We start from the raw sequence: 115,343 nt of genomic DNA on the forward strand, positions 1-115,343 counted from the left end.
TCTTTATCACGCTAATCACTCAAAGGCTTTTTATACCACGCTTTTAGGGTTTATGCCTGATTATAAAGAAAGAATTAATTTATTAAAAGATAAATAATTTATATTTATCCCCCATATTTTATACAGCTAATGCCAAATTTATCTCTTATAGCACTTAGGGTTTCGTTTAATTTTTGATTTTTTGTGGTGTTTTGAAAAATATTTTCGCAATATGTTTTATCAAGATTATTAGCAGCAATTCCTATGTAATAAACACTTACATTTTTCGTATTTTTCATAAGAATTTCAAATCCTTTTACGGCATTATCAATTAGATTTTTTTCATCAAATGGTTGCATAATTTCAACTCCAATATGCTCTAATTTATTGCCGTATTTAATACTTATTTCTATTTTTTTAGGATGATATTTGTGCTTTGAAATCCAAACACATAAATATCTAGCAAGTATTTTAACCCTTCGCCTTAACTCATCATAATCACTAATTGGCTTAAAGCTTTTTGATATTGCGTGGCTTTTAATATCTTTTGTTTCTTCTACTTTTTCATTATCAACGCCTTTAATTCTTGCTATGATTTTTTTGCCATTTTTACCATATTTATCTAGCAAATATTCTTTTTGCAATAATTCATCTAAAGTATTTACCCCATAAGCTCTTAAATATTTTTGTATTTCTCTTCCTATGCCTGCGAAATTTTTTATATCTATTCCTTTAATGGCATTGCTTAAATCATATTCCATTCTAATGCCAAAAGGTTTTGCTAAATCGGTTAAAAATTTAGCTCCCCATTTGCTATTATTAATGCCTATACTAGCTGGTAAGCCAAATTTATCTAATAGTTCTTTTTGAAGATATTTTGCATAATCTAGCACTTCTGTGTCTTTTTTAAACCCTTCTAAATCTCCAAAAAACTCATCTATGCTAAATTGTTCAATCACGGGTATTTTGCTTTCTAAAAATTGCCTTACTTTAAAGCTTAGTTCTTTATAAAATCTAATATTACTTCTAGCTATTTTTAAATTCGGACATTTTTGATAAGCTATATTTAATTTATCTCCTACTTTTACGCCATATTTTTTAGCTTCATAAGATACGGCAATTGCAGTAAAATGCCTATAATCAATTACTTTATTTTCACTTCTTGCAACTTCAATTGAGCTCATAAAGGCGATTTTATTATCTATATATTTTGCATCTTGATTGAAAAAATCTTCATCGCTTCCAGCATAAATCACGCAAGGTGTATTGCAGAGTTCTTTATTTAATAGTCGTTGTGCATTTACAAAATAGCTATCAAAATCTATATGAAGTTTCATTAGAATTTGTTTTTATAAATATTTATAAATTCATTAATAGGTGTAGCACCTTTATGATAATAAAATCCTTGTAATTCATCACAACCTAATTGTTTTAAAATATTTACTTGCTCTAGTGTTTCAACACCTTCTGCTACTACTCTTTTATTCATAGTTTTTGCTATTTTTATAATACCAATTATAATTGCTTTTGAGTTTTCATTAATTAAATCACAATCTTTACTATTTAATCCATCTATAAAGCTTTTATCAATTTTAATTGTATCAATAGGTAAATGATTTATATAAGAAAGAGAACTATAATCTTTCCCAAAATCATCAATACTTATTAAAAATCCAATAGCTTTTAATTTTTCTAATATAGTTTCACTACTGCTATTAAGTCTATATCTTTCTGTTATTTCTATATCTATTAAATTTGGATTTATATCGTATTTTTTAACATTTGCTAGCAAATAATTTATCATATCTTTATTGTGCAAGTGTTTTGCTGATATATTAATACTTATTGGAATATTTATTCCCTTATTTTTTAAAACTTGTATTTCTTGAAATACTTTTGCAATTACAAATTTTTCAAGTTTTATTATTAAATCAGTTTTTTCTGCAATTCTTATAAATTTTTCTGTATTTTCAAATTTATCATTTCGTTTCCAGCGAATTAATGCTTCTGCGCCTTTTACTAAATTATCATTTGCTCCGATTTTTGCTTGATAATATACATCAAGTTCACCTTTTTCTAAAGCCCTTTTTAAATCATTTTCCAATTTTGCTTCATTATCTATTTGTGTTTTAACTTCATCAGAATAATCGCAATACAATGTATCTTTTTGAACGCTTGAAAGTAAGGCTGCTTTGTAAGTATCGTTTATTATTTGATTGTAATTTTCATTTGTTAATACACTAAAGCCAACCCCTATACTTTGTTCATAAATTCCATCACTTCCAAAATTAATACTTTCACTAAAGCATTCGTGCAACTTAATAGCCATATTATTAAAAGTTGTTTGTATTTCATCAATACAAGGAAATGCTAATAAAAAATCTCCATTGCCACTTATTTTGGCTATTTTAGAGTTTAAAATAGTTGTAGAAAAACTTGAAAATCTACTTGCTAATTCTAATATTATTTTATCAGCTAAATCAAAACTTCTACTTTTTAATAGATTTTGATAGTCTTTAAGATATATATAGCTAACTATTATAGGACAATCGCTTTTTTCATAGAGTTCTTGTATGTCTAATAAGAATTTTTGTTTTTTAGGTAATTTAGTTAAAGAATTATAATTTTCTTGATAGTATATATCATTTAAGACTTCATTTAAAGAATTTGCTATTTTTTGAAATTCGCTGTAATTTAGCGTATCGTTTAGCATTAAAGGCTTATGTTTTTTGACTGAATTTGCGAGAAGTTCTGCAAAATCATTAAAATTTGATTTTACTCTTTTTAATCTTTTTATATAAATTGCATTACTAATAACTGCGGCTACTAATACAGCGAAAGAAAATACTAAAAATTGAAAAATAGTATGGTCTTTATTTTGTTGTAGCCTAATTACTAAGCTATCATTTCCTATATTGTGAATTCTATGATGCTCTTCAATTCTTTTTGCCTCGCTAATATATCTATAAGTTCCAAAAATTCCACCAGCAATTTCAATTAGTAAAAAAGTTGTAATAATAAAATTCTTAAACGAGTTAGATAGAATTGATTTTGTTTTCATAGTACTCACCTAAACATTTTAATTGATGCCTTTGCTTCTTCTTTTTCCATATAATTACGAACTGATTCTTGAGCATTTTTATTCATTAAATAGCTTTTAATTTGTTCTTTTGCTACTTCATAACTTGCCCCATTCATCTTATCTTTATTTAAATTATAAAATCTAATTACTTCATCATCGCTTACATCTTTCATATAATTTTGAGCGATTAAATCAAATAATTTCTTTTTTAGAATTTCATCTTTTATATTTTCTGTTAGCATTTTGATTTTATCTTGGTTATGTTCTATGAAAGTAGATAAGCTAATATTATTAGCAGCAGCTATTTTTGATAATTCTTGATTGATTTCTAGTTCATTTGCAGTTAATTTGAATTTTTTAGCTAAAGATGTGCATATTTTATTTTGAATTAGCAATCTTAATGCGTCGTTTTGGCTTATATTCATATATTGTGAAATTTCTATAATATCAATATTTGTAATAGGCTCGTTATTAACACTAGCTATGATTGAAGTTATAGGACTTGCGTTCATAAATGCACCAAATACAAGTGCAAGCAAAATTTTTCTCATTATTTACCTTTAAGTGATTTTAAATGATTATAACTATAAAAAATTCACAAAAGGCTAATAATAATGATAGTTACAAGATTTGCACCCTCTCCGACAGGGTTTTTACATATTGGTGGATTAAGAACAGCACTTTTTTCTTATCTTTACGCTAAAAGAAATAATGGTAAATTTATTCTTCGTATTGAAGATACAGATATGGCAAGAAATAGCGAAGAAGCAACCAAAGCTATTTTAGAAGCTTTTAAATGGGTTGATTTAGAAGTAGATGGGGAAATTACTTACCAAAGTAAAAGATTAGATATTTATAAAGAATATATTCAAAAATTACTTGATAGTGGCAATGCTTATTATTGTTATATGAGCGAAGATGAGTTAAACTCATTAAGAGCAGAGCAAGAAGCTAGAAAAGAACGCCCTAAATATGATGGAAGATACAGAGATTTTAAAGGCACTCCACCAGAAGGAATTAAGCCTGTTGTAAGGATTAAAGCACCGCTTGATGGAGAAATAATAGTAAATGATGGAGTAAAGGGCGAAATTAGATTTAACGCTGCTGATATTTTAGATGATTTTGTAATAGCTCGTGCTGATGGCACTCCTACTTATAATTTCGTAGTGGTTGTTGATGATGCTTTAATGGGCGTAACTGATGTTGTTCGTGGAGATGACCATCTTTCAAATACTCCAAAACAAATAATAATTTATGAAGCTTTAGGCTTTAAGGTTCCTAATTTTTATCATTTAGCTATGATAAATGGAGAAGATGGCAAAAAACTTAGCAAAAGACACGGAGCAACCGATGTTATGGAATATAAGGCTTTAGGATATTTGCCTGAAGCTTTACTTAATTTCTTATTAAGATTAGGATTTTCAAACAAAGACCAAGAAATATTTTCAATGCAAGAAATGAAAGAATGTTTTACATTTGATAATGTTAGCAAAGGTGCAAGTACATATAACGCACAAAAATTAGAATGGATTAATGCTCATTATATAAAAAGCGTTAGCGATGAAAGATTAGTAAATGCTTGTAAAGATTTAGGATTTGATTTTTCAAGTGTTAAGAATTATTCATTCTTATTAACAATGTTAAGAGAAAGAGCTAAGACTTTAATAGATTTGATAAATAGTGCAAAAATTATTATAAACGAGCCAAATTCTTATGAAGAAAGTGGAGTTGCTAAGTTTGTAAATGATAATAGTAAAGCTTTATTTTCTAAGTTTGTAAATGATTTTAAAGGTGCAAATACTGAAGCAGAATTTGAATTAGCCGTTAAACAATTTTTAGATAGCAATAATGCTAAGTTAAAAGACATAGCGCAATTAATTAGATTAAGCCTAACAGGAACAACAATTAGTCCTAGTATTTATGCTATTATGGAATTTTTAGGCAATGATGAGATTAAAAAAAGATTTAATAATTTTTTAAAGGAGATTTTATGAATAATTTAAAAGAAAGAGCATTAGAGTATCATTTAGGCGGTAAATTAGGCACTTTTATTAAAACGCCTATGAAAGAATATGAGAGTTTAAGTTTAGCATATTCTCCTGGAGTTGCATATCCTTGTGAAGAGATTGCTCGTGATAGTGATTTAGCTTATAAATACACAAGTAAAGGTAATTTAGTAGCAGTTATTAGCGATGGTTCAGCTGTTTTAGGTCTTGGCAATATCGGTGGAATTGCAGGAAAACCTGTTATGGAAGGTAAGGCTTGCTTATTTAAAAAATTTGCAAATGTTGATTCTTATGATATTGAATTAAGCACTCAAGATACCGAAGAAATAATAGCAGCAGTAAAAGCCATTGCTCCTAGTTTTGGCGGTATTAACCTTGAAGATATAGCAGCTCCAAAATGTTTTGAGATTGAAGCAAGACTTCAAGATTTAGGTATTCCTGTAATGCATGATGACCAACACGGAACGGCTATTATTAGTGCGGCGGGGTTAATTAATGCTTGCGAAATAATTGGCAAAAAATTAGAAGATTTAAAAGTAGTTGTTTGTGGAGCAGGAGCAGCAGGGATTGCGAGTGCTAAGATATATAAGACTTTAGGAGTTAAAAAGATTTATTTAGTAGATTCTAAAGGTGTTTGCAATACTAAAAGAACAGATTTAAATGAGCATAAATTAGAATTTGTAAGAGAATGTGATGAGGATACTTTAGCTGATGTTTTAAAAGGAGCTGATGTTTTCTTAGGGCTTAGCAAAGCTGGAGCTTTAAGCGAAGAAATGTTAAAAACTATGGCAGAAAATCCAATAGTATTTGCTTTAGCTAATCCTGACCCAGAGATTTTACCTGAACTTGCGAAAAAAGTTCGCCCTGATGTAATTATTGCAACAGGAAGAAGCGATTATGACAATCAAATCAACAATGTTTTAGGCTTTCCATATATTTTCCGTGGGGCTTTAGATGTTAGAGCTAGAAAGATTTCTATGGGTATGAAAATAGCAGCTGTTAAGGCTTTAAGTGAATTAGGACGCCTTGAAGTTAGCGAAAAAACTAAAAAATTATATGGTAAAGACTTAAAATATGGAAAAGATTTAATAATTCCAAAACCATTTGATGATAGGGTAAAAGCTTATGTTAGCACTGCAGTTGCTAAGGCTGCTGTTGATGAAGGCATAGCTTTAGTTAAAAATTTTGATGATAAAGCATATTTTGAAAGGTTATTGAATGAAAGTAATTAAAAATACACTAGTTTCAACTTATTTAGCGAAAATTAGAGATAAGAACACATCTTGTAGGGATTTTCGTGAGCATATAAAAAAGCTTAGTGGATTCGTGATTTATGAAGCTTGTGAATTTTTAAGCACAGAAAAAGTTAATATTCAAACTCCACTTATGCCTTGTGAGTGCGAAGTTATTAGCGATGATATTGTAATAGTACCTATTTTAAGAGCAGCTCTTGGTATGAGTGATATTGCACTTGATTTATTGGGTAAAGCTAGTGTGGGATTTTTAGGTATTCAACGCAATGAAGAAACGCTTGAGCCTGAATTTTTCTTTGAAAAATACCCACAAGATATGCAAAATAAAACTGCAATTATAATTGACCCTATGTTTGCAACTGGCGGAAGTGCTATTGCAGCTGTTGATAGATTAAAATCAATTGGTGTCAAAAAAATAATTTTTGCAAGTATCATTGCAACTCCTGAAGCAAGAGATAGAATGAAAAAAGCTCATCCTGATGTAGCATTAATTACTGCTTGTTTGGATAAAGGATTGAATGAAAAAGGTTATATTATCCCAGGTCTTGGAGATGCTGGAGATAGGATATTTAATACTTTAAAGGCTTAAAAATGAAAAAAATATTATTGGGTTTAAGTTTATTTGTTTGTTTAAATGCTGAGGTAATTACACAAAATATCAAGGAATTTGATTTTACTAATAGTGATTATGCTGTAATTGATGTTAGAATGCCTAGTGAATACGCTGCAACAGGCGTTGTAAATAAAGCAAAATTGATAACATTTCTAAACGAAAATGGAAGTATCAATCCTGATTTTTTGAATGAAATTAGTAAAAATTATTCAAAAGATAGCAAAATAGCAATTATGTGTAGAAGTGGCAAAAGAAGTGTAATGGTAACTAAAATGCTTGAGCAAAACGGCTTTACTAATATAATAAATCTTGATGGTGGAATGAACGAATTATTAAAGACAGATATTAAATTAGTTCCATATCAAAATTAATTTTTAATCCTATTTTAAATTCTTTTTAAAATAGGATTTATTTAAGTATTCCTTGATAGCCTGTATTAAAAAGTGCTTGATTTATTATGCTTTCGTTAAGTTCTTTATCGCTTTTAATTATCGCTGTTTTATTTTCTAAACTAACATTTACTTTATTTACTCCATCAATTTTTAGTAGTGCCTTTCTAACAATTGCCGTGCATAATGGGCAATGTATTTTAGGAATTTCTAAAGTGTATTGATAAGCATTTAAAACACTTAAAAATAAGCTTAACAATAATATTTTTTTCAAATCATTGCTCCTATAATTTCAGGATAAAATACGATAAATAATAATGCAAGTCCTATTAAAAATAATCTGATTTTATTTTTTTGATTTAGTTTTTTATAGACAAATATGCAATATAAAATGCAGGTTGCAATCCCCAAATATACTCTAAAAGGTGCTAAAAAATCAAAATTAACAAGGCTTACTCCAAATATCAAAAAGCTAATAGCTCCAACACAACAAAGGCTAGAGCTAATAGCTAAGATAAACATTGATATTAAATATTTTTTCATATTTGTTTTGAAGTGTATTCATATACAAATTCATTAGGTGAATAATAATCAATAGTATTTGAATCAACTTCAGCATATACATAGCCAAAATTATTAAGCGGTGCTTGAGCTGGTCGTGGAATTAGCACGAAATCTCTTTTGGTATTAAACTCGCACCAACACATTTCCCAATTGCCGAATTGAAATTCTCTTAATTTTTGTATACCACTATCATTATTATCTAGGTTTAAAGATAATTTAACTTTAGCTACATCAGCAGGATCGCAAGGAATCCACCCATAGCCTTTTAGATAAAACTCCGCCCTACAATGTTGAGCTTTTGTTATATTTTCTTTACTACCCATTGCAGCATAAAATCTACTCGCACCTAAACGAATTCCAAAGCACTCTCTAGCAGGAATATTAATACTTCTTAAAAGTGCTACAAAAACAGAGCTAATATCAGTGCATTTGCCATAAAGTTTTTTACTTTCTAAAATAGCCTTAGCATCACCAATTCCACACCCAATTACGCTCTCATCACGAGTAAAATTAAGTGCTACCCAATCATAAATAGCTTTTGCTTTTTCTAAATCGCCTTTTATACCTTTTGTAATTTTTAGTGCATATTCTTTTACTATTCCGCTAGTAAAAATATGTTCGCTTGGTTTTAGATATTGTGCGATACTTTCGTCTAATTTCTCGTTTTCATTAAAATTAACTTTAGAAAAATCAGTAATTCTATCGTGAGTTTTAATGCTAAATTGTGTTATTAATTCAGCTTTTACATTAGAAAAACTTGCATATAAACTATTAGTTTCAAAATCACTTAAATAAATTTCATTGTAATTTCCACTATTTACAATATCACTTGTAAGGTATTGATATGAGCGTGATTTTGGTAATGGAAGCCATATTTTGCTAACTTCGCCTAATTCGCTTAAATTATGTTTTAAGCTTACAATGTATTCTTTACTATCGTCTTTTGTTGCTTGAGTATTATTTACTAAAGGTGTTTCATTCGCACTTAGTAAAGTGTTTGCTGCAACTGCAGACGATAAAGTTAAAAATGTTCTTCTTTTCATAACTTTATCCTTGTGTGAAATAAACTTTTATTTTAAATTATTTTATTTAATAATAAATTTAGTTTTTTAATAGTTTTTATGTTATTATTGACCTTTACATTTTTACAAAGGAAAATTATGGCTAAAGATGATGTAATAGAAATTGACGGCGAAGTTATTGAAGCTTTACCAAATGCAACTTTTAAAGTTGAGCTTGATAACAAACACGTAATTTTATGCCACATTGCGGGTAAAATGAGAATGCACTATATTAAAATTATGCCAGGAGATAGAGTAAGAGTTGAGCTAACTCCTTATAGTCTTGATAAAGGACGCATTACTTATAGACACAAATAATTTAGCACTTTTTATGGTGCTAAACTTCTAAATTATTTTTTACCATTCATTTATCTTGGGGGGGGGTATAATCACTCTTTTGAAAGGAGATTAAATGAGTGATTTAACAACAAATGAAAATCAAAATGAAAACAAATATGATTTGTTTAATGGAGTTTTATTAGTAGATGTTGGTTCCGTAACGCAATATAGCTTAATTCATATGAGTGAATACGAAATAACTGCCGAGTCTAGTATTAATTATGAAGATGCAGAAAAGTCATTAAAAAATTTAGCTAGTTCTTTAGGCTTTAACTGTGTTTTAAATGTAGTAAGAAGCAATTATACTACAGGCAGTAGAACTACGGAGACTATGTATACAGAAGGTAGTTCAACAGGTAGTATTAATAAGGGTTTTTTTAACACTTATAATACTACATCTACAACTAATTCTACAACTACAGTCAATTCAAACACTAAGGTATATAATACTTTTATTATAAAGGGTATTCTTGCAATCATCGGTAAGCTAAGTCCTATTGGAGAAATAATTAGTATAAATGCTATTTTAGAAAGAGAAAAAATGGCTCATGAATATATCAATGTTGTTAAAAATATCTACAATGCTAATTATAAGATGAATGATATACCTCGTGATGAATCTAAGATGATGTTATTTAGTTTTATATTTGTAGTACTTCTTTTACAATTAACTCCATATGTCGGACACTTGTTTTTTGCAATGGCTATATATGGTTTGTTTTATTATCCTAGTGTGTATAATGATGGTAGCATTGATATGGTTAAAAAAAATATTAAAGAATCAAACGATATTTATAATATTTATGAATCAAAACTTAAAAATCTTGTATCAATATATGGTTATGATGGTGTTTTAAATATTTATAGATTAACAAGAACCGGTGCAATTTACAACACATCAATTAAACACATAGGGGCATAAAATGAATAATTTAGAAAAAATAAATAATTTAGACAATCTTAAATGTGGTGAATTTTCAAGAGCATTACATAAAATTGCTGTGGATAATACATCAGATATTAATGAAATATTAAAGTATGCACAAAATGACCCACTTGAAGTAGTAACAAAAAGAGCAAGAGATAATATACCTTTTTATCGTTTAATATTAATAATAGTTGTTATAGTTGATATATGGTATTATATTTTTTATTAATACCTAATAGTAATTATAGACATTGCTTTTGTGAGTTTTGAGTAAATCATCTTAATATTAAAAGGAATTTTAAAATTTCTTTTAATAAATTCTTAAATAATTTTTATAATATGCTCTATTTTATTTTTATCTAGTATTTTTGAAACTTCGCTTATATTGGGATATTTCACCCACATTAAAAGTTATCTAAAACTTTATGAATTAAAAAAGTAAAATTTATAAATTAATTCTTAAATAATAGTTTGAGATTAGATTGCTAAGAAATTTTTAGAATTATCAAAGACAAATAAATTTAATATTTAAACCTATATTAATTTTGTTTTGCTAATATTAGCACTTTTGCAATTTATCTGTGTGAAGAAGTAATATTTGAGTGAATTTTCCACCATTTAAATATTAGTTGGTAATTCGTGATACCTAAAAATGCAGATTGTAAAAAAGTGGAAAGCAAATTATTTTTTAGGAGACAAGATGAAAGTAAGACCATCTGTTAAGAAAATGTGCGACAAATGTAAAGTCGTTATGAGAAAAGGCGTTGTTCGTATTATTTGCGAAAATCCAAAACACAAACAAAGACAAGGATAAGGTATGGCTCGTATTGCAGGTGTTGATTTACCAAAGAAAAAAAGAATTGAATATGGCTTAACTTATATCTATGGTATAGGTTTATTTACTTCACGCAAAATTTTAGCAGCAGTTGGAATAGATCCAAACAAGCGTGTATATGAATTAAGCGAAGATGAAGCAGCAAATATTCGTAAAGAAATCCAAGAACATTATTTAGTTGAGGGTGATTTAAGAAAACAAGTTGCTATGGACATTAAAGCTTTAATGGATTTAGGTTCATATCGTGGTTTAAGACATAGAAAAGGTTTACCAGTGCGTGGTCAAAAAACTAAAACAAATGCTAGAACTCGCAAAGGTAAGAGAAAAACCGTTGGTGCAAAAGCGTAAGGATAGATAATGGCTAAGAGAAAAGTAGTTAAGAAAAAAGTAGTTAAAAAGAATATTGCTAAAGGTGTAGTATATATTAGTGCAACTTTTAACAATACAATGGTAACAGTTACAGATGAAATGGGAAATGCAATTGCATGGAGTAGTGCAGGTGGTTTAGGATTTAAAGGTTCTAAAAAATCAACTCCATTTGCTGCTCAACAAGCGGTTGAAGATGCTTTAAATAAAGCTAAAGAACACGGAATTAAAGAAGTTGGTATTCGTGTTCAAGGTCCTGGTAGCGGTAGAGAAACTGCTGTTAAGAGTGTTGGTGCAGTTGAAGGTATTAAAGTTACTTTCTTAAAAGATATTACACCATTAGCACATAATGGTTGCAGACCACCAAAACGCCGTCGTGTATAATATAAGTATAGGAATATAGGAGAAATAGTATGGCAAGATATACTGGACCAGTAGAGAAAATTGAAAGAAGATTAGGCGTTAGCCTTGCAATGAAGGGTGAAAGAAGACTAGCTGGTAAGAGTGCTTTAGATAAAAGACCTTATGCACCAGGTCAGCATGGTCAAAGAAGAGGTAAAATTAGCGAATACGGCTTACAATTAAGAGAAAAGCAAAAAGCTAAATTTATGTATGGTGTAAGCGAAAAGCAATTTAGAAAATTATTCCAAGAAGCTGCTAGAAAAGATGGAAATACAGGTTCTATTTTAATTCAATTCTTAGAACAAAGACTTGATAATGTTGTTTATAGAATGGGTTTTGCTACAACTCGCCGTTTTGCAAGACAACTTGTAACTCACGGACATATTTTAGTAAATGGTAAAAGAGTAGATGTTCCAAGTTATAGAGTATTACCAGGCGCTAAAATTGAAGTTGTAGAAAAAAGCAAAAACAATCCTCAAATAGTAAGAGCAGTTGAACTTACAAATCAAACAGGTATTGTTGAGTGGGTTGATGTTGAAAAAGATAAAAAATATGGAATTTTCACAAGAAAACCTGAGAGAGAAGAAGTTGTCATTCCTGTTGAGGAAAGATTCATAGTAGAGCTATACTCTAAGTAATAAGGAGTAGCAAATGAGAAAAGTAGTTACAACAGCTCATATGCCAAATGATTTTACTATTGAAAATATCGGCGAAAATAAAGCACGCATTAGTGCTTGGCCTTTTGAAATTGGTTTTGGCATTACATTAGCACATCCACTGCACAGGCTTTTACGCCTTAGTGCAATTGGCTATGCAGCAACTGCTATTAAAATTGATGGAGTAAGCCATGAATTTGATAGCAAAAGAGGTATGGTAGAAGATATTTCTTTATTTATTATTAATATCAAAAATATGCGTTTTAAAATTAAAAACGAAGATAGTAAAAGAGAAGAAGTAAGCTTTAGCTTTAAAGGGCCAAGAGAAATTAAAGGTAGTGATTTAGCTAATAATGTAATTGAAGTTGTAAATCCTGATAACTACATTGCTACTATAAATGAAGACACTGAATTAGACTTCACATTAATTATTGAAAAAGGTATTGGCTATGTAGCAAGCGAAGATTTAAGAGAAAAAACTGATAGTAGTTTTATAGCTCTTGATGCGTTTTTTACACCAGTTAGAAATGCAAATTATTCAATAGAAAAGGTATTACACGAAGATAATCCTGATTATGAAAAAATTGTATTTGAAATAACAACTGATGGTCAAATTACACCTGAAGATGCGTTTAAAAATGCTTTAGATGCTATGTATCAACAAATGATGGTATTTAATAAAATTGCAACTACAAGTCCTAGATTAATAGGGGAAGAAACAACTGAAGAAATTGATTTATCTCCTTTATTAAAAAGCGTTAAGGAACTTGGTTTAAGCGTAAGAAGTAATAATGGTTTAGAAAAAGCTGGCATTGAATTTATAGGCGAATTAGCTTTAATGAGTGAAAGCGATGTAAATAATTTAAAAAATGTTGGTAAAAAATCAGTGGATGAAATTACTACTGCTATGAAAGAAATAGGCTATCCGATAGGTTCAAATTCTGTAGATGCTTATAAAGATAAACTTATTGAAAAAATAAAAGAAATTAAAGGATAATAAATGAGACACGGACATGGATATAGAAAGCTAGGTCGTACTAGCACTCATCGTGCAGCTTTACTAAAGAATTTAAGCATTGCAATTATCAAAAATGGTAAGATTGAAACAACTTTAGAAAAAGCTAAAGAATTAAGATCATACATTGAAAAACTAATCACTCGTGCAAGAGTTGGAGATTTTAACGCTCATAGAGCAGTATTTGCAGCTTTACAAGACAAAGAATGCACAAATAAATTAGTAAATGAAATAGCTCCAAATTACAAAGAAAGAAATGGTGGCTATACAAGAATTATTAAAACAAGAACTCGCCGTGGTGATGCGGCTACTTTAGCTTATATTGAGCTAGTATAATAATTGAGTGCTTCGGCACTCAAAATATTATGAATAAAATAACACTCCCAAATAATCAAACTTTAGAAAACTATATATTAAACAAAGAACTTTTTACCCTAGCTGATATTTCTCAAAATGCTTATAAATTTTGGAAAAATATAAAATACGCACAATATCCAAATTCTAGAATTGTATTTTTAGATAAAAATACAATAGCTAAAAAATATGAGAATTTAATCCCTAAATGCTCTAATTTAAGTGGATTAGTATTAGCTAGTGCATTTTGTTCTATGAGTAATCTAGCGCCATCACATTTAAATCCAAATAATAATTCAAATCTTTTAAATGTAATAAAATTAGTAGAGATTGCAGGAATAAAATTTATTGATTTAAATGATTTTTTTACAAAGTTAAAAATACCTTTAAATTCTCATATTTATATAGAAAAATGTTGTTATTTTGCACCCGAGCCTTTTGAGAAAAAAATCAAACTCACAAATACTTTATGTTTAGGATATTACTAAGGAGATAAAATGCTTACGAAAATAAGAGATATTTTAAAAAACAATAATGCTGATTTTGCTTTAATACTAACGGCTGATTATCACTTGAGTGAGTATATTCCTGAATATTTTAAACTTAGAGAATTTATAAGTGGATTTAGCGGTTCTGCGGGCTCGCTTTTAATTAGCTTTGATGATGCAATTTTATTTACTGATGGCAGATATTTTTTACAAGCTGAAAATGAGTTAAAAGATAGCATTAGATTAATCAAAAGCCCTGATTATATAGATTATATTAAAAATAATCTAAGCACCAAAAAGGCTTTAATTGATTTAAAAACCATATCTCAAAATAATTATGAAAAGCTAAAAAACCTTGTTAATATAATAGATTATGATAATTTTTATAAAGATTTTTACGATAAAGAACTCCCACAAGAGCCAATCTATAAACAAAACGAAAAATTCATAAGTAATTTAAGTGCTAATAAAATAAAAAAAGTCCAAGATGAATTAAAAAATAAAAACATTGATTATTGCGTAATCTCAAGCCTTAGCGATATAGCTTATCTTACAAATTATCGTGGTAAAGATGTGGAATTTAACCCTGTATTTTTAAGCTATATGATAATTTCACAAACAAATGCGATTTGTTATATAGAGCCAACAAAGCTTAAAAATATTCAAAAAGATTTAAATATAATTTATAAAAATTACGATGAGTTTTATTCGGATTTATCTAGTTTAAGTGGTAATGTATTGTGTGATTTTGCCAATACGAATGCAAAAATTATTAGCTTAATAAATGCAAATTTAGTAAATGAAATCTTGCCTAGCACCATACATAAAGCTTGTAAAAATGATATAGAAATAAAGCACATAAAACAAGCTCATATAATTGATGCTATTGCATTAACTAAGTTTAATTATTACTTAGAAAATACTAATTTAGACTTAGTTGATGAGCTAAAAATTGATGAAGTTCTAACGCAATTTAGACAAGAAAATGAGTATTTTATCAGCAATTCTTTTGATACTATCGCAGCATTTAATGAAAACGCCGCAATAATTCATTATAAAGCAAACACAAAAACTTCAAAATTACTTAATAAATCAGGTTTATTATTACTTGATAGTGGGGCTCAATACGAGTGCGGCACTACTGATATTACGAGAGTTTTTAAGATAAAAAACGCAAGTTTAGAGCAAATTAGAGATTATACTTTGGTTTTAAAAGCACATATTGCAATATCAAAAACCATAGCACCCGAAAATATAAAAATGCCTTTATTAGACAGCATTGCAAGAAAAGAATTATGGCAATACGGATTTGATTATTTGCATGGCACAGGACATGGGGTAGGGTATTTTTTAAATGTTCATGAAGGGCCACAAGTTTTATCGCTAAATGCTAATATTAGCGAACATACTAAATTAAAAAGGGGTATGCTAACATCAATTGAGCCAGGTTTGTATCATAATAACAAATACGGAATTAGACTTGAGAATTTAGCAATTAGTAAGTATTGTTTTAGCAGTGAATACGGAGATTTTTTGAGCTTTGATATAGTTACGCTTTATCCTTTTGAGCTTGATTTGATTGATAAAAAATTATTAAATCAAGATGAGATTAATTGGCTAAATGATTATCATAAAAAGGTTTTTGATACCATAAGTGTATTTTTAGATGATGAGTTAAAGCAGTTTTTGAAATTTAAAACGAGAGCATTAAACTAAACTTTAGGAATATTATTTGCTATTAAACAAATAATTAAAGGAGTTTTAATGAAAGTAGAAAATATTGCAGTATTTAATGATACTAAAATCAAAAAAAGCAAACAAATATCATCTGAATTTTTTACAAATGAATTAGCTAAAGTTACGACAAAAACTATATCAAATAATACGCCAACTTCACTAAGCACTTTAAACAATAGTATAAAAAATGAGCTTGATTATAAAAACGAATTAAATAAAGCAAAATCTAGCATTCAGTTTGGCTATAGCGTAGATAATGATGGTTTTTTAGGAGCTGATTTTAATAAGGCTGCAGGATTGCCAGATGATTTTAAAATCCACTCAAGCACACTAAAAGAAATAGTTAGATTTAATGAAAAAATGAATGTATATTCGGTGATGAAAGATTCGGGCAAGACATTTAGCAATATTGATTTAGCTGATACTATTAAGCATTATTATGATTTATTTACGCAAATTACTCACAACAATCAAGATTATCCAAGTGGTATTAGCATAGATTTTGGTTATAGTAAGGTTAGTTTTGATTATATAAATGATGTTAGCAAATACAAAATCACAAATATTTATAAAAATAACGAAGAATTAGAATATGCAAAAAGCATAAAAGCAGATGGCTTTAGCGTAATAGAGCTTAGTTTCGAGCCAAAAAATATTAGCGTTGATAAAGAACTTGCTTTTAGCCCTGATTTTTCTATGTATAATGAAAAAGAAAAGAAATTCATAGGATTTTTACAAAGCATAAATCCATTTGCAAGTGATAGTGGGACAACAAGGCTAAGCAAAGATGCTTTAAAATATGCTTTAGCTATGCAAGATGATTACAATAATATAAATAAAGATATTAAAAAGCATAAAGATTTATTAAAAATGGCTGATGAGATTAAGCATTTAGGCATTGATGAATTGCTAAAAACTAATACCGAAGTGGCTAAGTTTTTAGACAAAACTAAGGCTTGATTAGACTAAAATCTGCATTAGTTTTGCTTTATTCTCTTGGCTAATTTGGTAACTATCTTTACATTTTTGTAAAGTCATTTTAAGTGTTTTAGCGTCTAATTTGTGCGAGCTTAAAAACGAAATGCCTAATTCAAATTCTTTAGCTAAAACTACTTGAAAATACCAAGCTCTAGCCATATTTATATAATATTCATCACTTTTTATATTAAATATAGCTTTTAACCCATCTTTATAAGCGATAAATTTCATATAACAAATTATCCCAAAACGAATTTTGTATATGTGGTTTTCGCAAATTAATTCATTTGCAAAATCTTTTATATCTTGATTTTTAAAGCTTTTAGGCACTAAAGTATCACAATTAGCCCAATTATCAACGAAATCTAAATAAAGCTTAGTGTATTTTAGTGCTTTTGAGAAGTCTTTTTCATAATTAATCCCATAGGCAATTATTTGTAGATATTCATAAAATTTCTCATCTTTTAAAAACTTATTAAAAAATTCATCAAAGGTATTTTCTTTTTGAAGTTTTTTTGCGTAGTCTTTTAATATATTTGAGCGAACTCCTAAAATTTCATATTTGCTAAAAACTAATTTTTTATGAAATTCTTTATAATTGTTATCAATAAATTTTGTTAAATACTCTTTCAACCTAGCTCCTTTTAAATGCTAATATAAATAATTGGAATTTAAAGATTATATTTTAAATTCTAAAACTAAACTTAAAAAGAAATTACTAATTAACAAATATTTACAAATTTTTATTATTTTCATAGATTTAAAGTTAAATTTTGATAATATTAAAAGATTTTAATTCAAGGAATAATTATGAGAAATAAACTAAGTTTATCTTTATTAACTTGTTTAGCAATCAGCGGGGGGGGGTATTTACACGCTGAATTTTTTGATGTAGCTTGTAAAGATACTAATGATTGCGTAATCAAAGATACTAATCTTGAAATAGGTTCTACTAAAACTATAAATTCATTAAAAGGAACAAATTCTTCGGTAAAAATTACAAGTGGTTTAACGGCTAATAAAATAGAATTAGTTGGAACAAAAGAACAAGAAAAATATAATAATACTTTAGACATTAGTGGAAAAACTAAAATAGATAATTTAATATTGGACAATATGAATATAGAAAATAATTCTAGTTTTCAATCTAGTGCAGTTATTAAAAATTCTATATATACTCATGGTAAATTAAGTCATATGATTACTAATTTTGATAAATTAGATATTACAGATTCAAAATACATACATATTGGAACTATGACTGATACTATAAAAGATTTATTTGTTAAAGATAGTAATTTTGAATCTCAAGGGGGACATTTATATTTTAATAATATTTCAAAAGCAGATGGATTAGTAATTGATATAACAAATGCTGGTGGCGGTGCTACTATTCAAAACAAAGCCAAAGATGATGCTAGTGTTGTAAAAAAAACGCAAGTAAATATATATGGTGGTAAGTTTAATTTAGAAAGTGGAACTAGCGTAAATGATTTAAAAATAGCAATTACTATGGAAAATGGTGATGTAAAGAAAAAAGGTTGGCTTAATATTGAAGGTAAATATAGTGGAGATAATGGCATTACTATTAGTGGTTTAGAAGTTGAAGATGAAGGCAAAATTACTATTGGTAACAATGTTAAAATCAACGATAGTGTAATCAATATAAAAGATACAGCAGACCTTGTATGGTTAGATGGTAAAGCTGATTTTAATAATGTAAATATTTCTAAAGCTACATCTACTCCAACTAGTCATAATATAGTTGTAAAAGATAATTCAAATATAACTTTTACTAATAGCAATTTAACTAATCTTTCTATTAATGCCAATAGTGTAAATGATAAAAATGCCACTTTAAATATAGTTGGTGGTAAGCTTGTAAATACTGGGATAGGAACAGAAGCAAAAAAATCTAACTTAGTAAATGTTAATTTAAATGGAGTTGCTATTGATAATTCTAATTTATCTACAGATAATATAATAGCTCAAAATGTTACTCTTAATAATATTACAACTTCAAATAACGCAAATATTAATGCAAAAACAAAATTAGATATAAAGAATTCTAAAATAGATAATACAAACAAACTTACAGCAACTAATGCAGAAATAGGAACTTCTACAATAGGTGCAGATATTAATGTAACTAATGAGTTAAAGGCAACAAATGGTGCGAATTTAAACGGCAGTATAACTTCAGGCACTATTATTGCTGAAAATGGTTCTATATTTAATGGCACAACAACTGCAACCGACAAAATTACTTCAAGTGGTGCTATATTTGATGGAGAAGTTACAGCAAAAGATTTAGAAAGTTCTAATAACTCTAAATTTAATAACAATATAACTATTTCAAATTCTATAACTTCAAGTGATACAACATTCGCAAAAAATGTAAGTGCAAATACAATCACTTCTACTAATTCAGTATTTAACGGCACAACCACTGCAAACGATAAAATTACTTCAAATGGTGCTACATTTAATGGATTGGTAAAAGCAAATGAATTAGAAGCGAATTTAAATTCTAATTTTGATATTAATTCTAAAGTAGAAGTTAATACTTTAAATACTACTAATTCAATTTTTAGCGGTAGTGTAAATGCAAGTAATTCTATAAACTCTACAGGCTCAACCTTTAAAGCTTTAGTAAATACTTCTAGTTTAACTACTGATGCTAATAGTGTTTTTAGTGCTACATCTAAAGTAAATGTAGAGAAATTAACGGCTAATAGTACTAATTTTCAAGGTTTAGTGGATATTAATTGTAAAAATACTGACTGCACTTCAAGTCTTAATAATAGTAAGTTTAATGAATTAAGCGTTACAAATGCAACCATAAGCGATACATTTACAGCACACAAACTAACAGCAAATGATAAAGCTACATTTGAAAAAGATATAAAATCAGATTTTATCACGGCAAATAGTGGCTCAAAATTTGTAGGAACTACTACAGCAACTAATAAAATTACTTCAAGCGGTGCTACATTTGATGGAGTAGTGGAAGCAAAAGATTTAGAAAGTTCTAAAAATTCTATATTCAATAACAATATAACAGCAAGTAATTCAATCACTTCAAGTGATACAACATTCGCAAAAAATGTAAGTGCAAATACAATCACTTCTACTAATTCAGTGTTTAACGGCACAACCACTGCAACTGATAGTATAACTGCTAATAGTGGCTCAAAATTTGTAGGAAATGTAAGTGCAACTAATAAAATTACTTCAAATGGTGCTACATTTGAAAAAGAAGTAAAAACTGCATTCTTAGACGCTCAAAAAGGCTCTATATTTAATACTACAAGCATAGTCAATGCAACAGATATTAATGCAGTAGGTTCTACATTTAATGGAAGCATAGTTAAGAATAATTCAATTACAGCTGATAGTTCAACATTTGCTAATGCAATTGATACAGCTACTCTAACAGCTAAAAATAATTCAAGCTTTGCAAATGTTACAGCAAATACTATCACTTCTACTAATTCAGTATTTAACGGCACAACCACTGCAACTGATAGCATAATTGCAAATGGCGGCTCAACTTTTAATGGTTTTGTATCGGCAAATAATATAACTTCAGAAAAATCAGTATTTAATAAAGAAGTTAATGTAAAAGATACTTTAAAGTCTAATAATTCTACATTTAATTCTATAGTTAATGCCAATACAATTGAAGCAGTTTTAGACACTACATTCTCTAAAGATTCAAAAGTTAATGCTAACACTATTAATACGAGTAAATCTATTTTTGATGGCGAAGTTGTAGTAAGCAATCTTAATGCACTTAATACAAAATTTAATGGAGCTACTACAATTGATTGCAAGGATAATACAAATTGTAAGTCAGATATTAAAGCTAGTTATTTTAATGATTTGACTTTAAAAAATAATGCAAAAATTACTCTTGATGAGGGAAGTTCGGCAAATAATTTAACATTACTTGATGATACTACTTACCTAGCACTTAATGGCAAATCTCAAATCACAGGCGATATTAAAAATGAAGGTATTATTGAGATAGTTGATGGGACGATTTCATCAAAAATCACAGGTAATGGGGACTTAATCAGTAATAAAGTTGTTTATACAAACGATGTTGAATTGAGTGATATTAAAGGTAGTGGGGGTAAATTTGGTGGAATAACAACTACTACAAATGATGTAAGCGTAGATAATACAACATTTGAAAAAGATTTAAATGTAGGTAAAACTTTATATGCTAATCAAGGAAATCAGTTCAGTGGTAAAGTTAGTGCTACTGATGCAATCTTTAGCCTTGATACAAGTAAATCTATGGAAAAAGGTAATGTAATTACGGCAAATCAAGTTGATATTACTAAGGATTTAAATATAAAAGATTTAAATGTTACAGCAGAAAATATCAAATCAAATTCCGCACGCATTACAAACTCTACTATCAACTCATCAAATATCAATTCTAATTTAGTAAATATTGCAAACTCTACTATTAATTCTAAGCTTTTAGGCAAAGATGATAGCTCAAGTAATGTATATGACGCTAATATACAAAAAGATAGTGGAACTTACACTACGAAACAATCAGAATTAAATGGCAGCGTAAGGGTTGATAAACTAGATACAACAAATACTCATATAAAAGGTCAAGTAGCAGTAAATACTTTAGTAGCTAATAATTCTAAGTTTTATATTTATGGTGGTGGAATTGATACTTCATTCCACGATATTTATAGTGGAGCTATAATAGTAAGAGAAGCTATAAGTGGTGCTAACAATACAATACAACTTGCGAATACAAACCTTACTATGCTAAAAGATAAAGAAGGTTTTATCCCTATAGCAATAGTTAATAACACTACTAATTCACAAAGAAGTGATGCAAATTCTCAATCAGGAATTAGCAAGGACTTTTTTAAAGTAACTTATCAAACAAAAGTGGCAAATTATGAATTAGCCGATAGATTTACACATTTTAATCCTAATGCTAAAGGAAATGCTATTTGGAGCATTGGTATTAAAGGCGATGATTTAATAGATGAGAGTAATGTTGATAGTGTTATTTCGGGTCAAGATTTAGGCAATATAGCAAATGGTGCTAATAGCAATAATGTTAATACTTCTAGTTTAGAAGTTGTTTTAGGTGATATGTTTGATTTAATAGATTTTGATAAAGACGCTGTTGGGACGGCTAATTTCATTCTAACAAGCCCTGATTACATAGCAAATACTAAAAACAATACATTAAACAATAGATTAAGATTGGTAAAAAATCAAAAAGTAGGTAATGGATTTTGGCTAGATAATCAAATGGGATATAACAAATATGAATATAGTTCAATTCGTTATAAGAATTTTAATGTTGGTGCTGATAAGACAAATGAACTTAGCAATTCTAATTTAACTTTAGGTGTAGCTGCTAGTTTTGGAACGGCTGAAACTAAAGGAAATGTAGATGCTAATAGCGATTCAAAAGGCATTGGTTTATATGCTATGAATGTATTTAATAATGGAGTGTTTATAGGTGCTAATGCTTTTTACCACAATATATCAAGCTCTTATGAGGCAGATAAATTAGGAATTAAAGCTGATAAAAATCACAATGTTTATACAGCTAGTTTTGAAAGTGGGGTTAGATTTGGGGATAAATATTATTTTGAGCCAAGTTTAAGATATGATTTGACTTCTTATAAGCCGACTGCAATTAGCACAAATGGTCTTAGTATAAGTGGGGATAGCCAATTAAAGCATACTTTATCAGCTAAATTAGAAGGCGGAGTTTCTATGCTAGATAGCCTTGATGGATTTTTATCTGTTGCACTTAGCAAAGAACTAACTAAAAAGCCTGATATGTTGTTAATAGATGAAGTTAAAGAAAATATCATTGAAGGTAAAAAGGGCGATACAAGTGTGAATTTAAATTTTGGTGTAGATTATAAAATCAACCCTAATGCTAGTTTTAATATCAATTTAGGAAGCAATCTTTACACAAATTCTGATAAAGAATTAAAAGGTAGCTTGGGCTTTAGCTATAAATTCTAATGAAGAATTCTAATTCGTAATAACAATTACGAATTAGAATTTATTTTTACTATCACAATTATTTTCTTTTTTATTTGATATAACTAATAAAGATTTTATTGCTTTAAAATATTTTCAATTAATATATTTTTGAGTTTGTTGGTTGGATATTTTTTATGTAAGCAATTTTTAAATTCTGCTAATTATGTCAAAATGTATATTTTAAACTAAGATATTTTGCCGATAATTTCTAGGAGTAGATAGAACTATAAAAGTTATTTTTAGCTTTATATTGGTATTTTAAAGGGTTGTTAAATAAAAATAAAAGTTGATTTTAGTATTAGATTAAGTATAAATTTTTTAAATATATAAGCTTATTAGGGCTAAAACCCTAATAAGATTAGTGAATTATTTTTTAATAAATTCGCCTAATAAATGTCTAAAAATCATAAATAATTCAAGACTTGATTTTTCTGCTTCTTTATAAAGCTCAACAATTTCTTTGCTATTAGACTGCTTGCTTGCAATATATCCAAGTGCTTGATTAATGCTTTCATGAACATTTTTATGCGGAGTATCAATTTTAGAATATAAAGGAAGATGTCCGAACATTTCTTTACCTTCATTTTGATACCACTTACCAAGACGGCAACTAAAATGGTCGCTTAATTTTGTTGGATTTTCACTTAGTGCATTTGCATATCCATTTGCTTTAAATAAGATATGGTCAAGTTTTACTAAAGATGTAAATACTTCGTATTTGATAGCACTCGCATTAAATTTAATATCTTTAGATATATGCGATAATCTATCAAATTGCTCCGAAAATGTTCCAATGTGTGCGTTTGAATCTTGTGATATTTGCTCTACCGATTCGCTTTGCGTAAACATTTCATTAGCGTTTTGTTTTAATAAATTGATATTCATTTCTACTTCAGCTGTTGCTTTTTGGGTTTTTTCTGCTAGTTTTCTAACTTCATCAGCAACCACAGCAAAACCACGACCATGCTCACCAGCACGAGCTGCTTCAATAGCTGCATTTAAAGCTAGCAAATTGGTTTGGTCTGATACATCTTTGATTAAATTAATTACATTTGTAATTTCATCAACGCTTCTATGGAGATTTTGTGCAGTATCACGAGATTTACTTGATGATTCAGTGATTTTTTCAAGTGATGTTATGATACTTTCAGATACTTTTTTAAGATTTACTATCATATCTACACAATCTGCTGAAAGAGTTTCTATTTCTTGAGCTCTTGATAAATCACCCTCAATATCTTTTTGAACAAAAGAAACGCTTTCTTTCATACCTTTTACCATAATGTCAAATAGTGAGAATTTGATTTTATCTTCTTCTTCGTTATTTGCCTTTGCAGTAATTTCATTTTTTAATTTCGCAATTTCAGCTTCTAACTTTTCTTTTTCTGCTATTGCTCTATTTAGTTTTTCCTGCAATTCATTTTGGAGGGTGTTATCTTTGTTAAAAAACATAAATACCCCCCCCCATCAAGCTTTATTTTTAATAGAATTTAAATAATTATTTAAATCATCTTTTAATTTTAATTTTTCCTTTTTCATTCTAGCTATTTCTAAATCATCTAAATGAATTCTACCTTCTTCAGCATCTTTTATCTTATGGTCTAAATCATTATGAGCTTCAAAAAGCTTATCAAAATGTGCGTCTTTACCTTTTAAATTCGTGATTAACTCTCTATGTTCGTGTAACATAACTTCTCCTTAATTTTTAGTAATGTGTATTAATATGGTAACTAAAATAAATTACAAACAGATAACATTTATATTTTATTTTAAACTTTCAGGAGTTTGCTTATTTTTAATAATTTTTTTAACTTCTTTAATACTTTCTGGAGTTCCTATTAACAATAATTTAGTCCCCGTTCCAATCATTGCATCACCTTTTGGCATAGGTAAAAAATTATTATTTGCATCTTTTATTCCGATTACGCTAACATTTGCTAATTGTCTAAAAGCTACATCTTTTAATCTTCTAAATCTAACCCAACTTTCATCAGGAACTTTAACTTCTTCAATATCAATACTTTGGTCTCTTGTGTATAAGTATTGCTCTAATAGATTTTCCATTTCAGGTCTTACACTTACAACGCTAAGTCTTTGAGCTGCTAATTTCGTAGCTAATACAACCGTGTTTGCTCCTAGCTTTTTAAGTCTTGCTGCGTCGTGTTCGGAATTTGAAATTGTTATTATAGAATAAGGACTAATTCTTTTTATATCTTTTTCATATAGTCTAGCACTAGCAATTATTGCTATATTATCAGCAGAATTTGGGCTAAGAGAAATAATTCCTTTCGCACTTGATAAATGTGTTTTTAAAAATGCCAAATCACTATGTGGTGGGCATTTAATATAGAATGGATATTTATTTGCTTCAGCAATTTTTTCAAAATCTGGTATATCATCTACTACTACAAAAGGTGTATATGTTTGTTTAAATTGTTTTGCTAATTCTTGGGTAAATTCGTTGTGATAACATATAACATAATGATTTTTTAATCTTGCTATTTTGTATAGCATTCGTTTTTCCTTAATAATTCTTGTTAATTCGCCTTTTTTTAGAACTTCAATCACAATACCTATTGAAAAAGTAAAAGTAACAAAGCCTAATAATACATAGCAAATCGTAAAAAATCTACCAGCAGGAGTGATTGTAGCTACTTCAGTATAACCTAAAGTTGTAAAAGTCATACCTGCTTGATAAATCCCATCAAGTAATGAAAAATTACTAGTAAGCATATAACCAATCGCCCCAAATAGCATCATTACAACAACTGCTATTAATGGGAGACGAAAAGGTTTTAATTGTTCGTAAAACTCGGTATTTATATCAACTTCAGGTTTTCCACTTTCAGCCCAACCGAGCAATTTGCCTAGCTTTTTAAAAAAGCTCATAAAAATTCTTTATAAAAATTAGTTAGCTCTTCTTTTTTTTAGTGTGCGTAATGTTGAAGCTGCAACTCTAATTTTTTTAGTTGTGCCATCGCCTAAATCAATGCGAATAGTGCGTAAATTAGGTAAAAATCTTCTTTTTGTTTTATTGTTAGCGTGGCTAACATTATTTCCTACCATAGGACCTTTACCTGTTAATTGACAAAATTTTGACATCGTAAATCCTTTTTTGTGTTCTTGTAAAAATAAAAGTATTAATCATAGCATCTTAAGCTTAATTTTTTTTTTAAGTTTTAATGATATTCTATAAAAAATAATTTTAAGGATTAAAAAATGTATGTTGCTCCTAGTTTATTGTCTGCTGATTTTTTAAATTTAGCTGAAGATATTAAAAAAGTTGAGGCTGCTGGTGCTGATTTATTGCATATTGATGTAATGGACGGACATTATGTTCCAAATCTAAGCATTGGAACTTGCACTACAAAAGCTATTGCTAAAGTTGCTACTATTCCTTTAGATGTGCATTTGATGGTAAGAGAAGTTGATAAATTTGTTGATTTGTTTTTAGATATAAAACCTAAATTCTTAAGCTTTCATATAGATGCTACTACTCATCCTTTAAGATTGATTGATTATATTAAAAAACACGGCGTAAATCCTTCAATAGTATTAAATCCACACCAGAATTTAAATGAGATTGAATATGTTTTAAGTGAAGTTTCTATGGTGCTTTTAATGAGTGTAAATCCTGGTTTTGGTGGTCAAAGCTTTATACCAAGCACTCTTAGAAAAATCAGTGCCTTAAGAGAAATGATTGATAAGAATAATTATAAATGCTTTATTGAAGTTGATGGCGGAGTAAATGGCTTAAATATTGCAGATATTGAAAGAGCAGGGGCTGATATAGTTGTGGCTGGAAATTATGTGTTTAGTAGTAATGATTATAAAGTCGCAATTAATTCTTTAAAAATGGAATTTTGATGGATTATAACGAGCTTTATAAAAAACAAATTGCTAATTGTGATAAGATTTTAGAAAGGCTACTTACAAGTAGTATTAATTATAAAGATTTAAAAAACCAATACGAAAATGCCTTAAATTTTGAGATAACCTATGAAACTCTTTTAATGCTAGGGCTTGATATTACGCTAAAACAAAATCAAGAAGTATTTTTAAACTCAAGAAATAAATTAATTCAAGATGAGATTTTTTGTGTTGTTGATATTGAAAGCACAGGCTCAATTAGTAATGGGCAAATCATAGAAATTGGTGCTGTTAAGATAAAAAATGGCGAGATTTTAGATGAATTTGAAAGCTTTATTTATGCAAACGAAGTGCCTGAAAATATAGTTGAGCTTACAGGAATTACAACGCAAATGCTAAAAAATGCTCCTAGAAGTGCTAGGGTTTTAGCTGATTTTAGATTGTTTTTAGGTAATGCTATTTTTGTAGCTCATAATGTATCTTTTGATTATGGTTTTATCGCAAAAGAAAGTCTTGAATACTTAAATGCTCCATTGATTAATAGAAAGCTTTGCACGATTATGTTAGCAAGGCGTTGTATTGAATGTGATAAATATGGTCTTGATAGTTTAAAAAATGAATTAGGTATCATTAGCACTCATCATAGGGCTTTAAGTGATGCGAAAGCTTGTGCTGATATTTTGAATTATTGTATTAATTCTTTAAAAGGTTCGCAAATTAAAACAAGTAATGATTTGATTTTATATTCACGCTCTAAGATGAAAAAAATAAGAATTTAAAAGTGGCTTTTAATAGCCACTTTATTATTTTTTAGTGCTTTTTGGGGTGCAAAGCATATTAATGTAGCGACCTTCAAATAAAGGTGCTTTATCCATATTTGCAATATCGCTAATTTCTTCATAAATTTTTAAAAGCAGTTCTTCGCCTGATTGTGGATTGCTTAATTTACGACCTTTTAAAAATATTTACACAATTGTAATATTTAAATATTTTATGCTTTTTTATTAAGATACAAGATAGCATATTTTTTATTATTAAATTAGAATATAAAGTCAATGTAATTTTTGATAAAAATATTTAAAGAAATCTTTAGCACTAAGGCTAAAGATTTTGTAATTAGAATGTATATCTTACAACAGCGTTAATTTGATTGTCAATATTAAAATCAGCTCCGAAAGTTCTTTCGTAACCTAAGTTTAATCTTAAATTATCGTTAAACTTATAATCACCTGTTAGATTTAAGTAAAATTTATTATCTCTTTTACCTTTTATTGTTTCACTTGCTTTGCTTGATTTTGCGATTATTATAGAATCACTTGGCTTATTAACATCTATAATATAACCAGCACCTAGTCTTATATTAGCATTATCATTTACTTTAAATCCTGAGAATACTGCAGGTTTTATATGTAAATTAGAATTAGCCTTACTTGTAATGCTTATAGCATTATTTTCTAAGTTAGTTTTAGGTGTATAATCAAATATAGCTTCTATGCTAGGCTCAACATAAAATCTATTTAAATCAAATCTTTTACCAAGTTCAAAACTTGCAATAAATCCTGTCTTGCTATCTTTTAAACCTTTTAAAAGTTCTGAATTGTATTTAACCTTATAATGATTTGCTTTAATTACTAAATCAGCATATAAATCATTGTTTGAAATATAGCTTGTATATAGACCAAACCCGTAATTATTTCCTTTTAAAACATCACTAGATTTAGAATTAGAAATATTAGCCATAATTCCTGTAATTACATTGCCATCTGCAAAATCATTAGCTTTATCAGCTCCAAATTGAACTTCAAATGAATTAAGTTTTACATCATCTATACTTGCGTTTGTATAATAAGCTCTAGCCCAAACGCCTAATTCCTTATCTAAACCTCTAATTTCGCCTAATCTTTTATTCATATTATTCCAAGCAAAAGTATTGATTAGATTTATTCCCTTTGAAATAACTTGAGCTTGAGCTTTAGCGTTTTTGTTGATTTTAATATCTTTTATAAAATCATCTGCTATTTGGTTTTTATCAATTGGATTTGTTACACCTGTATCAGGTTTGTTATCTGGTTTATTATCAGGATTTGTTACACCTGTGTTTGGAGTTGTTACACCTGTATCAGGTTTAGAATTGTCCGGTTTATTATCAGGATTTGTTACACCTGTATCCGGTTTAGAATTATCTGGAGCTTCAGGGCTTATACTAACTGTTTGTTTAGCTAGATTATCTAATGCAGCTTTTAAGCCTTCATTACCATTATAATCACCTGCACTTTGATTTACTAATTTACCTAGCTCACTTGTCTTATCACCGTTTGCAATGCTAGCAATATTATTTGCATTAAGTCCTGTATCACTTACTTTGCCATTTTTTGTAGTAGTGATTGCATAGGTTAGATAATCCCCTAGCATTGCACTAGCAATATAATCATTATTTATCACATAATCACTTATTCCATCGCTAATCTTATAATCTTTAAAGAAAGTGTTTAGCTCTGCTGTTCCTGTTCCTTTTTTAAGTATTGCTAAAGGTAGGTTTGCGTTGATTTTATTTATATCTAGTTTATTATCACTCATAACATTAAGCAATACTAATTCATTGTTTGCTCCACTTGTGTTTTCTCTTGAGATTATTGCACCTGTGTAGCTTTCTTTATTTGCTCCTAGATAATAAGCTGTGTTATTTGAAGTAAGGCTATTTGCTAGAACTCTTTTTGCTACTTTTGAATTTTTTATATCTAAAGTATGTGCTCTAACACTATTTGTAGCTATTACATTATCTAAGTTTATACTACTTGTGTTTGCTATAGTTAGGCTATTCTCATTTTTTTCATCAGCAAATTCATTGTAAAAATTATCTTGGTTAATTAATGCTGAAGTTGTATAGCCTTTAGAACCTGATAATTGCATATTTATAGTGCTATTTTTAATCGTTCCTTCACCTATAATGCTACCACCAATATAATATTTATCACCAGTATCAAGCCTATCTATATCATAAGCACCTGCTCTTATAGTCTTAATAGCCTTTACCTTGCTTTGCTTTCCGCTCTCACTAGTGTTTAGGGTTAGTTTTGTAACATAAATATCATCATTGAATGTAGAGCCTTTAGAATCAAGACTACCTTTATATTTGCCAGTACCAGTAGAATCTATACCACTTACTTTACCACCAACAATACTATCAGTCAATGTTACCTTATCATAAGAATTTATTGAAGTAGTTATATTTGAATTTGTAATTCCTAGAAGTCCAGTAGATTTTATCTCTTTTATTGTAGATTTGTCAATTGTTAAATTTTTACTAACACTTATTAATCCTATATTAGAGTTTTTAATTGTTAAATCCTTGCCAAACTCTATATTTGTTACATCAGCGTGATTGATTGATCCTGTTGTTTCATAAAAATTATCTACTTTTACCAAATTATCTTTTGTCCCATTTAGATTAACATTAGAATATGATATTCCATTAATGCGTCCTCCATTTGCATCAATTGTTCCGGTAGTTTTATAAATAGAATTAACGGCAGAATTTGTTAAATCAATTTTTATTCCTTGCCCATTTTCTATGTAGTCTAAATAAGAATTTGCAGCTTTTATATTTTTAAAATTTATGATATATGAATCAACAAAACTGTTTTCAGCTATAAAATTATTTCCATTATTAAATTTTGCAGTTTCGGGATAACTTTTAATTAAAGAATTTTTTATAGTAATATTATTACTATTACTAATAGTTTTACTTCTTGAGTCCCAAAAAGAATTATCAAAACTTATAGGAAAATTTTTATTACTTAATCCTTCTGAAAAATATACATTTACATTATCAGCACTTTCTTCTGTAATATCTGTGATATTTTTAAGATTTGTCTTGTAATAATCTGGTTTTTTATTATCAAAAGGACCAAAATTATCATTAAATGGTTTATGAATATCTGGAAAAGTTTTAAAATCAAAGCTTTCCACCTTAGCTTTATCTACAACATTTATTGTTGCACCAAATAAGTTTGAAGAGATACATAGACTTGCAATTAATGAGAGTTTAAATACCCCCCCCCCGTGTAAGTAAAATTTTGTTTCATAACATTCCTTTAAAAAAAATTGAAATGCTATTATCTTAAAATCTAACTTAAAGATTAATAAATATAAATGATTTTTTTTTAAAAAATATCAATAAATTTCAATAATTATTATAAAGATTAAGGCAAATTAATTGCCTTAATGATAAGTTTTTATTTTTTAGTGCTTTTTGGGGTGCAAAGCATATTAATGTAGCGACCTTCAAATAAAGGTGCTTTATCCATATTTGCAATATCGCTAATTTCTTCATAAATTTTTAAAAGCAGTTCTTCACCTGATTGTGGATTGCTTAATTCACGACCTTTTAAAAATACTCTAAATCTAACATGCTTTCCTGATTTTAAAAACTCAATAGCGTGTTTAACTTTATAGTTAATATCATTTTGAGCAATTTTTACAGAAAGTTTGATTTCTTTAACTTCTACTACCTTTTGCTTTTTCTTAGCATCTTTTAGCTTTTTTTCTTGCTGATAACAAAACTTGCCATAGTCCATAATCTTACAAACAGGTGGCTTAGCATCTTTTGCGATTAATACCAAATCAAGCCCTAAACGATTAGCAAGTGCATTAGCTTCATCGCTACTAATTATGCCATATTGTGCTCCATCATCACCTATACATCTAACCTCTGCTAAATCTATTTCTTCATTTAACAATACATCTTTTTCTTTACTCAAAATACTACCTCGTTTTGTTTTTCTTTAATTAGTTTCAAAAATTCCTCCATTGTAAGTGTTGATTGTTGTTTAGCTCTTCTATCTCTTAAAGCTACTTGATTATTATTTATTTCTTCATCTCCGATTACTGCTATATAAGGCACTTTTAGCATTTCTGCATTTCTTATTTTTTTACCTAAAGTATCGTTTTTCTCATTAATATCAGCATCAACTCCAAGCTCTAACAATTCTTTTTGTAATGCTTTTGAATACTCAATATGTTTTTCACCTACTGGTAAAATCATAACTTGAATTGGAGCTATAAAGAATGGTAATTCTCCTGCTGTATGCTCAAGCAATATGCCTAAAAATCTTTCAAAACTTCCAAGTAAAGCACGATGAAGCATTACAGGGCGTTTTTTCTCATTATTTTCATCTGTATATTCAAGCTCAAATCTTTCAGGTAGGTTAAAATCTACTTGAATAGTTCCACATTGCCATTTGCGTTTAAGTGCGTCTAGGATTTTAATATCAATTTTTGGACCATAGAAAGCTCCACCACCTTCATCAACTCCGTATTTAATACCTTCTTCATCTAAAGCTTCCATTAAAGCTTTTGTAGCAACTTCCCAAATCTCATCACTTCCTATTGATTTTTCAGGTTTTGTTGAGATTTCTAGTTCCCATTCAAATCCAAAAGTTACCATAATTTTTTTAGCAAAATCTAAAATCTCTTTTACTAAGGTTTTTATTTGACTTGGCATACAGAAAATATGGCTATCATCTTGAGTAAATTCACGAACTCTTAAAAGCCCGTGTAAAGCCCCACTCATTTCATGGCGATGAACCATTCCGTATTCAAAGAATTTAATAGGCAAATCTTTATAACTTCTACCTTCACTTTTATAGCAGAATACATGTCCTACGCAGTTCATTGGTTTTATTCCGTATTCTTGCTCATCAATTCTAGTAAAATACATATTTTCTTTATAGTTTGCATAATGTCCGCTTGTTTTCCAAACGCTAGAATTTAGTAATTCAGGGCCACGAACAGGCTCATAAAATCTAACCCTATGAGCTTTATATAAAATATGCTCTAATTTATTTCTAACTCTTGCACCATTTTTAAGCCATAATGGTAAGCCACCGCCAATTTGTTCGCTAAATGTGAATAATTTTAAATCATTTCCTAGTTTTCTATGGTCTCTTTTCTTAGCTTCTTCTATCATTGTTAGATAGTCTTTTAAAGCTTCTTTTGTTGCAAATGCGATACCATAAATTCTAACTAGCATTTCATTTTTTTCATCGCCGCCTAAATAAGCACCTGCTAATTTTGTTAATTTAAAATTCTTAAGCATTTTAGTGTGTGGTAAATGTGGCCCACGACATAAGTCGGTAAATTCACCTTGAGAATATGTGCTAATTTCTCCACTTAAACGACTTAAAACTGCTTGTTTTAATTCATCATTTTTAAACTTTTCACAAGCAGCTTCATAGCTCATTGTATTTTTTACCATAGGAGAGCCTTTTTTTGCAAGCTCTTTCATTTTATCTTCAATTACTTTTAAATCTTCTTCGCTGATTTTTTCATCTACTTTAAAATCATAATAAAAACCTTCATCAACGCAAGGTCCTACGAAAAATTTAGCATTTTTATATAATTGTGTAATAGCTTCAGCTAAAAGGTGAGCACAGCTATGGCGAATGATTTCAAGTGCCATAGGACTATCATCATAGAAAATTGGCTCAAGTCCTGCTCCATCAGTGCTTAAAGTATCATAAATATTTTTATCTTTATCGTAATATCCTATTATTTCCATTATTAATCCTTTAAATTTTTATAAATTTCATTAAGATTTTTATACAAACTATCATAGTTTATATCATTTTGCTCTAGTAGTTCATATAAGATTACATTGTCTTCTTTACCATTCCAAAGTTTTTTATAAGTTCCATTTTTATAGCCGTTATCTTGGCGGAATTTATTTAAGACATTTTTACCAATGTAGATTTTATAAAGTCTTGTAAATTCTAACTCACAACTACACATTAGCTTTAAAAATATTTCTGTAATTTGCGTTATGTTTAGCTCTTTTGCACTACTTGTGTGAATTAATTCTCTTGAAAGTTCTAAAATATCATTTAAATTTTTATTTGTTTTATTGAATTTAAATTCTGAAATCGTGTTTATAAGTTCTTTTTGTTGATTTTGCATAATTGCAAGGCTTAAAATAAAATGCCAAATATCAACTAATTCAATTTGAATATTTTCTAAATCCCAACTAGCATCTATGCTTTTCCAATGTTTCCAAGGCATAGAATCAACGAGTTCAGCACATTCCATATAAATACAACGAGCAAAATCAATTAAGCGATTTTCCTTTGTATAACCTTTTTCCCAACCAATTCCGCAAGTTGCGTTATTTAAAGCTTGTTGTAAGCTTAACATATCATTAGTATATTGTAATTTCATCATCCCTTCTACATCAAAAAATATCAAAATACTAGCAAAATTATTTAACAATCAAGCGTAGTGCTAAAAATTTTTTTAACTTGTGCTTTAAAATATAAATAATCATCTTTAAAACTCACTTCGCAAATATCATTGCTTTTTGGATAAATAGTAGCCTTTTCATCAACTAATTTAAGCATTCTAGCATAATAAAAACAAGCGTTCATTCCAGTTCCACAAGCTAAAGTTTCTCCAACTCCACGCTCATAAGTTCTAACATACAAAACCCCATCTTTAAAAGTTGCGTAATTTACATTTGCGTCATATTTTTCTCTTAAATATTTAGCATTTTCTTCGTTGTAGTTTTGCACTCCATCAAGAGTTACTAGGTGTGGCACACCTGTATCAATTAGGCAAAATACATTTTGAAATTCCACTAAATTTTCGTGTATAACCTTAGCTTTAGTTAATCTAATTTCTACAAAATCATCATCAAAAATTGTCGCCTTAATAATCCCTGCACCAGTTAAAAAACTCATATTTTTATTTGCTAAATTTTGAGTATAAGCAAAATGTGCCGTAGCTCTTGCACCATTGCCACACATATTAGCTTTTGAGCCATCTTGATTGTAAAATCCCCAAGTAAAATCATAATCTTTATCATTTTTTTTGATTGCAATAAGTCCATCAGCACCTATTCCACTATGTCTATTGCATAATTTTACGGCTAATTTACTTAAATAATTTTCATCTAAATTATCAGTTTGAAAAATAATAAAATCATTTCCATTTGCGTAGTATTTATGAAATTCCATGTTTTTCCTTTAGTTTTTGGATAAGTTTTAGCGAGTTATCTTTAAAATCTTCTAAATTACCATCATTTTTGATTAAATAATTTGCAAATTTTATTTTTTTGTCTATGTGTAATTGAGAATTTAATCTTAGTTTTGCTTCAAATTCTGTTAAATTATTTCTATTCATAAGCCTTGTTAAAGATAATTCATAAGAGCAATAAATCACAATTTTATTAAGCAAAAAATTATAATTGCTATTTTCAAAAAACAAGGGAATTTCTACAAAAATTATTTTATTTTTATTTTGTTTGATTTTTTTGAGAATTTCTTTTTTGATTTTTGAGTGCATTATTTTTTCTAATTTTTTCTTAGCTGTTTTATCATTAAAAATCACATTTGCTACTGCTTGTTTTTTTTCTTTTAAGAATTTGAAATAGGAATTTGAAATATTTAATTTTTTACGAATTTGTTTCCATTTGTAGCAAAAAACTTTTGAAGAAATTTCATCAGCACTAATGCAAAATATTTCATTTTCTTTAGCAATATTTAAAAATGTAGATTTACCACAAGCAATGCTAGATGTTATTACATAAATATTTTTAAAAAATAGGTGTTTTTTTATCTTAATTTTTCTTATCAAAACCGACTCTTTTTATCATTATCATAATATTATTTTTTAGATAATTTTGTTTATTTTCTTAAGCCTAATTTTAAGGCAATAATGTATTATTTAGGTTACTTTTTAAAATTTTAGTAAGGAGGCAGCCATGGAGAACAAAAGAAGAGCTTTTCTTAAAAAAGCATTAAGTGCTGGAGCTACCTGTGCTGTTGCTAGCGTAGGTTTAAATGCAGCAACAAGTAGCGAAAATAATAGCTCTGGTGTAGTATCTGGTCGTGCAAAGAAAAAAGAAGTGTTATATAAAAAGACCCTTCACTGGGAAAAATTTTATAAAATTGCATATTAATTTATAGAAAGGATTTAAATGCGTAATTTAGGTAGAAGAAGCTTTTTAAAACTTGCAGCAGTTGCAGGTGCAAGCACTACCGCATTTGGTGCGACAAACGCAACCTTAAAGGCAGATGAAAAAGTTAAAATGCCTTATGAAGGTAGTAAAAGTGTTCGCACAGTTTGCTCTATTTGTAGTGCTGGTTGTGGTATAGAAGCTGAAGTAGTAAATGGTGTTTGGGTTAGACAAAATAACGCAATAGACCATCCAATTTCACTTGGAAGTCATTGCTGTAAGGGAATTGACCAAATTGATTTAACCAAATCAAAATGTCGTGTTAAATACCCATTAAAAAGAGTTAATGGTAAATGGGAAAGAATTAGCTGGGAACAAGCTGTAAATGAAATCGGCGATAAAATGCTAGATATTAGAAAAGAAAGCGGTCCTGATAGCGTAATGTTTTTAGGTTCAGCTAAGTTTAACAATCAACAAGCATATTATTTTAGAAAATTTGCTGCATTTTGGGGAACAAACTCAATAGATCACGTAGCTAGAATTTGACACAGCGCAACAGTAGCCGGTGTGGCTAATACTTGGGGATATGGCGCTATGACAAATCACTTTGGTGATGTTGTAGGTAATACAAAATGTATGATTATGTTTGGTGCAAACTCAGCAGTTGCAAACCCTATTGGATTTAAGCATATTTTACAAGCTAAAGATAGAAATAATGCTCCTTTAATCGTAGTTGACCCTATTTTTACAAGAAGTGCAGCTCATGCTGATATTTATGTAAGAATTCGTCCAGGAACTGACATTGCATTTGTATATGGAATGTTAAATCTTATTTTTGAAAATGGTTGGGAAGACAAAGAAATAATCAAAAATAGGTCTTATGGAGTTGATTTAATTCGTGAAGAAGCTAAAAAATATACTCCTAGCGAAGTTGCTGATATTTGCGGATGTAGTGAAGAAATTCTAATTCAAGTTACAAAATTATTTGCGACTACAAAACCTGCTACACTATTTTGGTCATTAGGTATTACTCAACATTCAGTTGGTAGTTCAAATACTCGTATTTTAGCTATTTTACAATTAGTGTTAGGAAATATTGGAAAACCTGGTGGCGGAACTAATATTATTCGTGGTCACGATAATGTTCAAGGTGCAACAGATATGGGATGTTTAGCAGACACACTTCCTGCTTATTATGGCTTAGCTGAAGGTGCTTGGAAACATTTTTGCAATTTTTGGGGAGTTAGCTATGAAGATATGCAAAAACGCTTCGTAGATGATAGTGCAAATGGTGGCAAAAAATGGATGCACGAAAAAGGATTTAGTTTATCTCGCTGGTGGCAAGGTGTTAAAGGCGTAGTTCCTTATGGCACGGATACAACTCATTCAAATGCTCCTGTTAGAGTTCTTTGGGTTCAAGGAACTGGAATTACTTCTATGGCTCACACTGTTAAAATTCAAGAAGCACTTAAAAAACTTGATTTAATAGTAGTTGCTGAACCATTTGTAAATGAAGTTGCAGTTTTAGCAGATCGCCCTGATGGAATTTATATACTTCCTGCTTCAACTCAATTTGAAACAGAAGGGTATGTAACAGCTACAAATCGTTCTATGCAATGGAGAAGTCAAGTAGTAAAACCAATTTATGAAAGTAAAGAAGACCAAGAGATTATGTTTATGTTTGCTAAGAAATTTGGCTTTTATACAGAATATACTCGTGGTATGAAACTTGAACTTCAAAATCATAAATTAGTTCAGGTAATTCCTGATGATGTTGATGCTAAATGGCCTGATGATGCTACAAGAGAAATGAGTAATGGTTTATTATCAATTGGTCTTCGTGGTATTAGTGCAGAGCGTTTAAGAAAACATCAAGCAAATTGGGCTAATTTTGACCCTGATACTTTAATGGGTATTGGTGGAGATGTAAAAGGCGAATATTATGGCTTACCTTGGCCTGTATGGGATGCAAAACACCCTGGAACTGCTATTTTATGGAACCCAAATGTTCCTTATGAAAAAGGTGGAATGGGCTTTAGAAATAGATTTGGACTTGAGCATAATGGAGTTAGTCAGTTAGCTGATAATTCATTCACTCCTGTTGGTTCTAAGGTTAAAGGTGGTTATCCTGAAATTAAAAAAGATAATATTGAGCAAGTATTTGGTATTACATTAAGTGATGAAGAAAAAGAATTAATGGGTAATTCTTGGAGCACAGATATTTCAGGAATTATATTAGAAAAATGTCGTGAAAAAAGTGCTTGTTGCTTAGGAAATGCAAGAGCTAGAACTATAGTTTGGGAATTTAGCGACCAAATTCCAAAACATAGAGAGCCAGTGCATTCACCAAGATGGGATTTGGTGCAAAAATATCCAACATTTGACGACCAAACAACTCCAAATTTCCGTGTTACTACAATGTTTAAGAGCGAGCAACAAAAACAAGACTGGAGCAAGGATTTTCCTATTATCATTAGCTCAATGCGTTTAGTAAATCTAAGTGGTGCTGGTATGCTTGAGAGAACTAGTAAGTATTTAGCTGATATTACACCTGAAATGTTTGCTAATGTTCATCCAGAGCTTGCAATGCAACACAATATTGGTGATGGAGAAATGATGTGGATACATAGCCCGCAAGGAACTAAGATTAAAGTAAAATGTATTCACAATAGAAGTGTAACTCCAGATAGAATTTGCTTACCTTACAACTTCGCTGGTGTTTTACAAGGAGTTGATTTAAGTCATAACTATCCAGAAGGCACTAAACCTTATACAATAGGCGAAATGTCAAATACGGTTACAAACTATGGTTTTGATCCAAATACACAAATTAGCGAATTTAACGCTGGACTTTGCAAGATAGAAAGGGCATAAAAATGGCTAGAATGAAGTTTTTTGTTGATAAAAATCGTTGTATTGGTTGTTTTGCTTGTCAAGTTGCGTGTTCAAGCGGACATGAAGTTCCTGTTGGTATTAAAAGAAGAAAAGTAATTACTTTAAATGATGGTATTGAAGGCAAAGAAGTGTCAATGACAATAGCATGTCAGCATTGCACTGACGCACCTTGTGCTCAAGTTTGCCCTGTTAAATGCTTTTATATTCGTGAAGATGGTATCGTATTACACGATAAAAAAGAATGTATTGGTTGTGGTTATTGCTTATATGCTTGTCCATTTGGTGCTCCACAATTTCCAAGAGATGGAGCGTTTGGAATTAAAGGCGAAATGGATAAATGTACAATGTGTGCAGGAGGTCCTGAAGAGACAAATAGTGATGAAGAAAGAGAGCTTTACGGACAAAACCGCATAAGCGAAGGAAGAGTGCCTATTTGTGCTGCTGTATGTGCTACAAATGCACTTTTAGTTGGAGATGAGAGCGAAGTTTCTAATGTATATAGAAAGCGTGTTTTAACTAAAAATGCAAATGTTAATTTAAGTAATATGTTTATTTAATTTAAATTAGGAGAGATGATGGAATTTTTAATTTTTGTTGGAGTTTTACTAGCTTTAATCATAGTCATTTTACTAAAGTCTATAATTATAGTATCGCAAAGCGATATTGTAATAGTTGAGCGATTAGGTAAATTTCACAAAGAATTAAGCGGAGGATTTCATTTAATCTTTCCTTTTATTGATATGGTTAAATCAATAATTACTATTAAAGAGCAACTAATAGATATAGAAAAACAACAAGTTATTACAAAAGATAATGTAAATATTTTAGTTGATGGGATAGTTTTTCTAAAAGTAACAAATGGAAAAATGGCATTTTATAATGTTGAAAATTATAAAAAAGCTATATCAAATTTAGCTATGACAACTCTTAGGGGTGAGATTGGTGGTATGTATCTTGATGATACTTTAAGTAGTCGTGATAGTTTAAATAGTGCTTTACAAATTGCACTTGGAGATGCTGCTGATAACTGGGGTGTAAAAATTATGAGAGTGGAAATTTCTGAAATTTCAGTTCCTAGTGGCATAGAAGAAGCAATGAATTTGCAAATGAAAGCTGAAAGAGAAAAAAGAGCTATAGAATTAAATGCTGAAGCACAAAAAGTAGCACTTATAAAAAACGCTGAAGCATTAAAACAAGAGCAAGTTTTAAATGCTGAAGCAATAGAAAGAATGGCTGATGCTAAAAAATACGAACAAATTGCATTAGCTCAAGGTCAAAAAGAAGCTATGAATAACATAAATGAAGCAATGGCACAAAACATTAATGCAGCTGAATTTTTATTAGCTAAAGGCAGAGTAGAAGCATTTTTAGCTTTAGCAAAAAGTGAAAATAAAGATAAAATATTAGTTCCTTATGAAAGCACTGAATTAATAGGAGCTTTAAGTGTATTAAAAGAATTTGTAGGCAAAAAATGAGTAGCCTATATTTACTTTGTATAGGAATATTTTTAGGAATTTTAGAATTATTAGTCGGTAGTTTTTATATAATATTTTTTGCTATAGGATTTATTATTGTCGGTGCAATTAATTTAATAAAGCCATTAGATTTAGAATTACAAATAATATTAATTGCTGTTATATCTCTTGTTTTACTTATAATTTTTAAATTTTTTGTTAAAACTAAAAAAGTAGAGAATTATGATGATGATTTTTTAAATACTCAAGGCGAAGGCGTTGTTAAAAATGGTATGATTTATTATAAAGGCTCATTTTGGCAAACAACTGATAATTTAACCTTAAGAGAAGGTGAAATTGTAAAAATTGAAAAAATCCACAACAATAAAGTAAAAATCAAACAAGATTAATTTTTATAACTTTCAATAATATTTTTTAATTTATAAAATACAACCACAAACAATAATATTACATAACTTAAACCATAAATGCTACATAAATTACATAATAATGCAAATTGAAATTCTATGTTTGATTATTTTTTATAATCAAACATAATTTAAGTTATATTTAATTTATACAAATTATCTTCCAAGAGATAGAGCATTTGGAATTAAAGGTGAAATGGATAAATGTACAAAGTATGCTGTTGTATGTACTATAAATGCACTTATAGCTGGAGATGAGAGCGAATTTTAATTTATATAGAAAGCGTGTTTTAACTAAAAATGCAAATATAAATCTAAGCAATATGTTTATTTAAGCTTTAGCCCCTTTTTTAGCACTGATTCCTATTTTAAATTCTTTAAATTTTATTTAATTTATAACAAGTAAAAACCCTAAATTAAAAGTATTAAAACATATAATCAAAGTAATAGCTAATTTAAAAATCACAATTGCTAATTAACAAATTAGTTTCAATTTAAAAACAATTTAAGAAATAATTTTATATAATGATTATGAAAATTCTTTTCATTATAAATTAAAAAAAGGTATTTAATGTTAAACTTAATGCAAATTGGTGGTTTATTTATGTGGCCTATTTTTGTTCTTTTAGTGCTTAGTTTTGCTGTGATATTAGAAAAAATAACAAATATATATTTATGTCAATTTTCTTTTAATAATAATTTTAAAATCAAAATAAAAAAAGCAATATATGATAAAAATTTAATTGAATTAAAAAATATATGTTCAAATAAAAATTCTATATCAAATAGCATACAAAAAGCTATAAATATATACGAAAAAAATAATTTAAATGAATTTGAATTAGAAAATATTCACTTTAATGAAATAAAAAAACTTGAGAAGAATGGTTTTATCTTAGGCATAAGCATAAGTATATGTCCTCAACTTGGTCTTTTAGGAACCGTTACCGGTATGATTTCTTCATTTGCAGCTCTTAGTAAAGAAGCAAATGAAGAATTAGTAGCGGCTGGAATTAGTGAAGCTTTATATACAACTGCATTCGGATTAATTGTAGCTATTTTTGCTCTTGTATTTCATATCATTTTCAATAAAAGAATTGATTATTTAAATAACGAAATCTACCTTAATTTAAATTATTTTAATAAGGCTTTTAATGAGAAGAATAAATAGAAAAAAACCTGAATTTATAGAAATTTCTATGTTAAATTTGATAGATGTTATTTTTATATTACTTATATTTTTTATGCTAAGCACTACATTTTCTAAATATTGGCATTATGAAATAAGTCTACCAAAAACAAATAATAGCGAAAACATAACTAAAGAAAATAATATAAAAGAAGTGATTTTAAATAAAGATTTAAACTTATACATAAAAAACAATAAAGATTTAATTTTTATAGATGATATAAACAAATATATAAAATCTTCAGATATTGTCTTATTAAGTGCCGATAAAGAAATAAGCTACGACAACTTAATTAAAACAATATCTATTATTAAAAATTCAAACATTAATAAAATCAAATTAAATATAGAAAGGTAAAAAAATGAAAAAAACTATTTTAGCATTTTCATTAATTGGTGCATTATATGCTGATACTTTGCTTGATACTCAAGTAATTAGCGATAGTGGATTTAGCGATAGCTTAGCTGATGTTAGCTCAAACTTATTTGTCATAAATAAAGAAGAGTTAAATAAAAAGAATTATCACGATTTAGGAGAAATTTTATCTTATCTTCCTAGTGTTTCTTTAAATCCTGTAGGTATAGGCAGTGCAATTGATATTAGAGGTCAAGGAAGTAGAGCTAATGCAAGGGTAAAAATCTTGTTTGATGGAGTTAGTCAAAACGCATTAGATACATCACATCTTGGAATTCCTTTTAATACAATAAGCGTAAATGATATTGAGCAAATTGAGGTTATTTCTGGAGGAGGAAGTGTAGTTTATGGAAATGGCACTAGTGGTGGTGTTGTCAATGTAATTACAAAATCAAGCTTAAAAAAAGATTATGCAAATCTTACTCTTGGGTTTGGTTCTTTTTCTCATAAAAGTATAGGAGCAAGTGCTGGTGCAAATATAAATGATAAAATATATTCTCATTTTGGAATTAATTATATAGATGAAAAAGGATATCAAAGAGCAGTTTTAAATAAACTTTTAAATACTGATATTGGGTTTAAATTTAAACTAACAGACTATCAAAATTTAGATATCAATGCAAATTATATGCATAATGAATATAGAAATAGTCAAGCTTTAACCGAGCAAGAAATTGAACAAGATAGAAGATATGAAGGAATAATTTGTACTCAATATGAAATTTCAAGATTTGGCTTTATTTGCAAAAATCAAATTCTAGCAAGTCAAGATTCAACGAAAACTAGCAGTAGAAAGAACTATAATCTAAAATATAGCAATGAAATTAATGAAAATATTTTAACAGAATTTATGGCTTATTTGCAAGATAATAACTATGAAGATAAACAATTTTTTGATAGAAAAATAGGGGCTAATGCTAAAGCAAAACTAAACTATGATTTTTCAAATACAATATTAGGATATGAATATTTATATGCAAAAGGCAAAAGAGCTTCTACAACAACAAATATAGTTAAAAAAGATACTCATTCTATTTATGCAATAGAACAATTAGATTTTAATCCGTTTGGAATTGATATTGGTGCAAGACTTGAAAATTCTAAATACAATATAAATAGAAGTGATGGAATAGCTACAATAAACGATTCAAAAAACACAAACAACTATGGTGCAAATATTGTTTTATCTCATAAATTTATGGATACAAATAGTGTGTATTTTAAATTTGAACGCGGGTTTAATTCCCCATCTCCTTACGAATTAACCGACAAGGCTGATGGAAAAAACTATTCTATTAATAATTTAAAATCAGAAGATTATTTAAATTATGAATTAGGATTAAAAGGTTTAGTATTTGACCAATATGCAAGTATAAGTTTATTTTATACCCTAACAAACAATGAAATAAATGTAAATATGAGCCATTATCCTGTTGTTAAATGGACTTATGAAAATATTGCTAAAACAAAAAGATATGGAGTTGAAATAAGCTTAAATCAAAGCTTGCTTGATGATAGATTAAACCTGTTTGAAACCTTTTCATATATTGATGCTAAAGTAGTTAAAGACAATTTAAACAAATACAAAGAAGGACAAAAAATACCAAATGTATCACCTTACAAAATCAGCCTAGGAGCAAATTATAAAATAACTGACAAGTTAAGCGTAAATGCTGATTATAGGTTTTATTCTAAAACAAATTGGGATTATTTAAACAATAATACACAATTAGAAAAGAAAGCTTATTCTTTAGTTGATGTTGGATTAAATTATGACTTTACCAAAAATATAAGTTTAAGTTTAGAAGCAAAAAATATCTTTAATACAAAATACAATCTAAACTGCAGTGGCCAAACTTGCCAAGTTGCACCTACAAGCACTTATTATATGCAAGTAAAAGCGAGATTTTAAACAATGAAAAAATCATTATTTCTAGCTTTAATTAGTATTGTATGTATGTTATTATCGCTTGGAATTAGTTCACCTCAATCTAATTTCGGCTTTCAAGCATTATATAGACTAATAAGCTTAAATAATGATTTAAATGATTTAGATATTTTGTATCAAATATTTATAGAATTAAAAGCACCTAGAATATTATTAGCATTTATAGTTGGTGCTTTATTATCTAGTAGTGGAGCAGTTATTCAAGGATGTTTTTTAAATCCACTTGCTGATCCTTATATAATAGGAATAGCATCGGCTGCTACATTTGGTAGTTTAATTGCATTTATGTTTAATTTAAGTGAGATTTATTTTGGACTTTTTGCATTTTTATCTTGCATACTTTTTACATTTTTTATATTTTCTATTTATAAAAAAAATCAAAATATGGCAACTTTATTAATTTTAGGAATAGCCACTTCAACACTATTAGCATCTATAACATCTTTTTTTATATATTTAATAGGAGAAGATAGTTTTAAAATAAGTGCTTGGCTAATGGGATACTTAGGTAATGCAAATTGGAATATAGTAATAATTGTATATATTGCAAGCATAATATGTATTTTGTATTTTTATATTAAAAGATATGAACTTGATTTGTTATTATGTGGAGATGAAGAAGCTAATTCTTTAGGGCTTAATGCAAGTAAAAGCAAAAAACTATTTTTAATAATTTCATGTATTGCAGTTGCTTTTTCTGTAGCTTTTTGTGGGCTTATAGCATTTATTGGTTTAATTATCCCTCACACATTAAGAATGTATTTTAAAACTTCATCTAATAAAATAATAATTCCATATTCAATATTTATAGGGGGAATTTTTTTATTATTTTGTGATAACTTAGCATTTAATATATTATATCCCATAGAAATTCCTGTAGGCATTATTACTTCATTTTTTGGAGTTCCTTTATTTATATATTTAGCTTTAAGGAAAAACTATGCTTGAAATTAAAAATTTTTCATTCTCATATCAAGACAAAATAATTTTTAGTAATTTAAATATAAATTTTAATTCATCAAATTTTATAGGTTTAATGGGTAAAAATGGTTGTGGTAAAAGCACTTTAATTAAATGTATAATTAATTTGCTTTCGTATAAAGGCGAAATTAGTTTTAAAAATAAAAATCTAAAACTATTAAATCATAAAGATTTAAGTAATTTAATCTCTTATGTTCCACAAAAATCAAATCAATTTATGCCCATTAGCGTGAGTGATTTTATAATGATGGGCTTATTTAGTAAAAACAATTCATTTTATATACAAAATGATTACAAAAAACTTGATGAAATAATGGAATTTTTAAATATACAAAACTATAAAAATAATCTTACTAATAATTTAAGTGGTGGAGAATTTGCAAAAGTAATGTTAGCAAGAGCTTTAATAAAAAAACCAAAAATTTTATTATTAGATGAAATTTGTGCTCCACTTGATATTAATTACTCTATATTTTTAATGCAATTATTAAAAGACTTAGCAAAGGATGGTTTGCTTATATTAATGGTAATACATGATTTATTCACAAGTATTAGATTTTGTGATGAGATAGCTTTTGTTAAAGATAAAAATATTTTATTTTACGACAAAACAAGAATAGTTTTTAATAAAGAAAACATTAAAAATATTTTTGAATTTGATTGTGATATTTATGAAAATAAAAATAATTTAAATGTTATATTTTAGGAGAAAAAATGAAAAAAATTTTATTAAGTTTATTAATTTTAGTTAATTTAAATGCAAATAAATTAGTTGTCTTAGAACCTAGTGCTGTAGAAATATTATATGAGCTAGATAGTTTTAATAATATTTTAGCTATAGCTAACACCACCACTTCTACCATTTATCCAGAAGATAAAACAAAACAATTACTAAGTGTAGGAACATATACAAGACCAAATATTGAAAAAATAATAGAATTAAAACCTGATATTGTAATAACAAGTCAACATTCGTTAGGATTAGAAAAATTAAAAGAATTTAATATAAAAATTTTAGATTTTAAAGCTAATTCTTTCGAAGAGCTAAAAAACAATATTGCTAAATTAGGAGAAATTACAAACAAAAAAGATAAAGCACAAGAAATCATCAAAGAATTTGAATTAGGAATTAAAGAATTTCACAATCTTGCAAAAGATAAAACAGCTATATTTATTTTCTCATCAAACCCTATAATGTTATTTTGTGATAACAATTTAGCAAATGATGTTATTAAAGCTTTTGGTATGAAAAATATATGTGATTTAAAAGAACAAACGCCAATAGTAAATAAAGAATACATAATAAGCAAAAATCCTGATTATATTTTTTATTTTAATGACGGAGATTTAAAAATTATAAGCAATTTTTTAAAACATACTAAAGCATTCAAAAACAATAATCTAATAAAAACAAATTCTTCATCAATGCTTAGGGCAAGTCCGAGAATTATTATAAATATGAAAGAATTGTCAAAGGAATTATAATGAGATTTTTTATAATTTCTTTGATAATAAACATTGTCGCACTAACGATACCACTTAGCACTGAAGAAATTATAATTGATAATAAAAAAATTAATATTGAAATAATTGAAACAAAAAAAGAAGATTTTGTAAATAATCAAAAAATCCTTCAAGAAGAGATTTTCAACCAACACAATAATTTATCAGAGCAAGTTATACAAAAAGAAATAAATATAAAAAATACAAATTTAAAAGCAAATAAAAAAGTAAAAATTAAAAAAGAAGCAAAACAAGATACTAAAAGCACAAGCAATACAGCAAATGAAAACAAAGAAGAAACTAAAGAAAATCTTATTACTAACAATCAGATTAATATGGTTAAAGAATATCCTAAAAATACAAATTCACAATTTTGCAAAAGCAATATAATTTTTAATGAACTTGATAATTCTTATCCTAAAAAAGCAAAAATGTTAAAACTTGAAAGGATAAGTAAAGTTAGCGTTAGATTTAGCATTTCAAACAGCGGAATAAATATTTTAAGCATTACTGGAAATGACTTCTTTGCAAATCATACAAAAAAACTAATTTTAGATATGAAATACAAAATACTAGATAAGCAAGCTTTAGGCTGTGTATTTTTAAAAAATATAGAATATAGGATGAATTAATGGTTGTTTTATATCTTAGCAAAAATAATAGCAGTAAAAAAATAGCCTTAGAAATCGCTAAACTTTTAAATATTGATTGCTTTAATTTAGAGCATTATAAAGACATTGATAAGCATAAGTATATTTTCTTAGTATTTTGGTTAGAAAAAGGCAATATCACAAGCAATATGCCAAAAATACAAAATAAGATTTTAGGCATAATTTTTACTTGTGGAGCAGATAAAAACAGCGAGTATATAAAAAATAAAAAAGAAATGTTTTTTAATATTTTTAATGAAAATAATCAAGTGCTAGGCATACAAGCAGTAAATGGAGCTATTAGTGATGAATATATAAATAATGCAAAAAAATTAGCTAAAGAAAACCCTAATTATATTATTACAAAAGAAAAGGAGAAATTATGGAAAAATAGCAAAAAACATCCCGATGAAAACGATTTAAAAATAACAAAAAACTTTACAATTTATATTAAGGAAAAAATCATGAAATTACAACAAGCAAAAGAACATATGAATAAAGACCATAAAGATTCTTTATTTAGACTAGTAAAGCATCATACAAATAAAGATGCTCAAAATGTGGAGTTAATAGATATAACTTATAGCGGAATGGATATTTTGTATGATGGAGAAATTTTACATCTAGATTATAAAACTAAGGCTAGTGAAGATACACTTCATTATAGTGTAATAGAACTAGTTAGCGAAACAAAAACAAATTCTAATAATTTAGATGAAGAAATAAAAAATTTTAAACATTCTTTTAAAAGTGTAAATATTGCTAGTGTTAGCAAAGATAATCAAGTTATTTGCTCTTATGCTCCAATAATTTTTAAAAATGATGAAATGTTTATTTTCATAAGCGAAGTTGCTGAACATTTTTCAAGTATTAAAAACAACCCTAACAATATAGAAATAATGTTTTTAGAAGATGAGAGTAAAGCTAAAACAATATTTGCAAGAAAAAGGCTCAAATATCAAGTAAATGCAAAAATAGTTGATGATAGAAGAGAAGAATTATTTGAAGTTTTAAAAGAAAAATATGGAAATGAGGTAAATATTTTTAGCAAAATGCTAGATTTTCATTTTATACAATTAAGTATAAAATCAGGTAGATTTGTAAAAGGCTTTGGTGCTGCTTTTGATATAGATTCTAATAATAAAGCTGCTGAAGTTAGATTAAATATGCCGCATAAATTACATAATAATGCAAATTGAAATTCTATGTTTGATTATTTTTTATAATCAAACATAATTTAAGTTATATTTAATTTATATAAATTATCATCACGACTTGCTTAGGCAAAATTATTTTTTTAAGGAGATGTCATGGCTAGACACATTACGGGGGGGGGGTATTTAAGCTCTCATTAGTTGCGAGTGCATTAATTCTTAGCACTAGCTTAAATGCAAAAAGCGTTAATTCAAACGAAGTTGGAAAAGAAGAAAATCTTTATCTAATTAATTCAAGCAATGCTACTAAAGATATAACTACAGAAAAAGACAAATATCAACAGATTGGTTTTGATAACAAAGGAATTGATCCAACACCAGAGCAAAGAATTACTTTAAGTGGTAATATTACAAATGATGGAGTAAGCCTTATAAGAGATTTTAAAGGTGATGTACTTGAAAATACTTCGGGGATAATTAATGGAACCATTACCAATAATGTTTCTACTCAAAGTGTGCCAAAAGCTTTAAGAGATTATTATTACAATAATCCTGAAAGTATTCAAGGACAAAAAGAAGAAATCTTAGAATTTGCTAAAGACCTTGAGAGAGTTCAAGCAGTTACCGGTAAAAATATTAATATGGTTATAGATACAGCTAAGATTACTTCAGATATTGTAAATAATGGTGGTCTTTATGTAACAGATAGTGGATTAAAATCAGTTACTAATAATGGAGTGCTTTTTGTAGATTGGTCAGGTATTATTAATGAAGGTGGCGTAGCTATTAGTGGTAATGGAGATGTGATTTTAGAAGATGCAGAAATAAAAGGCACATTAAATGCTAAAGACCTTTATGTTATGGGAAAACCAAAAAAAGAAAGCGCTCCTTATGTAGCTAGAAAAACTAGCCAACCTCAAAACGATCATGTTACAAGTGTTAATGATGTAAATACCACAAACTTAGCTAAATTTGAAACTTCTATTGTAAAAGGTAAAGTTACAGCAAATACTAAAGCAAGTGCAAATAATTCATTCTATGGCTTTAACACAACTTTTCAAGGTGCTATTGATAATCAAAACGGCAAAGCTAGATTTATCCTTTCGGACATTAAAAAGGGAGTTAAGAGTAAAGGCGATATAGAAATTTATGGAACAAAAATAAATGGTAATGTAGAAACTGATGGAAAATTCATAAGTGGAGCTCATCAAAAAGAATTAGCAAACAAGTATTTCTCAACTCTTTTAAATAGCGAAAAAATAGCAAGTGCTGAAGATATGAAGAGACTTGATGAGATAATGAATAATGAAGAAAAGTTCTTACCACTTATTAAAGCAGCAACTTCAAATTCTCATGATATTGATAGCACTACATTTTATAAAGACGCTTTAAAATATGTAGATAGTGAAGAGATGGAAACTGGCGATTTGATAGCTAATGGTGGTATTGATGCAACTGGTTTTGAAACGAAAGGAACTGGAGTTGTTAGGGTTGCTAAGGGTGATATTAATAGCATTGTTGATACTTTTGCAAATACAGGTGGTGTTTATATTACAGAAGGTAATTTAAATGCTAATAACTCAAGTTTTACAAGTGATGTAAATATCGCTAAGGGCGATTTAAAAGCTTTAGGAAATTTATTAGAAGAAAAAAGAGATGAAAGTGGCGAAAGAGTAAAAGATAAAAACGGCAATCAAGAGTATAATCCTGCATTTTCTTATATTGACAATGATGATGCAATTAATACAATGTCAAGATTTGCAAATATCAATGTAAATGATGGAAATATAAGCTTAACAAATACTTATGCAGATAATATCATAGCAAACGATAAAGCTACAAGCTCTAAAACAATTACTCTTAAAAATGCAGTTATAAATAAGCTTACACACGGAACAAATCTAAAAGACGCAGAGTTTAATGTAAATGCTAATAAAGCTTTATTTAGAGAAAGCGTTACAAACTACGGCTCAATCAATGCTGTTAGTTCATCATTTGATAAAGATGTTAAGGCTAGAAATCTAAGCTTAAGTGGTATCGTTGAAGATGTAGAAAGACTAGATAAAAAAGCAGGAAAGTATCACGGAGAGATTAGCTATGACGCTAATATCGCAGCTTCAAATAATCTAAGCTTAACAGGTATAGAGAGTGCTTATAAATTAGATAAGAGTGCTAATACAACTCTTTTACAAGCAAAAGATATAAATATCAATAGTTCAGCTATCAAAGCTCAAGTTATAGGTAATGCTGATATTAGCAATGATTTAACTACTGGTGTATTGGCAAGTCAAGTTAGTGCTGCGAATTTTTATAAAGACCCTATCTCAAAAGGTTCAAGCATTAATTTAAATAACGCTATTGTATTTGGCGATATGAAAGCTGATAAATTAAATGTGAATAATTCTAAGATTACAGGTAGAATTTTAGCAAATGATTTAAATGCAAGTAATAATACATTTATTATGGGTGGCACAAACAATACATTCTTAGGCACAATGATTGCAAGAAATAGCACAAGTGGTAAGGCAAATGAAATAGGATTACTTGGTTTAAGTGTAAATAATGGCAAAGCTGATGCAAGTAATCTAGCAAATCTTCCACTAGCTTTATTAAAGATTGGAAATGGAAATGCAACAGCAGAAGACTTCGTTACAAAAATCGGAGTTTATGATGGGCTAAGTGTATATTCATTAGATAAGAAAAATATCTTAAGCGGGACATTAAAGCAAGGAGATGAGGATTATATTTATTATTCAGTTGTAGCAAATCCTATTAATGCGGCTGCAAGTAGGGCTGATGCTAGTAAGACAAGTGATAATTTTAGTGCTGATAGCAAAAGTGGTGCTGATAAGAGTATCTTAGATAATGCAAACTCAAGTGTAGGTGCAATTGCTCAAAAAGCAAATGAAGTTGCAAAAGGAACTGCAAGTGATGAGGTGATGGCAAATGCTAATAAAGTTGCAAATGATACAAGCAAGATTGTAGCAAGTGAAACTAGCCTTGATAAAACAATTGAAGAAGCGCAAACAGATATTAAAAACGCAGCAATTGAAGAAGCTATTAAAGTAGGGTCTAACATTAATGGTAATGAGATTGAACTTACTTTAAAAGGTGCTAATACTAAGGCTTTAACAGATGCAAAAAATATGCTAAATCAGACTTATTATTCTTATGTTAGTGAATGGAATAATCTAAACAAAAGAATGGGCGAACTAAGAAATAATGATGGCAAAAATGCTGGAATTTGGATTAGAAGTTTTGGTGGCGAAGGCAAGATTGATAGTGCTAAAATAAAATACTATGAAGTGCAATTTGGTGCAGATAAGCAAACTAGCACAAATTACGGAGAATTATATTCAGGTGTAATGGCAAATATAGGTCAAAGCACAAGTAATTCAAGTAATTCTAAGGTGAAAAATCACGGCATTGGTGCTTATGTTAGCTTAGTTGGTAATGATGGCTTATTTATTGACGCTACAGCTAGATACACCAATCATAAATCAACATTTAAAGATAATGTTTGGTTAGGCGATTTAAAAGATAGTGGAAGTGGATTTTTAGGTAGCGTTGAGGCTGGATATAGAATGGGAAGTGATTTTTATCTTGAGCCTAGTGCTGAATTAATCCTTGGCTATGTTCCTATGGCTAATTTAAAGGGTAATGATAAAGTTACTTTAAAAAGCGAAGGTAAATTTATGGGAGCAGCAAAAGTTGCTTTAAGTGCTGGTGCAAATATTAATGATACTTTTGGTTTAAGAGCTAGTGTTGGTGGGGCGTTTGATTTAAATAACACTCCTACTATAACTTTAAGCGATGGCACAACTACAAGAGTTGAAAAAGGCTTTAAAGATAGTCGTGGATTTGCAAGTGTAGGAGCTAATTTTAACTTAGGTAAAAATACTAAGTTTAGTTTAGATGCTGAAAAATCATTTAGTGGAAAATATAATACAAACTACAATATAAACGGAACTTTAAGATATTCGTTTTAAAAAATAGCCCTAGAAATAGGGCTTATTTTGATAATTTATTTTCTATATATTCATCTACACTTTTTTTGAATTTTATTGGTTCACCAATAAAAGGAACAGGTGCAGAAGAACCAGCACCATTTATAAATATTGTGCCAAAATTAAAAATCCTACCAAGAATTCCTTGACCAACTCTGATACTTTCTATTTTTTCTAATCTTAGCTCTATTGTATCTCTTCTAATAAAGCCAAATTTAGCTATAACTTTTCTATTTGTTAAAGCAAGTTCTGTTGTTGTAATGATAACGAACATACGAAGTAAAAGAAAGATGATAAATATAGCAATAAAAGGATGAATAGCAATACTTAAAATTGCTAAAACTAAAATAGCAAATAAATCACCTATAAAAGCAAAAACACTAACTTTGGCTTTTAAAACAACACTTTCATCTGCACCTAAAACTTGTTCTACATAAGACATAAAAACTCCTTTTAAAAAATTAAAAAAAGTATTATACCCCCCCCCATTTTTAATTCTAGCTTAAATGATAAATATATTTTGTGTTTAAATTTATAAAGAATTTGAATTAATAATTTTAATATTTTTAAAAGTTTTATAATAATTTGAATTTGGGTTTTTATAAGTATATTTTATTGTTGCTTTTAGTAATGTATTTTAAAATATTTGTAGTTATTATTGAGTTAGAAAATATTCATACAAAAATTAATTTGACCTATTAAAAAACTTGGGAAAATTGATTTATCTTAAGCGAAATTAAATGGCGCGGCGGACGGGGCTCGAACCCGCGACCTCCGGCGTGACAGGCCGATATTCTAACCAGCTGAACTACCGCCGCAACCGAATTTAATGAATGGTGGTCGCTATAAGACTCGAACTTATGACATCCACCTTGTAAGGGTGGCGCTCTACCAACTGAGCTAAGCGACCATGGCGACCCTTGAAAGATTTGAACTCTCGTTTCCAAACGGAGAGAATGGCGTCCTGAGCCACTAGACGAAAGGGTCTCAAACCTGGATCAAAAAAAAATGGTGTCCTGTGCTGGATTCGAACCAGCGGCCCCCTCATTAAAAGTGAGATGCTCTACCTGCTGAGCTAACAAGACTTAAAATAAAAATAAGTTTGGATTATACATTTTAAAACTTAAATTAAAATTAATATTTTAATTATAGTTAAAAAACTATAACTGATTAAATTAATAGGTATAGTTTAAACTGTTAATATCAGCATATACTTCCAATGCATTAGTGTGATTTTGTTTAAATAAATAAGTCTTTTCAAATTATTGTTTAAGTTGACTTTAGTTTAAAATTATTATATTTTTTACGATTTTTACTTATATTTTGCATTGCTTATAATTTTCAATTAAAAATTAGTAAAAATCGTTTAAATTTTTATATTATTTTTTATAAGTTTAAAAAATAATAAAATCATCATCAAGACTTGTAAATAGCTAAAATAAAAGGCAATAAAAATAACTTTTGCATTAATAATCCCTCATTTTTAAGTCTTTTTTATTAAATGGCTCAAGCACTGTAGATGGGGCAAAATATCCATCAAATGTTTGTTCTGTAGCGTCTTCGTCATCTATATAAAACACTCCACTTAAAGTTTCTTTTACAACCCAGCTTACGCTATCATCTTTATTTTCTTTAATTACACAACCACTAATATCATTATTATCACTCTTATCATAACTAATTTTCCAATCATATTTACCTTTTGCCTCATATGGCACCGCTAAATATTCAGCTAGTGAATCTTTATAAAAACCTAAAGCTCCAACACCTTCATTAGGAAGTATAACTCCATCAGATTCACTTGTTCCGCCTATTAAAAAAACTCCATCTTTTAAATATTTAGTACTTTTATTATCAGGATTAGTTTCTATCTCGCATCCCTTATCTATTAAAATACAAAAAGTACCAGCAATATTATTCCTATTTTCACCTAAATGTGGATATAAATTAAAAATTTCATTACTATATTCACCAGTCTCATTTTTTTCTATGGCTTTTTCAGTATCATAACAATAAGTAACATCAAGCTTTACTAATTTTCCTCTATTTTTCTCAATAGCCTTTCTTAGATTATCAACATCAGCTTGAGATTTAATAAAAATATTAATCTCCTCCATAGTTTTTTTCTCAAGGTTAAAAACACTAGGAAAAAACACAGCAATAATACCTAAAGCGGTGGTAATAAATCCACCTATTGAACCTAAAATAACTTTTTTTTCAAATTTCATGAGAAATCCTTTCGTAATAAAATAACATTACGAATTATGCCCCCCCCCAAGGCTAACAAACAGTAAATAAGTAAAATATTGATATAAATAAAATTTATAAGTCTTTAAAATTTATGCCATCAAAATAAGCTAAAGCACTACCCCAAGTAAATCCGCCGCCAAATGCGTCTAAAAGCATTAATTTGCCATTTGTTAAACGACCTTGTTCGTAAGCTTCATTGATAGCTATTGGAATTGACGCAGCTGAAGTATTACCAAATTTATCAACACATACAACACATTGCTCATCGCTTAAGCCAAGTTTTTCTTGAACATAAGAGATAATTCTAAGATTTGCTTGATGCGGTATAAATAAATCTATATCACTTGTTTTAAGTTTGTTTTTATCTAATAAATACGACACATCATCTGATAATGTTTTAACAGCTACCTTAAATACTTCATTGCCTTTCATTTCAAGTTTAATAGGCTCTAATTGTTTTGTTTGATTTGAACGCTTAGTGCATAATAAATCTTTAAATTCTCCATCGCTTCCTGTATGAATATCTATAATTCCTTTACCTTCACTTGCACTTACAACGCAAGCTCCAGCACCATCTCCAAATAAAACACAAGTAGTTCTATCTGTATAATCAAGAATTGAAGATATTTTTTCAGCTCCTATTATTAATACATTTTTTTTAGCACCACTTTCAACCATAGAACGAGCAAGCTCAAGCATATAAATAAATCCAGAACAAGCAGCACTTATATCAAATGCACTTACACCTTTTAATCCAAGTTTATTTGCTACAACTACCGCAGTTGATGGCATAGTAAAATAATCAGGACTTAATGTAGCTACTATTATTAAATCTATTTCATTAGTTTGAATTTTAGCTCTTTGTATAGCTTTGATAGCTGCTTTATATGCTAAATCGCTAGTGTTTTCAGTTTCACTAGCAATATATCTTTGCTTAATTCCTGTTCTTTTTAATATCCATTCATCACTTGTATCTAAAAAACTTTCAAAATCTTTATTTGTTAGTGTTTTTTCTGGTAAATACGAAGCAATACTTTTAATGCAAGCTTTTAATTTCATCTTCAATCACTTTATTTACATTTGAATTAGCAAATTTTAAAGCTTGAAAAATTGCATTTTTTATAGCTTCTTCATTGCTTTTTCCGTGGCTAATGATAGCACATCCATCAATTCCTAATAATGGAGCTCCACCATATTGGTCGTAGTCTAAATGCTGTTTTAAAGCATTAAATGCACCTTTGCTAAGCATATAACCAAGTTTTGACAATGATGATTTTTTAATCTCATTTTTTAACAACTTAGCAAAAATGCCTACAGCACCTTCTGCAGTTTTTAATAATATATTTCCAGTAAATCCATCGCAAACTACCACATCACATTCTCCAGCAAATATATGTCCGCCTTCAACATTGCCCATAAAATTGCTTAAATGTTCTCTTAATAATTTATGTGTGTCTTTTGTAAGTTTGTTTCCTTTGCAATCTTCTTCTCCGTTTGAAAGTAGTGCAATTTTAGGATTTTTTATATTCATCACTTCTTTTGCATAAGCTTCGCCCATTATTGCAAATTGTAATAAATTTTCTTCTTCGCAATCAACATTAGCACCTACATCTAATACTAAAACTCTGCCGTTAAAAGTAGGCATCAAAGTTGCGATAGCAGGTCTTAAAACACCTTTTACTCTACCTATTCTAAGGGTTGCAAGGCTCATTGTAGCACCACTATGCCCAGCCGAAACAACTGCATTTGCTTCGTGGTTTCTTACTAATTCAACTGCTTTATAAATACTGCTGTCTTTGCGTTTTAAAACATCTGTAGAATTTTCATCCATATCAAAAACATCGGTAGTATGAACAAATTCAACTCTATTTGATAATTCTGATGGAATTTGACTTTTTATTTTTTCTTCATCTCCAACTAGAATAACGCTAAAATTATCTTTTTCTTTTAACGCTTTTATAACTCCACTAATTATTGGGGGGAAAGAAAAATCTCCACCCATAGCATCAACAGCAACTTTTATCATAGGTATTAATATTCGCCAGTTGTTGGATTAATTCTATGAGGTAATTTCCAACTACCATCTTTATCTTTAATCGGTCTTACTAGCTCAATTTTGTAATGAGTGCGTCTTTTTGCTGCTCTTGTTTTACTAACTCTTCTCTTTGGAACTGCCATGTTATTCTCCTTATTTACATTTTTGACAATAAAAATAATCGCTTAAATATAAAGCTAATTCGCTTTTTAATACTTCAATTAAGTCTATTTCACTATCATAAAATTCCATAGTGTCGCTTAATTCGTTTTCTTCATCTTTAAATACACCATCGCTCAAATCTAAATTAATTTTTTCATTAATTTCAATCTCAATTTCAGCAGCACAACTATCACAATAATGAATTACATTGCCTACTAAAATTGCGTCTAGCGTAACTATTTTATTATCTTTTCTCTTTAAAAAGCCTTCTAATATTAAATTATCAAAATCTAACTTAAAAGGGTATTTTACCGAATTAATTTTACTAAAAGCAATTTTCATTTTAATTTATTTCAAGTTTATTAAAGAAAAACTCTATTTCTATTTTAGCATTTTCTAAACTATCACTACCATGCACTGCGTTTGCGTCAATACTTTCAGCAAAATCAGCTCTTATTGTTCCCTTAGCTGCTTCTTTTGGATTAGTTGCTCCCATTAATTCACGATTTTTAGCAACTGCATTTTCGCCTTCTAAAACAGATACTACAACAGGACCACTAGTCATAAATTCAACTAAATCTTTATAAAATGGTCTTTCTTTATGAACTGCGTAAAATTCTCCTGCTTGTTCTTTTGTTAAATAAAGCTTTTTAATAGCTGCAATTCTTAAGCCATTTGCTTCAAAACGACTTAAAATTTGACCTATAACACCTTTCTTAACAGCGTCAGGTTTAATGATTGATAAAGTTCTTTGCATTAAATCTCCTTAAAATAAAAGCTCATATTATACAAAAATAAATTAATTTAAGCTTTAAAAATTAAGTTCTTTTAATAAAGTTTTTGCATCAACTAATCCTATTATTTGTTTTAGCACTTCGCCTTTATCGTTTAAAACAAGTAAAACTGGTGGTCCAAAAACCTTATAAGTCTCTGCCATTTCTTGCTCAAATTGGTTTGGGTTAGTTAAATCTATTTTGATTAAATTGTAATTTTTCAACTCATTTATAACTTCTTTATCTTTAAAAGTAGTATTTTGCATAACTTTGCAGTTCTCACACCAACTAGCAGTAAAATATACAATATTTTTTGAACTTAGATTTAATTTTTCTTTTGCTTGTGTGAATTCTAAATTCTGTTGAGAAATATTATTACTTGGATTAAAATTTTTGTTTAATAATATAAAACTATAAGCTAATATTAAAACTAAAATAATTTTAAAAAATAAAAAGAATTTATTTTTAGTATTTTCAAATAAGCCAAAAAATACTACAAAACTAATACCAAGTAAGGCATATAAAATATTTGTAATATTCTCATTTATTATTCTTTCTAAGAAAAATATTGCTATTCCTAATAAAATAAATCCAAAAAAATTATTAACATATTGCATCCAAGAACCAGTTATAAATTTAAAACCAAAACCAATTGCTATTAGTGGAATTCCCATACCTATACTCATAAAAAATAATGAAAAAGCTCCAAGTAATACATCATTGCTATTTGCTACATAAATTAAAATTCCAGCAAGTGGTGCAGCTACACAAGGTCCTACTATTAAAGCACTTAAGACCCCCATTAAAAATACTCCGATAATTCCACTATATTTTGAGCTTTTTTTATTTACGCTATTTACAATAAAGTTAGGCATTTTTAGTTCAAATAAGCCAAACATTGATAATGATAAAATTACAAAAATTAAAGAAAATAGAATGATTACAATTGGATTTTGAAAAAATACTTGAACTCCACTTCCTACTAAAGCTGCTATTATTCCTGCTATTGTATAGCTAATAGCCATTCCTAATACATAAATAATGCTTGAAATTATTGGATTTTTACCACTACTTTTTGCCAAAATACTAGATATTATAGGTATCATTGGTAGGGTGCAAGGTGTTAAAGATAATAGTATTCCTGATACAAAAAAAGTTAAAATATTTATTAAAAATGAAGAATTTAAAAGCTTGCTTTCATATTCGTTTTGTGTAGATTGTTTTTCTTTTTTTAGTTTTAAAGCTTCTTTGTTATCGTATTCTAAAACCAATTTATCATTTTGATAATTAAAAGACGCTACAAGTGGTTGATAACATAATCCTTCAGTAGAACAACCTAAATAAAAAATTTTAATATTGTCATTATTTTTTAATGTAAAATTTGGGAAATCAAATTCTAAAGTATTGTAAAAGACTTCAACATTATCCTTTAATACCGCATTGCTTAAGTTAAATTTATTTGTGATATTTTCGTTGTTTAATAAGACTTTTATTTCGTTTTTATATAAATAAATATCAGGATTTAGATTAAGTTTTATAAAATTTGCTTGAGAGTTATTTTCAAGTTGGAATTTAAATGCTTCATTTGGTGGTAGTGGATTTGCAATTGCTAATACGCAAAATATTAAAATATTTATAATAAATTTCATTGTTTTTTCCTTGTTTTTTTATATTGTATAAGAGTAAAACATATGATTGTAAAAATAATAAATAATGTGCTAAAAATAATTAGTATTTTTTCTTTATCGTTATAACTTGCCTTTATTTTTTTAAAGTTTTTAATTTTATCTAAATCAATAGTGCAACCATAATATACATTTAAATTTTTATCTTTTTTGATATAAGTTATTATATGTCTTATTGAGTAATTAGTCCAAAAAATATTAGCTTTTGTATATCCTTCATCTTTTATTTTTGCTAGCAGTTCTTTTATATAAAATTTATTATTTGTGTCTTTTTCTAAAAAAATATTTTGATGCTCATAGTCCTTAGAATAATGAGCTATATAAAATCCTAATTCATTAAAAGCATAGGCTTTTTCTTGATAATTATCAAAATTAATCGTATTAATTTCTTTTTTGATTAGATTAATTTTTTCTTTATAATTTAAAGAATTTGGAAGATTTTTTGCATAATTATCTATTTTATCTACTATTGCTTTTGCTTGTTTTGCGATGATATTTTTAGTGCCTTCATTGTCTTTTAGTTGATAGTTTTTATCAAGTGTAATATAAACATCTATGCTATTTAATATTACGCTAATACAGGCTAATAATGAAAATAATATAATAGTTTTTTTACCCATCAATACTTACCCTATTTAAAATTGCACTACTTAAAGAGTGAATATCAATATCTTGAATTTTAATACCATTTGGAACGCCTTGAGCGATTTTGCTTACTTTTACATTGTAGTGTTTAAAATAATCTTCTAAATAAAAGCACACCGTATCCGTGCTAACGCTTGGTGTGTAGGCTAAAACCAGTTCTATTGTATTGTATTTGCAAATCATTTTTTCTAATTTTTTTAAATAGTATTCATTGGTTTTTGAAAGTATAAAATATCTACCTTCATATACTTTACATTCATCTATAAAAAATACATCTTTTGGGCTTTCCACTAAGCAAATTGTATTATCTAATTCATCATTTATGCAATAATCACAAAGTTCATTTTCACTTAAGCAACCACAAATAGAACATTCTTTTATATTTTTTTTAGCATTCTCTAAAGAATTCATTAGTTCTTCTAATAAATTTTTATTTTCATAACACAAATAATAAGCCATTTTTAAAGAAGTTTTTTTGCCAATTCCTTGAATTTTTCCTATGCTTTTGCATAAATTATCAAAATGTATCACAATATAATCCTAAAGTTATGATAGCCATCATCGTAAAAATATTTAAGCTCAAATCCTTGAGTATCACAAATATATTTTATTAAATAAAGTCCTAATCCAAATCCACTTTGCTCTGCATTACCCCTTGCAAATGGTTTAAAATACTCTTCTGTATTAAAGTCTTTTTCTTCTCCTATGTTTTTTACATTAATATAGTCTTTTTGAAATTCAATTATACACTTATGGTTGCTTGAGTATTTAATAGCATTATCTAATAGATTTTTAATTAATATTATAAATAAAGCTCCATCTACTATTATTGTTCTATCTTCGTTCATTTTTACATCAATAATTTGTAAATTATCTAAATATAAAGCACTGATTGATTGCTCTAATAAATATGAATACGAATATTCTTTTAAGACTACTTCATGGTTTTTAGATAATATTTCTTCTACTTGCTTAAATTCATTTACTAAAGCATTCATACCTTTAAATACACTTATTAAGATTTTTTTATTTTTTTCGCTTTCTGGCATAGTTGCCGCAAACATTCCTTTAGCAATAGGTGTTTTTAACTCGTGCATAATTGCTCTTAAAAAAAATCTTCTTGCCAATACTAATTCATTATTTTTTTTAGTAGCTTTATTAAATTCTTTAGTTAATAATCCTATTTCATCATTTTTATAATAAGAAAAATTGCTATTTTTTCCGTTTGATAAATCCCTAATATGTCTTGTAAGACCCTTTAATGGTTGAATTAAATTATAACAATATATTAAAGAAGCAAAAAACATCATAATAATTAATGATATTAATAATTTAATTAAACCATCATTTATATTATTATTGTGGGTGTTTTCATAAACTTTTAATGAATTATTTTTTTGATTTATGAGTTTTAAATAATATTTGTCTTTATAAACAATTCCTTGAATTAGTCCAAAATTAGTTTTATGGTCTATTGGCTTATCATTGCTTGTGCAAAGCTCACGCATAAAACGCTTATCTGTAATTTCTTGAAAATCAATATCTTGTAAGTATTTATCAATTTCTACACCAGCACCACTAGCATACAATTTATTAATAGCTAATATTGCAAAATAAAGCCTACTTATACTTTCAGCTCTTAAAGCCTTATTGGAGTATTGAGTTATTTGTATAATAGCTGTAATAGTAAGTATAATGCTAATAGCAAAAACTGCTATTAGCTTACTAAGAATAGAGTGTAACAGCATTAGCCAAGAAGCTTATAACCAATACCACGAACAGAGAATATATGTTTAGGGTCTTTTGAACTATCGCCTATCTTACTTCTTAATCTTCCTATAATTACATCTAAGCTTTTGCTATCTTTTTCTCTTAATGACCTACAGCTATTAGCTAGCTCATCTCTTGATACTGAATAGCTATGTCTTTTCACTAGATAACTTAATATATCATATTCAGCCGGTGTTAAGCTTAGTGGTTTTTTATCATAGTAAATTTCATGTTTTTCATGCTCAACTTTGAATAATGTGCTTACTTCTTCTTCAGGTGGTAGTAAGCTTTTTTTGTATCTTCTAACAAGTGATGATACCCTTGCTTGCAATTCAGTTGGCTCATAAGGTTTTGGTAAATAATCATCAGCCCCTAATCCAAGTCCTAAAACCTTATCACTTGTATCCCCTCTAGCACTTGAAATGATAATAGGAATATCATACTTCTTGCGAATTTCCTTGCATACTTCTAATCCATCCATTCCAGGTAGAGTTAAGTCTAAAATTAGACAATCATAATTACTAAAGTTAGCAGTTAAACCTTCAGCAGGAGTGCTGTAATTTGTAACTTTTATGTTAAACCTTGCTAAAAACTCTGTAATCAACTCAGCGAATTCCACTTCGTCTTCAATCATAATTACATTAATCATTTTTTCACCTTTATTTATTAAAGTCTTTCCATTCTAACAATAATTAATTTATAAATGATAAATTGCAAAAGGAAAAAGATGCGTGACTTTTATGAAATTCTAGGAGTTAGTAAAAATGCTAGTTCTGAAGAAATTAAAAAAGCTTATAGAAAATTGGCATTGAAATATCATCCTGATAGAAATCAAGGCGATAAAGATGCTGAAGAAAAGTTTAAAGAAATCAATGTAGCTTATGAAACCTTAAGTGATGACACTAAAAGAGCTAGATATGATAGATACGGCGAAGCTGGTCTTAATGGTGGTTCAGGTGCTGGTGGCTTTGGATTTGAAGGATTTTCAAATTTTAGTGATATTTTTAGTGATATTTTTGGTGGCTTTGGCGATAGTGACGATGAAGAAATTGATGAAGATTTATTTATTACTCTTGAATTAGGTTTTAAAGAAGCTATTTTTGGTTGTAAAAAGAAAGTTAATTATTCTTATAAAGCAAATTGTATTAAGTGTGATGGAACAGGCTCGGCAAGTAAAACTACAACTACTTGCTCAAGATGTAATGGCAAGGGCAAAATAGCTATTAGAAAAGGCTTTTTCCAAATGGTTAGCACTTGTGATGTGTGTGGCGGTAAAGGTAAAGTAGTAAAAGATAAATGTTCATCTTGTCAAGGTAGTGGAAAAGAAAATAAAAAAGAAGAATTAGAAGTAACTATTCCTGAAGGAGTTGATAACGGAGTAACTTTAAAATGTTCTAATAAAGGAAATGAGATTAATTCTAATGAGCGTTCTGATTTGTATATAAAACTTCGTGTAGCAAGAGATGATAGGTTTGTTAGAAAAGGTGATGATATTTATATAGATGTTCCAATCTTATTTACCCAAGCAGCATTAGGTTCTACCATCATTGTGCCTACTATTAGAGGAGAAGCTAGTATTCAAATTCCATTTGGCTTAAGTGATAAACAACTTGTAAAAATTAGTGGCGAAGGTGTTAAAAACCATCATACAAGAAGAACAGGGGATCAATTTGTCCAACTTAGCATTATGTATCCAAAACATATAAATGCAGAACAAAAAGAATTATTAGAAAAATTAAACGAGAGTTTTGGTATCAAAAATGATGCTAAAGAGCAACAACACGGGATATTTGATACTATTAAATCTTGGTTTAAATAATTTTTATTTTAATTCAAATTCTTTTTTAGAATTTGGATTAAAAATATTTTTATTAAAGTGAGCTTAAAATACTTTCGTATGCGTTTTGCAAATCTTCTTCGCTTTTTATATTAAAAACTTTTGTATTAAATTTTTTATTAAAAGTCCTTTGTCTTTTTGCTAGTTGTCTTGTATGAATTGTGATTAATTCTTCTAATTCATCTTTAGATATTTTTTGATTAAAACAATCAATTATTTCTTTAGCTCCAATAGAGTTTAATGCTTTTGTATCACCATAAATCTTATATAAATTTATAACTTCATCATAAGCATTTAAGCTAAGCATTTGTTTAGTCCTTAGCCTAATTCTTTCGTTTAAAATATCTTTATCCCATAAAATATCGTATATTTTAAGTTCTTTAATAAGTGCTTCTTGAGTATTTGCTTTTAGCCAAAGGCTAGGAATTTCATTTGTGCTTTTATAAATGCTATACCATTTATTTAGCCTATAAGTATCATTTGCTGATATGTTTGAGTTTTTATCAATTTTTAGCATTAGATTATAGATTTCATCAAGGCTTAAATTATGATTAATATCATTAATTTTAGGGCTTAATCCATCAAGCATTGCTTTTAGATAAAATCCACTTCCACCTGTTATAATTAGATTTTTTTCATTATTTTTTGCAAATTCTAAAGCCTTTTTGTATTCATCAAAATAAAGCCCTACATTATAATTTTCATTTACGCTAATTAGATTTATTCCAAAGTATTTAATCTCTTCTAGCATTTGATTATCTGGCTTGGCATTTATAATATTTAATTCTTTATAAAGACATAAACTATCAAGGCTTAAAATTATAGAATTTGAAGCTTTAGCAAGTTTATGAGCTAGGTTTGTTTTGCCACTTGCAGTTGTTCCTATGAGAGCAATTTTTTTCATCTTTATCCTTAAATCTTAATTAAAATATTATAAACTAGATTAAAAACGGAAGAGTTATGAATAAATTAAAAAACATTTTAGAATTAATCGTATTTAAGCATAGTATTTTTGCTTTACCTTTCTTAATTATTTCAATGCTTAGTGCTATAAAATTATATGAATTAAGTTTATCATCAATTTGGCTTAATTTTATCTTAGCTATTTTTTGTGCTGTTTGTGCTAGAAATTACGCAATGGCACTTAATAGATTACTTGATGCTGATATTGATATTTTAAACGAAAGGACAAGAAATCGTCCTAGTGTAGATGGTAGAGTAGGGCGTGGGAATTTGCTTTTATTTATAATCGCAAATGCTGTAATTTTCGTGCTTTTAGCGTATTTTATAAATACTACTTGCTTTTATCTTAGCTTTTTTGCCTTAGCTTTACTTGGTTCTTATTCTTTATTTAAGAGATTTTCTTATTTAGCTCATATTATTTTAGGCTTATCTTTAGGATTTGCTTGTGTAGCAGGTGAAATTGTGCTTACAAATTCTATTAGTGCTTATTCTATTGCTTTATGTTTTGCGGTTTGTTTTTGGACTGCTGGGTTTGATTGTTTGTATGCTTTACAGGATTTAGAATTTGATAAAGCAAATAATTTATTTTCTATACCATCTTGTTTTGGTAAAACGGCTACTTTATTTATAGCTGCGATTTTTCATTTGATTGCATTTTTGTTTTGGTTTGTTTTTTTAGTTAGTGTAAATGCTGGATTTTACGGATTTTTAGGATTGATAATCGTAGGAATTTTATTAATAATAGAGCATTTTATAGTGAGAAAAAATACAGAAAAAATAGAAAGAGCTTTTTTTGATATAAACGCTATTGTTAGCATAGTGTTTTTGATATTTTTTATAATAGATTTAAAGGTTGGCTAATGATTATGTATGAAGCAAGATTTAGGATTGATTATCAAGAATGTGAAGAATTAGAAGATAGATTTTTACAAGAATATAATGCTATTAATTATCATAAATCTTTACAAGATTATAGGCACAGAGCTAGTAAAATGGATATGTATCCTGAAGATAAATTGTTTTTTGAAATGCTTTGTGATATTAAAAAAGATTTATTAGAAATTAAAAATCTTAAAAAAGATGAATTTATAAAATTAGATAATAGCACTTATTCAAATTCAATAAATTATGAATATATTCGTGTTGAAGATAGTTTAAAACCTAATCAAACATATTATGCAAGGCTTGTTTTAGTTGATAGGACTATATCTTGTTTTGTTAGTGCAATTGATGAGCATACTTTTAAAATCACTCAAATTAAAAGATATGATACAGAAGGGCTTAATTTATTTGTAGCTGATATTCAAAGGAATTTAATTAATATTAAAAAGGAAAAAAATGGGGATTGATTTATTAATTTATATTGTATTTATAATTTTTATAGTTTTATTATTTGTTTATGTAAGACTTAGTTTTAGAGATTTAAATGATAAATTAGATGGGGTTTTAAAGGCTATTGATGAGAATTATAAATCTATTCATAGACTTGAAAAAGATGTAGAAAAATTAAAACTAGCAGAGATAAATAACGCTAAACAAAATGATTTTAATGATAATATTATGCAAAATTGTGAGTTTTTAATACATTCAATTATTGATGAAAGAATTAATGAGCTAAATAGTGATTTAGGTATTATTCAAGAAAGTATTCAAGAAGTTACAAAAAACCAAGATAGTAGAATTGCAAATTTAGAACTTGCAAACGAGCCAATCACTAGGCTAAGTCCTAATGAAGACGCTGAAAGAATGCAGATTTTAAAACTTTTTGGAGATGGTAAAAGTGTAGAAGAAATAGCATTACTTCTAAACAAAAGCCCACAAGCAATTAATATTATTTTAAAAAGCTTATAAGGACTAAAAATGTTAATTGATTCGTATGGAAGAAGGATAAATTATTTAAGAATTTCACTTACTCAAAGATGTAATTTCCGTTGTCTTTATTGTATGCCAAAAGTTCCTTTTAATTGGGTTCCTAAAGAAAATTTATTAAGCTATGAAGAATTATTTTTATTTGCAAAATTATGTATGGATAAGGGTGTAGATAAAATCCGTTTAACTGGTGGAGAACCACTTGTAAGAGCTGATTTAGATAAATTCATAAAAATGCTAATTGATTATAAGAGCGATTTGGATTTAGCACTTACAACTAATGGATTTTTATTAAAAGAACAAGCGGCAAAATTAAAAGCAGCAGGACTTGTAAGAATAAATGTATCTCTTGATACTTTAGTGCCACAAAGAGCAAAATTAATCTCTCAAAAAGATATTTTAAAGGAAGTTTTAGAAGGTATAGAAGAAGCCTTAGAAGTAGGGTTAAAAGTAAAGATTAATTGCGTTCCTTTAAAGGGTATTAATGAAGATGAATTAATTGATTTGATTATGTTTTGCAAAGAAAAAAATATTCAAATAAGATTTATTGAATTTATGGAAAACGAACACGCTTACGGACAATTATGTGGATTAAGAGAAGCTGAAATACTAGATAAAATCAAGCAAAGATTTAGCATAAATGCACTTGAGAAAGAGCCAAATTCTCCTGCTAGTTTATATAAAATTGATGAGTTAGATTATGTATTTGGTGTGATTAATCCACACAAGCACGATTTTTGTGATAGCTGCAATCGTTTAAGACTTAGTGCGGAAGGATTTTTGATACCTTGCCTTTATTTTGATGAAGCTATGAGTATTAAAAAGGCTTTAAGAAATAAAGATATTAATAAGGCTTTAGAGATTTTAAATACGGTTTTAGAAAACAAACCTGAGAAAAATAAGTGGAGCGAAGAAGATAATAAAAGCTCTGCTAGGTCGTTTTCGCAAACGGGTGGATGATGAAATTAGTTGAAGAATTTTTAAGTATTCAAGGCGAAGGGATATTTGCAGGAAGACTTGCTTATTTTATCCGTTTTGCGGGGTGCAATTTCTCTTGCTATGGATTTGGAGTTGTTAAGAGCAAAAATAATAAAACATTAATTGGTTGCGATACTTTAAGAGCTGTTTATACTAATGAATTTAGCGATGAGTATAAGGAATTTAAATTAGAAAATATAATCAATAAATTAAACTCATTTAGCTATAAACCTATGATAGTAATTACTGGTGGAGAGCCTTTAATTCATCAAGAAAATCCTAAATTTATAGAGCTTTTAGAATATTTGGTAAAAAATGAATATTTAGTGCAGTTTGAGACTAATGCTAGTATTTGTTTAAAAGAATACGATTTTTATAAAAATTGTTATTTTGCAATGGGAGTAAAACTTGCAAATAGCAAAATGCCAAAGGAAAAAAGAATAAAATATGAAGCAATTAATTCAATTTTAAAGCTATCAAAACAAGCATTTTTTAAAGTCGTTTTAGATAAAGCGGATTTAGAAGATAATCAAGAATTATTTGAATTAAGAAATGCTTATAAAGACGCTAATTTTTATCTAATGCCAAAAGGTGCTACTAATGATGAATTAAGAGCGAATGCTAAGAGCGTTTTAGAATTTGCTATTAAAAATGGCTTTAATTATACAGATAGGATACATATTAGAATTTATGATGATTTGGAGGGTGTATGAGAATAGGTAAATTATTTGAGTTTGAAAATGCTCATATAGTTAGGTTTTGTAGTTCAAAAAGATGTAAAACTAGCATTCACGGACATTCTTATAAATTAGAATTAATTTTATATGCAAATACTCTTGATAAAGCGGGAATGGTTTATGATTTCGGGCTTTTAAAGGGAAATATTAAGCAAATAATAGATGCTTTTGATCATAGCACTTGTATTTATAAATACGATGATTTAGAGTATGTAAATGATATTAAAAAGCATTCAGCTAGGTGGGTTGAACTACCTTGTAATATCAGTGCAGAAAATCTTAGCATAGTGTTTTTTATATTAATTTCTAAGATTTTGCAGAATTCAAAAATGCACAATGATGAGAATGTAAGAGTAGATAAAATCAGACTAAACGAGACTAGAACAGGCTGGGCTGAATGTGAATACGATGATGCTTTTTATAATGATGAGCCTAGAATTAATTTAAATGAAATAACTTTTTCTAAGGCAATTTTAGAAGATTTTAGTGATATAAATCTATTTGAAAAAATTAAAAATAATGAGATTTTTATAAATCCAAAGGAAGTTTAATGAGTATTATTGGCATTCATATGTTTTTTGTGTATTGCTTGGTAGCTTTAGAATTTTCTTATTTGTTTATTTCTCAATGTTGTAAGGATATTAATAAATTTATTTCAAGAATTTCAATTATTAGTCCAATACAAATTATAGCCTTAGTTTTGGTGTTATTAAGTGGTATGTTTATTGAAGCTACTAAGGCATTTTTTAATTTTAAGATTTTTTTATTTTTAAGTTGGATTTTGATTTTTTATCTTAGCATTAGACAGCTTGTAATTTTTAATAAGATAAAAAAAGCAAAAAAAAGCTTTAATTTTAAATTATTCAGTATTGTTTTTGAGATATTAAAAATATTTTTAATCATATTTGCTGGTGTTACAAATTCTTTATTATTTTAATCGGAGTTTTTAATGAGTGATTTTATAAGTGTGCATTTGTTTTTTGTATATATTTTAATAATTTTAGAACTTTTATATTTTGTTTTTTCACAATATTTAAAGGACATTCATAAATATATTTTTAGAATCAGAGTGCTTTTGCCTGCTTATTATACGATAATTGTTTGTGTGTTTTTTACAGGCATTATTATTGAAGCTATGAAAGGCTTTAATGATTTTAGATTTTTAATGCTATTTGCTGTTATTTTAATTTTAGGAATTTCTATATTTCAATTTATTAAATTTAAAAAATATAGAAAAAGCAAAGAATATTTAAAATTTAAAAAATTAAGTTTATTTTTAGAGCTAATAAAATTATTTGCTATTTTAATTGCAGGATTTAACAATGTTTTACTATTTTAATGATTTAGCAGGTAGTGAAGAAATTGTTTTAGATAGTGAATTAGTATCTCATTTTAAAGCTAGACGAGAACAAATAGGAAATATAGTAAATATCAGTAGATTAGATGGGTTTTTGTATAAATATGAAATAATATTTATGCAAAGAAATAAAATCATTTTAAAAATGCTAGAACAATGTGAATTTAAAGCAAATAAAAGTGGTGTAAAAATTGCACTTGCTATGATAGAAATTGATAGTATTTTTGAAATTGCACCTTATTTAAATGAATTAGGATTAGAAGAATTATTTTTAGTTTATACAGATTTTTCTCAAAAATCTTATAAATTTGATGATAAAAAATTAGCTAAACTTGAAAAGATTTTGCATAATTCAAGCTCACAATGTGCTAGGGCTGATATTTTAAAAATCACAATTTTAAATAATTTAGCCGAACTTAAAAAACTTTATAATGATTTTGTTTTAATTGATTTTAATAAAAATGATTTATGCGAGTTTAATAAAGATTGTTTATATGTAATTGGCCCTGAAGGTGGTTTTAGTGAAAAAGAAAGGAATTTATTTAAAACTCAAGGTCTAAAAATTACAAATATTTTAAAAGCAAAAACAGCCATTATAAGCATAAGTTCAAAAATTTTAATGTAGATTTAATGTAATTTAAGATACAATCACAGCTTTATTTATGCCAAAAAGGAAAATATTATGAAAAAAGACATTCATCCAGATTATAAAAAATGCACTGTAACTTGTGCTTGTGGAAATACTTTTGTAACTAAATCAAATAAAGAAGAATTAAGAGTAGATATATGCTCAAGTTGTCATCCATTTTTCACAGGAAGTGAAAAAATCGTAGATGCTGCAGGTAGAGTTGAGAAGTTTAAGAAAAAATATTCAATGCAATAATGCTTTATTTCGTTCCTACACCAATAGGAAATCTAGGCGATATTTCATATCGTGCTTTAGAAGTCTTACAAGTTTGCGAGTTAATTTTTTGTGAAGATGTGCGAGTTTGTAAGGCTTTACTTAATTTATTAAGTAGTAAATATAATATAGAATTTAATATAAATAATTTCATATCACTACATTCACACAATGAAAAAGATTTTGATTTTTCTAAAATTGATTTTTCTAAAAATATAGCTTATTTGAGTGATGCAGGTATGCCTTGCATAAGTGATCCTGGAATTTCACTAGTAAAATATGCTCAAGAAAATGATATAAAATATAGTGTTTTGCCTGGTGCAAATGCTGCTATTACCGCACTTGTTGCAAGTGGGTTTTCTGATAAGGAATTTATATTTTTAGGATTTTTAAATATCAAAAAAAATCGTCAAGCTCAAATAGAAAATGCTCTAAATCAAAGCTATCCAACTATTATATATGAAGCCCCTACAAGGATTTTGGATTTAGTATTAGATATTGCAAAAATTGATGAAGATAAAGAATTATTTTTAATTAAAGAAATATCAAAAATGTATGAAAAAACCTATAAAGATACTGCTAAAAATCTAGCAAATATTTTAAAAAATGAGAATTTAAAAGGCGAATGGGTAGTGGTTATAAATAATGAAAATTCTATTTCAAATTCTAATATAAATTCTCAAGATATTTTAAATCTTAATATAAGTTTAAAAGATAAAGCGAAATTATTGAGTAAATTAAATGGGCTTAGCCCAAAACAAAATTATGAAAATTTATTAAAGAGTGAAAAATGATAATTTACGGCAAACAAGTGCTAATGCACTATATTACAAAACATCCTGAAAAAATAGAAGAAATATATTTAGCAAAAGATTTAGATAAAGATAGCTTTAGACAAATTACAAAATTAGGCAAAAAAATACATAAGTTAGATTTTATTAAAGCTCAAGCAATGGCAAAGGGTGGAAATCATCAAGGCTATTTAGCAAAAGTTAGCGAATACGAATTAGCAAATATAAATGAGTTTAAAAAATTTGAAAAAATTGTTTTATTGCACGAATTAAGCGATGTTGGAAATATAGGTTCAATTGCTAGAAGTGCTTATGCTTTAGGGTTTGATGGGATTATTCATTCAGGAAATAATATTAATATAGAAGCAGTTATGCGTTCTAGTGCTGGTGCTTTACTTGAATTAAAATTAGCATTTACTAAGGATATTTTAAGCTTGGTTAATGAATTTAAGCAAGTTGGTTTTAGCTTTTATGCTGCAAATAATTCAGAAAACGCTAAAGAGCATAATAAAATAAAATATGCTACAAAATCGGTTTTAGTTATGGGTAGCGAAGGTAATGGACTTAGTTCTAAGATTATTAAATCTTGTAATGAAGAAGTAAAAATTACTATGAAAAATAATTTTGATAGCCTAAATGTTAGTAATGCTTTTGCTATTTTAGGCGATAGGATGATAAATGAATGAAGTAGATTATTTAAAAAGTTTTTCTGTTAAAGAAATAGCTTTAAAAACTCACTTAGATGAAGCTAGAATTAAAGCAATAATTAATAAAGATTATGAGAATTTAAGTAGTGTTAATATTGCAATGAATATAAAGATTTTAGAGCGTGAATATAATATTGATTTTAGCGAATGGTTAAATGAATATAATGAATATAAAAACAATCATTTTAAGGACAAAAAAAATTCTTTAAAAGTAAAACCTAAAGTAATGGGTTATAACTCTGATAAGGAATCAAATAGTAATTTAGCTTATTTTATATATCTTAGTTTAGCTACTATTATTGTAATAGCTGGGGTTTTTTATTATTTTAATTATTATGATGAAAATTCTCAAGAAGTAGTAGAAAATACCACAACTCAAGAAAAACCAATAGAAGAATTGCAAGTAAATCAGCAAGAAAATTCTACACAAACTAAAACTCAAATAGAACCTATTAAAGAAGTAAAAGAAGAAATAAAACCAGCTACTCCTTTAGTAGAGAAAAAGCTTGAAGAAGTAAAAGAAGATAAAAAGCCTGAAAATTTAGAAGAAAGTAAGATAAATACAAAAGAAGAAACAATTCAAATTCCAGCACAAGTAGAGCTTATTCCTGAAATAAAACCACAAGAGATTAAAACTCAAGAAGTTAAAGTTCAAGAAGTAAAATCTAATGAAATTAAAGAAGAAAAAGCAGAGATTATAGAGCCTAAAGCAGAGATTAAAAAAGATAATAAATTATTATTAAGTCCAAATTCTAAGGTTTGGGTTAGTGTTAAGAATTTAAAAACAAAAGAAACTAAAAATTATATGATAGTAAAAAGTGCTAGTTTTACTCAAGACTCTTTAATTTTTGTTGGTAATAACTTATTCACTCTTGAGTTAGATGGTTCTAAGATAGAATTACCTAGCACAAATGATGCTAGATATATTTTATTTAAAGATGGAAAAGTTACTTTTTTAAGTCAAAAAGAATATACAAAATTAGATAAGGCAAAATAATGAAAAAATTAATATGTTTATTTGTATTAGCTAGTTTTTCTTATGCTACTTCTTCTTATGAAATAGCTTCAAAATTAGTAAATGATGATAGCAAAGATGCAAAGCTTAGATTATTATTTCCTAGTGGGTCTTATATGCAAGGAAATATGCCAAATATTAAAGCAATTACTCAAGTTTTAAAAATGAATTCTTTATTAACTTATGCTTATTCAAACGCTACAAATATGCAAATTAAATTTAGCGCAAAAGCAAAAGCAGGGATATTTTTAAAGGCTATTACAAAAGCTTATGAGCAAATAGGAATTAATTATTATTTAGTTAGTGAATATGTAAAAAATAATGATGAAATTAGTGTTGCTTTTACGATTAATTCAAAATTTAGTATAGACCCAGGTGCTTTATACGAAGCTTTAAAAAAGACAGGGGTATATATAATAGATGCTAGAAGAAATCAGAATGAATTTAGTTATGAACTTGATTTTAGCAGAGCAAATATACAAGCTGATTTTGAATTAAATAAAGGCGATTTATTAGAGCTTACTAAACCACTTGATGCGTATTTTATAAAAGTTAATAATATTTCTAAGCTCGTAATTGATAGAAATTTAAATAATATTTGGTATCCAAAGATTGAATTTTTGGATAAGAATTTAAATCTTATTTCAACTTATAAAAGTGAAAATAATTTTAAAGAATTAAATGTAGCAGTTCCTAAAATGTGTGCTTATATGATAGTAGGAGATGCTTTTACGCTAGAAAATATTAGATTAGGATTAAATATAAAGGGAATGTAATGAAAATAGCTTTATTAGGGTATGGAACGGTTGCTAGTGGTGTAGCAAAATTAATCAAAACAAATTCTGAATTAATTCAAAAAAGACTAGGCAAAAAATTAGAAATTTCTTTAGTTTATACAAGAGAGCATAAGGCAAATTGTCCTTATACTCAAACAAGTAATTTTGAAGATATTTTAAATAGCGATTGTGATGTAGTTTGTGAATTAATGGGTGGGACTACATTTGCTTATGAGTGCATTAAAAAAGCTCTTGAAAAAGGAAAACATGTAATAACAGCTAATAAAGCTTTACTTGCTTATTATCGTTATGATATTGAAAATATGCTAAAGCCTAATCAATATTTTGGCTATGAAGCAAGTGTTGCTGGCGGTGTGCCTATTATTAAAATTATCAAAGAAGGTTTAAGTGCTAATAAATTTAATTGTATTAAAGGTATATTAAATGGCACTTCAAATTACATTCTTACAAAAATGCAAAATGAAGGCTTAAGTTATGAAATAGCCTTAAAACAAGCTCAAGAATTAGGCTATGCAGAAGCTGATCCTACATTAGATATTAACGGAATGGACGCAGCACATAAACTAACCATTTTAGCAAGTCTTGCTTATGGAGTTAATATAAAACCTGAAGATATTTTGGTTCAAGGAATTGATAAGATTAGCAATGATGATTTTTATTTTGCTAAAGAATTTGAATTTGGAATTAAGCTTTTAGCAATTGCAAAACAAAATAATGATAAGGTAGAAATTAGAGTTCATCCAACATTAATAGATAAAAATCATATCTTAGCTAGTGTAAATAATTCTATGAATGCTATTTTACTTAATGATAATGCTTTAGGAGAGAGTTTGTATTATGGAGCAGGTGCAGGAAGTCTTGAGACTGCTAGTGCTGTTTTAAGCGATTTAATGCAAATAGCTGATAATAAAACTCGTAAAATGCTAGGATATAATGAATTACCAGTGGTATCTTTAGTATCAACTTGCGATATAACTTCTAAATATTATTTAAGATTAAGTGTAGATGATAAGATAGGTGTTTTAAATAAAATTACAAGTTTAATGAGTAATAATGAAATTAGCATAGATAGTCTAATGCAACGCCCATCAAAAAATCAATCAAGAACGATTTTTATTACAACTCATCTTGCAAATGAAGCAAAAATCAATAAATTATTGCAAGAATTACAAGTTCAAGAATTTGTAAAAGATGAAATTAATTTAATAAGAATAGAAGAATAGTAATTCATTTAATAATTTGGAATATTATTTATAAAAGATAATTTTTATCCCATTTTAAAAAACGGATAAAAAAGCTTTAGGAAAAGGAAAGGTTATGAAAGAAATTTATTTAGACAATAACGCTACTACTATGATAGACCCAAGCGTTTTTGAATTAATGAAGCCGTATTTAGAAAATATATATGGTAATCCAAATTCACTTCATCGCTATGGTCAAGCTACTCATAAAGCATTAAATGATGCTTTAAATAAACTATATAGCGGATTAGGAGCGAGTGATTTAGATGATGTGATTATTACATCTTGTGCTACTGAAAGCATAAACTGGGTTTTAAAAGGAATTTATTTTGATGAGATTTTAAATAAAGATAAAAACGAAATCATTATAAGTGGAGTTGAACACCCAGCAGTTGGTGCAGCCTGTGCTTTTTTAGAAGCTAGATTAGGTGTTAAGGTTAAAACTTTACCTGTAAATAGCGAAGGCACTTGCAATGTTGATGATTTAAAAGCAATGATAAGTGATAAAACAGCACTTGTGAATGTTATGTGGGCGAATAATGAAACAGGAATGATTTTCCCTATTAAAGAATTAGCTCAAGTTGCACACGAGCATGGAGCTTTATTTCACACTGACGCAACCCAAGCGGTTGGTAAAATAAAAGTTGATTTTAGAAGTGCAGGAGTTGATTTTGCGTCATTTTCAGCACACAAATTTCACGGGCCAAAAGGCGTTGGTGGTCTTTATATAAAACAAGGTTTAAAACTTACTTCATTACTTCACGGCGGAGAGCATATGGGTGGTCGTAGAAGTGGGACATTAAATGTAGCTGGAATAGTTGGAATGGCAGAAGCGTTAAGACTTGCTAATTTAATGCTTGATTATGAAAATTCTCATATAAGAAGATTAAGAGATAAATTAGAAGATGAGATTTTAACAATTCCTGATGTTAGTGTAGTAGGAAGTAGGGCAAATAGAGTTCCTAATACTATTTTAGCAAGTATTAAGGGTGTTGAAGGTGAAGCGATGCTATGGGATTTAAATAAGGCTGGAATTGCAGCAAGTACAGGAAGTGCTTGTGCTTCTGAAACTCTTGAGAGCAATCCTATTATGGAAGCAATAGGAGCTGAAGCTGATTTAGCTCATACGGCTTTAAGATTAAGCCTTAGTCGTTTTAATACAGAAAGTGAAATTGATTACGCAGCAGAACAAATTAAAGCAGCAGCTAAGCGTTTAAGAGCAATTTCTAGCACTTACGCTTATTCTCCAAGCTGGCTTAAAAAGGATAAATAATGGCAAAAAATAATTTAATAAGTGGTTCAATTTGGGATGAATATTCACAAAAAGTTCAAGATTTAATGAATAATCCAATTCATATGGGTGAGCTTACAGAAGAAGACGCAAAAGCTACTAATACAAGATTAATAGTTGCTGATTTTGGAGCTGAAAGTTGTGGCGATGCTGTTAGGCTTTATTGGTTAGTAGATGAAGCTACTAATATTATTAAGGACGCAAAATTTAAAAGCTTTGGCTGTGGGACTGCAATTGCTAGTAGTGATACAATGGCAGGACTTTGTATAGGTAAAAGTGTTGATGAAGCTGTAAAAATTACAAATATAGATGTGGAATTTGCAATGCGTGATAATCCTGATACTCCTGCAGTTCCACCTCAAAAAATGCACTGCAGTGTAATGGCGTATGATGTTATAAAAGCTGCAGCAGCTCAATATAAAGGTATTAACCCTGAAGATTTTGAAGATGAGATTATAGTTTGTGAATGTGCTAGAGTAAGCCTAAAAACTATTAAAGAAGTAATAAAATTAAATGATTTAAAATCAGTTGAGCAAATTACTCAATATACTAAAGCAGGTGGCTTTTGTAAATCTTGTGTAAGACCTGGCGGTCATGAAAAAAGAGAATATTATTTGGTTGATATATTGGCTGAAACTAGAGCTGAAATGGATAAAGAACGCTTGAAAAAAGCTAATTTAAGTGATAATTTTGATGATTTAACCGTTGTAAAACAAATTAAAGCAGTTGAAGAATTATTAGATACTGAAATTCGCCCAATGCTACATATGGATGGTGGAGATTTAGAAGTAATTGATATTCAAAAAAGTAGCGATGGAATGTGTGATTTATATATTAGATATCTAGGCGCATGTAGTGGCTGTTCTAGTGGAAGCACTGGGACATTATATGCTATTGAAAATATTCTTCAAGAAAATCTTAGTCCAAACATTAGAGTAATTCCAGTGTGATTACAAAATAGGAAATATTTTTATTTCCTATTTTAATTTTTCTTATTACATATCACTTATAATATTGCTAAAGAATTTAAAATCAAATATTTTAAGAAGTAGATATATTGCATATAAGTAGCAATTTTTTAAAAATTTACTTGATTATAAAATAGATTAAAGCTTTATGTATGGGACTTTAAATAACTTTTAAAAGTATAAAAACTAATATATAAATAACACATATAATTTTTATAAAACTTCATAAAACGCACGAAATTAAATTAGTATTGAAAGTAATTTAAGGTTTTAACTGAATAAACTTAAAAAATATTTTATAAAAACTTTTTATAACTCTAATACAATGAAGTTTTAAATTAATTTTTAAAAATAATCTTAATTAAAACCTATAGGCTAAATCTAATATCATATTTAATTATTAAACAAAAAATATTAGATAAACCAAATTTATAAGAAAATAGATTAATTTTGTAATTTATTTTCACTTAATAATCTTGTTAATTCTCCTGCTTTTGCTGGGGTCATTTTTGCTAGTATTGATGATATTTTTTTAGCTTCAAGACTTAAAAATATTTTTATAACTTCTTTTTCATCCATTGTTTCTAAAATAGCCGCTGCTGCTGCATCTTTCATCTTAGCATAGGCATTTGATACTTTATTTATTTTATTTTCTGTAATTTCATTTTTTAATTGTCTAATTTCGGCTAAAATTTTTGCATTATTGTTTCTAATTTCATCTAATTTATCTTGTTCTTTTTTTATCTCTTCTAACATTGCTAAGTTTTTTTCTTCTTTTTCTTTTTGAATAGCTAAAAAAGCAGCCTTATAGCTTTCTAATGCTTGTTTTGCTTCGTCTAATTCTTCTATCTTTCTATCCATTTGTATTTGTTGGCTAGCAAAATAAGCGCTGCAATCTTGTGCGTAAGTAAAAGAGATTAAACTCATAAGAATTAATAATTTTTTCAAGATTTTTCCTTTTTTAACATTGTTATTAAAATACCAATCATAATTAAAGCAAATCCAATTATTTGAACGATTAATAAGCTTGTCCCTAACCATAAATATCCAATAATTGCAGCAGCTAATGGCTCGTTTGATGATATTAGACTAGCTTTACTTGCTCCTATTTCTTGTAAACCAACCATAAAAAAACCAAAAGCCATAGTAGTTCCAACTACAATTACTCCTAACATAGCAAGTATTAATTCTAAATCAATTTGCACTTCAAATTCCCAAATCTTTTGATATAGACAAAAAGCAATTCCTGCAATAAGCATAGCAAAACCTAAATTAGGCAAAGGAGAATAAATCATATTAATTTTTCTAGGAATAATTGCATAACAAACTGCTCCAATTGATGATAAAAAGCATATAATTAAAGCCTTAGTAGAGATTACAAATTTATTAAAATCACCATTAGTTGATAGCAAAAAAGCTCCACATAATACACAAATTAAAGCTAGAATTTCATATATGTTAGGAAATCTTTTTTGTTCAAAACATACGATTAGCACTATAAAAACAGGGGCTGTATATTGAATTACGGTAGCAATTGCAGCATTGCTTAATTCAATTCCGTAAAAGTATGTATATTGACACATAAAAATGCCGAAAAATGAAAATATTAATAATGTAAATAGGTGTTTTGTGTTTTTAAAAATTAAAAAATTAATTTTGATTTTTCTTATTAAACAAAATAAAAGCATTAATATTCCAGCAAATAATAATCTTAATGGCACTAAAAAATCAGCATTTAAGCCTTTTTTTAAGAATATAAATTCTCCACAAACACCACTAAATCCCCAGCAAATTCCACCTAAAAAAACTAAAATTACCCCATAATTTTTACTCATATTAATCCTTTAGGCAATTATAGTTTAAATGCTATTTTATTTGCTTAATTTTTTAGATTAATTAATTTATTTTATTAAATACTTAAAGTGATTATAAATTAAATAAATAGTATGGATTTTATAATAATAATTATTAGAATTTAAAATAATTTTTCAGTTTATTTTAAAATTAAATAATTAAAATAAAAATATAATTTTAATTTAAGGAGATTAAGATGAAAGTCTTAAAAAAAGTTTCAAGTTCATTGGTTTTAGCTACTATGCTAATGGGGGGGGGGTAATTTATTTGCTTTAAGCGAAGGTAATGAATACATTACATTAAGCACTCCTATCCCAAATGCTCAAAATTCAGTTTATGAAGTATGGTCTTATAGATGCACACATTGCTATTCACATCATAAAGCAAAAACTATGGAAAAAATCCAAGCTGCATTCCCTGATGTAAAAGTTGGATATTTATTAGTAAAAACTATGGGAGATTATGGCAAGCAAGCTGCTGAAGTTTTAGCTTATGCACAAAATGAAGATGAAAAAGCAGGAAGAAAAGTTGCTGACGCACATAGCTTACACCATAAAGTAAGTGATGCTTATTTTTCAGCTTATTTTAAGAAAAATCAAAGATGGGGAAATGGTGCTGAGCCAGATAAATTTTATGAAACAGGTCTAAAAGCTTTAGGAATTGATAAAGCAAAATTAGATGAGTTTTTAGCTACTCCTAAGGCTCAAGAAATCATTGCTTCTTATGAAATCGCTGACCCTATTTCAAAGAATTTCGGAACTCCAGGTTTTGTAGTTAATGGAAAATATGAAGTAAATATTTCAAAAATTGGCTCACCTGAAGCTTTAGTTGAGGTTATTAAAGAATTACTTAGTATGTAAGGAGTTTTGCTATGAAGCTTCTTAATAAATTAACAAGCCTACAAGAAGGTAGGCTTTTATGGATATTAATGGTTATTGTTACACTAGGTCTTACTTGTGTAGCACATTATTTCTTTCAAGATTATTTATATATGCAGCCTTGCGAACAATGCGTATATATTAGATATGCAATGATAGTAATGGCAATAGGTGGCATAATAGCAGCTATTTATCCACATCAACTAACTAGAATTATTGGATATACTTTAGGTTTTTATGGTTGTTTAATAGGTTTTGGATTTTGTATAACTTTAAATGAAATTCACGAAGCAGTGCATAATGCAAATGCTTTTGGTGGAGTGCAAGGTTGTAGAGAAATTCCAATATATCCTTTTGCATTGCCTTTACACGAATTAGCACCAGGTTGGTTTTTACCTACTGGAGAATGTGGTCTTGATAATCCTATCGTGCCTGAAGATGCTTATGCTACTTTAAGTTCTTTTCAACAATTTTTTGTAGGAACTGAAGCGGGCGATTTTGAAGATGGATTTTATTCGCAAGGTTGGTATTTAATACCTAGTTTGCATTTTATGAATATGGCAATTGCATGTTTATTATGCTTTGTATGTTGTTTTGTTGCACTTTTAGCAATGTTTATAGGCTTTATATCAAAACCTTGCAAATGTGCAAAAATTGGTGCTATTATTGTAATAGCTGTTACTTTGATTTTATTTTTTAGTGGAAATGCTATTAAAGCAGCAAAAATTGCTTCAATGGCAGCTGGAATTTGAATATATTAATTTTTTAAAGGAGATTAAAATGAAAAAGGTATTGAGTTTATTTGCAGCAGCTGCAATTCTTTCAACAAGTGCTTATGCTATAGGTGGTGCTAGTGGTGCTAAGACTGATTATCACAAACAAGGCAAAATCGGTGAATTAGTAATGAACCCTTATAAAATCGCTCCCCTTACTGCAGTTATTAAAAATGGTGGTTATAAATTAAGCGATGTTAGCGTTGAAATTGTTCCTAAGGAAAACGGAGTTCCTTTAAAATATAATGTTGCTAATAAATTTTTATTAACTCACGGCGGAATTCCAGTTTTTGGACTATATCCTAATTATTACAATACGGTTAAGGTTAGCTATACAAAAGAAGCAAATGGCAAAAAAGAAAGAGTAGAAAACGAAGTTTATGAAATGTATGCTAGTGCTATTTATGTAGAAGCTAGTGGAATTAAATTCCAAAAAGCTGCATTATTTAGTGAAGCTAAAGTAAATAAAATTGACCCAGAATTTAAAGATAGACTTTATTTTGTAAATAATATTGAAGAAAAAAGTGGAGCAGGAACTAAAGTAGTATGGAATAACCCAACAGGTGGGGCATTAGAATGGAATTATTATCCGCAAAACTTTATCATTGATACAACAGGAGAAGTTAGATGGTATATGTTAGCTACTCCAATTTATGACCTTGATAGCTCAACTATGGCTGGTGTTATGATGGGCTTTAAACAAGATACTGATGGTGCTTTAGTTTGGGGATATGGTCAAAGATATGCAAAATACGACATAATGGGAAGAGAGATTTTCAATCGTCGCTTACCTGCAAACTATATTGACTATTCACACCAACTTGATGTTGCAGCTAATGGAAATTATTTTTTAAGAGTTGCTAGTGCAAATACACTTCGCCCTGATGGTAAAAATGTAAGAACGGTAAGAGATGTTATCGTAGAAATTGATAGAGATGGTAATGTGGTTGATGATTGGAGATTATACGAAATACTTGACCCATATAGAGATATAGCATTAAAAGTTCTTGACCAAGGTGCAGTATGTTTAAATATTGATGCAAATAAAGCAGGTCAAACTTTAAGTGCTGAAGAATTAGCAAAACTTGATAGTAGTGATAAGTTTGGAGATATTGTTGGAACTGGAGCAGGTCGCAACTGGGCTCATGTAAATAGCGTTAGTTATGACCCAAGTGATGATAGTATTATCATTTCATCTCGCCATCAAAATGCGGTTGTAAAAATTGGTCGTGATAAAAAAATCAAGTGGATTTTAGGTGCTCACAAAGGTTGGAAAGATGAGTTTAAAAAATACTTATTACAACCTGTAGATAATAAAGGTAAAAAAATTGAGTGTGATGATGAATATAGTAAATGTCCAGGATATGAAAATCCTGAAGGTGGATTTGACTTCACTTGGACTCAACACACAGCTTATAGAATTCATGAATTAAGTAAAAAAGGTGTTACTTATATAACCGTATTTGATAACGGAGATAGTCGTGGTATGGAACAACCTGCGTTTCCAACTGATAAATACTCTCGTGCAGTTGTTTATAAAATAGATGAGAAAAAAATGAGCGTTGAACAAGTTTGGGAATACGGCAAACAAAGAGGTCATGAATGGTATAGCCCTGTAACTTCTCTAGCTCAATATAATGCAGATAAGAACTCAATTTTTGCGTATTCGGCTACTGCGGGAGCTAATTTTGATTTAGCAAATGGAGCATTCACTTCAGCACCAAATCCATACATTATGGAATTTAAATATGGCTCAACTACTCCTAGCGTTGAAATCCAATTAAAAGATACAACAGGCTATCAAGCGTGGCCGTTTGATTTAGGCAAAGCACTTAGTAAATAAGTAAAAAAGAACTAGAATTATTTCTAGTTCTTTAAATTCTTAATAAAATATATAACAATACCTAAGGCTTTTTTGCAATCTTCTTGCTCTCCTAAGCCGCAAGATTTTTTAAAATATTTAAACGCTTTAAATAAATTATTATGTTTTACATACAAAATAGCTATATTTTTACAAGAAATCGCATTATCCATATTACAAGCTTTTAAATGATTTTCAAAACCTAATTTTTCGTTTTTCATCTTATCATTATATAAATATAATTGCCCTAAATTAAAGCAAGAATTTTGGTCATTTAACTTGCAATAATGTTCAAATATTTTAGCGGTTCTATCTAAGTTAGTATTTGTATTTATATATACGAAGGCTAATTGCATACAAGCGTCTTTTATATTTGCTTTACAACCTTTAAATAAATATGGTTCTGCTTTAATATCATCTTTTAAAGTATTAGAATAAAATATACCTAAATTCCCACAAGAAATTCCATCATTGTTATTATACTCACAAGATAATTTATAATAATATTCAGCCTTTTGTAAGCTATCTGGATTGTTTTCTTCATTATAAATAGTTGCTAAATTATTACAAGCTTTATATGATTTTTCATTACAAGAGATTATGTATAGTTCTTTTGCTTTTTCTAAATCACATTCAACGCCTAAGCATTTGTGATATTTTAAAGCTTCTTTATAATAATCTTGCGAAAAAGCAATCACGCTAATTAATGCGATTAATAATATTTTTTTCATTTTTTCTCCTTTTTTTCAAGTGTCTTATTTTATTATAATTAAATATCATTTAGCAATTTAGTATTATTGATAGTAATTTTTAATTTATTTAAAAATAAAAATAATAATTGTTATAAATTTCTTGCTAATATTTCAATACTTTAAAATATTATTTAAGGAGAAAAATTGAAAAAGTTAGCTTTAACAATTCTAGCAAGCAGTGTGCTTTTAGCAAATGGTGTGGTGAATGTCTATACTTCAAGGCATTATGATTCGGACAAAATCGTATTTGACGCATTTACAGCAAAAACAGGTATCAAGGTTAATTTAGTTCAGGATAAAATTGACCCACTTATAACTAAATTAGAGCAAGAAGGCAAAGATACTCAAGCTGATTTGTTTATGACAGTTGGAGCTGGGGATTTATACAAAGCAAAATCAAAAGGCTTATTACAACCTTACTCATCAAAAATAGTTGATGAAAAAGTTCCTGCAAAATTTAGTGATAAAGACAAAACTTGGGCAGGAGTAACCTATAGAGCTAGAGTATTTGTGTATGACCCAAAACAAATTAGTGAAAAAGACCTTAGCACTTATGAAGCATTAGCTGATGAGAAGTTTAAGGGTAAGGTTTTAACTCGCTCTTCAACAGCTTCGTATAATCGCCATTTAATAGCATTTATGATAGCAAAAGATGGGCTTGATAAAACTCAAGATTGGGCTAAAAAATTAGTTGCTAATTTTGCAAGAGAGCCAAAAGGCAATGATAGAGACCAAGCAAAAGCAATTGTAAGTGGCACAGGGGCAATTGCTATTATGAATAGTTATTATCTAGGTAGAATGTCTGTATCAAAAGATCCAATTGAACAAGAAGTATTTAAAAATCTTAAAATATTCTTCCCAAATCAAAATGATGGTGGAACGCATATAAATATAAGTGGAGCAGGTATTACAAAATATGCTAAAAATGTAAAAGAAGCAACCGCTTTAATGGAGTTTTTAGTAAGTAAAGAAGCTCAAGAGATTTTAGCTCAAACAAATTACGAATTTCCAGTAAATAGCGAAGCAAGTCCTGCTGATGTGGTTAAATCATGGGGTGAGTTTAAAGCAAGTGAAATTGATTTTAACGAAATAGCAAAAAATCTTGAAACCGCTCAAGTAGTAGCTGATAAGGCTTTATGGAAGTGAGAAGATTAAGCGATTTTTTAGCTTATTTGATATTATTTATAATATTAATTCCTATTTTTTATATTATATTTTTTATAACACAGCCGATTAAAGAAAATACGGCTGTGTTATTTGATAGCTACTTAGTAGAATATCTAAAAAATACAGGAATTATTGTGCTATTTACCCTGATTTTTTCTACGATTATTGGGGTATTTTTAGCTTATTTTGAGAGTTTTTATGAGTTTAGATTTAGGAAATTTTTTAAGTTTTGCTTGGTTTTACCTTTTGCAATTCCTAGCTATTTGTTTGCCTATGTTTATGCTGATTTTTTCTCTTATTTTTCTTGGTTTAATATATTTTTAAGAGATACATTTAATATTAAAATCCATTTTGATATGATGAATATTTATGGAGTTATTTTTGTATTTTCAATATCGTTTTTTCCTTATACTTACATACTTGCAAGGGGATTTTTAGCTAGATTTGCTTCTAGTTTAATTTATAGTGCAAGAAGTCTAGGTAAAAATGAATTTGAGATATTTTTTAAAGTCATTTTGCCTTTATCAAGACCTGTTATTGTAGCTGGTGCAAGTTTGTGTGCTATGGAGACACTTAATGCTTATGGAGCGCCGAATTATTATGGTCTGCATGTATTTAGTACAGGTATTTACAAAGCTTGGATTGGATATGGGGATTTAAATGCTGCTATTAAATTAGCTGTGATTTTATTATTAATAGTATTTTTTATCTTATTTATTGAGAAAATCACTCAAAGACCTTATGAATTAGGTTCAAAACAATATGCACTAACAAGGACACAACTTAGCAAAAAAGCCGAAATAATTGTGCTTAGCTTGTTTTTTATAATTTTATTTATTAGCTTTATTTTGCCTGTTATTCACATTTTAATATGGTTTAAGAGAAGTTATTTTGATGTTGATTATGCTAATTTATTTGCACTTAGTAAAAATAGCTTTTTTTTAAGTATAGCTTCTAGTGTGATTATTTTGATAATTGCTTTATTTTTAGCGGCAAATCAACGCTTTAAAAACAATAAATCAAAATTAATAATAAGCTCTTTAGCAAATATGGGCTATAGCATTCCTGGTTCTGTTGTGGCTGTTTGTATGCTTGTTATGTTTATTTTCATAGATAGAAGTTTGGCTTCTTTTTATGCTTACTTAGGAATTAATAAGAGTTTGTTTTTAACCTTAAGTCCTGTGATTTTGATATTTGCTTATGTTGTTAGATTTTTATCATTAGGTTTTAATTCAATTAATTCAGGGCTTAATAGACTGCCTAGCTCACTAACTAATGCAAGGCATAGCTTGGGGATAAATCCTTTTAAAGGCTTTTTTAAGGTTGAGTTTGTTTTGATAATTCCTAGTTTGCTTAGTTCATTTATATTGATTTTTATTGAAGTAATTAAAGAATTGCCTTTAGCAAGTTTGCTTGCTACGAGTGATTTTAAAACCCTTTCGTTTGAGATGGATAGATATGCAAGTGATGAGCAGCTTGCTATGGTTAGTGCTCCTGCACTTGTGGTTGTATTAACTTGCTTTATATTATTAGTTATATTTAATTTGATTAAGGAAAGAAAATGAATTATTTTGAGTTTAAAAATGTGAGTTTTGGATATGAAAAGCCACTTTTTACAAATCTTAGCTTTAGTCTAAAACAAGGAGAAAAATTAGCCATACTAGGAGAAAGCGGCAGTGGTAAAAGCACAATTTTAAAGCTAATTGCAGGATTTAACGAGCTAAAACAAGGAGAAATCTTTTTAGATAATGAAAATATTAGCAAAATTCCAGCTTATAAAAGAAATATAGGATTTTTATTCCAAGATTATGCTTTATTCCCGCATTTAAATGTATTAGAAAATGTTATGTTTGGTATAAAAGATAAAGATAAAAAACAAATTGCCTTAGATATTTTAAATTCTTTAGATATAAAAAATCTTTTTAATTCTTATCCTAAGACTTTAAGCGGTGGTCAACAACAACGCGTTGCACTTGCAAGGTGTATTGCTCAAAAGCCTAAATTATTGCTTTTAGATGAGCCTTTTTGTGCATTAGATGCTAATTTACGCTCTAGTGTTAGGACATTTGTTTTGGATTTTTTGAATAATTTAAATCTAACTTGCATTATGGTAACTCACGATTTAGCTGATGTGAATGCTTTTAAATCTTCGGTTTTAACATTAAAATGTGTATAAACTACACACTTTTTGAATTTTTTTACAAAAAGTTATTAAAAATGTTAAAAATTATTTTAAAATGAGCTTTTTAAAATTAATCAAAGGATTATTATGAGAACGCAAAACAACTCATTTTCGCTTGTTATTTTAACAGCGTTATTTTTTATGATGGGCTTTTTAACCGTTTTAAACGATATTTTAATCCCACATCTTAAAGAACTTTTTGAATTAACTTATTTTCAATCATCTTTAGTTCAATTTTGCTTTTTTGGAGCGTATTTTATAACTTCTGCATTTTTTGGTAAGCTAATTCAAAAAATTGGCTATCAAAATGGTGTTGTAGGTGGATTTTTATTAGCCGCATTAGGTGCTATTTTATTCTATCCTGCAGCAGGAACTCATAGTTATGCTATATTTTTAGGTGCTTTATTTGTTTTAGCTAGTGGGGTAGTGTTACTTCAAGTTACAGGAAATCCGTTCGTTACTTTATTATCACCTAGTGGTAAAGAAGCAAGAAATTTAGCTTTAGTTCAAGCATTTAATTCACTTGGAACAACCGTTGGACCATTTTTTGGTAGCTTATTTATTTTAAGTTCAACTACAAATCTAAGCTTAGAAGAAAAAATAAGCTCGGTTCAATTACCTTATTTAGGAATTGCAGTTGCACTAATTGTTTTAGGAATTTTTGTGAAGTTTTTCATAAAATTACCTGATGTAAGAATTACAGCAGAAGAAATCAGCGAAAACGCACACGATACAAGAACAAGTGCTTGGCAATATAAACACTTAGTTTTAGGTGCTATTGGGATTTTTTGCTATGTTGGTGCTGAAGTTGCTATCGGCTCATTTTTAATTCTTTATTTAATGCCTATTTTAAATATCACTCAAGTAGAAGGTGCTAGTATGATAGCTTATTATTGGGGTGGAGCTATGGTAGGTCGCTTTATTGGAAGTTATATAATGAATTATATTAAACCTGCTTATTGTTTAGCATTCAATGCAGTTATTGCTATGACGCTTTTATTGTGTGCTATTTTAATTGGTGGAGAATTGGGCGCTTACGCAGTTTTAGGTGTTGGATTTTTTAACTCTATTATGTTTCCAACTATTTTTTCACTTGCTACAAATGGACTTGGTCGCTGCACTTCTCAAGCTTCAGGAATTATTTGTATAGCAATCGTTGGTGGAGCTATTATCCCTCCTATTCAAGGAATACTTGCTGATATTGTTAATTTACATATATCTTTCATTATTCCTGCGATTTGCTATTTATATATTTTATTCTTTGCAGTTAAAGGCTATAAATGCAAATAAGAATTTGAATTCAGATTTTTCTGAATTCAAATCTTAAATCTTAACCATAAAAATCCAAGCACAGCAGAACAACAACTAGCACTTAAAACTGCTAATTTTGCACTATTAAAAATTGCTTCATTTCCTTCAAAAACTAATGTATTTATAAAAAAGCTCATTGTAAAGCCAATTCCTGTTAATATACTAGCTCCGTATAAAATCTTTTTGCTAGATGGTAATGTTGCACCTAGTTTATTAGCAAGTAAGCAAAAACTAAATACTCCTAATTGCTTTCCAATAAATAAACCAAAAAATATTCCAAAAAATACACTATTTAAATTGTCTAAATTAAACTCAAGCAATACCCCAGCATTAAATAAAGCAAATATAGGCAATATTGCATAATTTACATAAGGGGTTAAATCGTGCATAATTTGCTCTAAAAATTCTTTATTGTCTTTAGTATGTAAAGGGATAAAAAATGCACAAAGCATTCCAGCTAAAGTAGTATGAACCCCACTTTCTAAAACACAAACCCAAATAAAAGCACCTACTATTAAATAAAACATTTTGTAAGTGCAATGGAAAATATTTAATATAAATAATAACCCAACACCAATAGAGCCTAAAACAAGAGAAATATATAAAAGGTCATTTGTATAAAATATCGCAATTATAATAATTGCAGCAATATCATCAAATATTGCAAGGCTTAATAAAAATACTCTTACACTATTTGGAACATAGTTTTTTAGCATTAATAAAATAGCAATAGCAAACGCTGTATCAGTTCCTGTTGGAATTGCAAATCCACTTAATCTATAAGTATCAAAAAAATTAAATATAGAATATATTAAAGCAGGAACCATAATTCCACCTAAAGCACCAGCAAGTGGTAATAATCTTTTGCTATTTGTATTTAGTTCTCCGCATAGAATTTCTTTTTTTACTTCAAGTCCAATCCAAAAGAAAAATATAGCAACCAATCCATCATTTACCCATAAAAACAATGGTTTGCTTAAAGAATAATCTAAAAAGCTAATAGATGCTCTAGCTTCTAAACAAGCATTGTAAAATTCACTAAATGAAGAATTTTTTAAAAATATTGCTAAAAATGTCATAAATAATAATAAAAATGCAGGTAAAAGTTCGTTGTTTTTTATTTTTGATAACATTTCTCTCCTTTTAAATAAATTAAATAAAACATTCTTAGTAAAAAATGCTTGATTTAAAGAATTGTAAAGGTTTTAAAAGCGATATTTACTCTGATAATAATTAAAAAAAATAAATAAAAGTTTATAAAAAATAATAATTTTTATTATTTAATAATTTAAAAATAAAATTAAAATTCCTATTTTAAATTCTTGAATTTAAAATAGGATATTTGAATTATTTTGTTGTATCTGGAAGTTTTTCAATATAAAGGCTAGTTGAAGGGAAAGCAAAACTTAGACCATTTTTCTCAACTATTTTCATAATTTCCATTAATATTTTGCTTTTTTCATCATAATATTGTTTAGCACTAACGCTTTTTATATAAAAGTATAGCTCTACATTGATACTACTTGCAGCAAAATCATCTAGCCAAACATAAATTGATGATTTAAAGCCTTCTAAATCATTGACAGAAATTAAATTTTGTTTGTAATAATTTTTGTTTTTGTGTTGAAATACATCATCGTTTTCGTTAGCTATTATATTATTACTTGTCAGTAATTCTTTTATATCGTTTATAAAATTTTGTATTTGCTCTGTGCTTGCGTCGTATGTCAAGCCAACACTCATTCTTACTCTTCTACCATATTTTCTTTTTGAATAATTTTTTATATTTCCATTTAATATCGTAGAATTTGGGATAAATACTAAGCAGTTATCAAAAGTTCTTATGGTTGTTTTTCTAAGACCTGTTTCAACTATTGTTCCTTCTATTCCGTTAATTTCTACCCAATCACTTTGAGAAAATGAATTATCAAATAACATTAAAACAGAAGCAAAAAAGTTAGCGATAATATCTTTTGCAGCAAGTGCAACTGCTAAACCACCAATACCTAATGAAGCAATAATTGCTGAAATATCAAAACCTAATTTAGCAAGTATGATTAATATAGCTATGAAGACTATTATAAAATATAGTATTTTTAGCATAAGATTTATTATTTCTTTTTTACCGCTTCTTTTAGCAATTTTTGAAATAATTATTACTCCGTATCCATCTAAGATAGTTATTAATAACCAAGTAAATGCCATAGTATTAATAATGCCAAATAGCGTTAGTATAAGTGTCATAATTGGAGCAGGATAGAACGCTATTAGAAAACATAACCATAAACCATATATATAAAATAAAGCAATTAATGGTTTTGTTGATTTTTGCAATAATTGTAATGAATGATCATCATGGTTTTTCTTAAATACTCTTAAAATTATTGTAAAAATTATTTTAAGAACTAATTTTTTTAATAAAAATATAAATAGCATTATAAGAGTGCATATTATCACTTTACCAGGATTTATATAATTATTTACTTCTTCTGGAAAATATGAATTAAATTTGCTTAAAAATTTATTAGTATCTAGTTGCTTAAAAATATCATTAGTAGTAAATATATCTGTATTTAGTCTAAGATATGTTAAAAGTTCTACATAAGAATTGATTTTAATTTTTACTTCTTGATTATCACTTGTATAATTACTAATCGTTTTTATGCGTTCATCTATTAGATTTTTTAAATCTGTTTTATGCTCTTCTTTAGAATTTAGATAAGAAATAATTTCTAATAAACATTCATAAAAATTTTGTTCTACTGCTTGTAAAATTTTATCATTATTAGTTTTTTTAATATCTTTTAATATGTTTTTGTCTAAATTCTCTGGTGTAATTAGGGTTGGAAATACTGCTAGTATTTGATTTTTTTCATTTTTTAATTCTTTGATTTCAGAATTTATTTTGAGTTTATTTTGGCTGTTTTCATCTTTTTCATCAGCTAAAAATTTATTTAATTCTTCTATTTTTATGTTTTTAGTAGAAAAATTATCAATATTATTTAATAGCTCATTAGAATATAAAAAAACCCCAAATAATAGTATAAATAAAATTCTCATTTAATATCCTTTAATGGCTTAAAGTGTCCGTCATTAGGGCAGTATTCATAGATTTCTCCTGTTTCTATTAAAAAATACCAAGCTCTAATTTTTAATTTATTCTCATCAATTCTTTTTTGAACTTCAGGATAGCCTAATAAATTTTCATAGCTATTTAAAATATTTGCTTTTTCTATCATCCAAGACCTTAATGCGTATTGACCTTCGTAGTGGTTTAGTTCTAATGTAAAATCAACTTGTTGTTTAATATCATCAATTAAAGAAACCCATTTTTTTACGTTAGGTAAAAGTTCTGCTTTTTTACTAGGAATATCTTTACATCCACCGCAGTTGCTATGCCCACATATTATTACATTTTCAACATTTAACGCATATAAAGCATATTCAATAGCTGAAGTTGTTGCTAAATATTCATCTTTTACACGATATGGTGGGATAATATTTGCTATATTTCTTACAACAAATAATTCTCCTGGAACTGTTGAAGTTATTAGATTAGGAATTACTCTTGAATCAGCACAACCTATAAATAATGTATGTGGATTTTGCTCTTCTTTTAAGTCTTTAAATAAGTCTTTATGTTCTAAAAACCCTTCTTGCATAAATTGCAATGCGCCTTTTATTAATTTATCCATTTTTTATCCTTGTTAAAAAGCGAAATTATATAAAAAAATTTCAATGAGATATTAACTAACTTAGTTATAATCAAGTGCATTTAATAATAACAAGGAGACAATTATGAGTTTATACGAAAGAACTCGTGCTAGTTCAGCAATTCGCTCAGATGCTGCTATTTTTGTAAGAGATACATATATGTATTTTGCACTTTCACTAGTTGCAGCTACTTTAGGAGCTTATTTAGGTGCTACTTATTTAGCTAGTTTTTTAGTTGGCAATATTTGGGCTAGTATAGGAACGCTTATAGTAGAAATTGCCTTAATTATGATATTAAATAGAAAAAGTGAGGTAACTAATGGTGCTATTGCTATGCTATTTGCATTTGCATTTATTAGTGGATTAAGCCTTACTGGAATTATTTATATTACTTTACAAAGTCAAGCAGGTGCTACAATTATTGCTCAAGCTTTATTCTTAACAACTTTAGCTTTTGCAGGTCTTAGTGTTTTTGCATTTACAACCAAAAGAGATTTTAGCGTTTTTGCTAAAGGATTTTTTATAGTTTTATTAATTATGATAGGTGCGTCTTTATTAAACCTATTTTTTCAAAGCCACCTTTTACATTTAATAGTTTCTTGTGTTGGAGCAATAGTATTTAGCTTCTTTATCATTTATGATACTCAAATGATAATTCGTGGAGCTTATCAAACACCAATTCAAGGTGCAATTGCTTTATACCTTGACTTTATTAATTTATTTATATCTTTATTAAATATCTTAAGAAGCATTAGAGACTAATTTTTAAGCCTTCAATTTTGAAGGCTTTAACTTATTTTAAATTTTATAACATATAATACAAACTTTATTTTTAAACGAAAGAAGTAATATGAACACAATTTTTATCGCAATTCAATTTATTTTAGTAGTTATTATTTGTGCTTGCGTTCTTATGCAAAAAAGCTCAAGTATAGGCTTAGGTGCTTATAGTGGTTCTAATGAGAGCTTATTTGGAGCTAAAGGTCCTGCTGGTTTTTTAGCAAAATTTACTTTTATTATAGGAGTTTTGCTAGTAGCTAATACTATTTATTTAAGCTATAGTTATAACACTAAAACTGGTGAAAGTCTAGTAAATAAACTAGAAAATGCTAGCAAACAACTTAATGACACTAATCAGCCTAAAGCATTACCAGAATCAATTAAATAAAAGGAATACTAATGTTAAATGATATTTATTCAAAACAAAAAGAACAAAACGAAAAAGCTCACAATTCTTTAAAAAAAGATTTTATGACTTTAAGAACAGGTAAAGTAAATATTTCTATATTAGATAATGTTTTTGTAGATTATTATGGAACCCCAACTCCATTAAATCAAGTTGCAACCGTGTTAGCAACTGATGCAACGACAATTACTATTAGTCCTTGGGAAAAATCTATGATTAAGGCTATAGATACTGCTATAAAAGCAGCAAATATCGGTGTAAATCCTAATGCTGATGCTGATGGAGTTAAATTATTTTTTCCACCAATGACTAAAGAGCAAAGAGAAGAAAATGCTAAAGCTGCAAAAGCAATGGGAGAAAAATGCAAAGTAGCTATTAGAAATATTAGAAAAGACGCTAATGATGCTGTAAAAAAATTAGAAAAAGATAAAGCAGTAAGCGAAGATGAAGCTAAAAAAGCTTACGATGAAGTTCAAAAATTAACAGATGCGGCAATAGCTAAGACTGATGAATTAGTTAAAGAAAAAGAAACACAATTACTTAAAGTTTAAAAATGGCAAAGGCTAAGGTAAGTTTAGCTAGCCTTTATGATAAATTAAAAGCTGGCATTGTTGATATGTTTATGATAATGATGCCAATACAATACTTCACTACCTATATCTTAGTAGGTAGTGCTAGTGAGTATAGACAAAATCAATCTTTTATATTATTTGCAACCATTACTTATCTTTTAGTTTTATTTTTACTTTTATTTTTTAAAGGTCAGAGTTTAGGGTATAAATATTTAGGTTTGCATTTAAGAAATAAAAATGGTAAAAAAGCAAGTTTATTTCAAGTTTTTATTAGATTGGTATTGTTTGTGCTTACATTTTCTTTATTATTTGGTATTTTATTTCCATTTTTTAGAAAAGATAGGCAATATATACACGATTTATTTTCAAACACAATAGTCCTTAAGGAGAACAAATGATGGATAGAAAAAGAATTTATAATCCACAAAGTAATGAAGATTTAACATCAAGAAGAGTATTTGGTGGAAATCCACAAGGTATATTAAATTTTACAAAAGCAAAATATGAGTGGGCTTTAAAATTATGGGATTTAATGGAAGCTAATACTTGGTTTCCTAGAGAAGTTGATACTACAAAAGATGCACTTGATTATAAATGTAATTTAACTTCAAGTGAAAAAAGAATGTATGATTTAGTATGGAGCCAACTAATTTCTATGGATAGTTTTCAAACCAATAACCTTGCTGATAATATCAACCCTTATATAACAGCTCCAGAGATTAATGCAGTATTAGCAAGACAAGCTTACGAAGAGGCAAATCATTCAAAAAGTTATGCGGTAATGGTTGAAGCTATTTGTGATGACACTGATTTAATATATGAAATGGAAAAGCACGATGCTACTTTAAGAAAGAAAAATGATTTTATTTCAAGTTTATATGAAGAACTTGCAGGAGATGTAACCGATGAAAAGTTACTATATGCAATGGTTGCGAATCAAATTCTAGAAGGAATTTATTTTTATAGTGGCTTTACTGCAATTTATGCACTAGCTCGTGCAGGTAAAATGCTAGGTTCTGCTCAAATGGTTAGATTTATTCAAAGAGATGAAATCACTCACTTATTGTTGTTTCAAAATATGATTAATTCAGTTAGAAAAGAAAGACCTGATTTATTTAATGAAAAAACAATTGCTAAAATTTATGAAATGTTTGAAAGAGCTGCAGAACTTGAAATTGAATGGGGTAAATACATTACTCAAAATCAAATTATGGGCTTTACTGACGATATAATTACTGAATATATTCATTATTTAGTAGATTTAAGACTTAGCTCAATCGGACTTGACAAAAAATATAATGCAAAACATCCTATTAAATGGGTTGATGATTTTTCTAAATTTAACGACCAAAAGAGTAACTTTTTTGAAAGTAAAGTTACAAATTATAGTAAAGGAAGCTTGAGTTTTGATGATTTTTAAGGATATTTACGAACAGCAAAAATGTGCTAGACTTGCTGAAAATATTGCAAATGAAGTTAATATTAGCAATGAGATTAAACAAGCATTTGCTAATACACCAAGAGAAATTTTTATGCCTATGAGTAATTTTGCTTATGAGCTTCACGCAATGCCGCTTAGCTCAAATCAATGGATTAGCTCACCAATTACCGTTGCAAAGATGACAGCAGCACTAGAGCCTGTTGGTGCTGATAGTGTGCTTGAGATTGGTTGTGGTAGTGGGTATCAAGCCGCACTTTTGAGTAATCTTATTAGAAGAGTTTTTTCTCTTGAGAGAATAAAGGAATTATCAAATAAAGCAATAAAAAATCTTGATACAATCAAGGCAAATGTATATGTTCGCCACGCCGATGGAAATAATGGGCTTAAAAATTATGCACCTTATGAGAGAATTTTACTATCTGCATATACAAATAAAGTTCCTGATGTATTATTTACTCAACTTGAAGTTGGTGGAATTTTAGTAGCTCCTGTTGGAAATGAAAATAAACAATATATTACTAAGTATATTAAGCATAAAGATAGAATAGAAGAAATCATTCTTGATTCTTGCACTTTTGTTCCTATGTTAAGTGGTGTTGAATAGTAATTTAACATCACTTTTTAATCTTTATTTTTACTCAAAATATTTTTAATCTACATTTATTTGTATAATTAGCTTAATAAGGTAAAAATTATCCTTTGTAAAGAAAAATTAATTTTAAAAATATATAATCGAAACTTTATTTAAAAATTAAGGACAAATTGAGTCAATGAATAAGGTTTTCTTATCATTTGTTGTTAGTGGTAGCTTACTAGCATCAAATTATAAGCTAGTTCCATTGAGTGCTGATGGAGTAGCTTTATCTAGCTCAAATTTAGCAAAGAGTTTTAGTGCCGATGCGGCTTTTATAAATCCAGCAAATATGGGATTTTTAGGACAAAATCCACAATTGCATTTTAGTTCAAATTTTTACAATGCTGCTGGCTCAAGATTTACAAATGAATTGGTAAATGGTTTAGATGGCGAACCATATTATAACGCCACTGATGCACACGGAAAAGAGTTTTCGTTCTTTATACCAACACTTGCATTTGTTTATCCTATTAACGAGCAACATTTTGTTGGATTTGCAGGTTATACTGATTTTGCTGCTGTTTATGGATGGAATAGTGATTATGCAAAAGCACTTGCTAATAATATGGATATTCGTGGTGGAACTGCAGCTATTTCCTATGCTTATAAGCCTATTGATGAATTAAGTTTGGGTGCAAGTTTAACATTAAATCATACTAGAATCAAATTTAATATTTTAAAAGATAATGCAAAAAATCCTAGATATATTCCAGCAGATATTAGTAGTGTAAATAGAGTTTGGGTTGATGAAAAAGGTAATGCACATCCTTATTCTTGGGTATATGAAGGAGATGCTAGGGTAGATAATGGTTATAAATTTGGATACAAATTATCTTTAACTTATGTTCCTAAATATTTTGATGATAAATTAAGATTTTCATTACTTTACAATTCTTCTTATAAAAATAAGTTTGAAGGTAATATTGATTTTAAAATGTCAAAGTTTGGAATGTTTGATTTTGCAAATAATTTATCTCCAAAAAATCAAGAACAATTTAATTCTATGCAAATGTCTATTCAAGAGTTAGCAGCTATGAGTATTGGATTGGCTGGTCTTATGAGTGAAGTATATAAAATAGACCCTAATACTGGTTCTATAGTTGGAACTTTACCTACTCAAGATAGTAAAGTTGGTTATAATGGTTATGTGAGTGCTAATTTCTTATATCCTGCTAATGCTAATTTTGGTATTGCCTATGAATATGGTAAACACGAGTTTATGTTTAATATGGGAAGAACATTTTGGAGTAAAGCAAAAACATTGGATTTAAAAATAAATTCACCAGAAATTCCACAATCATTAAAGCTCGCAACAATGCAATTTATGCAAAAGTGTGCAGTACCTGGTAATGATTGTAATACTATTGAAGGTTTTCAAAAAGTTGCTATGAGTATAGGTGCTACTTTAGACCCTAAAGATAAGCAAGCTATTGAAGAGTATTTTTTATCATCATTTTTACAAAGTAGTTTAGAACAAGGTTGGAGAGATACAACATTACTTAGCTTTGGTTATAGATATAACTATGATAAAGAATTATCGCTTATGCTAGGTTTTTCTACAGAAGATAGTCCAGTAAGACGCGAGAAAATAAGCTTTTTAGCAAAAGATAGTAGAATGTATATGTATTCTTTAGGACTTGAATATAGATTAAACAAAAACTTAAAAGTAACAGGAGCGGGAGCATATCAACACTATGCTGATGTTAAAGTAAATAATGTTACTGATAATATTTTGATACAGACTAAAGGTAAGTTTTCAAATCAATCAAATCAGATTGTAAATGTTGGTATCAATTATGAGTTTTAATTAAAGGATGTAAATGCAAAATTATTATGAATACTTAGAACATTATTCTAATTTAAGTAGAGTTGCTATTTTTGATGCAAATGGAAAAATAAGCTTTAAAGAGTTAAAAACTCATGTAGATAAAATGATAGCTTTTTTGCAAAATCAAGGCGTTAAAAGTGGTGACAATGTAGCTTTTATTATGAGTAATTGTAAAGAATTTATGATTTTATATTTTGCAATAGCATCTTTAAAAGCAGTCGCAGTTCCTATTAATACTATGCTAAAATGTGAAGAATATGAGTATATTATTAAAGACTGCGATGCAAAATTATTAATAGTTTCAAAAGATATTAAAGAAGCTGCTGAATTAGCTAATGAATTTAAAGATATTTTAATATACCATTCTTTTGATGATAATTTAAAAGATGGATATTTAGCGAGTTATTTAGATTATGCACCTGTTTATAATTTTAAGTGTGAAGCTAGTATTGATGATAGCGTTCATATAATATACACTTCAGGAACAACAGGTCTTCCTAAAGGAGTTTTATTAAGCTATAAAAATATTTTATCAAATATCAAATCAGCTCAACACGATTTTAAAATAAAATCATCAGATAGAGCCATAGCGTATTTGCCTATGTTTCATAGTTTTACTTTAACAGCAGTTTGTTTATTACCTTTACTTTCGGGTTGCTCGCTTGTAATTGAGCGTTCTGTTTTACCTTTTTCAAATGTTATAAAACAAATTCTATTAAAAAGAGTTACGATATTATTTTCAGTTCCTGTGATACTAAATGCTTTATTAAAGGCAAAGTTACCTTGGTATTTTATGTGGTTTCATAAAATTAGAATTATAGTATCAGGCTCTAGTGCCTTAAGTGAAGGAACTCTTAAAGCCTATAAGGAAAAATTTAAAAGAACCGCAGTTTTAGAAGGCTATGGATTAAGCGAATGTTCTCCAGTAGTTGCGGTAAATCGCCTAGATAAGCAAAAGGTTAATTCAGTAGGTTTGCCATTACACGGGTATCAAGTAAAAGTAGTAGATGATGATTTAAAAGAATTACCTATCGGAGAAGTAGGGGAGTTAATCGTAAAGGGTGATTGTGTAATGCAAGGCTATTACAATAAACCTGAATTAACCAATGAAGTAATAGAAGGCGAGTGGCTTAAAACAGGTGATATTGCAAGACTTGATGAAGATGGATTTATTTATATAGTAGATAGGAAAAAAGACATAATAATTGCAAAGGGGATTAATATATATCCAAGAGAAATTGAAGATATTATTATGCAATTAGATGAAATTGATTCTTGTGCTGTTATAGGTGTTAAGGATAGTGATTTAGATGAAAGCGTTGTTGCTTATGTTTGTTTAAAAGAAGGTGCTAAACTAAGTGCTCAAGAAATTCAAAAGTATCTTAAAAAGTATTTAGCAAATTATAAAGTTCCTAAAACAATTGTGTTTAAATGCGAATTACCAAAAAATGCTGCTGGAAAAGTATTGAAAAAAGAATTAAAAAAAGAGTTAGAAATTGGAAAAAATTAAAGAGTTTTTAAGTAATAATTACGAAGAGAGTTTTTTATATTTAAAGTTATTAAATCAAGGTCTATCTAAAGAAGCGTGCATTATATTAAGAACAATGCTAAACAAAACTATAAAATCTCGTTTTGGGATAAAGTTTCATAGCATTGTAGAAGATGCTTTTAATGCTAATACTACTGCTCAAATGGTTTCATATTTACCAAATTTCGTTGAGCTATATGAGAAAAAATTTATTCAAGAAGCAAGCGGAAAGCAGTTTAATTATAAAGATAATGCAGGGCTTATTTTATTTCAATCAATAGCGCTTACAAGATATGCTCATGTATTTTTTAACCTTGCTAATGAATTTGATGGAGCAAGATTAATTAGTGATAATGAATTAGAAGAATATAAACATAAGCCTTATACTGATTTAAGCGTTTATTTAAATGATTGCTTTGATATGATTGATGCTAGGATTAAATTAGAGTTTTTAACATCGGATTTAAGACTTGATTTGATTAATACAAGGCTTAAAAATAGCCCAAAATTTCATAATCCTTTTAATGAAATTATGAAAGATTATGATTTGAGTGCCGAAGAAACTCTTATATTAATGGCTTTATTAAAAGAAGAATTAACAGGCTCTAAAAAACCACTTCATTATGAAGAATTATTAAGCATAATTAATCCTTATCAATTAGAAAAGATTAGAAATTATGAATTATTAAGTGATGATTCTAAGTTGCTTAGCAATGAATTAATTGAATATGTTGGTAATGATAATAGATTTATTATAAGTGATAATGCTTTAAAATATTTTTTCCCAAATAAAGGCGAAAATATTAAAGCTATTGTAGAAGAATTAAATTTCTTTGAATATTTAGAAATAAATGAAATAGATTTAATAGTTAGTAAAGATATTAGCGATTTAGCAACAAGTCTTAAAAAATGCTCAACCAAAAGTGTGGCAAAAAGATTGAAAGATTGGGGCATAGTAAAAGATGATATTTTAAGAGCTAATATAATTTTTTATGGACCTCCAGGCACGGGTAAGACTATGAGTGCTAGTTATTTAGCAAAAACTTTAAAAAGAGAAATTATCACACTAGATTGCTCTAAAGTATTAGATAAGTATGTAGGAGAGAGTGAGAAAAATGTTCGTGCTATTTTTGATAATTATAAAATAATTAGCAAAAGCGTTAAAACTCCACCTATTTTATTATTAAACGAGGCTGATCAATTCTTAAGCACTAGAAGTGTAGCAAGTCACGGAAGTGAATTAATGCATAATCAAATGCAAAATATTTTCTTAGAACAACTAGAAAAATTTGATGGCATTGTAATAGCTACAACTAACTTTTTAGATAGTTTAGACCCAGCATTTTCAAGGAGATTTGAGTATAAAATCAAATTCTCAAATCCAACAGAAATAGAGCGTGAGAAGATTTGGAAATTACACTTACCAAAAAATGCGGAATTTGAATCAGGATTTAAAGTAGAAGATTTAAAAAGTTATGAATTAAGTGGAGCACAGATTAAAATGGTTGTTAAAAATACTGCTATAAAAGTTGCTCAAGGCGATGGAATTTTTAGATTAGATGATTTTAAAGAAAGTATTCAAAAAGAACTAAATAGCGATTTTTCTAAAGAAATTAAAATGGGCTTTAATTAATCAATAGCCCTTATAATAAAATAAACTACGAAAGGAAAATCCAGTGAATATTATTAAAAAAGCTCTAACATTTGAAGATGTATTATTGGTTCCGCAATATTCAGAAGTTTTACCAAAAGAAGTTGATATTAGCACAAAGCTTACTAAAAATATTAATTTAAATATGCCTTTAATTTCGGCTGCTATGGATACGGTTACAGAGCATAGGGCTGCAATAATGATGGCAAGGCTTGGTGGAATTGGAATAATTCATAAAAATATGGATATTGAAAGCCAAGTAAGAGAAATAATCAGGGTTAAAAAAAGTGAAAGTGGTATTATATATGACCCTGTTTATGTTAATACTAAAGCAAAGGTAAGTGATGCTTTAGCTATTATGAATGAATATAGTATTTCAGGTGTTCCTGTTGTAGATAATGATAAAAAATTATTAGGAATTTTAACTAATCGTGATTTGAGATTTGAGACTGATTTTTCAAAAATAGTTGATGAAGTAATGACAAAAATGCCTTTAATTACTGCTAAAAAAGGTTGCACCTTAGATGAAGCTGAAGTAATTTTTAGTAAAAATAAAATAGAAAAATTACCTTTAGTAGATGAGAGTAATACTCTTTGTGGTCTTATTACTATAAAGGATTTAAAAAAGCGTAAAGAATATCCAAATGCAAATAAGGATAAATTAGGAAGATTAGTAGTAGGTGCTGCTATTGGAGTAGGGCAACTTGATAGGGCTAGAGCTTTAGTAAATGCAGGTGTTGATGTCTTGGTTATGGATAGTGCTCACGGACATAGTAAAGGCATAATTGATACTTTAAAAGAAATCAAAAAAGAATTAAATATAGATGTAATAGTAGGCAATATCGCTAATCCTAAGGCGGTTAGGGATTTAGCATTAGCAGGAGCAGATGCTATAAAGGTTGGTATTGGACCAGGTAGTATTTGCACTACTCGTATAGTAAGTGGAGTTGGAGTGCCGCAAATTACTGCTATTAGTGATTGTGCTGAAGCTGCTAAAGAGTTTAATGTGCCTATAATTGCTGATGGTGGGATAAAGTATTCAGGAGATATTGCAAAGGCTCTTGCAGCAGGTGCAAGTAGTGTAATGATAGGCTCGCTTTTAGCAGGGACTGATGAAAGTCCAGGAGAATTTATCACATATCAAGGAAGACAATATAAATCGTATCGCGGTATGGGTAGCTTAGGGGCTATGGCAAAGGGTAGTTCTGATAGATATTTTCAAGAAGGAACAGCAAAAGAAAAGCTAGTGCCAGAAGGAATTGAAGGAAGAGTTCCACATACTGGAAGTATTAAAAATGTAGTGTTTCAATTACTTGGTGGTCTTAGAAGCTCAATGGGTTATAACGGAGCTATAAATATAAAAGATTTTCAAGAAAAAGCTGAATTTGTAGAAATTACTAGTGCAGGGCTTAAAGAAAGCCATGTTCATGATGTAACAATCACTGCAGAAGCACCAAATTATAAGGTAAATCAATGAAAAAAACTTACGAACAAATCTGTGAAATTTTAGATGAAAAATTAAAAATAATTGAAGATGAGCAAACGCCTTTATTTGATTTAGTAGATGCGTATAAAGATGGTATGAAACTAATAAACGAAGCTAGAGAATTATTAGATAAGGCTAGTAAAGATATTGAAGAATTTGAACAAACTAAACAAAATAATTCTTTAAGTATTGATACAGAAAGATTGCCATTTTGAAAATAGCAGCACTTCAACTAAGCACTCAAGCTTTAAGTAATGCAAGGCTTGATTATTATTTAAGGATTTGCGAGCAAAAAGATGTTAGGTTAGTAGCGTTAGGCGAGTATGTTTTAAATAATTTTTTTACTGAATTAAAGCAAATGCCAGTTGATTTAGTAAAAGAGCAAAGCAAAGTAAAACTAGAAGCCTTAAAAGAATATAGTGCTAAATATAATTTATGTATAGTTGCTCCTATAATTCTTAGCACTAATAAAGGTTTTAATAAAACTTGCTTAGTAGCAAATAAAGGTAAAATCAAATATATAAATCAGCAAGTTTTTATGCCGTATTCACATTGGAATGAAAAGGATTTTTTTATAAATTCAACAAAAGCTATTAAATTACATACTTTTAAATGTGATAATTTTAAAATAGGTGTTTTATTTGGCTATGAAATACATTTTGATGAGTTTTTTAAAAAGGCAAATGAATTAGATTTATTGATAATTCCTACGGCAAATACTTATAATTCAAATTCTAGATGGTGCGAACTTATTAAAATGAGAGCATTTTTAAATAATACTAATATTTTAAGAGTAAATCGTATTGGTGTTAGCGAAGTAGATGAATTAGAGTGGAATTTTTATGGTAATAGTTTTTTATGCAATGCTTATGGAGATATAGTTCAAGAATTAAGCGACGCTGAAGAAGTATTAATTTCTGAAATTAGCAAACCTAGTGAAGCTGCTAAATTTTGGCAATTTAAGGAAGTAAGAAATGAAATCAACAAGCGACTTTTATGAAAGACAAACTTTATTATTAAAAGATAAGCAAAAGAATTTAGAAAACAAAGAAATCATAATAATAGGTGCAGGCGGTCTTGGCTCAAGTATAGCATACGCACTTGCTAGTAGTGGTATAAAGAGTATTAGTGTAGTTGATTTTGATATAGTTAGCTTTAGCAATATTCAAAGGCAAATTATGTTTAATTTTAACGATGAAGGCAAAGCTAAGGTTGATTGTTTTAATAAATTAAAAGAGCGTTCATTTTGTGATATAAAAACTTATAAAATGAGTGCGGCAGAATTTTTTGCTACTAAACCTAGTGCTGATTTGATTATGGATGCGACTGATAATTTATCAGTTAGAGCTGAAATTGATAATTACGCTAAAGCTAATAATATTCCTTGGATTTTTGCTAGTGTTGAAGAGTTTTTCATAAGTGCTAGTATTGTAAAAAATAAAAAAATAGCATTCAAAAATGAAATAAAAAGGATAAAACCCCAAGCAACTCCATTTGTTATGTTTAGTGCTACTTTTGCAAGTATTTTGGCATTAAAATATCTAACAGGTTATGAAGTAAAACTTGATTATTTATATTATTTTGATTTTTCAAAAGATATTTTAAATCTTAATAAGTTTAATTTATGAACCATCAAGAAAAATCATTTTTTTTATTAATATTTGCTGTAGTTATCTGGGGAGCATCGTTTTTGCCTACTAAGTGGGTATTAAACTACATAAATAGCTATGAATTATTATTTTATAGATTTTTATTAGCTTCTATTGTGTTTTTTTTCTTGGTTAAAAATGATATTTTAAAACATTACAAAAATACTTATTTATATGGATTAATCACTGGTTTTTGTATGGCGTTTGCCTTTATTTTTCAAACCCAAGCACTAAGCTTTACTCAAAGCTCTAATGTGGCTTTTCTAACTGGTTTAGAAGGAATTATTGCTCCATTTTTATGCTTTTTTATAAGCAAAGCAAAGCTTAGTTTTAAGATATTTTTCCTAGCTTTACTTGCTTGTTTTGGTATGTTTTTATTTAGTGATGCGAATTTTGATAATTTTGGAAAAGGCGAATATTTAGCGATAATTTGTGCTGTGTTTTTTGCACTTTTAGTGGCTTTAAATGATAAATTTTTAAAATCAAATGATTTAAATACCTTTATATTTTTTCAATTTGTAGGCAGCACGATAATTTATTTATTATCGGCTTTAATTTTTGCTGATTTAAGTTTAACTCCTATTTTAAATTCTAAGGTTTTTATACTTATTTTAGTATCAGCATTGATATTTACAATATTTTGTTTTTTTGCTCAAAATTACGCTCAAAAGCACCTTCATCCAAGTAAAGTCGCATTGATTTTACTACTTGAGCCAATTTCGGCTGGAATTTTAGGAAGTTTTTATGGAGAAGTATTTACAATTTTACAATTATTAGGAGCAGGGTTAATTTTGATTGCTCTAGCATTTTCTTAAAGGATTTTTATGAAAAAAATATTTTTTATCGGTATTGGTGGCATTGGTCTTAGTGCGTTGGCTAGATTTTTAAATGAGCGTGGAATTAGTGTTTTAGGAAGCGATGTTTATGAGAGTGAATTAGTAAAAGAATTAAGAGCAGAAGGAATTGCGGTTTTTATAGGTCATAGTGCATCAAATTTAAGCAACGATATTGATTTAGTAGTGCATTCAGCAGTAATTCGTGAAAACAATCCTGAAATAAAAAAAGCAAAAGAACTAGGCATAAGAGTTCTATCAAGAAAAGAAGCCTTGCCACTTATTTTAGAAAACAAAATGCTTTTTGCAGTTGCAGGTGCACACGGCAAAAGCACTACAAGTAGTATCCTAGCAAATATTTTGCAAAGTTCTTTTATAATCGGTGCAGTGGATAAAAGAGCTGGTAAAAATATGGTGTATAAAACCAGTGAAAAATTAGTTTTTGAAGCTGATGAGAGTGATAGTTCGTTTTTAAATTTAAATCCTGCTTTAAGTATAGTAACTAATGCTGAACCTGAACATTTAGAGCATTATAATCACGATTTAAACGCTTTTTATAAAGCTTATACAGACTTTTTAAAACAAAGCAAAATTAGAGTAATTAATGCTGAAGATGAGTTTTTAGCTACAATTGATTTAGATTGTGAAAGACTAGTGCCTAGCGAAGATATTAAAAACTTAGAATTTGAAGTTAAGGATTATTTGCCTTTTATATCTTTTGATTTAAGAGATTTTGGTCGTTTTAGCGTGCAAGGTCATAGCGAATGTATAGCTATTGATACTGCTTTAGCAATACTTGCTGCTAGGTGTGTTGGGCTAAGCCTAAGTGAGATTAAGCAAAATTTAAAAGATTTTTGTGGTATTAAAAAGCGTTTTGATGTTTTATATGCTAGTAAGGATTTTGTAATAATTGATGATTACGCTCATCATCCAACCGAAGTAAGAGAGACTAAAAAAGGCATATTTTCTTATGCAAAAGCACTAAATTTAGATGATACTATAGCGATTTGGCAACCTCATAAATACACAAGATTGCTTGATAATTTAGAAGGTTTTAAAACTTGTTTTGAAGGTTTTTCAAAGCTATTTATTTTGCCTGTTTATAGTGCTAATGAAGATGAAATTAAAATTGATTTAGCTAAGCATTTTCCTAATGCTTGTTTTATTACAGATGCAAAAAGAGTTGATAATTCTTTAAAATTATTTAGTAATTTAGGAGAAATTACTTTAGATAAAGGCGTAGTGGTTGGATTTAACGCAGGTGATTTGACCTATAAATTAAGGGGCTTAAAATGATTAGATTTGCAATATTTTTAATATTGTTTTTTGCATTAATTGGTGTTTGCATTTATTATAAAAATCATTTTAATTCTAAGCTTTATGTGGCTGTTATTTCATTAATAGTTGTTACTTTTATAGTTGGTTTTATATACACTAGCCTAGATAATTCAAGTGGAGCTTTAAAGCAAGAGATTTTAAATATTTATAATTCAGGTAAGGATTTAGATTGTCAAGGTATAAAAATCAATATCAAAACTCACGGATTTAACAACGGAACTTCAGTATTTATAGATAATACTAACAATCAAAAAATAGATATGTTTATTTGTAAATAATTTTAAGAATTTAATTAAAGCCTAAATAATAAAGGCTTTAATTATTTTAACTATCTTTAAAATATATTTTAGCAGCAAAGCTTACTGCTAAAATTATCATTGAACTTATTAATAAAATTGAAACCAACATTTTTTACCCCTTTAAAAATATCTATAAAGCACAGCATTAATTCCACTTGGCATATCGCTTGTGCTTTCTAATTCTTCAATTTCTTCATATTTTTTACGAGCTTTTTGCTGCTCTTGATGATTTGAACCTTCTTTTTTATCTCCAAAATTCATAGCAAGACCCGTAAAGCCCATATTTACAAGGCTATTTTTAAATTCTTGCTGATTTGCTATGAAAAGATTTAGAGTATTTGCATTGTTTGAATTAAGATTTATATGTAAGTTATTACCCCTTGCAATCATAGTGACATTAACTTCTCCTAATTCTTTAGGATTTAAATTAATGCTAACTTTATGGCTTGGAGCTTTGAATTTTTCTATTTCTTCCTTAAAATCTCTTGTAAAATTATCAATTACTAATTTAGTTTGTTCTTTACTAAGTTCTTTATTAGGATTTAAAAAATCAACTTTAAGATTTTGTGGTAGATTTAGCTTTTCTTTATTATCTTGAGTTTGGCTTGAGTTTTCATCTAAATTATCTTGCAAATTTTCTTCTACTATATTTAATTCAGGTAGAATTTTATTTTCATTTTCTTTTGTTTCTTGGGTTTGAATTTGAGTTTTATTTGCTTGAATTTGTATATCTTTTATATCATTTTTAATTGTGTTCGGAGTGATTTTTGGACTTTGTGTTTCTATATCTTTTGAAACGATTTTAAATGCTTCTTCTTTTATATCTTTAGTTTGTTTTTTATCATCATTTGCAATTTTGCTTAATAACTCATTTAAAGCCCCAGTTTTTAGAGTTTTTTCAGCGTTTATAATAGGTTCGTTTGTATTATTAGATACAATTTTTTCACTTTTTACTGATAATAAACTTTCTAAATTTGGTTTTTTAATTTCAGTATTTTTTAAATTCTCTTCAATTTTTGTATTTTTGTTTAATGCGTGTGAGAAGAAATTTTGCTCATATAATTTAGGATATGGTTTAGCAAAAATTTGCTCGTTATATTCATTATTTTTAATTTTTTCATAAGTTATATTGCTAAGCCCTAATTTATGCTCTTTTGCAAGTTCTACTAATGAATGAACGCTATTTGTATTTGCAAAACTTTCTAAACTAGCTTTATTATTAACAATATTTTTTAAGTTAAAAAAATCATTTAATTTTACATTTTTTTTATCTTGCTTTAATATGTCTAAAAAATCTAAAATCTGAACGAAATTCAAATCATCTAAAAGTTCTTTTCCATATTCAACATCTTCCATAGAAGTCTTAATATCTTGCATAATTTCAGCATCACTTATTTGCAATCTTTTAGGTAAAAATTCATTCATTTCTTTTGCATTTTGCACTATTTTTGATACTTTATCTTGTAGAGTTTTTGGATTTTGTAAAAGACTTGCTAATAAATTTGGCTCTTGTTTGCTTGTTTTTTCATTTAATAAAGTTGAAGCTAGATTTATATTACTAAATTGTTTTACATCTTTATTTTTTATTTCATTTTTTGCTTTAAATACATTTTGCATTACCAATAAATTTTTAGTATCTTTTACATCGGTTTGATTAAATAATAAATCAGCAAAACCTTCTCCGCCAGACTTTTTAGAGCCTTTACCTTTTTTAGAATTTAGATTTTTTACATCTTGTAAAATTAATAAATCTTTCATAATAATCCTTGTTTAAAACTTAATGAGATTTAGCAAAATTCGTTCCAAGTTTTTGTGATTTCATATTTAAAAATTAACCTAAATTCATTAAACTTTTACTTTAAAATCAAGGAGAAAACATTGAGTATTAGAAATATAGCAGTAATCGCACACGTTGATCATGGTAAGACTACAATGGTTGATCAGTTATTAAAACAATCAGGAACATTTAGCGAAAGAGACCAAGTTGATGAACGCGTTATGGATAGTAATGATATTGAAAAAGAGCGTGGAATTACAATTCTTTCAAAAAACACAGCAATTAATTATAAAGGCACAAAAATTAACATAATTGATACTCCAGGCCACGCAGATTTTGGTGGAGAAGTTGAGCGTGTTTTAAAGATGATTGATGGGGTTTTATTAATCGTTGATGCTCAAGAAGGTGTTATGCCACAAACTAAATTCGTTGTTAAAAAAGCATTAGCATTAGGTCTTAGACCAATAGTTGTGGTAAATAAAATAGACAAAGCTGCAGCTGAACCTGATAGAGTAATTAATGAAGTATTTGACCTTTTTGCTGCACTTGATGCAACTGATGAGCAATTAGATTTCCCTGTAATTTATGCAATTGGAAAAGAAGGTATTGCAAAAAATGAATTAGATGATGATAGTAAGGATATGCAACCTTTATTTGACAAGATAATTGAGCATGTTCCAGCACCAAGTGGTAGTAATGAAAATCCTTTACAATTACAAGTATTTACATTAGGTTATGATAACTTCGTTGGTAAAATTGGAATTGCTAGAATTTTCAATGGAACAATTTCAAAAAATCAAAATGTAATGTTAGCTAAGGCTGATGGGACAAAACATACAGGAAGAATTTCAAAACTAATTGGATTTTTAGGTTTAGAAAAAATGGATATTGATAGTGCTAGCACAGGAGATATCGTAGCAATTGCAGGTTTTGATGCTTTAGATGTTGGAGATAGCGTAGTTGATCCTAGCAATCCTATGCCACTTGACCCACTGCATATAGAAGAACCTACTTTAAGCGTTGTATTTAGCGTAAATGATGGACCTTTAGCAGGAACTGAAGGAAAGCATGTTACAAGTAATAAAATCGCTGAAAGATTAGAAAGCGAAATGAAGACAAATATCGCTATGAAATATGAAAATATTGGCGAAGGTAAGTTTAAAGTAAGTGGTCGTGGTGAATTACAAATTACGATTTTAGCTGAAAATATGAGAAGAGAAGGTTTTGAGTTTTGTCTTGGACGCCCTGAAGTTATCGTAAAAATTGAAAATGGAGTTAAAACAGAGCCTTTTGAAAATCTAGTTATTGATGTTCCTGATGAGTTTAGTGGAACGGTTATTGAAAAGCTTGGAAGAAGAAGAGCTGAGATGAAAAGTATGGTTCCAACAGGAGATGGACAAACTAGACTTGAGTTTGAAATTCCTGCTCGTGGGCTAATTGGATTTAGAAGTCAGTTTTTAACAGATACAAAAGGTGAAGGTATAATGAATCATAGTTTTATGGAATTTAGACCTTTTGTTGGTAGTGTTGAAAAACGCCAAAATGGAGCATTAGTGAGTATGGAAAATGGTGTTGCATTAGCTTATTCATTATGGAATCTTCAAGATAGAGGTGTTTTATTTATAGACCCTCAAGCAAAAACTTATGTTGGTATGATTATAGGCGAGCATAGCCGTCCGAATGACCTTGATGTAAATCCTATAAAAGGTAAAAACCTAACCAATGTTCGTGCTAGTGGTAGTGATGATGCTATTAAATTAGTTCCACCTAGAAAACCTACTTTAGAGCGTGCTATGGAGTGGATTGAAGAAGATGAATTAGTAGAAGTAACTCCAATTAATATTCGTATTAGAAAGCGTTATTTAGACCCAACTCTAAGACGCCGTATGGAAAAATCTAAATCTTAATTTTTATTCTTTCTATTCTAAATCTTTTAAAGAATTTAGAATAGAAAATTAAAATGTTTGAAAATAAAGCTTTTAAGACTTCTGTTAAGCAAAAACAATTAAAATTAAAAGATTATGAAAAAAGCAAAACCTATTAGAATGTGTATTATTTGCAAGATTAGAAAAAATCAAACTGATTTAAAGCGTTTTCAAGTGTCTTTAAATGAAGTTTTATTTCAATTTAATAGCGGTAGAAGTATGTATTTATGTGATGAATGCCTTAAAAAAGATGATAGTGATTTTTTAAAGTCTTTGCAAAAAGTTATAAAAATTAATATAGATAAAAAAGAACTTGCTAGTAAATTAAAAGAAAGGTTTTTAAATGGCGAATATAAAAATTAGTGAAATAGCAGCGGAATTAGGTTATCAAAATAAAGAAACTTTAGAAAAAATTAATGAATTAGGATTTGATTATAAATCACCTCAAAAAGCTGTAAGTGAAGATGTAGCAGCAGCAATATATGAGTATTTAAAAAATGGAACAATTCAACAAATTTTAAAAGATGAAGTTGCAAAATCAAGTAAAAGTGCCAAAAAATCTAGTACAAAATCAACTACTTCTAAAACAACAAAAAGTAAAACTGAAAAAGCTGAAAAAAGTACAAAGACTGAAAAGATTGAAAAAACAAAAAAAACTGAAAGCAAACAAAAAGAAATTCTTAAAGAAGAAACCAAAGAAGATAAACAAGAAACTAAAGAAGAAAAAATAGTAGAAGAAAAAATCACTAAGGTAGAAGTTAAAGAAGAAATGAAAAGCAAAGAAATAGCAAAAGAAGAATTAGTGCAAGAAGAACCTGTAAGTCTTGCAAGAAGTGGGCTTGAAAAACGCCGTGGCTTAGTAATCATTAAGAAGAAAAATGCAGCAAAAGAAGAAGTTAAAGAAGAGGTTAAGCCTAAAGCTCAATCAAAAGAGCCCGTATCGTTTGCTTCAATATTTAGCACAGATGAAAGCTTAAAAAAGAAAAAAGCTAAAAAAATAGTTCCAGCAGCAAGAAAAGAAAGTTCATCTAAGATGGATTTTGATACTAATTTTGCAGAGATTAATGATGATGAAGATGATGTTGTGGTTATGCCTGATTTTTCATTTAATGAAAGAAAAGAAGATATTGAAAAGCCTGCAAAGGCACAAACTTCATTAAGAAGTGCATTTAATAACCAAATCAATCAATTTACAAATACTTCAATAGCAAGGTCTCGCCGTAAAAAATCAAAAGCATATAAAAAAGAACAAAGTAGCGAAGAAATTACAAGTATTAAAATTCCTAAAGAAATAAGACTTTATGAATTAGCAGAGAAGTTAGGTAAAAAAGATAGTGAATTAATTTCAAAATTATTTATGCAAGGAATGATGACTACTAAAAATGATTTCTTAGATGAAGAAACTATTGAGATTTTAGGACTTGAGTTTGGAATTGAAATAAGCTTTTTTGATGAGACTGCACAATTTGATTATGTTGCTGATTATGAAGAAAATCAAGAAGAATTAAAAGATATTAAAGTTCCTGTTGTAACAATTATGGGTCATGTTGATCATGGTAAGACAAGTTTGCTTGATTATATTAGAAATAGTCGTGTAGCAAGTGGCGAAGCAGGTGGAATTACTCAGCACGTTGGTGCTTATATGGTTAATAAAAATGGTAAAAATATAACCTTTATTGATACTCCAGGTCACGAAGCATTTTCAGCTATGAGAGCTAGAGGTGCTAGTGTTACTGATATAGTAATTATTGTTGTTGCAGCTGATGATGGTGTAAAACCACAAACAAAAGAAGCAATTTCGCATGCAAAAGCAGCTGGTGTTCCAATCATTATCGCTGTTAATAAAATAGATAAAGAAGCAGCAAATCCTGATAGAGTTAAAACCCAATTAGCAGAGCTTGATATTATGCCAACTGAGTGGGGTGGAAGTCATGAATTCGTTCATATTAGTGCTTTAAAGGGAACTGGAATTGAAGATTTACTTGAAATTATCTTATTACAAGCTGAAATTTTAGAGCTTAAAGCAAATAAAAATACAGCTGCAAAAGCAAATATAGTTGAAAGTTCTTTACAAAAAGGTCGTGGTGTAGTAACTACTGTGATTATGGAAAATGGAACGCTAAGAGTAGGAGATACCGTTGTAGCAGGCATTGCTTATGGTAGGGTAAAAAGCATTACAGATAGCAAAGGTAATGCATTAAAAGAGATTTTACCAGGCGAGTGTGGTGTAATTATGGGTCTTAATGAAATTCCTGATGCAGGTGAAACATTAATTAGTGTTGCGACTGATAAAGAAGCAAGAGATTATGCACAAAAACGCCACGAATATTTAAGACAAAAAGAATTAAGCAAATCAACAAAAGTAAGCCTTGATGAATTAAGTGCAAAAATTAAAGAAGGGAATTTAAAATCATTACCTGTTATTTTAAAAGCCGATGTAGGTGGAACATTAGAAGCTATTAGAGGAAGTCTTGAAAAGCTTTCAAATGATGAGGTAAAAGTTGATATTGTTTTAGGTGGTGTTGGTGGAATATCTCAAGGAGATATTGCTTTAGCACAAGCTAGCGGTGGTGTTATAGTTGGCTTTAATGTTCGTCCAACAGGGGATATTAAGGAAAAAGCAAAAGAAGCTAAGGTTGAGATTAAAACATATAATGTAATTTACAATCTAATTGATGAGATTAAAGCTATTTTAGGTGGTTTAATGAGTCCTATTATTAGCGAAGAGCAACTCGGACAAGCTGAAATTAGACAAGTAATCAATGTGCCAAAAGTAGGACAAATAGCAGGATGTATGGTAACTGATGGAAGTATAGTAAGAGGGGCTAAAATCCGTGTTATTCGTGAAGGTGTTGTAGTGTTTGAAGGAGAGATTAGTTCACTTAAACGCTTTAAAGACGACGCTAGAGAAGTTAGCAAAGGTTATGAATGTGGTGTTGGTATCGTTGGATTTAACGATATGAGAGAAGGCGATTTTATAGAAAGTTATAAAGAAGTTCAAAGTAAGGCTAGTTTATAATGAATGATAAAGCACAAATAAAACGCCTAAGAACACAAAGTTTGCTAAAGGAATTAGTAGGAGAAGCTTTAGCAAACTTAGATGATCCTTTATTAAGCGGTCTATTGGTAAATGATGTAGATTGTAAAAAGGGTCGTTATGATGCTTTTATATATTTAGATAAAATGTCGCTTACAAAAGATGAACAAAATTTAGTTCTTTCTAAGCTAAAAAGAGTTAGTAAAGTATTGCAAGCTCATTGCTTAGGAGCGCTTGGTATGTATAGATGTCCAAATTTTCATTTTAGGTTTGACGATAGTTTAGATAAAATTAATAGAATAGAAGAATTATTTAAGCAAATTAATAAGGAAAAGAAATAAATGGAGCTAGAGAATTTAGCTAAACAGCTTAATTTAGTGATTTATGATACTGAATTAGCAAAAGAAGGCAATAACTTTATTTATAGAATTTTCATCTTAAAAGATGGAGAAAATAAATCAGTTAGCCTTGATGATTGCGAGCAATTTAGTAGATTGATTTCTCCTATACTTGATTTAAATCCACCTACAGATGAAAAATACTTTTTAGAAGTAAGCTCTCCTGGACTTGAAAGAAAGCTTACTAAAATAGAGCATTTTAAACTTAGTATAGGTGAGATACTAAAAATTAAAACTAAAGAAAAAGAAGAAATTATCTCAAAATTACTTAGTGCTGATGATGAAAAAATCACTTTAGAAGATGGCACAATTTTAAACTACGCAGATATTAAATCTACAAAAACTTATATCTATTGGTAAGGCAAAGCCTTACCTATATACTCTTACTCAAATTAATAATCATTAACAAAATCAAAATTAGAAATAAAAAAACAAAGAAATTTAAAGGAATTTAATGAAAACTATTACAAAAAAAGATACAAAAACCTTAGCATTAAGTGCATTAGGTGGGACATTAGAATTTTATGATTTTATTATATTTGCATTATTTACTCCGTATTTTACACATCATTTTTTTCCAAAAGAGCTTGATGAGAGTATAAAATTATTAAATACATATGGAGCTTTTGCTGCAGGGTATTTAGCTCGTCCATTAGGTGGAGTTATAATGGCACATTTTGGCGATAAGTTTGGTAGGAAAAATATGTTTTTATTAAGCATTATTTTAATGGTAATTCCTACATTTATTTTTGCGATTATGCCTACTTATGAGCAAATTGGCTATTTTGCTATTGCTATTTTATTAGCTATTAGATTAGTTCAAGGCGTTGCGATTGGTGGAGAGTTACCTGGTGCTTGGGCTTTTATATATGAGCATAGTCCTGATAATAAAAAGGCATTATTTTTAGGAGTTTTAACTAGTGGGGTTTGTGGTGGTATTACTTTAGGAGCTTTAAGTGCGTTATTGCTTCAACTAAATTTCACAGAAGATGAAATAAAAGATTATGCGTATAGAATTCCTTTCTTAATCGGCGGTATTTTTGGTCTAATTAGCATTTATCTTAGAAGATTTTTGCAAGAAACTCCTATTTTTAAGCAACTTCAAGCCGAAAAACAATTAAGCGATTTTCCTATAAAATCAGTCATAAAAGATTATAAAATAGAAATAATTTTATCAATGTTTTTAACTATTGTTCTTACTGCTTGTGTTTTAGTATTTTTAATAATGATGCCTAATTTTATGAAAGGTATTTTAAATATTAATCCTGCTTTAAATACTAGCTTACAAATTATTGCGAGTATATTTATGATGATTGGACTTGTTGTTTGTGGGGCATTGGCTGATAGATTTAAAGCTAGTTTAATTTGCAAATTTTTTGCTATTTTATTAGTTTTTACTAGCACTATGTATTTTTATTCTTTATATGTTTTAAAGGATTTTGCTTTAACTTGTATATTTTATTTTGCTTCGGCGTTTTTTGGTGGTATTGTTAATTTTACATCATTATTTATGTGTAGGCTTTATAAGGCTAGTATTAGATATACAGGCATAGGATTTTCTTATAATTTAGCTTATGCAATAGCAGGATTTTTAACTCCAATTATCGTAGTTCAATCACACGGAAAATTTGATATTGGTAGTGGATATTACATTATTTTCATATGCTTAATGGCTTTTTTAAATTCTGTATTTTTTGACAAAATTATGAAAAATAAAAAATAAAGAATTTGATTTTAAGATAAACTCTAAAAATTTTTAGAAGTTTATCTTATTTTGGAATAAGTTTTGCTTTTATCAAAATATAAAATATTTAAGGAAAGTTATGCAAAACGGATTTTATCAAGCTACAGGAGCAATGGTTACTCAACTAAATCGCTTAAATGTTATCTCTAATAATTTAGCTAATGTAAATACAGCAGGTTATAAAAGAGATAATGTAGTAATTGCTGATTTTAAAAG

At 28.3% G+C, this 115,343-nt stretch carries 119 protein-coding genes, 4 tRNA genes and 1 pseudogene (1 of these 124 running past the window's edge); 81 read left to right on the forward strand and 43 right to left on the reverse strand.

The features are described from left to right. Nucleotides 1-104: 104 nt before the first annotated feature. From AVBRAN12647_RS01680 to AVBRAN12647_RS01690, 3 genes are read right to left on the reverse strand one after another with little or no spacing between them, the layout of a single operon-like run. The gene (locus AVBRAN12647_RS01680; RefSeq protein WP_336614596.1) at nt 105-1,316 is read right to left on the reverse strand and encodes a Y-family DNA polymerase; all 1,212 of its coding nucleotides are present in this window, start codon (nt 1,314-1,316) and stop codon (nt 105-107) included. Next, complete coding sequence (locus tag AVBRAN12647_RS01685) at nt 1,316-3,040, reverse strand: EAL domain-containing protein (protein ID WP_336612337.1); 1,725 nt, start codon at nt 3,038-3,040, stop codon at nt 1,316-1,318. The genes AVBRAN12647_RS01680 and AVBRAN12647_RS01685 overlap by 1 nt, the downstream gene beginning before the upstream one ends. Nucleotides 3,041-3,045: 5 nt before the next feature. Further along, nucleotides 3,046-3,612 carry a hypothetical protein gene (locus tag AVBRAN12647_RS01690; protein WP_214150132.1) on the reverse strand — a complete coding sequence of 189 codons (567 nt, stop codon included), beginning with the start codon at nt 3,610-3,612 and terminating at the stop codon, nt 3,046-3,048. A 42-nt stretch (nt 3,613-3,654) separates the two neighbouring features. Here AVBRAN12647_RS01690 and gltX point away from each other — a divergent pair, with 42 nt between their 5' ends. The 4 genes from gltX to AVBRAN12647_RS01710 are packed head-to-tail and all read left to right on the forward strand — an operon-like array spanning nt 3,655 to nt 7,304. Next, entirely contained in the window at nt 3,655-5,055 is a 1,401-nt protein-coding gene (gene gltX / locus AVBRAN12647_RS01695; RefSeq protein ID WP_239803736.1) for a glutamate--tRNA ligase, read from the forward strand. Continuing rightward, the gene (locus AVBRAN12647_RS01700) at nt 5,052-6,299 is read left to right on the forward strand and encodes a malic enzyme-like NAD(P)-binding protein (protein ID WP_214119549.1); all 1,248 of its coding nucleotides are present in this window, start codon (nt 5,052-5,054) and stop codon (nt 6,297-6,299) included. The genes gltX and AVBRAN12647_RS01700 overlap by 4 nt, the downstream gene beginning before the upstream one ends. Then, a complete protein-coding gene (gene upp / locus AVBRAN12647_RS01705; RefSeq protein ID WP_214117776.1) occupies nt 6,286-6,909 on the forward strand; it encodes a uracil phosphoribosyltransferase in 624 nt (207 codons plus the stop codon). Before AVBRAN12647_RS01700 ends, upp begins: the two co-directional genes overlap by 14 nt. A 2-nt stretch (nt 6,910-6,911) precedes the next feature. Continuing rightward, nucleotides 6,912-7,304 carry a rhodanese-like domain-containing protein gene (locus AVBRAN12647_RS01710; RefSeq protein ID WP_336614597.1) on the forward strand — a complete coding sequence of 131 codons (393 nt, stop codon included), beginning with the start codon at nt 6,912-6,914 and terminating at the stop codon, nt 7,302-7,304. Between the two features lie 37 nt (nt 7,305-7,341). Here AVBRAN12647_RS01710 and AVBRAN12647_RS01715 read toward each other — a convergent pair whose 3' ends face one another. Genes AVBRAN12647_RS01715 through AVBRAN12647_RS01725 form a run of 3 tightly spaced genes read right to left on the reverse strand, consistent with a single transcriptional unit; the run spans nt 7,342 to nt 8,929 of the window. Further along, nucleotides 7,342-7,596 (reverse strand): heavy-metal-associated domain-containing protein, encoded by a 255-nt coding sequence (locus AVBRAN12647_RS01715; protein WP_336614598.1) that lies wholly within the window; start codon nt 7,594-7,596, stop codon nt 7,342-7,344. Continuing rightward, nucleotides 7,593-7,865, reverse strand: a complete 273-nt coding sequence (locus AVBRAN12647_RS01720; protein WP_214117773.1) for a hypothetical protein — start codon at nt 7,863-7,865, stop codon at nt 7,593-7,595. Before AVBRAN12647_RS01720 ends, AVBRAN12647_RS01715 begins: the two co-directional genes overlap by 4 nt. After that, the gene (locus tag AVBRAN12647_RS01725) at nt 7,862-8,929 is read right to left on the reverse strand and encodes a transglutaminase-like domain-containing protein (protein ID WP_214119553.1); all 1,068 of its coding nucleotides are present in this window, start codon (nt 8,927-8,929) and stop codon (nt 7,862-7,864) included. The genes AVBRAN12647_RS01720 and AVBRAN12647_RS01725 overlap by 4 nt, the downstream gene beginning before the upstream one ends. A gap of 117 nt (nt 8,930-9,046) precedes the next feature. Here AVBRAN12647_RS01725 and infA point away from each other — a divergent pair, with 117 nt between their 5' ends. From infA to AVBRAN12647_RS01785, 12 genes are all read left to right on the forward strand, one after another. Then, a complete protein-coding gene (gene infA, locus AVBRAN12647_RS01730; protein ID WP_214117771.1) occupies nt 9,047-9,265 on the forward strand; it encodes a translation initiation factor IF-1 in 219 nt (72 codons plus the stop codon). A gap of 94 nt (nt 9,266-9,359) precedes the next feature. After that, nucleotides 9,360-10,208, forward strand: coding sequence for a hypothetical protein (locus AVBRAN12647_RS01735; protein ID WP_336614599.1), 849 nt, complete (start codon nt 9,360-9,362; stop codon nt 10,206-10,208). A 1-nt stretch (nt 10,209) separates the two neighbouring features. After that, complete coding sequence (locus AVBRAN12647_RS01740; RefSeq protein ID WP_336609365.1) at nt 10,210-10,443, forward strand: hypothetical protein; 234 nt, start codon at nt 10,210-10,212, stop codon at nt 10,441-10,443. A 471-nt stretch (nt 10,444-10,914) separates the two neighbouring features. Beyond that, nucleotides 10,915-11,028 (forward strand): 50S ribosomal protein L36, encoded by a 114-nt coding sequence (gene rpmJ / locus AVBRAN12647_RS01745; protein WP_214117768.1) that lies wholly within the window; start codon nt 10,915-10,917, stop codon nt 11,026-11,028. Between the two features lie 3 nt (nt 11,029-11,031). Then, nucleotides 11,032-11,397, forward strand: a complete 366-nt coding sequence (gene rpsM, locus AVBRAN12647_RS01750) for a 30S ribosomal protein S13 (RefSeq protein ID WP_214117767.1) — start codon at nt 11,032-11,034, stop codon at nt 11,395-11,397. A gap of 9 nt (nt 11,398-11,406) precedes the next feature. Next, nucleotides 11,407-11,799: a 30S ribosomal protein S11 gene (gene rpsK, locus AVBRAN12647_RS01755; RefSeq protein ID WP_214117766.1), complete on the forward strand. Its 393-nt coding sequence runs from the start codon at nt 11,407-11,409 to the stop codon at nt 11,797-11,799. Nucleotides 11,800-11,828: 29 nt separating this feature from the next. Further along, entirely contained in the window at nt 11,829-12,455 is a 627-nt protein-coding gene (gene rpsD, locus AVBRAN12647_RS01760; protein WP_214117765.1) for a 30S ribosomal protein S4, read from the forward strand. 13 nt (nt 12,456-12,468) lie between these two features. Beyond that, nucleotides 12,469-13,470, forward strand: coding sequence for a DNA-directed RNA polymerase subunit alpha (locus AVBRAN12647_RS01765; protein WP_214117764.1), 1,002 nt, complete (start codon nt 12,469-12,471; stop codon nt 13,468-13,470). Between the two features lie 3 nt (nt 13,471-13,473). Continuing rightward, entirely contained in the window at nt 13,474-13,824 is a 351-nt protein-coding gene (rplQ, locus tag AVBRAN12647_RS01770) for a 50S ribosomal protein L17 (protein ID WP_214117763.1), read from the forward strand. A 29-nt stretch (nt 13,825-13,853) separates the two neighbouring features. Then, nucleotides 13,854-14,330, forward strand: a complete 477-nt coding sequence (locus AVBRAN12647_RS01775) for a cysteine permease (protein WP_214117762.1) — start codon at nt 13,854-13,856, stop codon at nt 14,328-14,330. Between the two features lie 9 nt (nt 14,331-14,339). Further along, nucleotides 14,340-16,046: a M24 family metallopeptidase gene (locus AVBRAN12647_RS01780; RefSeq protein ID WP_336614600.1), complete on the forward strand. Its 1,707-nt coding sequence runs from the start codon at nt 14,340-14,342 to the stop codon at nt 16,044-16,046. A gap of 48 nt (nt 16,047-16,094) precedes the next feature. Further along, nucleotides 16,095-17,027, forward strand: a complete 933-nt coding sequence (locus AVBRAN12647_RS01785; protein WP_336614601.1) for a Cj0814 family flagellar-dependent secreted protein — start codon at nt 16,095-16,097, stop codon at nt 17,025-17,027. On the opposite strand, the gene AVBRAN12647_RS01790 is transcribed toward AVBRAN12647_RS01785, so the two are convergent. Then, nucleotides 17,028-17,678, reverse strand: a complete 651-nt coding sequence (locus AVBRAN12647_RS01790; RefSeq protein WP_214117758.1) for a DNA alkylation repair protein — start codon at nt 17,676-17,678, stop codon at nt 17,028-17,030. A gap of 177 nt (nt 17,679-17,855) precedes the next feature. On the opposite strand from AVBRAN12647_RS01790, the gene AVBRAN12647_RS01795 reads away from it, so the two are divergent. Next, entirely contained in the window at nt 17,856-23,075 is a 5,220-nt protein-coding gene (locus AVBRAN12647_RS01795) for a hypothetical protein (protein ID WP_336614602.1), read from the forward strand. Between the two features lie 387 nt (nt 23,076-23,462). Here the strand turns inward: AVBRAN12647_RS01795 and AVBRAN12647_RS09680 are convergent, their stop codons facing one another. The 5 genes and pseudogenes from AVBRAN12647_RS09680 to rpmB form a co-directional block, all read right to left on the reverse strand. Beyond that, nucleotides 23,463-23,915: a CZB domain-containing protein gene (locus AVBRAN12647_RS09680; RefSeq protein ID WP_442862268.1), complete on the reverse strand. Its 453-nt coding sequence runs from the start codon at nt 23,913-23,915 to the stop codon at nt 23,463-23,465. Beyond that, nucleotides 23,904-24,167: pseudogene (locus AVBRAN12647_RS09685) on the reverse strand (methyl-accepting chemotaxis protein); the annotation flags it as partial. The pseudogene AVBRAN12647_RS09685 and the gene AVBRAN12647_RS09680, both read right to left, overlap by 12 nt. A 396-nt stretch (nt 24,168-24,563) precedes the next feature. Further along, the gene (locus AVBRAN12647_RS01805; RefSeq protein WP_214117038.1) at nt 24,564-24,785 is read right to left on the reverse strand and encodes a YdcH family protein; all 222 of its coding nucleotides are present in this window, start codon (nt 24,783-24,785) and stop codon (nt 24,564-24,566) included. Between the two features lie 75 nt (nt 24,786-24,860). Next, nucleotides 24,861-25,985: a potassium channel family protein gene (locus AVBRAN12647_RS01810; RefSeq protein WP_214117036.1), complete on the reverse strand. Its 1,125-nt coding sequence runs from the start codon at nt 25,983-25,985 to the stop codon at nt 24,861-24,863. An 18-nt stretch (nt 25,986-26,003) separates the two neighbouring features. After that, entirely contained in the window at nt 26,004-26,198 is a 195-nt protein-coding gene (gene rpmB / locus AVBRAN12647_RS01815) for a 50S ribosomal protein L28 (RefSeq protein WP_214117022.1), read from the reverse strand. Nucleotides 26,199-26,315: 117 nt separating this feature from the next. Between rpmB and rpe the strand changes: the two genes are divergently transcribed. After that, complete coding sequence (rpe, locus tag AVBRAN12647_RS01820; RefSeq protein ID WP_214117019.1) at nt 26,316-26,963, forward strand: ribulose-phosphate 3-epimerase; 648 nt, start codon at nt 26,316-26,318, stop codon at nt 26,961-26,963. Continuing rightward, nucleotides 26,963-27,745, forward strand: coding sequence for a 3'-5' exonuclease (locus tag AVBRAN12647_RS01825; protein WP_336614603.1), 783 nt, complete (start codon nt 26,963-26,965; stop codon nt 27,743-27,745). Before rpe ends, AVBRAN12647_RS01825 begins: the two co-directional genes overlap by 1 nt. A gap of 24 nt (nt 27,746-27,769) precedes the next feature. On the opposite strand, the gene AVBRAN12647_RS01830 is transcribed toward AVBRAN12647_RS01825, so the two are convergent. The 7 genes from AVBRAN12647_RS01830 to coaE form a co-directional block, all read right to left on the reverse strand. Further along, a complete protein-coding gene (locus AVBRAN12647_RS01830) occupies nt 27,770-27,931 on the reverse strand; it encodes a hypothetical protein (protein ID WP_214117057.1) in 162 nt (53 codons plus the stop codon). Nucleotides 27,932-28,082: 151 nt separating this feature from the next. Next, nucleotides 28,083-30,935: an autotransporter outer membrane beta-barrel domain-containing protein gene (locus AVBRAN12647_RS01835; protein WP_336614604.1), complete on the reverse strand. Its 2,853-nt coding sequence runs from the start codon at nt 30,933-30,935 to the stop codon at nt 28,083-28,085. Between the two features lie 266 nt (nt 30,936-31,201). Beyond that, nucleotides 31,202-31,726: a translation initiation factor IF-3 gene (infC, locus tag AVBRAN12647_RS01840; protein WP_214117012.1), complete on the reverse strand. Its 525-nt coding sequence runs from the start codon at nt 31,724-31,726 to the stop codon at nt 31,202-31,204. Further along, the gene (thrS, locus tag AVBRAN12647_RS01845) at nt 31,723-33,525 is read right to left on the reverse strand and encodes a threonine--tRNA ligase (RefSeq protein ID WP_214150172.1); all 1,803 of its coding nucleotides are present in this window, start codon (nt 33,523-33,525) and stop codon (nt 31,723-31,725) included. Before thrS ends, infC begins: the two co-directional genes overlap by 4 nt. A gap of 2 nt (nt 33,526-33,527) precedes the next feature. After that, nucleotides 33,528-34,178, reverse strand: coding sequence for a dUTP diphosphatase (locus tag AVBRAN12647_RS01850; protein ID WP_442862242.1), 651 nt, complete (start codon nt 34,176-34,178; stop codon nt 33,528-33,530). Between the two features lie 44 nt (nt 34,179-34,222). Then, the gene (gene dapF, locus AVBRAN12647_RS01855; RefSeq protein WP_336614605.1) at nt 34,223-34,972 is read right to left on the reverse strand and encodes a diaminopimelate epimerase; all 750 of its coding nucleotides are present in this window, start codon (nt 34,970-34,972) and stop codon (nt 34,223-34,225) included. Next, complete coding sequence (gene coaE, locus AVBRAN12647_RS01860; protein ID WP_214116991.1) at nt 34,959-35,591, reverse strand: dephospho-CoA kinase; 633 nt, start codon at nt 35,589-35,591, stop codon at nt 34,959-34,961. The genes dapF and coaE overlap by 14 nt, the downstream gene beginning before the upstream one ends. A gap of 127 nt (nt 35,592-35,718) precedes the next feature. Here coaE and AVBRAN12647_RS01865 point away from each other — a divergent pair, with 127 nt between their 5' ends. The 14 genes from AVBRAN12647_RS01865 (at nt 35,719) to AVBRAN12647_RS01930 (ending at nt 52,519) form a co-directional block, all read left to right on the forward strand. Next, complete coding sequence (locus AVBRAN12647_RS01865) at nt 35,719-35,916, forward strand: twin-arginine translocation signal domain-containing protein (protein ID WP_214116989.1); 198 nt, start codon at nt 35,719-35,721, stop codon at nt 35,914-35,916. Nucleotides 35,917-35,934: 18 nt separating this feature from the next. After that, nucleotides 35,935-38,787, forward strand: coding sequence for a formate dehydrogenase subunit alpha (locus AVBRAN12647_RS01870; protein WP_214116987.1), 2,853 nt, complete (start codon nt 35,935-35,937; stop codon nt 38,785-38,787). A 2-nt stretch (nt 38,788-38,789) separates the two neighbouring features. Continuing rightward, nucleotides 38,790-39,365, forward strand: coding sequence for a formate dehydrogenase FDH3 subunit beta (gene fdh3B, locus AVBRAN12647_RS01875; protein ID WP_214116984.1), 576 nt, complete (start codon nt 38,790-38,792; stop codon nt 39,363-39,365). Between the two features lie 15 nt (nt 39,366-39,380). After that, nucleotides 39,381-40,283 (forward strand): SPFH domain-containing protein, encoded by a 903-nt coding sequence (locus AVBRAN12647_RS01880; RefSeq protein WP_336614606.1) that lies wholly within the window; start codon nt 39,381-39,383, stop codon nt 40,281-40,283. Beyond that, nucleotides 40,280-40,672, forward strand: a complete 393-nt coding sequence (locus AVBRAN12647_RS01885) for an NfeD family protein (protein WP_214120579.1) — start codon at nt 40,280-40,282, stop codon at nt 40,670-40,672. Before AVBRAN12647_RS01880 ends, AVBRAN12647_RS01885 begins: the two co-directional genes overlap by 4 nt. Before the next feature lie 589 nt (nt 40,673-41,261). Further along, the gene (locus AVBRAN12647_RS01890) at nt 41,262-41,861 is read left to right on the forward strand and encodes a MotA/TolQ/ExbB proton channel family protein (protein ID WP_214116978.1); all 600 of its coding nucleotides are present in this window, start codon (nt 41,262-41,264) and stop codon (nt 41,859-41,861) included. After that, complete coding sequence (locus AVBRAN12647_RS01895; RefSeq protein WP_214120616.1) at nt 41,845-42,237, forward strand: ExbD/TolR family protein; 393 nt, start codon at nt 41,845-41,847, stop codon at nt 42,235-42,237. Before AVBRAN12647_RS01890 ends, AVBRAN12647_RS01895 begins: the two co-directional genes overlap by 17 nt. 4 nt (nt 42,238-42,241) lie before the next feature. Then, nucleotides 42,242-44,206, forward strand: coding sequence for a TonB-dependent receptor (locus AVBRAN12647_RS01900; RefSeq protein WP_336614607.1), 1,965 nt, complete (start codon nt 42,242-42,244; stop codon nt 44,204-44,206). Between the two features lie 3 nt (nt 44,207-44,209). Further along, nucleotides 44,210-45,190 carry a FecCD family ABC transporter permease gene (locus AVBRAN12647_RS01905; protein WP_214150175.1) on the forward strand — a complete coding sequence of 327 codons (981 nt, stop codon included), beginning with the start codon at nt 44,210-44,212 and terminating at the stop codon, nt 45,188-45,190. Beyond that, nucleotides 45,183-45,929: an ABC transporter ATP-binding protein gene (locus AVBRAN12647_RS01910; protein WP_214120259.1), complete on the forward strand. Its 747-nt coding sequence runs from the start codon at nt 45,183-45,185 to the stop codon at nt 45,927-45,929. The genes AVBRAN12647_RS01905 and AVBRAN12647_RS01910 overlap by 8 nt, the downstream gene beginning before the upstream one ends. A gap of 8 nt (nt 45,930-45,937) precedes the next feature. Beyond that, nucleotides 45,938-46,708, forward strand: a complete 771-nt coding sequence (locus AVBRAN12647_RS01915; protein WP_336614608.1) for an ABC transporter substrate-binding protein — start codon at nt 45,938-45,940, stop codon at nt 46,706-46,708. Then, nucleotides 46,708-47,358: a hypothetical protein gene (locus tag AVBRAN12647_RS01920; RefSeq protein WP_336614609.1), complete on the forward strand. Its 651-nt coding sequence runs from the start codon at nt 46,708-46,710 to the stop codon at nt 47,356-47,358. Before AVBRAN12647_RS01915 ends, AVBRAN12647_RS01920 begins: the two co-directional genes overlap by 1 nt. Beyond that, the gene (locus AVBRAN12647_RS01925) at nt 47,358-48,575 is read left to right on the forward strand and encodes a flavodoxin family protein (RefSeq protein WP_336614610.1); all 1,218 of its coding nucleotides are present in this window, start codon (nt 47,358-47,360) and stop codon (nt 48,573-48,575) included. Before AVBRAN12647_RS01920 ends, AVBRAN12647_RS01925 begins: the two co-directional genes overlap by 1 nt. Nucleotides 48,576-49,045: 470 nt before the next feature. Beyond that, on the forward strand, nt 49,046-52,519 hold the full coding sequence (locus AVBRAN12647_RS01930; protein WP_336614611.1) for an autotransporter outer membrane beta-barrel domain-containing protein: 3,474 nt from the start codon (nt 49,046-49,048) through the stop codon (nt 52,517-52,519). Nucleotides 52,520-52,541: 22 nt separating this feature from the next. Here the strand turns inward: AVBRAN12647_RS01930 and AVBRAN12647_RS01935 are convergent, their stop codons facing one another. The 16 genes from AVBRAN12647_RS01935 to AVBRAN12647_RS02010 all read right to left on the reverse strand — a co-directional run bounded on the left by AVBRAN12647_RS01935 (nt 52,542) and on the right by AVBRAN12647_RS02010 (nt 62,506). Then, nucleotides 52,542-52,979, reverse strand: coding sequence for a PH domain-containing protein (locus AVBRAN12647_RS01935; RefSeq protein WP_336614612.1), 438 nt, complete (start codon nt 52,977-52,979; stop codon nt 52,542-52,544). Nucleotides 52,980-53,278: 299 nt separating this feature from the next. Continuing rightward, nucleotides 53,279-53,355 (reverse strand) — tRNA-Asp (locus tag AVBRAN12647_RS01940). A gap of 16 nt (nt 53,356-53,371) precedes the next feature. After that, nucleotides 53,372-53,447 (reverse strand) — tRNA-Val (locus tag AVBRAN12647_RS01945). Nucleotide 53,448: 1 nt separating this feature from the next. Continuing rightward, nucleotides 53,449-53,524 (reverse strand) — tRNA-Glu (locus AVBRAN12647_RS01950). Nucleotides 53,525-53,546: 22 nt separating this feature from the next. Further along, nucleotides 53,547-53,622 (reverse strand) — tRNA-Lys (locus tag AVBRAN12647_RS01955). 381 nt (nt 53,623-54,003) lie between these two features. Further along, nucleotides 54,004-54,765 (reverse strand): hypothetical protein, encoded by a 762-nt coding sequence (locus tag AVBRAN12647_RS01960; RefSeq protein WP_336614613.1) that lies wholly within the window; start codon nt 54,763-54,765, stop codon nt 54,004-54,006. A 94-nt stretch (nt 54,766-54,859) separates the two neighbouring features. Then, nucleotides 54,860-55,846 carry a beta-ketoacyl-ACP synthase III gene (locus tag AVBRAN12647_RS01965; RefSeq protein WP_336614614.1) on the reverse strand — a complete coding sequence of 329 codons (987 nt, stop codon included), beginning with the start codon at nt 55,844-55,846 and terminating at the stop codon, nt 54,860-54,862. After that, nucleotides 55,824-56,813 (reverse strand): phosphate acyltransferase PlsX, encoded by a 990-nt coding sequence (gene plsX / locus AVBRAN12647_RS01970; RefSeq protein ID WP_214150181.1) that lies wholly within the window; start codon nt 56,811-56,813, stop codon nt 55,824-55,826. Before plsX ends, AVBRAN12647_RS01965 begins: the two co-directional genes overlap by 23 nt. Before the next feature lie 5 nt (nt 56,814-56,818). Then, nucleotides 56,819-56,965: a 50S ribosomal protein L32 gene (rpmF, locus tag AVBRAN12647_RS01975; RefSeq protein ID WP_214116941.1), complete on the reverse strand. Its 147-nt coding sequence runs from the start codon at nt 56,963-56,965 to the stop codon at nt 56,819-56,821. 10 nt (nt 56,966-56,975) lie between these two features. Further along, nucleotides 56,976-57,326: a hypothetical protein gene (locus tag AVBRAN12647_RS01980; RefSeq protein ID WP_336614615.1), complete on the reverse strand. Its 351-nt coding sequence runs from the start codon at nt 57,324-57,326 to the stop codon at nt 56,976-56,978. Between the two features lies 1 nt (nt 57,327). Continuing rightward, on the reverse strand, nt 57,328-57,741 hold the full coding sequence (gene ndk / locus AVBRAN12647_RS01985; RefSeq protein WP_214116937.1) for a nucleoside-diphosphate kinase: 414 nt from the start codon (nt 57,739-57,741) through the stop codon (nt 57,328-57,330). Nucleotides 57,742-57,795: 54 nt separating this feature from the next. Then, the gene (gene dsbD / locus AVBRAN12647_RS01990; RefSeq protein ID WP_336614616.1) at nt 57,796-59,406 is read right to left on the reverse strand and encodes a protein-disulfide reductase DsbD; all 1,611 of its coding nucleotides are present in this window, start codon (nt 59,404-59,406) and stop codon (nt 57,796-57,798) included. Further along, nucleotides 59,403-60,065, reverse strand: a complete 663-nt coding sequence (locus AVBRAN12647_RS01995; RefSeq protein WP_214116933.1) for a hypothetical protein — start codon at nt 60,063-60,065, stop codon at nt 59,403-59,405. Before AVBRAN12647_RS01995 ends, dsbD begins: the two co-directional genes overlap by 4 nt. Next, entirely contained in the window at nt 60,055-60,618 is a 564-nt protein-coding gene (locus AVBRAN12647_RS02000; RefSeq protein WP_214120267.1) for a recombination protein RecR, read from the reverse strand. The genes AVBRAN12647_RS01995 and AVBRAN12647_RS02000 overlap by 11 nt, the downstream gene beginning before the upstream one ends. Next, nucleotides 60,615-61,835, reverse strand: a complete 1,221-nt coding sequence (locus tag AVBRAN12647_RS02005) for an ArsS family sensor histidine kinase (RefSeq protein WP_214116929.1) — start codon at nt 61,833-61,835, stop codon at nt 60,615-60,617. Before AVBRAN12647_RS02005 ends, AVBRAN12647_RS02000 begins: the two co-directional genes overlap by 4 nt. Then, nucleotides 61,835-62,506, reverse strand: coding sequence for a response regulator transcription factor (locus tag AVBRAN12647_RS02010; RefSeq protein ID WP_214116928.1), 672 nt, complete (start codon nt 62,504-62,506; stop codon nt 61,835-61,837). The genes AVBRAN12647_RS02005 and AVBRAN12647_RS02010 overlap by 1 nt, the downstream gene beginning before the upstream one ends. A 78-nt stretch (nt 62,507-62,584) precedes the next feature. Between AVBRAN12647_RS02010 and dnaJ the strand changes: the two genes are divergently transcribed. Next, nucleotides 62,585-63,676, forward strand: coding sequence for a molecular chaperone DnaJ (gene dnaJ, locus AVBRAN12647_RS02015; RefSeq protein WP_214116926.1), 1,092 nt, complete (start codon nt 62,585-62,587; stop codon nt 63,674-63,676). Between the two features lie 52 nt (nt 63,677-63,728). On the opposite strand, the gene miaA is transcribed toward dnaJ, so the two are convergent. Continuing rightward, nucleotides 63,729-64,598, reverse strand: coding sequence for a tRNA (adenosine(37)-N6)-dimethylallyltransferase MiaA (gene miaA, locus AVBRAN12647_RS02020; RefSeq protein ID WP_336614617.1), 870 nt, complete (start codon nt 64,596-64,598; stop codon nt 63,729-63,731). A gap of 56 nt (nt 64,599-64,654) precedes the next feature. Here miaA and AVBRAN12647_RS02025 point away from each other — a divergent pair, with 56 nt between their 5' ends. The 17 genes from AVBRAN12647_RS02025 to AVBRAN12647_RS02105 all read left to right on the forward strand — a co-directional run bounded on the left by AVBRAN12647_RS02025 (nt 64,655) and on the right by AVBRAN12647_RS02105 (nt 77,291). Beyond that, a complete protein-coding gene (locus AVBRAN12647_RS02025; protein ID WP_336614618.1) occupies nt 64,655-65,518 on the forward strand; it encodes a UbiA-like polyprenyltransferase in 864 nt (287 codons plus the stop codon). After that, on the forward strand, nt 65,518-66,006 hold the full coding sequence (locus AVBRAN12647_RS02030) for a hypothetical protein (protein WP_214116920.1): 489 nt from the start codon (nt 65,518-65,520) through the stop codon (nt 66,004-66,006). Before AVBRAN12647_RS02025 ends, AVBRAN12647_RS02030 begins: the two co-directional genes overlap by 1 nt. After that, a complete protein-coding gene (locus AVBRAN12647_RS02035; protein WP_214116919.1) occupies nt 65,996-66,508 on the forward strand; it encodes a helix-turn-helix domain-containing protein in 513 nt (170 codons plus the stop codon). The genes AVBRAN12647_RS02030 and AVBRAN12647_RS02035 overlap by 11 nt, the downstream gene beginning before the upstream one ends. A gap of 9 nt (nt 66,509-66,517) precedes the next feature. Then, nucleotides 66,518-67,486, forward strand: a complete 969-nt coding sequence (gene moaA, locus AVBRAN12647_RS02040) for a GTP 3',8-cyclase MoaA (RefSeq protein WP_214120621.1) — start codon at nt 66,518-66,520, stop codon at nt 67,484-67,486. After that, nucleotides 67,486-68,217: a 7-carboxy-7-deazaguanine synthase QueE gene (locus AVBRAN12647_RS02045; RefSeq protein ID WP_336614619.1), complete on the forward strand. Its 732-nt coding sequence runs from the start codon at nt 67,486-67,488 to the stop codon at nt 68,215-68,217. The genes moaA and AVBRAN12647_RS02045 overlap by 1 nt, the downstream gene beginning before the upstream one ends. Further along, a complete protein-coding gene (locus AVBRAN12647_RS02050) occupies nt 68,214-68,792 on the forward strand; it encodes a 6-pyruvoyl trahydropterin synthase family protein (RefSeq protein WP_214149885.1) in 579 nt (192 codons plus the stop codon). Before AVBRAN12647_RS02045 ends, AVBRAN12647_RS02050 begins: the two co-directional genes overlap by 4 nt. Then, nucleotides 68,792-69,178 (forward strand): hypothetical protein, encoded by a 387-nt coding sequence (locus AVBRAN12647_RS02055; RefSeq protein WP_336606707.1) that lies wholly within the window; start codon nt 68,792-68,794, stop codon nt 69,176-69,178. The genes AVBRAN12647_RS02050 and AVBRAN12647_RS02055 overlap by 1 nt, the downstream gene beginning before the upstream one ends. A 12-nt stretch (nt 69,179-69,190) precedes the next feature. Further along, complete coding sequence (locus AVBRAN12647_RS02060; RefSeq protein WP_214116907.1) at nt 69,191-69,580, forward strand: hypothetical protein; 390 nt, start codon at nt 69,191-69,193, stop codon at nt 69,578-69,580. After that, the gene (locus tag AVBRAN12647_RS02065) at nt 69,564-70,223 is read left to right on the forward strand and encodes a 16S rRNA (uracil(1498)-N(3))-methyltransferase (RefSeq protein ID WP_214116905.1); all 660 of its coding nucleotides are present in this window, start codon (nt 69,564-69,566) and stop codon (nt 70,221-70,223) included. Before AVBRAN12647_RS02060 ends, AVBRAN12647_RS02065 begins: the two co-directional genes overlap by 17 nt. Before the next feature lie 57 nt (nt 70,224-70,280). Then, a complete protein-coding gene (rpmE, locus tag AVBRAN12647_RS02070) occupies nt 70,281-70,481 on the forward strand; it encodes a 50S ribosomal protein L31 (protein WP_214116903.1) in 201 nt (66 codons plus the stop codon). Further along, complete coding sequence (gene rsmI, locus AVBRAN12647_RS02075; protein ID WP_214116901.1) at nt 70,481-71,293, forward strand: 16S rRNA (cytidine(1402)-2'-O)-methyltransferase; 813 nt, start codon at nt 70,481-70,483, stop codon at nt 71,291-71,293. The genes rpmE and rsmI overlap by 1 nt, the downstream gene beginning before the upstream one ends. Beyond that, on the forward strand, nt 71,290-71,976 hold the full coding sequence (locus AVBRAN12647_RS02080; protein ID WP_214116899.1) for a TrmH family RNA methyltransferase: 687 nt from the start codon (nt 71,290-71,292) through the stop codon (nt 71,974-71,976). Before rsmI ends, AVBRAN12647_RS02080 begins: the two co-directional genes overlap by 4 nt. Continuing rightward, complete coding sequence (locus tag AVBRAN12647_RS02085) at nt 71,969-72,994, forward strand: hypothetical protein (RefSeq protein ID WP_336614620.1); 1,026 nt, start codon at nt 71,969-71,971, stop codon at nt 72,992-72,994. Before AVBRAN12647_RS02080 ends, AVBRAN12647_RS02085 begins: the two co-directional genes overlap by 8 nt. Further along, nucleotides 72,994-73,788, forward strand: a complete 795-nt coding sequence (locus tag AVBRAN12647_RS02090) for a hypothetical protein (protein ID WP_214116895.1) — start codon at nt 72,994-72,996, stop codon at nt 73,786-73,788. Before AVBRAN12647_RS02085 ends, AVBRAN12647_RS02090 begins: the two co-directional genes overlap by 1 nt. After that, nucleotides 73,788-75,032, forward strand: coding sequence for a homoserine dehydrogenase (locus AVBRAN12647_RS02095; protein ID WP_214116893.1), 1,245 nt, complete (start codon nt 73,788-73,790; stop codon nt 75,030-75,032). The genes AVBRAN12647_RS02090 and AVBRAN12647_RS02095 overlap by 1 nt, the downstream gene beginning before the upstream one ends. 94 nt (nt 75,033-75,126) lie before the next feature. Beyond that, on the forward strand, nt 75,127-76,323 hold the full coding sequence (locus AVBRAN12647_RS02100; protein ID WP_214116891.1) for a NifS family cysteine desulfurase: 1,197 nt from the start codon (nt 75,127-75,129) through the stop codon (nt 76,321-76,323). After that, nucleotides 76,323-77,291 (forward strand): iron-sulfur cluster assembly scaffold protein, encoded by a 969-nt coding sequence (locus AVBRAN12647_RS02105; protein WP_214116889.1) that lies wholly within the window; start codon nt 76,323-76,325, stop codon nt 77,289-77,291. The genes AVBRAN12647_RS02100 and AVBRAN12647_RS02105 overlap by 1 nt, the downstream gene beginning before the upstream one ends. A gap of 462 nt (nt 77,292-77,753) precedes the next feature. Here AVBRAN12647_RS02105 and AVBRAN12647_RS02110 read toward each other — a convergent pair whose 3' ends face one another. Both AVBRAN12647_RS02110 and AVBRAN12647_RS02115 read right to left on the reverse strand, forming a co-directional pair. Further along, nucleotides 77,754-78,257, reverse strand: coding sequence for a magnesium transporter MgtE N-terminal domain-containing protein (locus AVBRAN12647_RS02110; protein WP_214116887.1), 504 nt, complete (start codon nt 78,255-78,257; stop codon nt 77,754-77,756). After that, entirely contained in the window at nt 78,254-79,144 is an 891-nt protein-coding gene (locus AVBRAN12647_RS02115) for a DMT family transporter (RefSeq protein WP_336614621.1), read from the reverse strand. Before AVBRAN12647_RS02115 ends, AVBRAN12647_RS02110 begins: the two co-directional genes overlap by 4 nt. 330 nt (nt 79,145-79,474) lie before the next feature. On the opposite strand from AVBRAN12647_RS02115, the gene AVBRAN12647_RS02120 reads away from it, so the two are divergent. From AVBRAN12647_RS02120 to AVBRAN12647_RS02130, 3 genes are read left to right on the forward strand one after another with little or no spacing between them, the layout of a single operon-like run. After that, the gene (locus AVBRAN12647_RS02120) at nt 79,475-80,023 is read left to right on the forward strand and encodes a DsbA family protein (protein WP_336613786.1); all 549 of its coding nucleotides are present in this window, start codon (nt 79,475-79,477) and stop codon (nt 80,021-80,023) included. 11 nt (nt 80,024-80,034) lie between these two features. Next, nucleotides 80,035-80,793 carry a protein-disulfide oxidoreductase DsbI gene (gene dsbI / locus AVBRAN12647_RS02125; RefSeq protein ID WP_336608369.1) on the forward strand — a complete coding sequence of 253 codons (759 nt, stop codon included), beginning with the start codon at nt 80,035-80,037 and terminating at the stop codon, nt 80,791-80,793. 28 nt (nt 80,794-80,821) lie between these two features. Further along, nucleotides 80,822-82,657 carry an aryl-sulfate sulfotransferase gene (locus AVBRAN12647_RS02130; protein ID WP_214116876.1) on the forward strand — a complete coding sequence of 612 codons (1,836 nt, stop codon included), beginning with the start codon at nt 80,822-80,824 and terminating at the stop codon, nt 82,655-82,657. Nucleotides 82,658-82,680: 23 nt separating this feature from the next. Here the strand turns inward: AVBRAN12647_RS02130 and AVBRAN12647_RS02135 are convergent, their stop codons facing one another. After that, a complete protein-coding gene (locus AVBRAN12647_RS02135; protein ID WP_214116874.1) occupies nt 82,681-83,406 on the reverse strand; it encodes a tetratricopeptide repeat protein in 726 nt (241 codons plus the stop codon). A gap of 165 nt (nt 83,407-83,571) precedes the next feature. On the opposite strand from AVBRAN12647_RS02135, the gene AVBRAN12647_RS02140 reads away from it, so the two are divergent. The 4 genes from AVBRAN12647_RS02140 (at nt 83,572) to AVBRAN12647_RS02155 (ending at nt 88,066) form a co-directional block, all read left to right on the forward strand. Continuing rightward, on the forward strand, nt 83,572-84,573 hold the full coding sequence (locus tag AVBRAN12647_RS02140) for a Fe(3+) ABC transporter substrate-binding protein (RefSeq protein WP_214116872.1): 1,002 nt from the start codon (nt 83,572-83,574) through the stop codon (nt 84,571-84,573). After that, nucleotides 84,570-86,159, forward strand: a complete 1,590-nt coding sequence (locus AVBRAN12647_RS02145; RefSeq protein ID WP_336614622.1) for an ABC transporter permease — start codon at nt 84,570-84,572, stop codon at nt 86,157-86,159. Before AVBRAN12647_RS02140 ends, AVBRAN12647_RS02145 begins: the two co-directional genes overlap by 4 nt. Next, on the forward strand, nt 86,156-86,770 hold the full coding sequence (locus AVBRAN12647_RS02150; protein ID WP_214149893.1) for an ABC transporter ATP-binding protein: 615 nt from the start codon (nt 86,156-86,158) through the stop codon (nt 86,768-86,770). The genes AVBRAN12647_RS02145 and AVBRAN12647_RS02150 overlap by 4 nt, the downstream gene beginning before the upstream one ends. Before the next feature lie 93 nt (nt 86,771-86,863). Beyond that, the gene (locus AVBRAN12647_RS02155) at nt 86,864-88,066 is read left to right on the forward strand and encodes a sugar MFS transporter (protein ID WP_214149894.1); all 1,203 of its coding nucleotides are present in this window, start codon (nt 86,864-86,866) and stop codon (nt 88,064-88,066) included. A gap of 26 nt (nt 88,067-88,092) precedes the next feature. Here the strand turns inward: AVBRAN12647_RS02155 and nhaA are convergent, their stop codons facing one another. The 3 genes from nhaA to AVBRAN12647_RS02170 form a co-directional block, all read right to left on the reverse strand. Continuing rightward, entirely contained in the window at nt 88,093-89,220 is a 1,128-nt protein-coding gene (gene nhaA, locus AVBRAN12647_RS02160) for a Na+/H+ antiporter NhaA (RefSeq protein ID WP_214116864.1), read from the reverse strand. A 214-nt stretch (nt 89,221-89,434) separates the two neighbouring features. Further along, nucleotides 89,435-91,147, reverse strand: a complete 1,713-nt coding sequence (locus AVBRAN12647_RS02165; protein WP_336606697.1) for a mechanosensitive ion channel family protein — start codon at nt 91,145-91,147, stop codon at nt 89,435-89,437. Then, complete coding sequence (locus AVBRAN12647_RS02170; RefSeq protein ID WP_214116860.1) at nt 91,144-91,782, reverse strand: carbonic anhydrase; 639 nt, start codon at nt 91,780-91,782, stop codon at nt 91,144-91,146. The genes AVBRAN12647_RS02165 and AVBRAN12647_RS02170 overlap by 4 nt, the downstream gene beginning before the upstream one ends. Nucleotides 91,783-91,885: 103 nt before the next feature. On the opposite strand from AVBRAN12647_RS02170, the gene AVBRAN12647_RS02175 reads away from it, so the two are divergent. From AVBRAN12647_RS02175 to AVBRAN12647_RS02250, 16 genes are all read left to right on the forward strand, one after another. Next, a complete protein-coding gene (locus AVBRAN12647_RS02175) occupies nt 91,886-92,563 on the forward strand; it encodes a Bax inhibitor-1/YccA family protein (RefSeq protein ID WP_214116858.1) in 678 nt (225 codons plus the stop codon). A gap of 88 nt (nt 92,564-92,651) precedes the next feature. Continuing rightward, nucleotides 92,652-92,969: a preprotein translocase subunit SecG gene (secG, locus tag AVBRAN12647_RS02180; RefSeq protein ID WP_214116856.1), complete on the forward strand. Its 318-nt coding sequence runs from the start codon at nt 92,652-92,654 to the stop codon at nt 92,967-92,969. Nucleotides 92,970-92,980: 11 nt separating this feature from the next. Beyond that, entirely contained in the window at nt 92,981-93,538 is a 558-nt protein-coding gene (gene frr / locus AVBRAN12647_RS02185; protein ID WP_214116854.1) for a ribosome recycling factor, read from the forward strand. 2 nt (nt 93,539-93,540) lie between these two features. Next, on the forward strand, nt 93,541-93,957 hold the full coding sequence (locus AVBRAN12647_RS02190; protein WP_214116851.1) for an RDD family protein: 417 nt from the start codon (nt 93,541-93,543) through the stop codon (nt 93,955-93,957). After that, nucleotides 93,957-94,979, forward strand: coding sequence for a ribonucleotide-diphosphate reductase subunit beta (locus tag AVBRAN12647_RS02195; RefSeq protein ID WP_214117055.1), 1,023 nt, complete (start codon nt 93,957-93,959; stop codon nt 94,977-94,979). The genes AVBRAN12647_RS02190 and AVBRAN12647_RS02195 overlap by 1 nt, the downstream gene beginning before the upstream one ends. Then, nucleotides 94,969-95,604 (forward strand): protein-L-isoaspartate(D-aspartate) O-methyltransferase, encoded by a 636-nt coding sequence (locus tag AVBRAN12647_RS02200; protein ID WP_214116849.1) that lies wholly within the window; start codon nt 94,969-94,971, stop codon nt 95,602-95,604. Before AVBRAN12647_RS02195 ends, AVBRAN12647_RS02200 begins: the two co-directional genes overlap by 11 nt. A gap of 166 nt (nt 95,605-95,770) precedes the next feature. Next, the gene (locus AVBRAN12647_RS02205) at nt 95,771-97,441 is read left to right on the forward strand and encodes an OmpP1/FadL family transporter (protein ID WP_336614212.1); all 1,671 of its coding nucleotides are present in this window, start codon (nt 95,771-95,773) and stop codon (nt 97,439-97,441) included. A 13-nt stretch (nt 97,442-97,454) separates the two neighbouring features. Then, the gene (locus tag AVBRAN12647_RS02210) at nt 97,455-98,972 is read left to right on the forward strand and encodes a long-chain-fatty-acid--CoA ligase (protein WP_239803049.1); all 1,518 of its coding nucleotides are present in this window, start codon (nt 97,455-97,457) and stop codon (nt 98,970-98,972) included. After that, a complete protein-coding gene (locus AVBRAN12647_RS02215; RefSeq protein WP_336614623.1) occupies nt 98,959-100,623 on the forward strand; it encodes an AAA family ATPase in 1,665 nt (554 codons plus the stop codon). The genes AVBRAN12647_RS02210 and AVBRAN12647_RS02215 overlap by 14 nt, the downstream gene beginning before the upstream one ends. A gap of 43 nt (nt 100,624-100,666) precedes the next feature. After that, a complete protein-coding gene (gene guaB, locus AVBRAN12647_RS02220) occupies nt 100,667-102,118 on the forward strand; it encodes an IMP dehydrogenase (protein WP_336606693.1) in 1,452 nt (483 codons plus the stop codon). Then, nucleotides 102,115-102,342: an exodeoxyribonuclease VII small subunit gene (locus tag AVBRAN12647_RS02225; RefSeq protein WP_214116840.1), complete on the forward strand. Its 228-nt coding sequence runs from the start codon at nt 102,115-102,117 to the stop codon at nt 102,340-102,342. The genes guaB and AVBRAN12647_RS02225 overlap by 4 nt, the downstream gene beginning before the upstream one ends. After that, nucleotides 102,336-103,127 (forward strand): carbon-nitrogen hydrolase family protein, encoded by a 792-nt coding sequence (locus AVBRAN12647_RS02230; protein WP_214119803.1) that lies wholly within the window; start codon nt 102,336-102,338, stop codon nt 103,125-103,127. Before AVBRAN12647_RS02225 ends, AVBRAN12647_RS02230 begins: the two co-directional genes overlap by 7 nt. After that, nucleotides 103,102-103,755: a HesA/MoeB/ThiF family protein gene (locus tag AVBRAN12647_RS02235; RefSeq protein WP_336614624.1), complete on the forward strand. Its 654-nt coding sequence runs from the start codon at nt 103,102-103,104 to the stop codon at nt 103,753-103,755. Before AVBRAN12647_RS02230 ends, AVBRAN12647_RS02235 begins: the two co-directional genes overlap by 26 nt. Further along, complete coding sequence (locus tag AVBRAN12647_RS02240; RefSeq protein ID WP_336614625.1) at nt 103,752-104,591, forward strand: DMT family transporter; 840 nt, start codon at nt 103,752-103,754, stop codon at nt 104,589-104,591. The genes AVBRAN12647_RS02235 and AVBRAN12647_RS02240 overlap by 4 nt, the downstream gene beginning before the upstream one ends. A gap of 9 nt (nt 104,592-104,600) precedes the next feature. Next, nucleotides 104,601-105,905 carry a UDP-N-acetylmuramate--L-alanine ligase gene (murC, locus tag AVBRAN12647_RS02245; protein WP_336614626.1) on the forward strand — a complete coding sequence of 435 codons (1,305 nt, stop codon included), beginning with the start codon at nt 104,601-104,603 and terminating at the stop codon, nt 105,903-105,905. Then, nucleotides 105,902-106,225: a hypothetical protein gene (locus AVBRAN12647_RS02250; RefSeq protein ID WP_214116831.1), complete on the forward strand. Its 324-nt coding sequence runs from the start codon at nt 105,902-105,904 to the stop codon at nt 106,223-106,225. Before murC ends, AVBRAN12647_RS02250 begins: the two co-directional genes overlap by 4 nt. Nucleotides 106,226-106,366: 141 nt before the next feature. Here the strand turns inward: AVBRAN12647_RS02250 and fliK are convergent, their stop codons facing one another. After that, a complete protein-coding gene (gene fliK / locus AVBRAN12647_RS02255) occupies nt 106,367-108,004 on the reverse strand; it encodes a flagellar hook-length control protein FliK (protein ID WP_336606690.1) in 1,638 nt (545 codons plus the stop codon). Nucleotides 108,005-108,124: 120 nt separating this feature from the next. Here fliK and typA point away from each other — a divergent pair, with 120 nt between their 5' ends. The 7 genes from typA to AVBRAN12647_RS02290 all read left to right on the forward strand — a co-directional run. Then, complete coding sequence (gene typA, locus AVBRAN12647_RS02260; RefSeq protein WP_214116827.1) at nt 108,125-109,930, forward strand: translational GTPase TypA; 1,806 nt, start codon at nt 108,125-108,127, stop codon at nt 109,928-109,930. Nucleotides 109,931-110,044: 114 nt separating this feature from the next. Further along, nucleotides 110,045-110,311 (forward strand): DUF448 domain-containing protein, encoded by a 267-nt coding sequence (locus AVBRAN12647_RS02265; RefSeq protein ID WP_214116825.1) that lies wholly within the window; start codon nt 110,045-110,047, stop codon nt 110,309-110,311. Continuing rightward, nucleotides 110,292-112,967 (forward strand): translation initiation factor IF-2, encoded by a 2,676-nt coding sequence (gene infB, locus AVBRAN12647_RS02270; protein WP_214119782.1) that lies wholly within the window; start codon nt 110,292-110,294, stop codon nt 112,965-112,967. Before AVBRAN12647_RS02265 ends, infB begins: the two co-directional genes overlap by 20 nt. After that, on the forward strand, nt 112,967-113,326 hold the full coding sequence (gene rbfA, locus AVBRAN12647_RS02275) for a 30S ribosome-binding factor RbfA (RefSeq protein WP_214116821.1): 360 nt from the start codon (nt 112,967-112,969) through the stop codon (nt 113,324-113,326). The genes infB and rbfA overlap by 1 nt, the downstream gene beginning before the upstream one ends. Continuing rightward, nucleotides 113,327-113,743, forward strand: a complete 417-nt coding sequence (locus tag AVBRAN12647_RS02280; protein WP_214116819.1) for a ribosome maturation factor — start codon at nt 113,327-113,329, stop codon at nt 113,741-113,743. 94 nt (nt 113,744-113,837) lie between these two features. Next, nucleotides 113,838-115,106, forward strand: coding sequence for an MFS transporter (locus AVBRAN12647_RS02285; protein WP_336614627.1), 1,269 nt, complete (start codon nt 113,838-113,840; stop codon nt 115,104-115,106). Nucleotides 115,107-115,206: 100 nt separating this feature from the next. Beyond that, a protein-coding gene (locus tag AVBRAN12647_RS02290) for a flagellar hook-basal body protein (protein WP_214116815.1) crosses the window boundary here: on the forward strand, nt 115,207-115,343 show its start. It continues 673 nt past the right edge of the window; only the first 137 of its 810 coding nucleotides appear in the window; the start codon lies at nt 115,207-115,209; its stop codon lies beyond the right edge, outside the window.

This window comes from Campylobacter sp. RM12647 (assembly GCF_020138135.1).
Classification (GTDB): Bacteria; Campylobacterota; Campylobacteria; order Campylobacterales; family Campylobacteraceae; genus Campylobacter_E.

Coding starts and splice junctions, on each gene's coding strand:
- AVBRAN12647_RS02210 (WP_239803049.1), top strand. CDS start 97,455: ATGCAAAATTATTATGAATACTTAGAACATTATTCTAATTTAAGTAGA.
- AVBRAN12647_RS01905 (WP_214150175.1), top strand. CDS start 44,210: ATGAAAAAATCATTATTTCTAGCTTTAATTAGTATTGTATGTATGTTA.
- AVBRAN12647_RS01900 (WP_336614607.1), top strand. CDS start 42,242: ATGAAAAAAACTATTTTAGCATTTTCATTAATTGGTGCATTATATGCT.
- dnaJ (WP_214116926.1), top strand. CDS start 62,585: ATGCGTGACTTTTATGAAATTCTAGGAGTTAGTAAAAATGCTAGTTCT.
- AVBRAN12647_RS02135 (WP_214116874.1), bottom strand. CDS start 83,406: ATGAAAAAAATATTATTAATCGCATTAATTAGCGTGATTGCTTTTTCG.
- AVBRAN12647_RS01915 (WP_336614608.1), top strand. CDS start 45,938: ATGAAAAAAATTTTATTAAGTTTATTAATTTTAGTTAATTTAAATGCA.
- dsbI (WP_336608369.1), top strand. CDS start 80,035: ATGAAGCTTCTTAATAAATTAACAAGCCTACAAGAAGGTAGGCTTTTA.
- AVBRAN12647_RS02065 (WP_214116905.1), top strand. CDS start 69,564: ATGTTTTACTATTTTAATGATTTAGCAGGTAGTGAAGAAATTGTTTTA.
- AVBRAN12647_RS01775 (WP_214117762.1), top strand. CDS start 13,854: ATGAATAAAATAACACTCCCAAATAATCAAACTTTAGAAAACTATATA.
- AVBRAN12647_RS01895 (WP_214120616.1), top strand. CDS start 41,845: ATGAGAAGAATAAATAGAAAAAAACCTGAATTTATAGAAATTTCTATG.
- AVBRAN12647_RS01690 (WP_214150132.1), bottom strand. CDS start 3,612: ATGAGAAAAATTTTGCTTGCACTTGTATTTGGTGCATTTATGAACGCA.
- AVBRAN12647_RS02150 (WP_214149893.1), top strand. CDS start 86,156: ATGAATTATTTTGAGTTTAAAAATGTGAGTTTTGGATATGAAAAGCCA.
- rpsD (WP_214117765.1), top strand. CDS start 11,829: ATGGCAAGATATACTGGACCAGTAGAGAAAATTGAAAGAAGATTAGGC.
- AVBRAN12647_RS02085 (WP_336614620.1), top strand. CDS start 71,969: ATGAATGAAGTAGATTATTTAAAAAGTTTTTCTGTTAAAGAAATAGCT.
- rsmI (WP_214116901.1), top strand. CDS start 70,481: ATGCTTTATTTCGTTCCTACACCAATAGGAAATCTAGGCGATATTTCA.
- AVBRAN12647_RS01885 (WP_214120579.1), top strand. CDS start 40,280: ATGAGTAGCCTATATTTACTTTGTATAGGAATATTTTTAGGAATTTTA.
- AVBRAN12647_RS01740 (WP_336609365.1), top strand. CDS start 10,210: ATGAATAATTTAGAAAAAATAAATAATTTAGACAATCTTAAATGTGGT.
- rpsK (WP_214117766.1), top strand. CDS start 11,407: ATGGCTAAGAGAAAAGTAGTTAAGAAAAAAGTAGTTAAAAAGAATATT.
- AVBRAN12647_RS02025 (WP_336614618.1), top strand. CDS start 64,655: ATGAATAAATTAAAAAACATTTTAGAATTAATCGTATTTAAGCATAGT.
- AVBRAN12647_RS02155 (WP_214149894.1), top strand. CDS start 86,864: ATGAGAACGCAAAACAACTCATTTTCGCTTGTTATTTTAACAGCGTTA.
- AVBRAN12647_RS02170 (WP_214116860.1), bottom strand. CDS start 91,782: ATGGATAAATTAATAAAAGGCGCATTGCAATTTATGCAAGAAGGGTTT.
- AVBRAN12647_RS02060 (WP_214116907.1), top strand. CDS start 69,191: ATGAGTGATTTTATAAGTGTGCATTTGTTTTTTGTATATATTTTAATA.
- AVBRAN12647_RS02200 (WP_214116849.1), top strand. CDS start 94,969: ATGATTTTTAAGGATATTTACGAACAGCAAAAATGTGCTAGACTTGCT.
- AVBRAN12647_RS02130 (WP_214116876.1), top strand. CDS start 80,822: ATGAAAAAGGTATTGAGTTTATTTGCAGCAGCTGCAATTCTTTCAACA.
- rpmJ (WP_214117768.1), top strand. CDS start 10,915: ATGAAAGTAAGACCATCTGTTAAGAAAATGTGCGACAAATGTAAAGTC.
- AVBRAN12647_RS01735 (WP_336614599.1), top strand. CDS start 9,360: ATGAGTGATTTAACAACAAATGAAAATCAAAATGAAAACAAATATGAT.
- AVBRAN12647_RS01795 (WP_336614602.1), top strand. CDS start 17,856: ATGAGAAATAAACTAAGTTTATCTTTATTAACTTGTTTAGCAATCAGC.
- AVBRAN12647_RS01865 (WP_214116989.1), top strand. CDS start 35,719: ATGGAGAACAAAAGAAGAGCTTTTCTTAAAAAAGCATTAAGTGCTGGA.
- AVBRAN12647_RS01785 (WP_336614601.1), top strand. CDS start 16,095: ATGAAAGTAGAAAATATTGCAGTATTTAATGATACTAAAATCAAAAAA.
- AVBRAN12647_RS01805 (WP_214117038.1), bottom strand. CDS start 24,785: ATGTTACACGAACATAGAGAGTTAATCACGAATTTAAAAGGTAAAGAC.
- AVBRAN12647_RS02045 (WP_336614619.1), top strand. CDS start 67,486: ATGAAATTAGTTGAAGAATTTTTAAGTATTCAAGGCGAAGGGATATTT.
- murC (WP_336614626.1), top strand. CDS start 104,601: ATGAAAAAAATATTTTTTATCGGTATTGGTGGCATTGGTCTTAGTGCG.
- thrS (WP_214150172.1), bottom strand. CDS start 33,525: ATGGAAATAATAGGATATTACGATAAAGATAAAAATATTTATGATACT.
- nhaA (WP_214116864.1), bottom strand. CDS start 89,220: ATGTTATCAAAAATAAAAAACAACGAACTTTTACCTGCATTTTTATTA.
- AVBRAN12647_RS02175 (WP_214116858.1), top strand. CDS start 91,886: ATGAGTTTATACGAAAGAACTCGTGCTAGTTCAGCAATTCGCTCAGAT.
- rpmB (WP_214117022.1), bottom strand. CDS start 26,198: ATGTCAAAATTTTGTCAATTAACAGGTAAAGGTCCTATGGTAGGAAAT.
- fliK (WP_336606690.1), bottom strand. CDS start 108,004: ATGAAAGATTTATTAATTTTACAAGATGTAAAAAATCTAAATTCTAAA.
- AVBRAN12647_RS02100 (WP_214116891.1), top strand. CDS start 75,127: ATGAAAGAAATTTATTTAGACAATAACGCTACTACTATGATAGACCCA.
- AVBRAN12647_RS02225 (WP_214116840.1), top strand. CDS start 102,115: ATGAAAAAAACTTACGAACAAATCTGTGAAATTTTAGATGAAAAATTA.
- AVBRAN12647_RS02030 (WP_214116920.1), top strand. CDS start 65,518: ATGATTATGTATGAAGCAAGATTTAGGATTGATTATCAAGAATGTGAA.
- AVBRAN12647_RS01685 (WP_336612337.1), bottom strand. CDS start 3,040: ATGAAAACAAAATCAATTCTATCTAACTCGTTTAAGAATTTTATTATT.
- AVBRAN12647_RS02050 (WP_214149885.1), top strand. CDS start 68,214: ATGAGAATAGGTAAATTATTTGAGTTTGAAAATGCTCATATAGTTAGG.
- AVBRAN12647_RS02080 (WP_214116899.1), top strand. CDS start 71,290: ATGATAATTTACGGCAAACAAGTGCTAATGCACTATATTACAAAACAT.
- rpe (WP_214117019.1), top strand. CDS start 26,316: ATGTATGTTGCTCCTAGTTTATTGTCTGCTGATTTTTTAAATTTAGCT.
- infB (WP_214119782.1), top strand. CDS start 110,292: ATGGCGAATATAAAAATTAGTGAAATAGCAGCGGAATTAGGTTATCAA.
- secG (WP_214116856.1), top strand. CDS start 92,652: ATGAACACAATTTTTATCGCAATTCAATTTATTTTAGTAGTTATTATT.
- AVBRAN12647_RS02105 (WP_214116889.1), top strand. CDS start 76,323: ATGGCAAAAAATAATTTAATAAGTGGTTCAATTTGGGATGAATATTCA.
- miaA (WP_336614617.1), bottom strand. CDS start 64,598: ATGAAAAAAATTGCTCTCATAGGAACAACTGCAAGTGGCAAAACAAAC.
- AVBRAN12647_RS01960 (WP_336614613.1), bottom strand. CDS start 54,765: ATGAAATTTGAAAAAAAAGTTATTTTAGGTTCAATAGGTGGATTTATT.
- AVBRAN12647_RS01965 (WP_336614614.1), bottom strand. CDS start 55,846: ATGAAATTAAAAGCTTGCATTAAAAGTATTGCTTCGTATTTACCAGAA.
- AVBRAN12647_RS01780 (WP_336614600.1), top strand. CDS start 14,340: ATGCTTACGAAAATAAGAGATATTTTAAAAAACAATAATGCTGATTTT.
- AVBRAN12647_RS02005 (WP_214116929.1), bottom strand. CDS start 61,835: ATGCTGTTACACTCTATTCTTAGTAAGCTAATAGCAGTTTTTGCTATT.
- dapF (WP_336614605.1), bottom strand. CDS start 34,972: ATGGAATTTCATAAATACTACGCAAATGGAAATGATTTTATTATTTTT.
- AVBRAN12647_RS02280 (WP_214116819.1), top strand. CDS start 113,327: ATGGAGCTAGAGAATTTAGCTAAACAGCTTAATTTAGTGATTTATGAT.
- upp (WP_214117776.1), top strand. CDS start 6,286: ATGAAAGTAATTAAAAATACACTAGTTTCAACTTATTTAGCGAAAATT.
- AVBRAN12647_RS01700 (WP_214119549.1), top strand. CDS start 5,052: ATGAATAATTTAAAAGAAAGAGCATTAGAGTATCATTTAGGCGGTAAA.
- AVBRAN12647_RS01680 (WP_336614596.1), bottom strand. CDS start 1,316: ATGAAACTTCATATAGATTTTGATAGCTATTTTGTAAATGCACAACGA.
- rpmE (WP_214116903.1), top strand. CDS start 70,281: ATGAAAAAAGACATTCATCCAGATTATAAAAAATGCACTGTAACTTGT.
- AVBRAN12647_RS02115 (WP_336614621.1), bottom strand. CDS start 79,144: ATGAGTAAAAATTATGGGGTAATTTTAGTTTTTTTAGGTGGAATTTGC.
- AVBRAN12647_RS01925 (WP_336614610.1), top strand. CDS start 47,358: ATGGTTGTTTTATATCTTAGCAAAAATAATAGCAGTAAAAAAATAGCC.
- AVBRAN12647_RS02205 (WP_336614212.1), top strand. CDS start 95,771: ATGAATAAGGTTTTCTTATCATTTGTTGTTAGTGGTAGCTTACTAGCA.
- AVBRAN12647_RS02235 (WP_336614624.1), top strand. CDS start 103,102: ATGAAATCAACAAGCGACTTTTATGAAAGACAAACTTTATTATTAAAA.
- rbfA (WP_214116821.1), top strand. CDS start 112,967: ATGAATGATAAAGCACAAATAAAACGCCTAAGAACACAAAGTTTGCTA.
- rpmF (WP_214116941.1), bottom strand. CDS start 56,965: ATGGCAGTTCCAAAGAGAAGAGTTAGTAAAACAAGAGCAGCAAAAAGA.
- dsbD (WP_336614616.1), bottom strand. CDS start 59,406: ATGAAATTTATTATAAATATTTTAATATTTTGCGTATTAGCAATTGCA.
- AVBRAN12647_RS01765 (WP_214117764.1), top strand. CDS start 12,469: ATGAGAAAAGTAGTTACAACAGCTCATATGCCAAATGATTTTACTATT.
- AVBRAN12647_RS02265 (WP_214116825.1), top strand. CDS start 110,045: ATGAAAAAAGCAAAACCTATTAGAATGTGTATTATTTGCAAGATTAGA.
- AVBRAN12647_RS01810 (WP_214117036.1), bottom strand. CDS start 25,985: ATGAGCTTTTTTAAAAAGCTAGGCAAATTGCTCGGTTGGGCTGAAAGT.
- ndk (WP_214116937.1), bottom strand. CDS start 57,741: ATGCAAAGAACTTTATCAATCATTAAACCTGACGCTGTTAAGAAAGGT.
- AVBRAN12647_RS01910 (WP_214120259.1), top strand. CDS start 45,183: ATGCTTGAAATTAAAAATTTTTCATTCTCATATCAAGACAAAATAATT.
- AVBRAN12647_RS02010 (WP_214116928.1), bottom strand. CDS start 62,506: ATGATTAATGTAATTATGATTGAAGACGAAGTGGAATTCGCTGAGTTG.
- rplQ (WP_214117763.1), top strand. CDS start 13,474: ATGAGACACGGACATGGATATAGAAAGCTAGGTCGTACTAGCACTCAT.
- AVBRAN12647_RS02250 (WP_214116831.1), top strand. CDS start 105,902: ATGATTAGATTTGCAATATTTTTAATATTGTTTTTTGCATTAATTGGT.
- AVBRAN12647_RS01920 (WP_336614609.1), top strand. CDS start 46,708: ATGAGATTTTTTATAATTTCTTTGATAATAAACATTGTCGCACTAACG.
- AVBRAN12647_RS01720 (WP_214117773.1), bottom strand. CDS start 7,865: ATGAAAAAATATTTAATATCAATGTTTATCTTAGCTATTAGCTCTAGC.
- fdh3B (WP_214116984.1), top strand. CDS start 38,790: ATGGCTAGAATGAAGTTTTTTGTTGATAAAAATCGTTGTATTGGTTGT.
- AVBRAN12647_RS02090 (WP_214116895.1), top strand. CDS start 72,994: ATGAAAAAATTAATATGTTTATTTGTATTAGCTAGTTTTTCTTATGCT.
- AVBRAN12647_RS02035 (WP_214116919.1), top strand. CDS start 65,996: ATGGGGATTGATTTATTAATTTATATTGTATTTATAATTTTTATAGTT.
- infA (WP_214117771.1), top strand. CDS start 9,047: ATGGCTAAAGATGATGTAATAGAAATTGACGGCGAAGTTATTGAAGCT.
- moaA (WP_214120621.1), top strand. CDS start 66,518: ATGTTAATTGATTCGTATGGAAGAAGGATAAATTATTTAAGAATTTCA.
- AVBRAN12647_RS02240 (WP_336614625.1), top strand. CDS start 103,752: ATGAACCATCAAGAAAAATCATTTTTTTTATTAATATTTGCTGTAGTT.
- AVBRAN12647_RS02165 (WP_336606697.1), bottom strand. CDS start 91,147: ATGAGAATTTTATTTATACTATTATTTGGGGTTTTTTTATATTCTAAT.
- AVBRAN12647_RS02190 (WP_214116851.1), top strand. CDS start 93,541: ATGGCAAAGGCTAAGGTAAGTTTAGCTAGCCTTTATGATAAATTAAAA.
- rpsM (WP_214117767.1), top strand. CDS start 11,032: ATGGCTCGTATTGCAGGTGTTGATTTACCAAAGAAAAAAAGAATTGAA.
- plsX (WP_214150181.1), bottom strand. CDS start 56,813: ATGATAAAAGTTGCTGTTGATGCTATGGGTGGAGATTTTTCTTTCCCC.
- AVBRAN12647_RS01890 (WP_214116978.1), top strand. CDS start 41,262: ATGTTAAACTTAATGCAAATTGGTGGTTTATTTATGTGGCCTATTTTT.
- AVBRAN12647_RS01850 (WP_442862242.1), bottom strand. CDS start 34,178: ATGAAATTACAATATACTAATGATATGTTAAGCTTACAACAAGCTTTA.
- AVBRAN12647_RS02095 (WP_214116893.1), top strand. CDS start 73,788: ATGAAAATAGCTTTATTAGGGTATGGAACGGTTGCTAGTGGTGTAGCA.
- AVBRAN12647_RS02285 (WP_336614627.1), top strand. CDS start 113,838: ATGAAAACTATTACAAAAAAAGATACAAAAACCTTAGCATTAAGTGCA.
- AVBRAN12647_RS02195 (WP_214117055.1), top strand. CDS start 93,957: ATGGATAGAAAAAGAATTTATAATCCACAAAGTAATGAAGATTTAACA.
- AVBRAN12647_RS01935 (WP_336614612.1), bottom strand. CDS start 52,979: ATGTCTTATGTAGAACAAGTTTTAGGTGCAGATGAAAGTGTTGTTTTA.
- AVBRAN12647_RS01880 (WP_336614606.1), top strand. CDS start 39,381: ATGATGGAATTTTTAATTTTTGTTGGAGTTTTACTAGCTTTAATCATA.
- AVBRAN12647_RS01725 (WP_214119553.1), bottom strand. CDS start 8,929: ATGAAAAGAAGAACATTTTTAACTTTATCGTCTGCAGTTGCAGCAAAC.
- AVBRAN12647_RS01980 (WP_336614615.1), bottom strand. CDS start 57,326: ATGAAAATTGCTTTTAGTAAAATTAATTCGGTAAAATACCCTTTTAAG.
- frr (WP_214116854.1), top strand. CDS start 92,981: ATGTTAAATGATATTTATTCAAAACAAAAAGAACAAAACGAAAAAGCT.
- AVBRAN12647_RS02055 (WP_336606707.1), top strand. CDS start 68,792: ATGAGTATTATTGGCATTCATATGTTTTTTGTGTATTGCTTGGTAGCT.
- AVBRAN12647_RS01710 (WP_336614597.1), top strand. CDS start 6,912: ATGAAAAAAATATTATTGGGTTTAAGTTTATTTGTTTGTTTAAATGCT.
- AVBRAN12647_RS01825 (WP_336614603.1), top strand. CDS start 26,963: ATGGATTATAACGAGCTTTATAAAAAACAAATTGCTAATTGTGATAAG.